Raw genomic sequence first — 115,343 nt, forward strand, 5'->3', positions numbered from 1 at the left:
TCATCAATTTCTGTTTTTGAGGCTTGAAGTTCATTGAACCGATCGCGAAGTCCTTCATCGAAAGTTTGTAGTTGTTCCATAGCATCTTGAATTGCTTTTTGGCTATTCGCATCGAATTGATTGCGTCCATCGACAATCTTTTGCTGACTTGCCTGTAGCTGTCCGTTTAGTTGATTCAACAACTCGAGGCTCGGTTTCTCCCCTCTATTGATAGCGGCTTGCACTTTATCGATGGCTTGTTTGGTCGACGATAATTGATCTCGTAGCGCGATGAATTTCTGTTGCAGACCAACTAGTTTGTCACTGCCCGTCACTTTACTTGCCGCTTCTAATACAGAAACGACTGTATCCATTTTACCAATCTGACTTTCTATCGCAGTAGACATAGTATCGAGTTGCTCCTGGTATTTACTGAAGTCAATAGATTCACGCTTACTGATTAAGCTTTGAACGACTTTCTGTGCATTGCCGTTTACTTCTGTCGCGCGATCCAATAAGCTCGTAATATTTACGGAAAGCTCATTCAACTGCTTCATGAGCTTTTCAGTTTGCGGTGATAATACATTTTCGTAATTGCCTTTGATTTTTTCCATATCTTCAGCGAGTTTGTCAGACAGCGCTTGTGTTTGCGTAATTAAATCAGTCGCCGGATTGGTTCCAGTCTGCAAAGTGGAAATGATTGTTTCCAAATTCTTTTTCAGACGGTTTAAATCTGTGACACTATCATTCAAAGTACTTTGCAATTCTTTAATATTCGTAGAGTCTTTGAGGTTCTGATCTTGTTTTTTCAAATAATCGTAAATATCATCTAAACGCGCATTCGTATCTTCCAACTTGCCTTGCTTATCACGTAGCGAATCGACAATACGATCGACGTCTTCCCCTTTGCCTGACAGCTCGCTCGTCAAATTAGGTACTTTGCGAAATGCCGTCTGTGCACTCTCCAGGTTAGACGTAATGACGCGCAACGTATGATCCACAGCCTTTTCATTCTCTTGCAACTTACTGATCAAGCGTGCATTCAACTTTTTCGCATTGGCATGCACGGCATTGACATCGTCCAGCACGACATCTACGCGGTCGATAGATGAATCGGCAAAATCCAAGCCTTTATCTACCATCTGTAATTTCGAATAAATTTCCGGAATGTCATATTCCAATTGATAAATTAAATCCCGAAGTTTTTCGATATTCACTCGATTTCCTTCGAGTTCTACTCCGAGATTATTGAATACCTTGAGGACTGCTTCATTCGCTTGTTCGACGAATGTTTTGTCGATATTTTCTACAATAGCAGACGCACCTTTGCCCGCTACTTTCGGGGAAATTGCATTGATTTTTTCATTAATATAATAATCCAATGATGGCTTTTTAATATCATCGGTTACGATACTGCTTAAATTCTCTGAGAAGTCTTCCGGAATGATGATCGCAGCATAGTAATCGCCATGTTTCACGCCTTTTAACGCTTCATCTTTCGTTACGAATTGCCAGCCTAGATCGTCGTTCTTGGTCAGCGAGACGATCACTTCATCCCCGACATTGAATTCCTTATCCTCGATTTTCGCACCTACGTCTTCACTGACGACCGCAACTTCTACGCCTTTCGTATTGGAGTAGGGATCCCACGAGGCGAGGATGTTCATCCAAGCATAAAGGGAAGGTAGAAACGCAATGGCCGCAATGACAATGAGTGCAGCTTTATTCTTGAAGATATTCCGGAGATCCCGTCTGACTATGAACCAAATTTTATTCATCTAGTATAAACCCTCACTCTATATTCCGTCATTCGCATGTCACACTAACAAACTGGAGAAAATCGTATTGTTCAACACGTCCGTGATTTGCTTCTCCGTCAGCTGGTCGTCATGCGTTTTCGACCAATCGTTAACTAGTGCTACATAAGATTTGAATAAAAGATATGCAATCAACTCGCTATCACATGGCTTCAATTCACCTTTTGCGATACCGCGATCGATCTTTCCAGCAATGAAATTCACTATTTCCTTCTCAATAGTAGTTAACACATCCCCCACAGCAGGTGTGCGCAACTCTTTCTCTTCTTCTATCAGTTTAATGAATAACTGATGCGTCTCGCGAAATTTCAGCAATTGCATAATACGCGCATGGGCATTCTCTTGAAAAGACGCTCCTTCAATAGCTGTCCGTTCAGAGATATCTTTCATTTCTTCAACCATTTTCCACACAATTGAATGAAATAATTCCTCTTTATTTGAGAAAAACGTATAGATCGTACCCTTTCCTACATTCGCAATCTTCGCTACCTGATCCATCGTCGTCGCTTTATAGCCAAACATCGAAAATGATTTTTCTGCCGCCAAAATGATTTCTTCTCTGCGATCCATGAAGACACTCCCTTTAAAATGACCGGAATACCATTTCGGTCTATTAGTCATTATATTACATATTTTTATAAAAAAGTGCAAGATATTGCACAAAAAAGATCATACAAGCCATAGTTCACTGACTTGTATGATCGTCTCACCGGTCTGTTATAGGGTACATTTGAAGTAGGGGCGTTAGCTTTTTGTTAATTCCTTATATTCTTTCCCCCACTCCGTCATACTGTCTAGTATTGGAATAAAACTTTTACCTACAGATGAGAGTGAGTATTCTACTTTTGGAGGAACTACTTTATATACTTCTCTGTGAATCATTTGAGCTGCTTCCAACTCTCTCAGCTGACGTGTCAATATACCTTTTGAGATACCAGGTAGCAGTCGTTGAAGTTCATTAAATCTTATGGTCTTCCTGCTTAAATGCCATAAGATCACCATTTTCCACTTTCCCGAAATGATATCCTTGGTCTCCATGAACGGACACCACTCTTTTACTTCTTCTTGTGGTTGACCCACATCGCTTTGCTCCATTACAATTCCTCCCTTGCTCAATGGTCACATTTTTGTGACTATGTAATAAAAATGTGACTACTTACAAAATAAATCCTACTACTATACTATAAAATTATGCTTCATAAGCAAACAAAAATTTAGTATAAATTGGAGGAATTCGAAATGAAACATGTAGTTGTTTATGCACACCCGGATAATAAAAGTCTTAACTACAGTATTAAAGAAACAGTCGTTGAATCACTAAAGAAGAACGGTCATGAAGTGGTAGTGCGTGATTTATATGAGTTGAATTTTCAACCAGTCCTTACACCAGAGGATTTGATCAGTATGAGTCAAGGTGTTATTCCAGAAGATATAAAAATCGAGCAAGAATTTATTGCTGAAGCAGACGTAATTACATTTATTTATCCCATTTGGTGGACGGGTCTCCCAGCCATTCTTAAAGGGTATGTAGATCGAGTATTTGCATATGGATTCGCTTATTCCTCTGGGGAAGAAGGGACAATTAAGCTATTGAAAGGTAAAAAAGGATTTATTATCAATACGCATGCTCATCCCAATGAAGTGTATGATGAGATCGGTATGACCACTGCTTTGAAACTCACTTCTGACATTGGAATATGGGATTTCACTGGAATTGAACCTGTGGATCATTTACTATTTGGAAGTGTGGGACGGCTTGATGAAGAAGCATATACAGGGATGTTAAAGCAAGTGGATGATACCATTCAAGCCCATTTCCCGTTAACAGAGAAAATAGATTGTATGTAACAAGTATTCTAAAAGCGGAAGTACTAGAAGAAGTATTGACTAATCAAGAACAATAGCCACGCTCTATTTTCTTAGAAACGTGGCTTTTTATTACTTTATCTACTTAATCGTAGCTACCACTAGTTTAAGTCCCTCTCCCAATCACTTCTCCACTAATTTTACCGAACTCATAATTGAAAAATTTCATACTCTAACTCTGTCTATCTCTTTTTTAGTCATGTGGATTTACCCCAGTACTATCTTGACTATCTTTTCAGACTATGTAACGATAAGAGTTGGATAAACACTAGGGGTGCTTTTGCTGAGAAAGGCGTTCGCCTTAACCCTTGAACCTGCACTAGATAATGCTAGCGGAGGGAAGTGGACATATGACGGATTTTGGCCGTACTATGCAACCGCTTCGCACAGAGAAGTGGTTTTTTTGTGTGAATTATTTGAAGAAATGAGAAGTGGTAAGAATATGACGAATAAAGTTTTAGAGTTTACGAATGTCTCTTTTCATTATCAAGCAACGAAAGCTTCGAAACCAACTGTTATTTTCGATCAAGTTGACTGGCACGTTAAAGAAGGCGAGTTCGTTAGCATCATTGGACCAAGCGGGTATGGTAAAAGCACGTTATTCCGACTCGTCACTGGCCTTGAGAATCCTGACAGTGGAGAGATTTCATTAAATGGAGAAGTGACAATGGAGCGGTTAGGCAAGGTCGGCTATATGCCGCAGCAAGACTTACTCATGCCGTGGCGAACGATTCTAGAAAATGTTCAATTACCAGTAGAGCTTCAAGGACGCAAACCTTCTTCCGATGAAATTATCCAACTACTAGCTGACTTCGGACTAGCAGGAGAAGAAAACGCCTACCCTGGAAACTTATCCGGCGGGATGCGACAACGTGTTTCCTTTTTGCGAACGATCCTGACTGGCTCAAATATTTTATTATTGGACGAGCCGTTTAGCGCACTGGATGCGATCACGCGGCTGACGATGCAAGAGTGGCTCATCGATCAATGGCAGAAACTCGATAAAACCATCGTCTTCATCACGCATGATATCGACGAAGCGTTATTTCTATCCGATCGCATCTTTGTACTCGCTGAAAAACCGGTGCAGACGATTCGCGAAGTCATCGTGCCTCTCAGCCGACCACGCACGACGCGGGACTTGGCACGACCGGAACTGATGGAACTGAAAGAGCAACTGATTAGCGAGCTTCGTTCGGAGGAACGGCTATGAAGAAAATGACTTCGTATAGTTGGTCGATATTTTTCGTCGCAATCGTACTTGGCGTATGGGAAATCGCAGCACGTCTTTACGACAAAAGCTTCCTCTTCCCGTCCCCTTCAGCGATTCTGATCAGATTATGGGAGCTGAAAACGGAGCTGTTTATCCACCACTTACCTCCGACTGCTTTAACTATTTTGATCGGCTTATCGATTTCGATCATCATCGGATCCACATTGGCGATTGCGATGTATAGCAAGAAGCCAATTGAGCAAGCGTTTTACCCTATTCTCATCGCTTCGCAAACGATTCCTGTCATTGCGCTCGCACCGATTTTTGTCTTGTGGTTCGGCTACAGCATTTGGAGTAAGGTCGCGGTCACTGTCCTGATCACATTTTTCCCGATAACCGTCAGCGTTTTCGACGGCTTACGCTCTTCGGATAAAAACTTGCATGAATTAATGCGGACAATGGGCGCATCTTCAAAAGATATCTTCTATAAACTAGACCTACCTTCCGCTTTGCCATCTTTCTTCTCCGGGCTCAAAGTGGCGGTTACACTTAGCGTAATCGGTGCAGCTATTGGGGAATGGCTAGGCGCGCAGGCAGGACTCGGGTATTTCAGCAGAAGAATGATGACGCAATTTGACAGTGCTGCTGTATTCGCACCGATCGTCTTGCTTTCTGCAGTAGGCATTATCTTCTTTTTACTCGTCGTCGTATTGGAAAAATACTTTTTACACTGGAGGAATCATCAATGAAAAAACGTCTGTTCCTTAGCATCACGCTTCTTCTGTTATTACTAGCTGGATGTACGAATGATACACCCACTACAGAACCAAAAGAGACACCGAACACTGAAATGAAAAAAGTCAGTATCATGCTCGACTGGTATCCGAATGCCGTACATAGTTATCTATATGTAGCGCAGGAAAAAGGCTATTTCAATGAAGAAAACGTGGAGGTAGACATTCAATTTCCTGCCAATCCGACCGATCCAATGAACTTGACTGCAGCGGGAAAAGTGACACTTGGACTGTATTACCAACCCGATGTCATTTTAGCGCAAGCAAATGAAAACATTCCGGTTAAAGCGATTGCCTCCATCGTGCGTGAGCCGCTTAACTACACCGTCATGCTGGAAGAAAGCTCGATTCAATCACCAAAAGATCTTGAAGGCAAAACAATCGGCTATCCTGGAATTCCACTGAACGAATCGTTGATTAAAACGATGGTGACGAATGATGGTGGCGATTATGACAAGGTGAATATGATCGACGTCGGATTTGAACTGGAATCTTCACTCGTTTCAAAACGCGTCGATGCCGTGACAGGAACATTTATTAACCACGAAGTGCCTGTCATGGACTCAAAAGGATTCAAAACGCGCTACTTTAATCCAGTAGACTATGGCGTGCCGAATTATAGTGAAATCGTGTTATTGACGAGTGATGATACATGGGACAAGGAACAAGACGCAATCCAAGCTTTCTGGCGAGCAGCACAAAAAGGATATGAATTTATGGTAGAACAGCCCGAAGAGGCACTCGATCTCTTGTTGAACAACCAAGATCAAGCAAACTTCCCGTTAGACAAAGCAATCGAAACGGAAAGTTTGAATGTTTTATTGCCTAAGATGGATACAAATGGTGAAGCATTTGGCGCGCTAGATGAAACGTCTTGGAAAGAAGTACGGGACTGGCTCCATGAAATGGAAATGATCAAGACGAAACCTGAAGTGGACGATATGATTTTAGATAGTAGTACGGATGAAATGTTTTCTAAAATTACGAAATAAACTACTCAAAAGGCTATTGCGAGAGTCTCCATGACTGATCGTAATAGCCTTTTTCGATTGTATGTGATTAGTTAGGATATACGGTAAACTTCACAGCAAAGGACTTCTTCATCGCAATCCCATTTTTATTCTGCAGCCCTTGGTCCACACGTAAATAATGAACACCTGGCTGCCATTCTGTAGTTGGTGTAATGAATAATTGCTTACTATTCATAGGATCCACTCTCGCTGTAAAACTTTCGATACGTTCTGCACTGTTTGGCTTACGGGTAATAAAAATATAGGGAGCCTGCTCTTTTCCAATTGGCAATTCGCTCGTAAATTTGATTGTGAATACTTTATTCGGTAGTACTTTCAATTCTGGGAAATCACCTATAAATTCATTCGGTGGAGTAGGTGTAGTGACAGCAGGCAACGCGTTACTTAGTTGTTTTAAATTTACTAAGCCCGCGCCGAAATAAATATCTTTACCTGGCGCCCCTAAGTCAGTCGCTGTCATTTCAAGTAGCCGACTAATCTCAGCAGGCGTTGCTTCAGGTTTCAAAGACCTCACTAAAGCCGCGGCACCTGCTACCATTGGTCCTGAAAAAGAGGTTCCACTGACTGATATATAGCTATTATTGATTGAAGTTGTAAAGATTGCCGCGCCTGGAGCAACTAAGCTGACATGAGAGTTATAGTTTGAAAAGGATGCGCGCTGATTATCTCTCTCCGTTGCCCCAACTGAAATGACAGATGGATAAGACGCGGGAAACATGATGGAATTCCCCTTTGTTGCATCGTTTCCAGCAGACGCAACGACCGTGATTCCCGATTCCACTGCACGCTGAATCGCCTTTTCCTCGAATTGGGAAAATTGGCTACCCCCGTAACTCATATTGATCACATCGACTTGCTTTAGGATGGCGTAATCAATTGCCTTGATACTATCCGACACTTTACTAAGCCCGTCCAGGTGCGAGATTTTCAACGGCAATACTTTGGTTTCATATCCTCCCGCAATTCCCACTCCCCCTAGATTATTCCCAGCCCTAGAGGCAATGACTCCCGCGACAGCCGTTCCATGACCGTTGACGTCCTGAACGTTCGAATTATCTGCGTAGAAATTATAACCGCCTGGCTGAATTCGCCCCTGTAAGTCTTCATGATACAGATCAATACCAGAATCAATGACGGCTACGACAGTCTTTTTCTTTTGCTCTTGCACCCGAGACCACATCAACTGCGGCTTCATTTGTGGAATCCACCACTGCTTCACAAGAATAGGATCGTTGAATAGGACATGCGAATAACGCGCATGATTCGTTTCAACATGCAAGACGTTTGGATCTTCAAGAAGTTGTTCCTTCATGAATAACATCTCAGCTGAATCTGTAAAACTCCATAACTCCACTTCGTCTGTGATTTTTTCACGACTTTCCACACCTGGTAAGTTTCCGTCTACCGAAAATGCCTGGCGAGTTTCTTCATACTCTACCAATAACTCATGTGAAACGGCTTCTGCACTGACGATCCCTTGAAATCCAAGTACCGCCAACAACCCAATACATACCATTAAAAATATACGATGCTGTCCTTTCATTCGCGCCTCTTTTCTTCCCTGTCACACTTTAGCAATATGGGAATCTTTTAAACCATTATAACTCACCATTTACCATCTTCATACATCCTATACGTTAGATAGGACTACTTTACATAACGAATTTTGAAACATCCTCTTCCCTGCATATTCCGCGCCTTACTTCCTTTATGCAACAGACTTCCTTACATCTAGAATAATCCCGTCAATCATAGTATAATCTTCACTACATTGGTATCTATACTCGCATTCAAAAGATAGAACCATAGCATGAAGTAGGAGAATTCACATGAAAAAATGTCCGATATGTAATGAACTGAATAGAAAACAGCAAGAGTACTGCACAAACTGCAAAGCGTTTCTCGTATCACGCAATTTGAATAAAAAACGGTCGTTACTGAAAACCCCATTGTATCCGATTGTATTACTAGTTATTGTGCTAGCCGCGATTACAAGCTATTACGCTATGGAAACTAAATACGGTCGAAAGGCAACAACTGAGCACTTCATTTCAGCGCTGATTGAGCAAGATCAAGACGCATTGCATGAATTGATTGTGCCGAAAGATAGTCGTATCTCGATTAATGCAGAAAGTATTCAAGCATTGCTTACGTTGGTTGAAAAAAACCCTTCTATCGTTCAAGTAATAGAAACTAATTTAAAAGAAAAGACCGACGAAGGCATGTTCACTATGCATGTAACAGGAAAGCGATTCGGCCTCTTCCCCCATTATACAATCAATCCAGAAGGCTATATTCTCAAAGTGAAATCTATCGGGGAGGAAACCGTACTATCGATCCACGATACAGAGATAGGCTATATCAAAAAAAGTAATGAACAAGCGGAATTCGGCCCGTATATGGCAGGGATTTACCCTATCAAAATGACCACAACTTTACAGGATGAAAGCGTACGTGAAGAAATTCAAGCAAACGTATTCGGCGCGAAGCAATCGGTTCACCTCGCTTTTGATTCCATCAAAGAATTGGCCATCGAAACCAACGTGGAAACCGACAATGATTTACCAGTCGTACAAAACGACGTCGTGAAGGAAGAACCTGTCGAAACCGTTATTGTCAAAGAAGTAATTAAAGAAGTTCCAGCTGGCGATTCAAACGACCAGTTCATCATCTCGTATAGCGGTGACGTGTTCCTCGACACATCTGATCTCAAAGGATTGTCAAAAGAAGAATTGCGTTTAGCCCGCAATGAAATCTATGCTCGTCACGGCTATGTATTCAAATCAAAAGAACTGCAAGACTACTTCGGCTCACAGTCTTGGTACGAACCGAACCCATCCTTCGATGGAAAGATGACCGAGTGGGAAAAACATAATATTGAGTTGATTCAATCACTGGAATAACAGAAGGAGCAATCCGCGAAGTTCGTTGACTTCGTGGATTGCTCCTGTTTTTTTGTGGTTTAGGTGGGGTGGCGTGGGAATAGCGCGGTGTGGATGCACAATTGCGCGGTCTACCCCGACTTTGGCGCGGTGCGGACGCACAATGGCGCGGTATTCACTGACTTTAGCGCGGTTTGGACACGCAATGGCGCGGTCTGCCCCAACTTTGGCGCGATGCGGACACGCAATAGCGCGGTCCACCCTAACTTTGGCGCGGTGCGGACACGCAATAGCGCGGTCCGCCCTAACTTTGGCGCGGTGCGGCCACACAATAGCGCGGTATTCACACACAACCGCCCGACCCCAAGCCACCTCAGCTAGCCGCCTCTTCTTCCTCCCCACTCTCACCATTCACTACCAACTTCTTCATAGCCCTCGCTTCATAAGTCACCCAATCTTCATTCGACTTATGAATCAATTCATCCAGAATCGACAGAGCTTGAGTCTCCTTGCCAAGCTGCCACAAAGCGCGGCTTTCTTGAAGACGGATACCCTCTCGATAAGGTGATTCCAGATAATTTACATCTTGTTCTTGACGGAAAGCTTTCGCGATTTCCACTACATCTTCATATTTCTGCTCGCGCAAATAACTCGAAGCTAGGAAGTACGAGGCATCATCCGTGAAGTAATCACTTTCTTCCGTACGCACAGCATATTCCAAATACGTAACAGCTGCTGGGAAGTCTTCTTTTAAAAATTGCCTGTAGCCTTCATTATAATATGTTTTTGCCGCTTCATTTGAAACGAATTCAAGCGTGGCTTCCTCTTCAGGTTTTGTGATTACCTTTTCAACCGGCTTTTCTTTCTTCGGCACATTCTCCGAAATAACAGGCTTTTCCACCGGTGCCGTAGTTGGCGACTCCGTAGCGGTTTCAGGTTGTGCTAGGAGATTGGCTAGTAACCAGACGACGAATACCAACAGGACAGTCGCAACACTAGCAAGGAATACTACCGCCTCTCTTTTCAGCTTGCGCTTTCGCTTAGGTTTTGGAACCGGTCGTGGGATATCTGGACGCGGAGGTTCTGCCGCCACGACACGTTTAATTGTCGGATCATCAAGCGCATACAAAGGTAACCCCGCCGTATAGCGAGATAATGTGCCACTTTCATAACGTGCCAACAAGATCGTTTTCATACGATATAATTCAATTGGGATGGGTAATTTTCCTGCTAGTTGCATCGCGTCATCTATGATATGTAACGCTTTTTCGCCAAATCCTAGCTGAATTTCCGATACTGCATCGTTATATTTAGCGATGATCTGCGTATACCTATCCCAATTGTCGGTAATCGTTTGTTGTAACTTGACGGCATGTAGCTCCTCGCTATCTAGTTCCTTCAAGTAGGCCAATGCCACATGCAAATTTCCGACCTTGCTCTCAAGCAATGCTTTATGCCACAGAATCTGCTTGCGGCTCACATTTAGCTTTTCCAGTTCCCGTATCGTATCAAGCGCTAATGTGTAACGTTTCTGTCGTATTTCTTGTTGCATTTGTTGAACCAGCATGGGAACGTTAGTGAATGAACTCATTGAATCACCTCCACCTACTAAACGGGCGTACGTAGTGACTCACCCATTGATCAATTGTTATGCTCGTCATACACGTTCCCCCTTTTACGAAACCGTTTTCACTAGTGCATCTTGAATGACTTGACCTTCTATTGAAAAGGCTCTGCGGAATACAGCCGCCACTTTAAAACGCTCAATCCCTTGCGCTTCTTCTTCGGGTATTGTGCCAACCGCTTCCATATAGCTTTCATCGAAATACTCATCGTACACCGACAGCTCTGTTATGCCGATTTCTTCAAGTAACAGATGCGCTTGATCCATCACTGCATCCAACTGTGCGATCAAATCGACCGATTCAGGATCAACCGTTTGACGTACGTCTTCAAATAAACTATAGATTTGCACTGCACGTTTAGCCATTTGAACACGGTCTTCCCGTGCTTCATCTTGCAAACGCGTGATTGCCTCGTCTACGGGCAAAACGGCTTGATTGCTCTCAAACAATTCTTCTAGAGAGCGAAAACTCGTCGATGTAAATTGCTGAAATTGCTTTAAATCTTCTTGCGTGACAGGCTTCTCGATAGGATCTACTTCGAAATCATCAATCGTAATTTTCTCCAACTGTAATAATTCTTTATCTAGTATACGCTGTAACTCTTCCGGCCTGTTATTCGCGGACTCATGTATAGTACTCATCGAATTCCCCTTTTCAGAAAACATATGTAATGCATAAATCAAGCAAGAAAAGCCCAGTTTACTCTTAGGCTATTATACTGATAAGATAGCACTTTTTGGAGGCTAACACAATACTGGGCGATGAATTGTCGAAGGAATGAGGCGACTTCAGTACACTTGTAGACGCATTGTTGCACGATGTGTCATTGATAGACAAAACATTCGTCTAAAAACTTATGGTTGCTATTTCTTCAGATACCAAGTACAGTAGGGATAATTAAACTTTCACTTATTTCGATAATTCGGAAATAAGGATAGAGGCGCAAAAACCATTAGTACGCAATCAGAGGATCATGAGGTCCTGTGAAGATTGTGGAAAGGGGAATTTGCCGAAGCGGCGAGACTCTCATGACCTCCAAGCTGATTCTGGACTGAACAAGTGCAGGATTGTCATATGGGAAACTGTATGGTGGGCTATCTCGTGCAAAGAAATAATTCATTATTTCAACGCAACAGCGAGCCCTCGTTGTTGCTTTTTGCGTTCAATTATATCGCCCCCACCTCTATGTTTTTTAATAAAATGATAGGATGTGGAGAATAATGAATTTCGGATCAATTATGACAGCGATGGTAACTCCGTTTGATGAAAGAGGAGACATCGATTACCCAGCAACAAAAACCTTAATCAATCACTTACTAGCCAATGGAACAGACGCACTAGTTGTCGCAGGTACGACTGGAGAATCCCCTACTCTAACCGCACAAGAAAAAGTGGATCTATTCAAATTTACCGTGCAAACAGTTGCAGGCCGTGCCCCGGTTATTGCAGGTACAGGAACGAACAGTACAAGAGAATCCATTGACTTGACGATTCAAGCGGAAGAAGCTGGCGTCGACGGAATCATGCTCGTCGTTCCGTACTATAATAAACCTTGTCAAGAAGGGTTGTACCAGCACTTCAAGACGGTTGCACAAACGACTACATTACCGATCATGCTTTACAACATCCCGGGACGTAGCGCTGTGAACATGTTGCCGGAAACGATTATTCGACTGGCTAACAATGTATCGAATATTACTTCTGTCAAAGAAGCAAGTGGTGACCTAGAAGCCGTAGCTGCGATTATCGAACATACCGGAGATGACTTCTTTGTCTACACAGGTGATGACGCGTCTACACTTCCTGTACTAGCTATCGGTGGAACAGGCATCGTGTCGGTTTCTGCCCATATTATAGGAAATGAAATGGCGGAAATGGTGCGCCACTTCAAAACTGGCAATACAAAGCAAGCCGCTACCATCTACCGTGGCCTATTGCCGATCATGCAAGCAATGTTTGCTGCACCGAACCCTTCTCCAACGAAAGCTGCGTTGAACTTGATGGGCGTACCGGTTGGTGGCGTTCGTTTGCCAATGATGGCGTTACCTGACGAACAAGTAGAATCGTTGAAAGACCTTCTAGCGCTTCGAAACCAAACTGCAATCGGTCTTTGATTGATATAGAGAAAATACTTTTAGCTGTTGCGAGACGACCATGTCATTTGGTCTTCTTGCGGCAGCTTTTTGGGTGCCAGGTCCCCACACAATTACAAAAATACCTATGGTCAAACATTTGGCTGAATACCCATTTAGTACATTCCCCTACTACCATTCTTCTGCTCCATCACCTTATCCTTATCTAGATACATCAAAACTTCCGCATTGCCTACCTCTACCATTCGAGAAAACCACAGACGTTACCTATTGTTTGATGGAAACAGAAGAAATATTGAACGTCTACAATTGTCAGGACATTCTAGAAGTGCCTACGTAACTCCACCAACAAAAATCTCGATTCAACAACATTCAAAAAGACTTCTAACCTGTAGGTCAAGAAGTCTCTTTGGCAATACTCAGAAAATTGTATGAATAGTTCTTGAATTGTATGGGGACCTGGTACGCTATCAATAAATCCCCATAATCCCAAGCGCAATCGCAGGAATCAATGACAACATCGGGAAGACAATCGCAATGACACCCATCTCTCTGTATGATTCCTTATGTGTCATCCCTGTCACAATCAATATTGTCAAAATTGCTCCGTTATGAGGAAGGGAATCCAATCCCCCTGAAGCAATAGATGCAATGCGGTGAAAGGCTTCAGGTGCTGGACCCGTAGTTGTTGCAACTTCATAGTAGTGCGAGCCTAGCGCTTCTAATGTAATACCCAAACCTCCAGAAGCCGATCCAGTCGCCCCTGCCAATACGTTTACCGCAATAGCTTCAGAGATTAACGGATTCGCGTTGATTCCTAAAATTGCGTCGCTTAACTTTTCAAAGCCTGGAACCGATCGGACGATAGTTCCAAATCCTACTGCAGCACTCGTGTTGATCATCGCCATGACCGAATCGCTAGCGCCACTGTTGACTGCTTTTGTAAAGCCTTTGAATTCTCTAATAGAAATGAGTAAAATGAGAACAATTCCCGTTGTCAACGCTATGACAATATCCCACTTTAAAAAGTTCAATGTAATAATGACAGCCAGTAATGGTACTAATGAAAGAATGATATGTGGATAATTCGTGCGTGGTTTTGCATTCAAATCCTCTTCACGTTCTTCGAAGACTTCTCCTGCTTCCCTTAACACGCGTACTCTATGATTCAAATACACGATTGAACAGATAATCATGAATGCGGACGAAACAAGTCCAATAATCGGAGCGGCTGCCGCTGTCGTATGAAAGTACTGAGTCGGAATTAGATTTTGGATTTGCGGCGTACCCGGTAATGCCGTCATGGCGAATGTCATCATCCCCGCCACAATCGTTCCTGGAAGAAGACGTCTGCTAATATTCGCTTCGCGGAACATATTAAGTGCCAATGGATAGACCGCGAACACGACAACGAACACACTCACGCCACCGTAGGCCAATACACTTGCTGCCACAATGACCCCAATGACCGCACGCTCTTTACCAAAAACGCGGGAAATTCCGATAGCTACTGAATGGGCCATTCCACTATACTCCATCAACTTTCCGAAAATCGCCCCTAGCAAAAATACCGGAAACCATTGCTTTGCAAAGTTCACGAAACCTGTCATATAGGTGTCTGTATAAGCGTCAAGCAAATTCAATCCACCGAACAAAGCAACGATTCCTGCACAAATAGGTGCAATCCAGATGATCGACCAACCTCTATAAGCTAATACCATCAGTAACACTAAGCCTATGAATATCCCTAGCATCCTACCCCTCCTCCTCCAATTGGCTATGTACGATTCTAAATTAAACTACTTTAGTGTAGAAAAATAGCAGGATCGGAGTCAATTAGTCACTACGATCCTGCGTATGGTCAATCAGCTACTTGGGAAATCGAAATCAGTTTTGCTTTCATCATTATAGGCAGTGTCGAACCATCTCTCAGAAACGGTTTTCGATTTCGTGAAGAAACGGACCGTATCGGGACCGAACATTTGCCCTTCTCCAAATCTAGAGCGTTTCCATCCACCGAAGTTATGGTAGCCAACCGGAATCGGAATCGGCACATTCACTCCGACCATTCCCACTTCAATTTGATCGGTAAATGTTCGTGCTGCTTTACCACTGTCGGTAAAGATTGTCACGCCGTTTCCGTATTCATGTTCATTGATCAAATCGATAGCTTCTTCAAGCGTATCCACTCTCACTACAATTCGTGCAGGGCCGAACACTTCTTCTTTATAGACATGCATATCTGTCGTCACCTGATCGAGCAATGTCGGCGCCAAGTAATAGCCATCTTCATCCGCCACATTAGGGTTTCGTCCGTCCGCTACAAGAATGGCTCCTTCTTCTACCGCCAGATCAATGGAATTTACAACGCTCGCTTTTGCTTCTGCACTGATCAATGGGCCGAAGTCTGCTTCATTGTCATCGAACTTTCCGATTTTCAGCTCGTTTACTTTTTCTGCGAGCTTGGCAACAAATGCGTCAGCTGTTTTCTCTCCGACAGGAATGGCGGTAGAAATCGCCATACATCTTTGTGATGCGGCACCGTATGCTGCGCCGAGGAATGAATTCACCGCTGTATCAATATCTGCATCCGGCATGATGACCATATTATTCTTTCCACCACCAAATGCCTGGACACGTTTATGATGTTTCGTTCCTTTTTCATAAACTGCTTCTGCTACTCTCGTCGAACCGACAAAACTCACAGCCATCACGTCTTTGTTCGTAAGCAATGCATCCACAGCCTCCTTATCGCCATTGACCACATTCCAAACACCCGCTGGCAATCCTGCTTCTGACCATAGTTCCGCAAGAATCAATGCAGAATGAGGAACTTTTTCTGACGGTTTCAGAATCATTGCGTTCCCTACCGCTACTGCCATCGTACTCATCGCTACAGGTACCATGACCGGGAAGTTAAATGGTGAAATACATGTCACAACACCTAAAGGCTTATGCATAGAATAGGAGTTGATCTCCCCTCCCACATCCACGGAATGCTCACCTTTTAATAGATGTGGAGCGCTAAGCGCAAAATCCACCGACTCAATCCCACGTGTGATTTCACCTGTTGCATCGGAGAGCGTTTTTCCGTTCTCCTCCCCTATCGCATAGGCTAGTCTTTCTGTGTTTTCAAGAAGTAACGCACGGAATTTATGAAGGACTTCCATTCGTTTACCAACCGAAACCTTCGACCACTGAGTAAACCCTTCTTTTGCTAACTTCACCACTTCATTCACTTCTTCTGTGGAAGCGAGTGGAACTTGCGCAATCTTCTCTCCAGTAGACGGATTAAACACATCTCCAAATCGTCCGCTCTTCCCTTCTACTTCTTCTCCATTAATAAAATGAGTCAATGTCTGTACGACTGTTTTTTGCATAGGTCCATTCCTCCCAATTTATAGTAAATTTTCTTACACGTTTTGCTTTTGCTTATTCAACTTATCTTGGATCATCAAATACGAAGAAGACATATCATCATGCGCGTGACCCTTTTCTACTTCCGCTTCATAATACTCAATAAGTTGCGACGCAATCGGTAGCTCCCCGTCAAGAGAATCCGATACGTGTTTCGCAAGCTTCAAATCTTTTAATAGTAATGAAGTCGTGAATGCACCTTTCGTATACTCATCCTGCGAAATATACGTCTTGTAGTTACGTGTAAGAATGGTACTTGCGCCCGAGCTGACGTTGATGATGTCATAGACGATGTCCTGATCCACACCCGCAAGCCTCGCAAGTGAAAGCGCTTCCGCAACGGCTTGATTATGAATACCGGCCATCATATTATTGATGAGCTTCACAATCGTACCCACACCCGGATCATTCCCTACATGAAAGACGTTCGATCCAATAGCCTCTAGATAAGGCATTATCGATTCAAACGTATCTTTTTCACCACCGACCATAATTGATAACGTAGCGTTTTCCGCCCCACTGACACTACCGCTGACTGGAGCGCCTAGATATTCAAGACCTAGTTTCAGCGCCTCTTGCTCAATCTTTCTGTTCAGCTCAGGTGAAATCGTACTCAAATCCACTAATACCAATGGCTTGGTACTCTTATGAACAATTCCGTCCTCTCCTAAGTACACACTTTCCGCAATAGCAGGAGTAGGTAAACTAGTGAAAACCAGATCTACTTCTTCTAGCAGCGAAGTAGTCGTCATCCCTACATGCCCACCCAGTTCTGCAAATCGTTTTTCGGATTCCTTGTTTATATCCAATGCAAATATGGTGTAGCCATGTCCCAATAAATTCTTTGCCATCGGAAAACCCATATTCCCGAGACCGATAAACCCAATCTTTTTTCCGTTCGCCATACATACTCCCCCTTTTTTGATCGCTCATTAAATGAAAGCGTTGCCATTCATCGTAAAAAAATTAAAAACCTAACTAACGAACTACAAATCAATGAAAATAGGAACGTATTTATTTCACATACCGTAGTCACATACTATGGTCACTCAATAATAAATAATATTGTCTAAATAGTCAACCAATTTATTTAATTTAATAAAATATGCTATCATGGTACATAGTGAACAAGCATCGTAGGGGAGGAATCGAGTATGACAGAACTTACTTCTAGACAGATAAAAGCGCTAGAAACTAAACAAAACCTCCTTGAAAAAGGCTTGGAGCTTTTCCATGAGAAAGGTTTTGATAACGTAACCGTTGAGAGCATTGCGAAGGCGTGTAATGTGTCAAAGGGAGCATTCTATGTCCACTATAGTTCGAAATATGATATTTTCTTAGAGAAGTTTAAAGACATTGATGAATTCTATTTATCCTTTATCCCAAGCATCCCAACGGATCTAAGCGCTTCAGAAAAAATCCTTCTTTTTTACAAAGGGCAAATGACGTATTTACGGGACGTATTGGGAAAAGACTTTGTCCATACCATTTACACAAGCGCACTAGCCTTGACAATGAATGAGGATCACTATTTAACCAATCAAAATCGACAACTTTACCAAATCATTCATTCGTATGTAGAAGAAGGAATCAAGCGCAACGAATTTAAACAAGAGTTCTCGGCTGATTATATATCGATGCTCATCACACGTTGCATGCGTGGGACGATTTATGATTGGATTATTTTTAGGGAACGATTGGATCCTGTCGTAGAAATTCACCATATGACTTCTACTATTTTGGATGGATTGAAGTTTAAATAGTGTACTAATCCCTAACGGTCATTCGGCGTAGTTCTCTGTTGATATAAAACACCTTCTTCCTGTTCGAATGAAAGAAGGTGTTTTGCATACTGTAGTATTTTTCACGTAACGTGTACTAATCTGTATTCCTCCGACGTATAGATAGTCCGTAAGAGAAAAAGGGAGGAATCATTCATGAAACCAGCAATTCAAAACAGTAACGCAAGAGGGACTACAAAACAGACCACAATGAAAGCAGCGATCGTTAAAGAATTCCAGACAAAGTTGCAGATTGAAGACACACAAAAACCAACGCCTGGCGCGGGTCAGGCATTAGTTAAACTAGAGGCATGCGGTGTCTGTCATACAGACTTACACGCGATCAACGGTGACTGGCCTGTCAAACCGAAACTTCCTCTCATTCCAGGTCATGAAGGCGTAGGAATTGTTGAAGCTATTGGACCGAACGTCACGGCTGTCAAAGTCGGAGATCGTGTCGGTATACCTTGGCTCTACTCTGCATGCGGTGAATGTGATTATTGTCTACAAGGGAAAGAAACACTGTGCCACAGTCAAGAAAACGGTGGCTATTCAGTGGATGGTGGATATGCGGAATATTGCCTCGCAGCAGCGGATTATGTCGCGAAAATCCCAGAAAACCTCAGTTCTGTTGAAGCTGCACCTATCCTCTGCGCAGGTGTGACAACTTATAAAGCGTTGAAAGTATGTGGTGCAAAACCAGGAGACTGGGTCGCGATTTACGGCATCGGCGGATTGGGCCACGTAGCGCTACAGTATGCGAAAGCTATGGGATTCAATGTAGTGGCGGTAGATATTGCGGATGAAAAGTTAGAGCTTGCGAAGAAACTCGGCGCTGACATTACAGTAAACGGCAAAAAGGAAGATCCTGCCGAAGCTATCCAACAACAACTCGGTGGCGTACAGGCGGCTATTAGCGTAGCTGTAGCTCAAGTACCTTTCGAGCAAGCGTATCGTTCCGTCAAACGTGGAGGCACATTGGTCGCTGTCGGATTGCCGCACGAAGATTTACCGATCCCTATTTTCAACACCGTGTTAAACGGAATCACAGTAAAAGGTTCCATCGTGGGCACACGACTCGACATGAAAGAAGCGCTTGATTTTGCGGCGCGCGGAAAAGTGAAAGCACAGATTGAAACGGCTCCCCTTTCCGATGTAAATGCAATTCTTGAAAAGATGGAAAAAGGTCAAATCAATGGCCGTATTGTGTTGACGTTTGATTGAATGTAAGTAGAGTCGTCACCACATAATTGCATATCGAGAGCACCACAACGAGGCTTCCTATCGGTTTATCGATGGGAAGCCTCGTTTTTTGTAGTGGATGCGATTGGTAGAATCACATGTTCTGTAGACAAATACTCTTTTATTATCGAAAACCGTGTGCATTGCATTACATCGCCTTGCTGAACGCGACATATAGTACAGCAAGGAGGTGAAATATATGTCGAAATGTGCAAAACTAAGCAATGAATGGCTTTTCTTCTTCGGGATATTAGCCGGATATGCTTTGCTCGGCTTATTTTTAATCGTTCCGGGCCTATTGGCAACTCTTGCTGGAAGCTTATTGCTGTTTGCTCTTGCTGTGATTTTGGTGATCGTTATCGTGTTGTTCGCCTTGGCGATCATTTTGAAAGGCCTATCCCGGCTGTTTCATATTCGTAAACACAAATAAGAAGACAACCGTCACTTTAGTAGTGGCGGTTGCTTATACATATATTGAAATGAATGATGTAAGTGTTCTTTTGTCTTGTGCGTACATATTAGGAATAATCCTCTAGACTTCCTTTAAATTTTCCTATCCAGGTGAACCAATCGGCATGATGTAATCCACATTTCCTGTTTCTTTAATTGTGTGGGGACCTAGTATCGGTTTTCTAATTTTGCAGACTTTTCAGTGTTCGTGCTATAGTATTCTAGTACGAAAAAGTCAGAAAACTTTTTTGTGCACACAACGCATCACGATTCTTACTATCAGACAGGGGGATTCAATGAAAATCAAATCATGGGTAGCACTACTTTTTGCATTCTTTTTAAGTGTGTCAGTTGCTACAACAGGGTTAGCGGCACAACCGGCCGAAGGGTATGACCCGGAAGACGGCATCTATGTAAAAGCGGAAAGCGATTACTATTATAATGGACGCTACTCTAACGGGCGTGTCTTTCCCGAATACATGGCAAAGGCATTGACCGGAGATTATGACAACTTGACAAACTATGCAGTTGGCGGTGCTTTTTCAGGCGTTCTATTTGGAACAGAAGACAGCGAAGATGAACGTTCCAACTATTCCACTTTCCTAAAAGGCTGGAGCGCTGACCAACAAGTGAGGACGTTTCTCGCGGAACATAACGGGAAAATTGATCCAGACGCTCTGTATATCATCAGCGTAGGTGGAAATGATGGCTATGCAGTAGAAGATCTTGGCGTAGATCGCACCGCAGAACATGCCAGCGACTATTCCTTGAAAATGGTGCAAAATCTACTAGAAGGCGGTGCGAAATACATACTACTGCCGAACCGCTATGAAGATGACCGTAAAGGGTTGACCGATTTTGAAGACATAAGAAATCAGCAAACCGTCCAAAAGATCAATGACTACTTGGCACTGGATTCCACACCGGACGATGTCCATGTTCTATATGGACATAATCAGCAACTTAAAGAAAACATCGACGAACAAGGTTTCGAAAAATTCGGCTACAAAAGTATGGGGTTCTATTTAATTTCCGACTGGGTTCCAGCATATGGCTATGCAGTCGCTTCCGAAGATAACAGCGATGTTTTCCCGACTACGGAAAATGAGGAAATCTACGGCGGCTATGGTCTCTACTCTACCGATAGCAAATACTACACGCCCGAAACTGCAGGATTTGAGCCAAATGATTTTTACTTGTATGACGAATATCATGTAAGCAACAAAACGCACCGTCACATGGCAGCCTATCTACTAAATAAAGATATAGAAACCGAAGACGGCCAGTTCAAGAATATCTACAACGGAGAACCTAACCCATTTGCCGAAGCACTTGCAGATGGCACCATCCCGTCTAAGTATTCAACGATTTATACATTCGGCGACAGCAGTATCGATTCAGGTCGCGGTCTCAGTATAACGTCGGAACTTGTAAACAATCGCGATAAACAAACATCAACTTCAAGTGAAGAATCACAACATACACAACAGAAAAGCCCGTCAGCCTATACTGTAAAACAAGGCGACAATTTGTGGACAATCGTCAAAACCCACTATCCTAATATGCAGACGAACATAGAAATTTCACGGCAAGTTCAAGATGTGTACGAAGCAAACAAAGTTCAAATTGCACATCCCGATTTGATTTACCCGAACCAAACGTTCACTCTTCCGGCTGCCAACGACTAATTAATCTACCATGAGAGCGTAATGATATCGAGACTTGGTAGCAGTTATAAAACTAAAAAAGGTTTTCTGATTATATCCATGATCAGAAAACCTTTTAATTATATAGTGACCGGTATCTCTTCTAGATGACACTATAGACGAATCACGTTAGAAATCAAAAATCAGATAACTACGCGGTGACTTGTTACCTTCTTTGAAATGTTCCAGCTATGTACTATTTAAACAACAGTATGATAATAGCTACACTAACTTATCTCTCGCAAGCAATACCATCTTTATCTCGATCAAGATTTGTGTGTGTGTTATATATACTAGCCGCGACAGTAGGCTTCAGTTTAGTTTTACCGCCTTTATTTTTCACACTAGCATTCTTTGCAACACCGCCAGGATATACTTTATTCAACTCCGTGCAATTCTTAAACTTCGCTGCGGCCGCTTCGGTTGTTTGAACCGGTAGTAACACGATACTGCATGCTAATAGTGCGGGTAAAACTCTCTTCGTAAACTTAATCATAATCTCTTCTCCTCTTTATACCACTCTCATTGTTACATCTCGTACTGATACATAACCAGTGTCAGTTATACGCTTTCAATCAAGACGCTAGCCAAAGTATCATCACTATCATTAAGACCAACAACTAAATAGACACCATTTACCAAATCTTCATTCGGATTTTCCATCATTGTTCTTTTTTTTCTTATATTTTACAGTAAGAAGTACTTTTTGCTAGTCTATTTTAGCTACTGAACAGTTTATTACCATTTTTTCGAGTATTAACTAAATAAATAATAATATTCTATACTACTCTCTTGATACAGTATGAATATACTAGTTATCTGAGACTACATAATTATGTGAGGACCCGCCACCACCGTTACCATTCAATAATCCGTAATTAACAATTCCGTCTCAATCGGCTGCTTAATAATCCCTAATGCTGCCGCTTCACTATCGACAATCGGGAAAATTTTATCGCATTGGGAAATGGAGAATAATCTGCGGACAAATTTGTCGACGATAATAATGGCGATTTTTTTATTTTTTTGAGAAACTTTTTTGGCAAAGTTGACGATCATGCCAAATCCTGTACTGTCGATGTTTTGTACGTTGCTCATATCGAGGATGAAGTTCCGTCCTTCTGTAAACGGTGTCGTCTGTAACTGTTTTTTTAGCTCTTCTATCAAACCGTATTGCAAATGACCTGAAAACTCGAGAATCATATGCGTATCTTTTTCTGCTACTCGCAAAATTGCAGTTTTCTGTTCCATTCTATATACCTCCATTACATTTTAAATTTATTTACTTCTTCACGTAAATGATCGGCCACCTCTGCCAAACTGGTGGTATTGTCAGCAATTTCAGCTACTGTAGCATATTGTTCTTCAGATGAAGCGGCAATTTGCTCTGTTGCTGCGGCAGATTCCTCAATGATTGCGGAAATATGATGGATAGCATCTTGAACATTCTGTGAATTGGTATTTACCGCATCGAACGCATCTTTTATATGCAAGATGCTCGACTCCGTCACGCTAACTTTCTCCACGATATGCTTGAGCGCTTCTCCACCCTGATTAATAATGACCACTTGTTCTTCTACCGCTGTTAAATTACTTTCCATCGTTCGCACCGTCACCGATGTCTCCGCTTGAATGTCCGTAATCAGATCGGTAATTTGCTGGGCGGCTCCTGTTGATTGTTCAGCCAGTTTGCGAACTTCTGCTGCAACGACCGCAAATCCTTTTCCGTGCTCCCCTGCTCTAGCCGCTTCAATTGCAGCGTTTAGCGCGAGAAGGTTGGTCTGCTCCGAAATTGCCGTAATGACAGTAATAATACCGCCGATTTCTTCTGAACGCATACCCAACTTTTGAATCGAATCTGTCGCATAGCTAACCGTTTCGGTTACTGTGCCTAAATGGGCAATCGCTTTGCTAATTGCCTGCTCGCCTTCATGCGCAATAACTGTAGATTCCTGTGCATTCAATAAGCTTTGTTCGACGTTGTCTACATTTCCCGCTACTTCTAAAAGTGTATCTCGCATCATGCCCGCGATTCGTTCCGCTTGTTCAGATTGATTCGTCACACCTGACGCAATTTCATTCATTGTAGAAGCGATTTGACTAGCGGTCTCATTCGTCTGCTGAGATGATTCTGCTAATGCGACCGATGAATGAGCAATTTCATTGGCATTACGCGCAACGTTTTGCATCGTTTCTGTTAACTGCTCCTTCATATTCCGAAAAGACATGGATAGTTCAGCAATTTCGTCCGTTCCTTTCGCTTCGTATAGCTCGACGTTCAAATTTAAATGGGCCAATTCATCCGCATTATCACGCAACCGGTTGATTGGCTTAATCAGCATACGCTGGATGATAAAGCTCGCGATCAGAATAATAAGCAACGCAAGTCCAAGCGAAATAACGATGGTTTGTATAGCAGAAGACGTCGCGATTTTTATATAGGGCGCTGTAGGAACCGCTACCGCGATGATCCCAATGACTTCACCGTCTTTATCTAGGATCGGATCATAGGCTGCTTGAAATGGCTTCCCGAGAACATCTGCAGTACCAAGAAAACGTTCTTTTTTCCCAAGTACGACATCTCCCACTTCCTTCGCTACCTGTGTCCCTAAGCGTCGCTCCCCATTTTCTATAATATTTGTCGCAATACGTGTATCCCCTTGGAAAATGGACATCGTATTACCGTCCGTCAATTCTCCCAACTGATCAGGAATAGCATATGCCTCGTACATATCCATTTTGCCTTTATGCAATGAACCATTCGTAATAGACCAATCGCCTGGCACTGAAGCATCCAACAACTCCAAACTTAGCATCAAGTCAGATCGCAGCTTAGCCTCTGCCGCCTCCAATAGATTGTCTTTCGTCGCATTATAATTCAGACCACTTAAAATGCCTGAAAGCAGTAAAATTGCTAGTAAAATAACTGCGTTAACCTTTTTCCCAATGGACCACTTCATTTAACTTTCCCCCGCTGTCACTATTTTTTTCTCCACACCGACTAAAAACTGCGCATCGGACACTTGTTCAAACCACAGCTGATCCACCATATGCTGAATGAACAAAAAACCGCGGCCACGCTCACAAAAACTATCACCGTCCGCACTCCTATCGAGCACTACCGGCCACTGTTCTTCCGGAATTCCTTTCGCAAAATCAGACACTGTAATCCGCAATTGCTCGTCTTCATTTCGCATATGTACTTCAATTGACTCTGACCGTCCCTCTTTCTCCATTGCCTCCACTGCATTAATGACCATCTCGTGCATCACAAAACAAATTTCTCTGGCACATGGAATCGAATACAGCTCCGAATAACTCTCCATTAATTGGTCAATCAACAGGACCGATTGCTGGCTTGGTGTAATAGCGAACTTGAATTCCATAATTGCTTCCCTCACTTATAATGAAGTAGTGATCGATACTACTGTAATATCATCTTCCAATGGCAAATGTGACAATCCGTACTCTTCGGTGAACTTCCGCAACATGACGCGACTAGTTTGTGAACTATACGAATGAAAAAAGCTCCAGTCAATTTTTTGATTAGGATACAACGTAACTAACCCGTCCGTATATAAAATAATACGGTGCCAACCCGTTAAACGGATACTTTTCGCTTGTACTTGAATCGATGGAAACAGACCGAGAATAGGAGAATTCGCATGCAACATCACAGTCTCCCCATACTTCCCGAACATGACCCCTTCAGGATGTGAAGCGTTTACATACTGCAATGTACCGTTTTTCTTATCAATTACCGCGTAGATGGCGGTCACTAAAAATGAATCCAACCCGTCAGTGGAAAACAACTCATAGATTTTCCGGTTTACTTCCTTCATCACACTAACGGGATCGATCAACTTCGCGATGATTTCCTTCAATAATGAACGAATCGACATCGTAACAAGCGATGCCGCCACCCCGTGCCCCATCACATCAAACAGCATGACCGCTGTCAAATCATGATCGAGCTGGAACCAGCAATACATATCGCCGCCAAGGGACTGGGAAGTAAAATAAATCCCATTCACTTCAATATGAGGTAGCGATAATTCAGGAGTCAATGCGCTTTTCTGAACATTCCTCGCTATAGCTAAATCTAACGCAAGCTGAAACTCATGCTCTTTCCGCTTTTTTGTTTCCTCGTAATATTTAAGCGCAATGCGAATCCGCGTCTTGAGCTGAAAAAAGTCAAATGGCTTCAGGATAAAATCAAATATCCCAACCTCCAATAAACGCTCAAAGATAATCGGCTTCTCATAAGACGTCGACAACAAAATTGGCACATCCCGCCATACACACAGCGCTTCAATTTCCCGGCAATGCGCTTCACAATTATCTACATCTAAATTCGCATCATATATAATGAGCATAATCTCTTCTTGTAAAAATAAATGTTCGTATTGAATAGCTGTATACGCACTTTGAAATACATGAATCGTATGCAAGTCTAGTTGTTGTAAGTTTTTTTGGATTTTAAGGACATCATTACCTGCGTCACCGATAATTAAAATCGTCATGTTTCAGTAGCTCCTCAAAACTAGTAATTTACTGGTTCAAATTAATTATACTTTATGACCATGCGGAAAGATACAGAACTTTTATAAAAAAAGCCTTCCAAATCATTTTTATGATCGGAAAGCTTCACTCTTTTGACCTATTTCATTGGATAATTCATTCCACTGGCTGTAGTAATGTGACATAATTGTGTGGGGACCTGGCACCTGTTTTACATCTATTAATGCTTTCCCATCTCTCCCGAAATCTTCTCGGCGACTTCAACTACTTTTTCGATAAACAAATCTTCTTGCTCAACTGTCACCTGGCTTTCAATCGCCTCTACACTTACAGCAGCGAGTACGCGTCCTTCGAAGTCAAATATAGGGGCGGCGACAGCAACAGTACCTGCTGTTTTCTCTCCTCGGCTGATTGAAAATCCCTTTCTTTTAATCTCTCTTAATTGTTTTTTAAGTTCCTCCTGCACTTCCATCCTTCCGACCAGCTGACAAAGTATCTTTTCTGATTCTATTTGAGATAGATTTGCAAGCATCACCTTATTAGCCGCTCCAAGGTGCATGGGAATTCGCTCTCCTATACCGTCTATGATTCGAATACTGCGCGGGCTATCAATGCGGTCAATAATAATTGAGACTATGTCGTTCGGAACGTTCAAATAAACTGTCTCACGCACCTCTACGGCTAATTTCTCCAAAATCGGTCGTGCAACAGCACGGACGTCAAGCTTCTCATATTTTTGCAAACCGATTTCTACCCATTTATAACCTAGTTCATATTGTTTCGTCTCTGAGTTGAGGGAAACGAGTGCGTGCGACTCCAACGATTGTAAAAGCCGATATACTGTGCTGATTGGTAAACTGGTAGACTCGGCCAACTCTGCTGGCAACCATTTTGTCTTCTTTGTATCTGACAGTACATTTATAATAGCCATTGCCCGATCAATCGATTGAATCATAGTCATTACTCCTCCTACCTTTCCAATATTGTACCAAATATCCCCCATTTCGTCCGCAGTAAGTTCATAGTTATCTAAAAGGCGTAAATGATGTTGACATTTACCATCATTAAGGGCTAAAATAAAAGTATTATTCCGAATTGTAGAATTAATTCCACTATGCGGAATTAAATAAAATATATAATAGTAGAGTGACTTTTTTATTATAAATTCTTAAACCTACTTAATTGAAATGATAAAGGGAGGAATAAATTATGTATGAACAGCTAAAAAATATGAAGACACAAGAACAAATTGAGTTGATCACTCAATATCTTGTCGGATTAAACAGCATTAACGGTACTCTAGGAGAAGTACGTATTGTCCAAGAGATTTACAGAATTCTTTCCACATTCCCATACTTTCAGGAACACCCGGAAAATCTCTGGTTGCAGAAAATTCAACACGATCCGATTGGACGTCAGAATGTCTTTGCATTTGTTGAAGGTGCACATAATTCTTCCCAGACCGTGTTATATCATTCCCACATTGACACAGTTGCGGTTGAAGACTTCGGACCTTTAAAAGAGTATGCATTTTCACCAAATGATTTGGAAACTTTCTTCTGCAACTATGACAGCGACCCAGAACTACAAGTTGAAGCACGCTCCGGTGATTGGATGTTCGGCCGCGGATCAGTTGATATGAAAAGCGGAGCTGCTGTACATATCTCAAATATTCTTTATTTTTCAGAACATCTTGAAGAGCTGGAAGGTAATGTGCTTTTGCTTTGTAATGGAGACGAAGAAAGCGAACATCGCGGAATGGTCGGAGCTCTTAGCGAGCTTAACCGCATACAACTTGAACTCGGAATTCATTTCATTACTGCTATCAATACTGATTTCATCACACCACTATATGATAATGATACGAAACGCTATATATATACAGGCGCTGCCGGAAAAATTTTACCGTGCTTCCACATCTATGGCCGTGAAGTACACGTTGGAGACACGCTTTCGGGCATTGACCCGAACTTTATTTCAGCTAAAATTACTGAACGCATTCACAACCGCTACAAGCTTGCCGAAAACATTCCTGGCGAGATGGTCTTGCCACCGACTGTATTAAAACAGCGTGATATGAAAGAACTTTATACTGTTCAAACAGCTATTTCGAGCCACCTGTACTTTAATTGCTTCGTATATGAAGATTCTGTCGGCATGATATTGGAGAAATTTATGCGTGAAGCGAAGGAAGCTTGTCTCGAGGCAGAATCTTATCTGAAAGCGCAGTTTGAAGAATATATTCAAGTAACCGGCCTTCCGACTCGTGATTTATCGTGGAAAATTGATGTCACTTCTTATGAGGACTACCTAGCTTACCTGACAAGCCAGGACATTGATGTTCGTGCAATCATTGACGGTATTCTTGCAGAAAAGCAAATGGGTGACTTACGCGACCTTTGTTTTGAGATTGTCAGCGCACTTCAAGCAGCTGATCCCGAAAAGAAAGCCAGAGTCATTTTATTCTTCGCTCCCCCGTTTCTTCCACATAACTATTTGAGAGCGGAAGACAATCACGATACGCATATTCAGTCTATAATCTCCGGTGTACTTCAAGAAGTCGGTGACGCGACTAGTGAGATCTTTGAATTAAAAAAGTTCTTTCCATATCTTGCAGATGGTAGCTTCTTATCTCTGCATGAAAAAAAGGATGAGCTTAAACCACTCACAAATAATCTTCCGGAATGGGGCAGTGTATATGAAATTCCTTTCGACACAATTAAGAATCTAAACATCCCTTCTATCAATATGGGTGTATATGGAAAGGATGGGCATAAGTGGACAGAGCGCGTATATAAGCCTTATTCATTTAGTATATTGCCTGATTTGATTAGAAAAACCACATTAAGAATGCTCGAGCAACAAACAAGTATGCATATTCCAAAAATCGGTTGAACGAGTAAATCTTATAACAACTCACTTTTAAAATTTCTTTGTACAATGTATGAATAGAAGCGTCCTGCAAGTCCTTAAATGGGCAGTAGGGCGCTTTTAGCTATGATTTAAGAGGCATGTATAGTAAGACATTTAATTATTTAGGGCGGTACAATACTATGCCTAAGAAACATTCTCGCTAACAAGAATCTACATTGTATCCAGATCAATGCGCAATTTAGGAATTGCGGTTTACGTATAAACTGCAATGCCAGATAGATTTACCTGTGCTTTCTATATATCTCAATTGTCTCTTTCGGCTTGAAAGTTATGACTATCAAGAAAATATATTACCGAGTACTAGGACATCTTAACCTTCACTTTATGAAAAGCAAAAAAGCCTGCACCCCCTTATATCAAGGATGAAGACTCTTCTTTTGAGTTGGATGGCGTCTAGACATGCATTTCCTTCTAGATTAACTTAACTCTATAACCTGACATTATTAACAATTTGACATTTGCTGTAATCGCCTTCCGCAAAATGCTTTACATTCATTGCGCATTCCGCCGTCGCCTCGCGTAATGATTCCTGCGAGTAATAGGCTATGTGTGGAGTAAGTATAATATTTTCCCTCTGTACAAAAGGATGTGTTTGCAGATTCGGATCTTCTTCCTGTAAAACATCAGCTGCATAATATGCCATCTTCCCTGAATCAATCGCATGTACAATAGCATCTTCATTTACCACTTGACCCCTTGCGGCATTAACTAGGATGACACCGTCTTTCATCTTTGCAATACTTGAATTATTGATGATTTCCTTCGTCTGCTGATTGGCAGGCAAATGAAGACTGATTAAATCCGACTGTTGTAGAACATCATCAAAAGAAAGAAGTTCCACACCATATTCTGCCGCTTTTTCATCACTAACAAAAGGATCATAAGCTATTACCCTGCAACCGAATGGTCTTAAACGTTGTGTAACAAGCCTAGAAATATTCCCAAACCCTAGTAACCCCACGGTTTGGTTCTCGAGTCTTCGCATAGCTGGAAACAGGTTATAATCCCAAACAAGATCTTCTTTAACACTTTTATTGAAAGGTAGTATCATGCGATTTAACATGATAAGCATACCTGCAGTATAATCGGCAACTTCTTTAACACAGTATTGCGAAATATGCGTAACAGGGATATTCTTCTTTCTTGCATAGTCGACATCCGCATAATTAAAACCAATCGTTCCAAAAGCAATTAATTTTAATTTAGGAAGCGCATCAATTACTCTTTTTGTAAATGGTTCATATGCACAAATGACAGCATCCGCATCACGGCAATTTTCAATGAGTTCATCTTCAGTTGCAGAGGGGGTTACAATAATTTCCAATTGGTTATCAAATATCTCTTTTTCTATTTCCAATGCACCAGGAAATGTAAAGGTGCGGACAACTTTAAACAATTATAATCGCCTCCTTCAAACCTCGTCTTGATTCAACATTTTCAGTAGCGGGACCAGTGTTTCTTTTAAAATATCGGCTGATGTTTCAAATTTACGATGTTCGTCTTCGTTCAAAGAGAGTTCATAAATTTCCTGCCATCCATTACGGTTCACCAAAGCGGGTACGCCAATATAAATGTCGCGTTTCCCATATTCTCCATTTACATATGCTGAGATGGGTAATATCGTATTTTCATCTTTTACTATAGCTCTTGTCAATCTCATCAACGACATTCCTATACCGTAATACGTAGGTCCTTTCAAATCACTGATTAGATAAGCGGCCTGTTGAGCTTGAATAGCTATTTTATCTATGTCAGACCAATTATACTTTTTATTGTTTTGAATTAAATCCTTAATATTCTGTCCTCCGATTGTTAATTGGCTCGTGACAGGGAATTGAGAATCTCCATGTTCACCAAGAATATATCCTTGAACATTCTTAGTGTCGACTTCGAAATAGCTACCTAATAAATGCATGTATCTCGCTGTATCAAGTATAGTACCAGAGCCCAGAACTTTATTCTTTGGAAGACCTGAAACCTTCCAAGCTATGTATGTCATGACATCCACTGGGTTGGAAGCTATCAACAGTATACCATTGAAGCCTGATGCCATAACACATTCAACGATTTCAGTAATAATTGTAGTATTTTTCTCAGCAACTGTCAGGCGTGTTACTTCTTCACTTTGACTAACTCCGGCAGTAATGCAGACAATGTTAGCGTCTCTGCAATCATTATAATCTCCTTGCCATATTTTCGTTGGAGAAGACGCGAAAGGAACGGCATGGTTCAAGTCCATAGCTTCTCCTATTGCTTTTTTACTGTTCACATCAATGAGAACTATCTCTTCAGTAACCGATTGATTTAATAAAGCAAAGGCGAAAGTAGATCCGACAAAGCCGGTTCCAATAATAACCACTTTGTTTTTAGATACTTCCAAAACTGGTCACTTCCCGTCATTAATATCCAATTCATTTCAATTTACTTTGTAAATACGAGTGAAAGAGCTGGTATGTAGGTGATAATCATAAGCCCAACTATCACGTACATTATAATCGGAAACATTTTCTTTATAATATCTTCCAATGGAGTTTTCCCAACATTGGCGGCTATGAACAAATTCACACCAAAAGGAGGAGTGATGAAGCCGATTGCAAGGTTAACCACCATAATGATTCCGAAATGAACCGGATCTACACCCGCTTGCTGTACAATTGGCAATAGAATTGGTGTTAACATTGCGAGAGCAGGAATCGTATCAACAAATGCACCTACCACAAGTAAAAACAAATTAATTAAAAGAAGTATAACAATCGGATTAGTTGAAAACGAAGCGATTGATTCGGCTATAATCGCGGGAATTCGTTCAACTGATAATAGATAAGCAAATGCAATTGAAGTTCCAATCATATACATTGTAGCGCCTGTTAAATTGATTGTTTCAAGCAAGCTCTCTTTGATTTCTTTCCACTTTAATTCCTTATGAACAAATGCGCCAATAATAAATGAATAGATTATTGCAACTACGGATGCTTCGGTAGGAGTAAAAACTGAACCGTAGATTCCACCTAAAATAATAATGGGAGCAAGCAGTGCCCATTTTGCATCCCAAATTGATCTCACTAATGCAGAGAAACTGATATCAATTTCTTCTTTTACAATCTCATCGCCCTGTTTCTTAATTGTCCTGTAAGAGACGAACATCAAAATTACAGCAATTAAAAGTCCTGGCAAAATACCTGCTTTAAATAACTCGCCAATGGATGTACCACTGATGACACCATAAAGTATTAACGGAATACTTGGAGGAATAATAACGCCAATACAACCAGCTGCTGCTGTAATAGCCGAAGCAAAAGCGGGATTGTAATTTTTTTCTTTCATTGAAGGGATCATGAATGAACCAATTGCTCCCACAGTAGCGGGTCCGGAACCTGACAACGCAGCAAAAAATGCGCATGCAACAACAGTAACCATTGCCAGACCCCCAACCATCCAACCGACAAGCTGTTTAGCCAGGTTTAGTATTCTCTCCGAAATACCACCCTTCCCCATCAACAGACCACCTAGCATAAAGAAAGGAATAGCCATTAGCGGAAAGGAGTCAAGAGAAGTAAAAAGTTTCTGAATGAGCATGGGAAGACTTACTGAGTCCAAGAAAAAAATAACTAGCATGGAAGATAGGCCAATTGCCACACCAATAGGTACACTTAATAGAATAAAAGCAAAGAGACTCCCAAATAAGATCAACATAGTCATATGCATCAATCCCCACTTACGACAATTTTTTCAGGCTTGAAAATAAAGTACAGTCGTTGAACTAAACGGATGAGCATTAACACTCCACCGATTGGAATGATTAAGTATACTACCCACATTGGCAAATCAAGCGTTGAAGTTTTTTGTCCCATTAATTTAATAGTTTGCACAACCTGAGTTCCTACTATAGCCATCACAAAAGCAAATACAGACCACAATAAAATTACAATTACTTGTACTATTTTTTGTACATTCACTGGAAGTCTGTCTACAAGAAAGGTTATTTTAATATGATCATTTTTACGAATTGTGTAACTCATACTGATCCACGTAATCCAGATAAGCAAATAACGTGCCAGTTCAGCGCTCCAGCCAACCGATATATTGAAAACATAACGGGCGAGAACTTGAAGAAATACAAGTACTACAATAAAGAGCGTTGAAATTATAAGTAACCATTCTTCCATTTTAATATCTATGAGCTCTTTCCATCTCAAAGCGTATCCCCCCTTAAAGGCAACTTTAGGATTTATGAAAAAATAGGAGGCTGGCCGCCTCCTATTCTTTATTATTCACTATAGCTTTTAGCTAAATCAATTAAATCTTTTCCGATTATATCCTCAAACTTTTTATAAACCGGCTGAACCGCCTCAATAAATTTCTGTCTCTCATCCTGTGTTAGTTCAGTAACTTCTATTAAATTCTCGCTTTTGAATTTATTAGTCATTGATTCTTCATCTTCATCGACAAATTGATAGTATTCTGCCTCTGTATTTTTACCGGCTTCAGTAATAATGTCTTGAATATCAGCAGGCATCTCATCAAATAACTTATTATTGAACAAAATGGCTAAACCCGAATACTGATGGCTTGTTAATGTCAAGTATTTTTGCACTTCGTAAAACTTACTTGCATAGATAAGTGATAAAGAATTATCCATACCGTCATACGTTTTCTGTTGCAATGCGCTGTATAGCTCGCCAAATGCTAATGGAGAAGCATTTGCGCCAAGATTATTGAAAATATCCTGTTGAATTTCAGACTCTTGTACCCGAATTTTTAAGCCTTTCATATCTTTTGGCTCTGAGATAGGCCTTTTGTTATTTAAGATATGTCTAAATCCATCATAGCCATAACCAAGAGCTTTTAGATTGATACTTCCTAAACCATCGGAGAGCTCTTTTCCTAAATCACCCGCTAGAGCCTCTCTAGGTACTTCTTTACTTGCGAATAAGAAAGGGAGATCTAGTACATAAAAACGTTCATCGAAGGTTCCTAGCGACGGTGTTCCAACCATACTAATATCCGCATTTACAAGCTGTATAGCTTCAATAATTTCACGATCTGAGCCATACAACTCGCCATTTGCAAATACTTCTACTTTTACTTTGCCGTCGGATTTCTCTTCTACTTCGTCTTTAAAGACAAGAGCCGCTTTATGGGCTGGATGATCAGTCGGTACAATATGTGGAAACTTTAACGTATACGTAGCGCTTCCACCCTTAACTTCTTCGCCTGAAGCAGAATTGACGTCATCACCGGAACAGGCAGACAGGAAAACGGCCAATAATGCTGACATTGCTATCAATAACCATTTGTTCTTCATACAATTACCCCCTATTTTTTTCGTAAGTATGGAACAAAGATAAGAATGTTTACTTAGTTAAAAACGCAGTGACAAACAACTTAAACCGCCATCATGTTTCTGAAACTCTGACATCTCTACTTCAACTGCGTTAAAGCCTGCATCTTCTATTTTTTGTTTTGTTTCAGGAAAACCTGCAGGAACAATAACTTTTTCATTAACGCGAATAGTATTTGCTGTATATTCTTCTTTAGCTGGCACAACTATTTTTTTATATTCAGCAAATGCCGGATGGTTGATAAATTCACCCGCCACAACTACTGTATGATCACCAAGGAATGTAATCCCCGTTTTCAAATGGAAAAACTCTTCTAGTGTCGTAATCGTTACATGATACCCTGCATCTTCAAGAATTTTCTTAAGCTGATTCGCTCCTTCTTGATTTGTTCTATCCGAAATACCGATATAGAAGTTTCTATCAATTTGCATAACATCTCCGCCATCCAATGTGCCGGGTTCCTGTATATATCGGAATTCATCATAATAATTCTTTAACACCTGTTCTATTTCAATAATTTCTTTGTTACGTGAATCTGCTCCAGGATTTGTAATAACCGCAAACTCTGGTACTATTACCGCAGCATCTTCTACAAAGCAAGAATCCGGAAACTCTTCACTCGAATCAAGTTCGTGTACTGAAACATCACAACTTTTAAGCGCTTTCACATATTCTTCATGTTGCTGAAGAAGTTTTTCATAATTTGGTTCTCCTAAGTCAGATGTCGTCAATCCATTTAAATAGCTTTTTCCGGGTTTCTTTACAATTGTCTGTTTAAATAACAAGTTTCATTCCTCCTAATCTTTTATAAAAAACTAAAATGTAAACGGTTTCAAATGAAAATAAACTATTAACAAAAATTCCTTCCACTATGCGGAAAGTTTTTGTTGTAAACGGGATATGTTTTCATTATAATGAAACAGAATTGAATGTCAATACAAAATTTTCTGTAATATCGAGAACTTCAACCATACATTTTTTCTTAATAGGGTTCTAAAAGTTCTTTCTCTCTAAAATTTTATTATAAAGAAAGGCGAGTTGATTATGCAGACAATTACTCGGGCGATGAAAATAGTTGATTGTTTTATTTCTAGCGAACCAAATCGATTTTTATCAATTACCGAGCTTTCCAAACAATGTAATTTACCTGTCAGTTCTATTCATCGCATACTTAACGCCATGATAAAGCACGAATTAATACAACAAGATAAAGAGCGTAAATTATACGGACTTGGCATCACTTGGTTGGAATATGGATTAAAAATGTATGACACTATGGATTATGTCAGTATGGTACGACCTGATTTAGAATATTTAATGAAGCAAGCAGAGGCTAGCGTCTATTTACGAAAGCCAATTGGTTCGGAATCAATCATTATTGAACGAATTGATTGCACGAACCAAACCATTCTTGCCATGAAAAACTAGGATTACGAGCTTCCTTGCATGAAGGGCAAGCGAATTTGACTATGTTAGCTCATATGAAAAGAGATGAAATTGAAGAAATCATTCAAGAGTTGATTCCAGAAAACGAAAAAGATGACTTTATTCTTCAGTTAAACAACATCAAGAGAGATGGCTATGCTATTGGCGAGGACAATGACGACCAGATCACTACTGTTGCAGCGCCTATATTGAACCATTATGGGGATATTATCGGAGCGGTGAATGTGAAAATTAAAAGTTCTACAATGACCTCCGAAAAAAAAGAACAAGTTATTAACGAAGTTACAAATACAGTAAACAAAATCTCTTGGAAAATGGGATATCAAAATTAAAAGCATGGAAGGGAAGATACAGTCATGAAACACTTACTAAATAAAAACGTGAAAAATATCGAAATCTCAGGTATTCGCAAGATTTCAAACTTGATAGATAAATCGTCTGACACAGTCAATATGACCTTTGGACAACCTAATTTTTCTACACCTGATTACATTAAAGATGCGGCAATTAGAGCTATAAAGGATAATCACACAGACTATACAGAAACAGCCGGAGTATACGAACTCCGCCAGGCTGCTTGTGATTACGTGGAAAAGTTGTATGGATTGAATTACAACCCAGAAAACGAAATAATTGTCACAGTAGGCGCAAGTGAGGCTTTGGATATTACACTACGGACAATACTTAATGAGGATTCGGAAGTCATTATGCCTGCCCCAGTGTTTGTTGGCTACGAGCCTTTGATTAAAATGTGTAACGCGAAAGTCGTCTATGTAGACACAACTGAAACTGATTTCAAAATGACCGCCTCTATGATCGAAGAAAAACTAACAGACAAAACTCGTTGTGTCCTACTGCCTTATCCAAGCAATCCAACTGGTACCGTCTTGACAAAAGAAGAAGTAATGGAAATTGGCGAATTACTTCGTGGAAAAGATATCTTTATTATTTCTGATGAAATTTATAGTGAACTAGTATATGAAAGTAAGCATTTTTCAATTGGAGCAGTACCAGGATTAAAAGATCAGACCATTATTATTAACGGTCTTTCAAAGTCCCATGCAATGACAGGATGGAGAATTGGTTTCGCCTTTGCACCGGCTTATCTAGTAGATCAATTTTATGCCGTTCACTCGTTTAACGCTATTTGCGCACCTTCAATTAGCCAGTATGCATCCATCGAGGCTTTAAGACAAGGCGTAGATCGTGAAGAAATTATGATGATGAAGGAAGATTATAAAAGAAGAAGGGACTTCGTCTACTCGCGGATAAAAGAAATGGGTCTGAAAGTAACTAAACCTGAAGGTGCTTTTTATATTTTCCCTTCCATTAAGAACACCGGGCTAACTTCTGAAGAATTTGCCTCTCGCCTACTTGAAGAAGCGAATGTGGCCGTCATTCCCGGTAGTGCGTTCTCTTCATATGGAGAAGGATATTTACGAATCTCATATGCACAGTCTATGGAGGAATTAGTAAAAGGCATGGAAGGACTCGAGCGCTTCTTGACTAAACTAGCGCAAGAAGCTTAAATTCATATTACAGTATTTTTTATAAGCGCATCTGTAAAGGAAATATTCATGATAGTTTCCTTTACATATACGCATTTTCCATTTAAATGTAATGAAGACGTATACTTTTAGTATAGAACCTGTGAAACATAATCAGGACAAGTGCTGTGATAAAGCGTTTGATGTGTCTTCATAACATAAGCGTGGCGTACTATTCGATTGCCAATTGCGATATACGCGTGACCTGTCAACTTACAATAGTGTGCATTCCTTTACAGCTCCTTTGTAAACGAATGTGGACTATACGAATACTTAGTCAGGGTTGTTACTCAATAGTATATTATGTAGGCAAGAACTACAGTAGGAAGCCGAACGAGACTAATTTCTTTTATTCACCTTAAATATGAAACATCCACTAGTTCCAAATCGGATTCGTTTGAAGCCATGTGTACTATCTTGGATGATCAGAATTGTATGTTAATAATCATTTTGTTAAGGATAAAGTTCCTAAACTGATTTCTCAACCAAGGAACTCTTTCGTCTTGTACCTATCAAGTTATTTGACTATTTTCCGGGCTGTGTGGGGGCCTGGCACCTCCCTCACTCTTCCGTTCCAAATGTAACTCGATTCCGTCCATGTTCTTTTGAGTAATACAATGCCCAATCTGCTCTAGACTGCAAGGAATTCTCTGTATCTCCTGGCACTTTGGTCGCTACCCCGATACTGATCGTAACACCATAAGTATTCCAGTCCGCATTCTCCACTCGGCAACGAATTCTCTCAGCTATTTCTAACGCCTCCACTTTCCCTGTTGAGGGGAGAACTAACGCAAATTCTTCTCCCCCGTAACGAGCAGCCACATCATCTTTTCTCGTTCCATCCCTCAACAAATTCCCTAATTTCCGCAATATACTGTCGCCTGTCAAATGACCATATGTATCATTGACTTTTTTAAAATAGTCTATATCAATCAACAGAAAAGAAAGGGTCAGGAACTGTTCAGTGTCCGGCATGAAATAGGAAGAAAGACAGTCTTGTAGGTAGTGACGGTTCCTGAGCCCTGTAAGTCCATCCGTATTGGCCATCTCAAGAAGCGACTCATTTACTGCCAATAACTTTTTCTGCTTAGACTCCAACTCGATTCGCAAACGCTCCAACTCTGCTATTTGCTTCGCCTTCAGTAGATTGCGTGTTTCGGTGTCTTTTTTGGCTGCCAAAATCACTTCCTCATACTCGATCCTGCTTTTCATATGTAGACATGCACAGTCATTGAACACCTTTCCATCTCGTTCATTGCGCAATGCATTCAATAGCACGGGAATTTCCTGCCCATCTTTAGACTTAAATGAAAAATACATCTCTTCTACTTTATTCTGCAATCGAATCATTGGAAAAAAGTACAGCTGGTAAAAAGACCGGCTTGCGTTTGGCAATAGTAAATTGATATGTTTCCCCTGTACTTCATGAAGCTGATAACCGAGTAAACTATGCAGCGTTTGATTGACGTCAATCATCATCCCTGTGTCATCAAGTGTAAAATAGCCGAACGGTGCAGAATCTAACTGTCTATCCATGTGTGACAGGACTCCTGTAGACGGAAGACAAATAATTATGAATAAGCTCAATGGTTTCTTCTGGATGACTCATATGAGGGCAGTGTCCTGTCGCTTCCATCATTTGAAGCGTGCTGTTCTGTAGGTGTTTATGCATATAATGCCCTACTTCAACAGGCGCAATACTATCATCCGAACATTGAAGAATGAGTGATGGCACCAGTACTTTCCTCACATCATCCCGATGATCAGAGAAGAAAGTCGCCATCGCAAAACGGTGGGCAACTTCCGGGTCCGTCGAGCAAAAGTTGTCCTCTAATTGCTGTGAAAGTTCCGGCCTTTCAGGGTTCTTCATAATAACTTGTGCCAAGTAATTCGCCCAGCCGATATAATTCATGTCCATCATCTGGATCAAGCCTTCTAAATCTTCCTTCTCAAACCCGCCAAAATAGTCGGGCATTTCATTCAGGTAATAAGGAGAGGGGCCAATTAAAATGAGGTGTTCAAACAAATCAGGCTCCTGAATAGACGCTAGCATACCGATAATACCGCCGACAGAATGTCCAACGAATATCGCTTCCTTCAATTCTAAAGCATTACACACATCAAGCACGTCTTGCGCATACCCATTGAGATCTTGATATTTTTCCGCACGGTACGCTTGATAATCTGACTGTCCCGAACCGACATAATCGAATAAAACCACTTGGAAATGGTCTTCAAAGTAAGGCGCTGTCAAGCTCCACACATTTAAATCACATCCGAACCCAGGCGCAAATAGTATAGTCTTTTCACCTTTCCCCGTGACTTTAACATTATTGCGTAAAAGAATATCTTGATTCATAGTACAACCTCCATTTTTCAATTTACTATACCTAGTCATATAGTTGTAATATATCTAGTTCATTCATCCCAACTTCAGTATATAGTAAATTTTGATCTCTTACAATTCAGTATATTTATTGTGTTCATAACTCGTAGATGAATCATCATGCCGTTTTATTCCTAACGGTTCATACCCGGCGCGACTTCCTTCGCTAGTATGTGGGGAGCTGTACATCACATATAAAAAAAAGCGTCTACTCCGAAATTACGGAATGGACGCTTTCTTCTGTATAACGGTTTTATTTATCTCATGTTTAACTAACCAAATTATGTGAGGACCCGGTACGTCACTCTCGTGATTTCGTCGGATCTCCCTTTGGCCCTGGAATATCCGTTAACTCAGCTAATTTCGTTAAATAATAAATTTCTTCACGTGCCATATGATCAGCCATTAAAGGAGTGAGGGTTCCAAGCGTTTCTTTCTTCATATCCATCTCTTCTAGCTCTTTCAAAAACGCTTTGAATATAGTCATTTCTAAGTTAATGTCCTGGTGGAATCTATTTAACGCAGGGAACTCCATCAGATTCGTACGTACATAACCCGCCATCTCAATCGCTTTTAAATAAAAGGCTTCCCACTCTTTAGTAAATCTTTCACTTTTCTTTTTCAGCTGCGTTTCCACACGGTCTAAATTTGTATCCAGAGCGTTTGCATGCCCCACCGCATCTAGCAACCAAAGCAAGTCATGATGAAGAGGATGCACGATTGGCGGCTTCTCTCCTTTCGCGAAACATGCAAATAGACGTATAGCTTCTTCCACTTCATTCACCATATGATTAATAAAGCTAGGCGGCAAAGAAATTTTGATGTTTCCGACTAAATGCCGCTCGATCAATAACAATTTAAATTTGCGGATTTCTTCAGCTGCTTTTTTAGTTTCTTGCGCTACTGTTTGTAGAGCTTGTGTATCGGCACCTTCTTTTGCTTTAGCTAGAAAACTATCAAATACCTGTATAAAATTACTTGCCGTCTGAATAGTTTCCACTTCATCAGGCGCTAATGAATCGTGAATGAAGCGTGCATGATCACCTAATATCTGCAACCAAAAACGCAGTTCAAAAGACATCTCTTCCTGTAAACTCTTCAATATATTCCCTCCCTATTCGTCGAGGTTCCTGACGAGAGATCTTCTCATCACACGAACAAATATGAGAAGTTTTCCATTTTCAATCATCTACAACCTTCTTCCCCATTCATAATATGTTGCGTTACTGATTTTATGTATGTTTGACCAGAGTGCTCACGCCAGCAGTTGAGCATGCAACGGAGCATATGACCGATCTATACTCGGGGTACAAATAACACATGGACGTCTAGCATATAGATAGTATTACCTCCCACCAACCCGAATTGTGCGGGGACCTGGTACCGCCCACCAAATACAATCAAAGGACGTGATTTTCATCATAGAAAGAGCGCTGCTTTTCATTATCATATTACGAGTAATTTCAGGAAGTATAGAAATAACAGCCGCTGCACTCATGTTTAAATTCAATGACTTGGAAAAGGCGTTTTATATTAACTCGTTACTAGCACTAGTCGGTCCATTTATATTAATCGTGACGACTGGAATCGCCTTGCATGGTCTCACAGAAAAAGTATCTTTGTTACGTATGATCTGCCTATTCGCAGGGATTTTCCTCATTCTTTTTAGTTTGAAATCCAAGTAACTTCTTCCTCTTGTACATACCTGTAAAACGAAAAAGAACCTGACAGCAATGAACTGTCAGGTCCTTTTTCAATTTTTTTCATTTGATTCTTCAATTTCCTCGACTTGTATGAACTTAAAAACCAGAACAGTTAAAATAACTCCCAGTACAGCGGCCAAGATATAACTGCCGTTCAGAAAATCTTTCATGGCAATCGACATCAATGGAGGACCTGCTGCTACACCGATAAATCTGGCTGAACTGTAAAAAGAGGAAACCGTGCCGCGCAGTTCTTTTTCAATATTCTCTGTAATAATAGCATCCAATGCGGGTAACAATGCGCCAATAGCTATTCCCACGATACTCGTCACGATCAACAAGAGGATCAGTTTTTTGCTTGTGAATCCAACAAAAATGACGCTGACAGACATGGCGATTAAGCAAATGACCATGACCCTCTTTATCGTTTTTAGCTCTCCTTTAATTTTCCGGCCCGATAAAAAGGAAGCAATACAAAGGAATAATAGCGGAATAGCCAACACAAAGCCTTTCTTAATCCCCTCAATATCATGGATTTTCTCCAGGTTTTCCGATAAAAAAAACAACATACTGAATAATACCAGCATGACCAGAACACCATTCAAGAACACGGTATATAACCATTTACCTTCTGACGCAAATATGTCTTTCGTGTTCTGTATAAATACCTTAAACTTCACTGGTTCATCTTTTTCTTTCGGGACTTTAACAAAGATCCAGATTAGAACAAACGAAATGACACTGAGTGCAGAAATAGAGAAGAATGGCAGGAACCATAACGCAGCAGCTAATGCTGAACCTAAGATAGGCGCTAATACTTTTCCAAACGTGTTCGACGTTTCGATAATCCCTAAACAATTACTGCTTTTTTCGCCGTCATCTTTATACAAGTCACCCACGAGCGGTAAAACGATTGGCATAGCACCGGCCGCTCCTATACCTTGTAATACCCGTCCAATAATAATTATTGTATACGGGTCATCCATCTTCCACGACGCAAATCCTGCAACCAGCCCCCCGATCAACGCAAAGACCAAACTTGGCAATATGACCATCTTCCGTCCGAAACGGTCTGATAAATAACCGGCTACTGGTATAAGAAATATAGCCGCCACCGAATAACTGGTAATTATCATACTCGATTGGAACGACGTAATACCCACTTTATCTTCCAATAAGGGCAGCACTGGTATGAGCATAGAATTCCCGAGCGTCATAATAAGAGGAATTGAAGCCAGACTGACAATGCACCACACACTCACTTTGTCCGCACCTTTTTCCATTACCACACCTCGTCTTATTGTGTTCAAATAATTACAGGTATGGTCTCCTAACTTGATCTTTTTATACTTCACTACTTATTTTTTATCGCCGCTAACCGTATAGTATGTAAAAAATCATGCAAACATTCCAGTGAAATTGATTAAAATAACGCTTGATACGCTTGAATGCCGAAGTATAGTCCAAAACCGATCATAGATAGAGAAGAAATAAGGGAAACGATGATCAACAGCCTGACAGATAAGAACTTTCGTGCTCCACTGGATAAAAAGGCCATCATCACATCCACAATGATGATTCCTAACATAATCGCACCACTGTTGAATATGATTTGATATCCTGTAGATCCACCAGCTGTTTTAGCAAGAATCGAACCATAAATACCTAACCAAAAAATAATCGTAAGCGGATTCATCAATGACATCAAAAAGCCCGTCAACATAGAAGTTCGCAGTCTAACTCTTTTACCGAATTTCAAACTCATTTCCACTTTATTCAACGTGAGTAAATTTTCAATACCCGTGTACAGTAACACAAAACACCCAAACGACCAGAGGATGATTTTAATTAAAGGTGACTCAATAAATTGTCCCACTCCAAAGTACACGATGAACATATACAGAATATCCGCCGCCACCGAACCCAAACTAAAAGCCCAGGCGTGAAAAAAACCTCTTTTAATTCCCGTATTTAACAGAACCGTTTTAACCGGACCGATTGGCGCAGCTAAGGATGCTCCAAGGAACATATAGACAACTAGTGAATTCACAAATCAACCTCCTATAAAATGATGTCCTACATTTTATTCGAAGATAATGACTAATAGGACTTTATAAGAGGTAATTTTGAGGAAATATTTTAGAATACATAACTCGTCATAGTAGTATCTTTCGTGATGAAAATTGACTGGAGACCTGGCACCGGACTGCATAATCACTCCCCTTTTGTGAATACTACAATCGAAAAAGGGTATGCATAAGGCAAGTGACTTTTTAAAGAAAATGAAAGAGGTGTTTTCTTGGATAAACAATTATCTAACGGAGAAGATTATAAATATATACCCGCTACGTCCATTGGAAGTGGAAAAGGACTAGAAGTGTTACCGGATCTATATTGCCACACCATACAAATTGTGAATATTGTTTTAGTGGGTCATCCGGACTCAAAAGACTTTGTGTTAATTGATACCGGGATGCCGTACTCGGCTGAGAAAATTATCGCGGTTATAGAAGAGCGTTTTGGTGTGAAGAGTCGTCCGAAAGCTATTCTATTGACGCATGGACATTTTGATCATGTCGGCGCAGTCATTGAACTAGTGGAACATTGGAATGTGCCCGTGTATGCCCATGATTTAGAGTTGCCGTTTTTGACAGGCAAATCCAGTTATCCAGACCCCGATACGAGTGTAGAAGGCGGGATGATTGCCAAAATGTCCTCTATTTTCCCAACCGATCCTATTCAATTAGGAAGCCATATCCAAAGCTTACCGCCAGACGGTAGTGTACCTTTTTTGCCGGAATTTAAATGGATCCACACACCGGGTCATTCACCGGGACATGTCTCGTTCTTCAGGCAGAAAGACGAAGCTTTAATTGCCGGAGATGCATTTGTGACTGTAAAGCAAGAGTACCTCTATAAGGTACTTACGCAAGAACAAGAAATTAGTGGTCCACCGCGCTATTTAACCACAGATTGGGACGCTGCTTTAGATTCCGTTATGAAATTAGAAGCCTTACAACCATCAGTCGCGGTAACGGGCCATGGATTGCCTATGAAGGGAGAGGTACTTGCGAGTAGCCTAAAAAAATTAGTCGATGAATTTGATCGTATCGCCATTCCGGATTACGGGAAGTTTGTCGACAAAGAAACGGATCGATAAGTTACCCTGCCCACTACATCATCTTCTGTATAATGAAAATTACATGCGTACAGGCATAGTGATTTCATTATACAGAAGTTTTTTATGGCTACTTATCGTACAGTCAGCATGGCCACCATCCTTTATTTTATCCTTACAGAACCCCGACTAAAGCGCTAAAGGACTATTGCACCTTTCATTAAATATCTAAACTATTAGACTAGTACGGGAACAAGTAATGAGGTAAAGGAGAATGTCAAATGAAAACAATGAAAAGAAATTGGATGATGATCATTGCTTTTGCGGTAATCATTAGTGGTATCGGGGGTTTGGTTTCACCTAAGGCAGAAGCAAATTGGCTTTATAAAACCAGAAGTGGTTATTTTACTAATTACGTCGAGACACAAAATTATCAAGGTAGTTATAGCAGTAGTGCAAAAAGTTTTCTTATAATGGATGGGTCAATCACAGCAAATAGTACCGCGGGTGGTTCATTCATGCTATACATACAGAAGAGACCATACGGTACTGCCAACTGGCAAACAATTAAAACAGTTATAGCCGATAAAAATGGTACCACTCGTTTTGAATCCCCTAAATTCTCACCACGGGATGGATACAGATTCAAGCTAGTGAATCTTGGAATAAAAAATAGAGTGAATTACAAAATACAATGGGTTCCATGGGCTTCTGCCTATAAATAAGCAGCAAGTCATCATATATGCCGATGTCTAATAAGAAAAGGATCAACCGTATCGAAATGGTTGATCCTTTTGTTATGAAAAATACTAGTTGCTTATTGGTTTCATAATGGTTTTGCAGCTTGGCACTCGCAACAATCCATGACCTTTTACCTTCTTTTTAAAAATGAGTATCCTTTTCGAGAAAACTCTCTATATGGAGTATGAGAAGTACAAATTGCGTACTCCAAAAACTTTCTCTAGGAGGATAACGATATGAAATTATTAATGAATGAAGAGCCGATTCCATTATTACCGTCATTGGCCATGAAAGTTGGATTAAACGCCGCGCTGTTCCTGCAGCAATTGCACTACCGCTTGAATATTTCAAAAAACATTCGTGAGGGTCACAAATGGGTATTCAATTCATACGACGACTGGAAGGAAGAATTTCCATTTTGGTCACTAAACACGATCAAACGTATTACGTACGACTTAGAACAAAAAGGATACCTAATTTCCACTTCGAAACACAATAAGATGAAAATCGACAACACCAAATGGTATCGAATCGATTATGAACAACTACCTTTTCCCTATACACCAAATGAAATACCGGCTAACCCAAAATGGGACGCGGCACCACCCCAATATGAGACGACTACCAACCCACAGTTGGATGCTGTGCCAACTCACACTGGGACGGTGGCGCATCCCACTATGAGACGGCCAATAACCAAAGAACTTAAGAATAAAAAGAATAAAACCATTGTCGAGAAGAATCTCGACGTCGCACAATCTGTGATTCATTACCTGAATGACAAAACCGGAAAACATTTCAAAGCGGAGTCCGCTGCTACCCGTAAATTCATCAACGGTCGAATTAAAGAAGGCTATACACAGGAAGATTTCATCAGTGTCATTGATCTAAAAACCAAGCAATGGTTAAACCGCCATGAATTCAGCGCATTCCTACGACCATCGACTTTGTTTAACGCAACGAACTTTGAAAACTATGTCAATGAGCTAGTCACTTCAACGAAACCAAAGAGACGCCCTCTCGTTTCACCCGTGCTCGATTTCAACAGCGGTGATGCGTAAGCAATAAATAGAGAATGAGTATTCTTAGTTTCAATCGGATTGCAATGAATAGAACGACTGAACTATCGTATAATTTTAGACAACTCACCTTCATTCCGAATTAACAAATGATAATGGTTCGTCATCCTACACTACGCAAGCAATGTAAATCTATATTCATCATAGGGATGTAGGATGCACAGATAGGCTCCACTCTTTATTTTAATTTTATGGCGTGGCAGTGATTTTATTACCCACAACGTTTGTATTAATTAAGACTTCTTGACCATTCATATCCATAACGCTTACACTCTTACCGCTAGAGGAATATTTGTCTATGCTCTAGAAGAACGTAATCCTCCACGATTTAACATGATTAGTTGTCGATGCTTGCGGTATTTCTTCAGACTACTCCATTGATGCAGCTTCTGTAACTGACACTTGCCACGCCACCAATAAAAAAGAGTCTTCATGATCGGAAGACCTCAGCAATGTCTTGAATGAATTGTGTCTATATTTTTAGAGATCTGGTGCCGCCTTTATATCACTTTTCATTCAGCACAGTGGAACCGTCATGCTCATAAAATTTAACTTCATATTGACTATAAATCGTTTGCGCAGTAAACAGATAATACTTCCGTTCATCATATGAGCCTGTTGGTTGATTATATATTCTTTCTATTCCTGTTGAAATATATGCTATTCGGGCATCTTCGAAATAGCTAGTCTGTAAATACTCATGTATCTGATCTACTGATGGATTGATTGGTGAATCTACAAATGATTCACTGTCGACAGCATCTAATAACCACTTCTGACCTTCCTTTACAAACGTATATATTACATTAGCGCCTGAACTTAATCCGCGGTTCGGTATAACTGTTTTCAATACTAGTCTTGTAGAGCTTGACTCGATTATTTCAAATTTCAATACTGTGGATACAGGTTCTGCAAACAGCGAGATGTCTAGACTCGGATGCATCCATTCTTCATAATAACGTCTTAGTTCTTCTAGATAAGTAGGCGTGACTAGCGTCTTCAAATCATTTTCAATATAAGAAAAATCTCTGTAAGCGTCATTGACAATTTCTGCTGTTTCAAAAACCTTTCTTATAGCTGGTCCTATCGTTTCGACCATCTTCTTCTTTTCATCTAGAAAAGCTGGGTCTGCAATTCGAACCGGAACAATCACTTTTACTATGGCATCCCGATCATTATTATATGTAACGGTAATGAAGGTTTGGTCACCAGTTTTTGCGTTTGCTCTTGCGTGTACTTCACCAAGATAATTAACCGTAGCCACATTCAAATTTTCCACCTTTAACTTCACATTACTGTCTGGCAGCATCAGAGGATGTGTTTCTTGCTTATAATCAACTCCGCTGATTTCTAATTCGGCTGTCTCGCCTGGCGCTAGCACAAGGGGGTCTGCTATCAATTCCTCATAACTGCACGTGGATCTCTGTCGATATGGGATACTGAGAAATGGATATGTTATATCCCAAAATGTATTTTTCGTCGATCCTATGCGTGCTGATGATTCAAAATATATTTCACCTTTTTCACTAAAACATGCTCTATCTTTGTCAATTTCACCAGCTGCTTTAACTTTATAACCGCCCGTAATATCTACACCTGCAAGTGTAAACTGCAGAACCTCGGCATTTACATTTAAACCTAGACCAAGCTTCGCTTCCGCTTCACCTTTCAACGATAGAAAATCAGCGGACAAATTACTAGTTGAACGATTGAAAGGAGTGTAGTCACTTCCCTCTTTCTTCACCCCAAGGTTATAAGAGCTGTCTTCGACAATTTCAAATTCAATAAATATCTTTCCGCTTGCCTCATAATTTATAAATAATTGAATTTCGGCACCTGCCAACCCATATGCCTTGACAGGAATCGAGATGCCAAGCGGAATTCTCAACGGTTCTGTTTCATAACTTGCCAATTTAAATTCTACGTTCATCTCATTTTTCAATCCGCTGTCTACTTCCAGCCAATCCAACACGAACCCTTTAAAATCAAAATTCACAACAGGCTTGATGAGTTGGACCTTCCCGCCAACTGTCACCGGTCCAACTCTCTCTCCTTCAGGAATTAATTGAACGTCACTATACTCCACATAAGGATTTCCATTTTCACTTCCTATTTCAATTTTACCTATCGAATGAGCCACTGGGTTTTCAACTTCAAAAGTACGTCTATCTCCTTTATTTGTTTCATTTGACACACGGGAATAGACATCAGGATCTAGCTTGAAATCATTTGCTGTTATTGTTAACACGCTCGAAATATCTATATCTTTTATGACATCTTCTAGCTTAGGCTCCTTCGTGATTAAGACCGTATTATTTCTTTCGTTTATGACATCGACAATTTCTTTTGACCAGCCGAAAGGATGTTGTTCTGTTTGAGGGAAAATGACAATATCTCCTTTGGTCAATTTTTTTAACACTTCGGGTAAACCTTTAAAAACAAATCTATCACTTTCATAATTCAAATCTTCTATTGACTGCATGATAGTAGTAGGCAAACTTGTAACTCGCTCTTGATAGATTATGGTATCTTCACTATCTTCACGCGGTACAAATACATTCGACTCGTCCCGCTGTTTACTTGTTTGAAACTTCATTTTGACAGGAGTGCCTAATAATCTGCGCTTTGCAGAAGATACTTCGTTCGCAACAAACAGCGTATAAGAAGTATTCGGACGATAGCCTTCTTTAGGTGGCTGTACCCTTACTTTATTTCCGTTATCTATTAATACAGCGGTCGTCTGAACTACTTGACCAACTTCATCTGTTACGTATACATGTGTATTGGTAATAGATGAGATTTCAACACCTTCGCTAAACGTAATGGTCCATTCTTTGTTTAATGGAACGTTGTTTTGGTCAGGCAAGGATTTCCAATCGGTTTCAGCTTGTACCTTATGATGAATCCAAGTCACGCTCTCCATTAATACAATAGTAACCAACAGTATAAAGATGACTACAGACTTTCGTCTTACGGATCTTAGCAAAAAATCCCCTCCTATACATTTTAGACAGTCATGTATATAGTACCACTCTATAACGCGTTTTTTGCACAGCACGATTTAAATTACCCAGATAATTCATTACGTAACTTCAGCATTGCAATCTAATTATCTTTTTAACTATATTATTTGAATAATTTATGTGACTACCTAGTACGCTCCCCTAAGAGTAAACGTAATTTTCTTTATAAGTGCTTTTTAAGTTATATTTGACTCTTGCTTATCAACTCACATCCAAACAGAAAAAGCCTCCCGACCGTTTTAATGATAGCTTTCGCAACTGGAGGCTTATTTGTGTTAGCTATTATGAATAGTGCTGGAGTTGTGCGATATAATAGGTACGCATTTTTTCACCTACACGTCTCACCTTTTGTATAATCTATAATTGGAATAATACAAAGCTTTAAATCATTTTTGCTTCTGTCAATGACAATAGGCAAATATTTATGACCTCTATTACTCAGTTAATAATAAGGAGTTGGAAGCTATGAAACAAAACCCACATAAAATTAATAAAGGCCAGCTGCGTAATAAACTTCTTCAGAAATCTATGGAAGAAAGTTCTGAATTGCTACATCATCTTTCAAGAACATAATTAATATGACAATGATGAAATAATGTATTTAGATAAAGAGGATATTTTGTCAGCTCATCAACTGAGCTTTTCGGAGTTTGGTGGCATGAGGTATGGCTTTGATGACTCATGTGTCGAAAAATGGTAATTGAACCACAAACCACGTTTTGGGGCATTGAACAGTATCTAGGTTTATTCAGAAAAGTGGCTGTGTCTATGTATCGAGTAACTATTTCATATTGCTTTGTAGGTGGAAATAAAAGAGCCGCCTTTTTTTGTACAGACTTATTTTTTAGATATAATGGCTATAGGTTTTTCGCCACTACAGACGACCTTTATGACTTTTACATAAAAATAGCAAACCATGAAAAAAGACCTGAACTGAAATATGCTGAAGAATGGATTCAATCACATATAATATCATTTACTCCGGATGAACTGTTCCAGTAGTTTTAGGCAGTTGCTAACTACTAGGAGAGTTCATCTTTTTGATTTAATCACACTTTTACTAGTAGGTTCTCCAAGATTATAGAACACCCCTTTAAAAATCCCAATAAATCATTAAATATTAGAACATTCGTCGTCTTCGTCTCAATCGTACCATGAAATTGTTGGGGACCTCGTACCTGTTTTGACGTTTTCGTCTCAGCATCTCACTCCCCTCCCGGTACTTCCAGTCCTGTCGGAAAACGTTTCCACTTAATGGCCTCTTCCAATGCCCTAGAGGTTATTTCCTGAGATCCTTGCAAGTCTGCAATCGTTCTGGCAATCCGAATCAGTTTGACTTGCGTTCGGTTGCTCCACTTATACCGAAAACAGAGATCACCTATTGTTTGTAGCTGTATGTCCGAAAGTACAGCTGTCCGTTCCAATTGCTGAAATGTTACGGTGCCGTTTAAGACAGGGCCACCATACCGTATTCGCTGTAACTCTCTTGCTTTGTGAATTCTTTCCCCTATATCCAAGGAACTCTCTGTACTACCTTTTTCCTCCAGACCGCTACTTTGCAGTGACAATACAAAATCCAATCGATCTAAGATAGGACCTGACACCTTTAGTTGATAAGTAGTAACTTGTTTAGGACTACAGGTGCAGTAACGTTCATGTGAGCTGTAATAACCGGCAGGACATGGATTGGTAGCCGCTATTAACGTAAACCAAGCTGGGTAGCTGACTGTTTGTTTAACGTGGCTGATGGTGACTTTACAATTGCAATATGGGTCCACTGATTCAACAAAACATTTGAATTGTTCCCACCAAATCGTTGCCAACCAGTACCCTCGCCATATACCTAACCCTTTGTAAAAGATATTGCCACTGCCTGTAGGATGAATCCAGGTAGCAAATGTATAATCATTTTATCCTGTGAAGTTAATTTGAGGGTACGCCGCAATTGATACAATCGAAACTCCGTTAAAAACCAATCCACTTCCACTATTCTCGACTTATACCGCACAATATGCAGCTTTAGTTCGAGCCTTCACCGTGCAGGCGACTTTCATAATTGTATGATGCACAGGTAACGCTCACTAATGCACGGGTAGCTGTTTTTTCTGTCCCCCCGTCTCCTAAAAGCCAAAAATATTATCAGTAGAATAATTCAAATGTACTGTATTTGCATCAAAGTATTGTATGCTTAAATAATATTTTCCAGTTCGGTATACATCCAAATCTCTCCCATTACTCAGCACTTCTTTGCCGAAATGCTGCCTAAAATACGGACGCAGTGCTTTTCGACTGCCGTGCAATTTAGATTCCCGGAAGATAGCCCGTACTTTGGCATGCGGTTTAATCGTGCTGGTGCCGTTGCTGTTATAATAAAATCCATAAAGCCCGAACACTGAACGATAAAAATTAAAATGCTCCGCCATAAACGGATAGGCAGCCGGATCTCCAACCGCTTTTTTCAAATTTGAATACGACATGCCAAGCGCGCCTGGCACCCACTTCATCTGGCCTTTTTTAGCCAATGCAGCAAATGCATTATCGAAGTAGTTCACTTCTTTGGCAGACCCGTTTATATACAACTGATAAAACTTGGCTTGATAACTGTCTGAATGCTTACTGGCGGCAGAACCGTCATAGAAGACGCTGAACTCTTCTATCCCGATTTCAATAATGCTCGGAGACACAAACTGCGTATGTATGCCTGCCCCATCTCCTGTGAACGTCTTATTCAAAAGTTTCTTGCCTTCACTGCTCAATCCAACTACTTCTACAGACTCCGTACCGTTTTTGTCCGTTTTGTAATACAAATACGTATCGCCGTTCTTCGTGACAGTAAAGCTGATGACAGCATTGCTCCAGCCGTTCGTCCCTTGCCAGACCACCGTGCCATTTTTAAAAATTATCGGTTTTTCGTTCGACGTAATATCGACAACCAATGAATTACTGAGCTTCATCGGAAACTTTGACTGCTCTTTCTTTACCGAATACGCCTTATACACTCTTTCATTCGTTTGCGCGCTGGCCATGTCTGCAACAAACAGTAAAGAGGCCGCAGCAATGAAGCATATGAATAACGCCTTAACAATTTTCTCCACAGAATCCCCCCTGATTAAATCTTCTTCTCGCTGCTGAATCAATCAGCAATCACATCGCTGATAAAAGTGGTGCTCTTAATTTTCAATTGGATGCTGTCATACGACTGGTCAAATGGAACAAAATGCGTGCTGATCGTCATCTTTGCCCGACGTTACATCATCATTTATCTCGACAACATTTCCTATAATCATAACCACAACAAAACACGCAATGCCGATCATAAAGCTTCTTTTCTCCATGCCGATTCTCAGAAACAAGCAATTCAATTATTTACTTATACGGTTTTCCTGTCTTTCACCATGCATTTCTTTTTACTGCTCATCTATCACAGACTGCACAAGAGCCGCAATATCTACAGATGAAAAGGGTTCATCCACCTCCTCAAAAAGATGCAAGTACATATAGTGCTCCGTATTTTCTTCACTCTCCTCTTTTACAGGCGGTTAACAGAATACCAAACTAATACTATTGACTCATGAAAATAATACCACTTCAAAACCAACTTTACTATAATATTTTCTAATTTTCGATTTTTAATAGGACAAGCTCTAAATCCCCTTTACAACGATAAAAGAGACAAGGTTGCCACTGTCTCAAAATCGTATCTATCCAACAACTAAAATTTCGCCTCTTGAATGTTTAATTTGACCTCTTCTCATCAGGATAAAATGCCCCTATGTTACTAGGGAACTTAGTTATGTGGGGCCAAATTGTGTGATGCACAGGTTGGCTGTTTATAATACCTATGTTAATTATATGCACTATTCTCTTTTCTATAGTCGTGTAAAGCGTAGATAGGTTTTTGGGGGAATTTCGTGTGATTAGATGATTTTTTTGTTAGGTCATAATTATCTGAGTAGTGTTCAAATTTAGTAAATCACTGGTAATCGCTGCCGTACGTTAGAAGTAGTGTGCAGGATCTGATCTCCCCTCGTAGCATATGGCTATACATATTTTCCTTTGTCAATTTTCCTTATGGCGCCTGAAACTGTTATGTCAGGCAGAAAGGAGCCTCCCAATCGTTTTTCACGATCATGAAGACTCCTTTATTTTTTCCCAATTTCATTATCCGAATTGTGTGGGGACCTGGTACCCGTTTCGTACCCGTTTCACTCAATATCCATCCGATACGCCTGCTTCGCCTTAGTATCAGTAAAGTATAACGTTTTGTTCTCTATACTAATATCAGAAGTTAAAAAGTCCGTAATCTCAGTCAGGTAGCTACCGTCCGTTCTCATCTTATATAAATAGCCGCCATTGGAATAATTACTAAAGTAAATCCAGCGATTATAAACAGCTATTTCGTTCGCACGTATGTCCGCCAGTCTTTGATCTGCTGATCCATCTAACTTCATTTTATACAGTTTACTATTATCATTTTTATTCGCATAATAAATCCAGCCATTTTCACTGTCAGACGCATGTATTTTGCTCATATATTCATAGCGCGTATCTACTGCTTTAGGAAGGCCGGTATTATTCCACGAATGTGTTTTAGCTAACTGCTTATCTGATACGAGGAAATAGCCGTAGCCAACCTTCCCTTTTCTATCTGGTACAGGATCATCCCAAGTGGAATCTAAGTTATACCAGACATTATCAATTTTGACTTTATTCCATCCGTGGTTCATCGATGGATTACTTATTACATATATTGTTTCAATTCCTATTTGATTGAGTAAGTATACCATCGCAAGGCCGTATCCGTTACAGACAGCTGTTTTATTCACCAACACACCGTACATAGTAAAGGATTCATTCGGTATCGTATTGTTGAGATAGTTGTCGTAGTCATATGCAGTGTGGAGTACTACATAATCATGTACAGCCTTAACTTTCTCATACTCCGTCATACCAGGTTTGATGGCAGTCGCATACAACGTATCAATACTTCGTTGCAATTCGGCTTTCTTTTGCTTGATGGTCTCTTTCGAATAGGCATACTTCGCTTCTAATCTACCATCCGACCAAAACAGACTCCCTCGATACTGATAATAAAAAATTTCAGGATGATCTTCTAGCACCTTTTGCAGTTCTGCGAATGCCACTTCACTATCTTTCGTATACTTATTAACATATATCGTACTATCGATATTTTTCAAGCCAACATAAAGTGCTGAATATAAATCTGTGACTTCTGTAATCTCAGGTTTTTGCTGTGGCTTTGGTGCCTGATAGACGAACTGCTGATAAATATCTTTTCCTAACGAGATACCACGCTCGCTATATAACTCCTTATTCAAGACTAATGTATACGTCTTACCTGATTCGTACGGAGTATTCGGCGTCAGCAGCAATCGATCTGCATTCATGCTGATCGTAATAGCCACTTCAGTTCCCGCTTCATCCAAAATCTTTCCGTTATACCAATTTTCTTCGGAAAGACTAACAGGTTGAGTGAACGTAATACGCCATGGCTTTAGTGGATCCGTAATGGTTTCAATTGGCTTCCACTGAGTTGCTAATTGTAGATTAGGAAGCAGACTCAATAAGGTGCGATCAGGTATAATAGACTCTACCGTTTTACGAACTGAGGAAGCTGGAATTTCTTCATACGTACGATTTTCTTGCAAGAAATCCATTTTTTTCGAGTGCTCCGATAATTCCACTTCGTAGTTCTCAAGATTCGGGGTAGTGGCAGAAACCGGTGAAACGGTAGTACATAACAAACTTGTAATTAAACATAGTGTAATCAACCATTTTCTGTACATAATTTCCTCCTCATCACTTCACCGTAAACTCTATAGCAGCTGGTTCGCTTAACTGCTTACCCGCTCCCGATGTAACACGTTGATCAACAATTAGAGTATACGTTGCACCAGAAGTGAAGTTTTTTAGTGGTGTGATTTCTAGCACGGTTCCACCCTTTTGCAAAGTATAATCGACTTTAATGGACTTACCTGATTCTATTTCAATAATATACGTATTACTATTATTGATCGTATTTTCATCTACCGCCTTATTGAACGTTACGCTCCATGTTTTGGCAGGTTTGATGTCTTCTCTCTTCTCGAACATTTTGAAACCTTCAAATGGATTAGTCATGTCATTTTCATTTACGACATCTTTCTCTACTAGAAAATCAAAGTCTTTCATTTCTTTATTCAATGCGTTATATACCTTAATAGTATACGCACCACCATAATTCATGAAATACTCCGGCATTAGCATTACGTTGATTTCTTCCTTATACGTTTCTTCATTAAAAAAGGCTTGAATATCATTCAACTCTTTCGTGACCTGACCATCTTGCTCAATCACTATTCTATATGGATTGTTATGCAGTAAATTAATCCCCAACCCTCTATATCTCAAATCTGATATTTGCGCGTGAAACGTAGTGTCGATATACGAATCCTCTGCTAAATAAACTTCTTCATTTTCGGGATTCTGAATAACTTGTTCGTTCACTTCAACAACTAGATCATACATTTTAAATTCCTGTAAATACGTTGGATCGATAAACGAAAGACCGAAATCCATTCTTCTAGTACTTTCATCTTCGTTATAGTAATCTGTAACAATTTTATCTGTCTTTGTTATTCTGTTATTTTCTTCATCGCGTAAATATATATCTACAGCTTGCGATTTATCGACATTCAGCATTTCTAATGAAAGACCAAACTTTTCACTTTGTACTCCGATTTGATAAGGATTCACAAAACTGATCGCCGGCTTTTCATATACATGAACTCTAAAATCCTTTACTCGCGCAACTTCCTTACTCCCTAAATACAGCACAATATCTATCGTATTTTCTCCGTTAACATGTTGAAAAGTATTTACCTTTTCTAAATGCCTAGTTTGATATTGTCCAATCACACTATACGAGTCTAACTGATTGGCTCTCGCTACCACTTGTCCTTGTTGAATCATTTCCAACCGACTTGCTTTAATACCTGTGACAGCATTATATTCGCTATCCTTAAGTGATAACCAGAAGAAATGTGCATGTGTATTTGCTGAAAAATATTTAGTTGCACCTGTTTTTTCACTGTCTATTTCATTAACTAGCGCAGTATTGAAGAGCCTAGTAGATTGATCTAAGACATGAGTTACGGTCGTCTCCGCATCGTTCATTTTAATTTCATTTTGGGCAAAACTTTTTTGAGGGGTGACAGTCATGCTAGTTACAATCATAATGAAAAGCGTGAAAAATAAAACGTTACTAGTTTTCAATAAAATTCCTCCAATGTATTTATAAATAAAGAATACCATTACTATAGTATTGTGTATATAGTCTTATGAAGGCAAGAAAACTATTACTGTGTCATCTTGCACCCCAATAAAAAGACTAGCTCGTAAGCTAGTCTAAGTAGTGATTCAGTTATATCTAATCTTCTTGCTATCCATATTAAACCCTTTAAGAGAATAGCTAATCTGATTTTTCGGGGACAGGTAACCTAACTAAACACCTCGTACTTGACAATAGGATATAAGTACGCTTACTCAATCCATATACTCTTCCATACCGAGAAGTTCGTCTATCTTAAGCAAACAGTAGGTTACGTAGCTAGAACGAGTTTTCTCAAACGGTGGCGGCAAGTACCGAAGAATGGAATGCGTATCTATAAAGGTCAATGAAGATATAGTACCTGCATCATTAGAAGGAAAAGAGCTGAATGGATAATCAGTGAGACAGTCTACCATCGGAATCTTCGTTTCGATTGGATTGCGGTGAATATAGCGGCTGACTGCGAGGAGGGCTTGTGGAGTATCGACTTCTTTGGCAAAATAGCGACTTTGGTAAATGCGTCCGACATGTCGATAGCGCTTCGAATAATAGTCGCTATATCTCCGGTTGATTTGCCGCATGATGTGGGACAAGTCGTCTTCCGATCGTATGAGTAAATGAAAATGATTGGTCATGATGCAAAAAGCAATTAACGCGAAACGATAGCGCTCCGCCGCATGGCTGATACAGCGCATTAGGTGATACATGTCCTCTTCACACGAGAAAATATTCTGGCGGTTGTTTCCGCGCATCACGACATGAAAATAGGCATTCGGCCGCCAATTTCTTTTACGCTTGGACAGCACCTTCACCTCCTATCGACTGCAAGCCAGTAGATAGCTGTTTCCATTCAATCGCTTCTTCCAAAGCTTCCATCGAAATATCCGGCCTTCCTTGCAAGTCCGATATTGTGCGGGCGATCCGAATGAGTTTGACCTGTGTCCGATTACTCCATTTCCGTTCGAAACAGACATCACCAATTATGTTCAGCTGCTCAGCCGTAAAGCCGGCAGTCCGTTCTAGTTGTTGAAACGAAACCGTACCGTTGCGAAGATCATTTCCGTATCGCACACGTTGAAGTTCGCACGCTTTCCCTATGCGTTTTCGAATATCTAAAGAGCTTTCGGAAGTAGTTTTCTCTTTCAATCCGCAGCTTTGCAAAGACAACACAAAATCCAGCCTGTCTAAAATCGGACCAGATACTTTCAGTTGGTAGTTCGTCACCTGTTTCGCAGAACATGTACAGTATCGTTCATGGGAACCATAATAACCACATGGACAAGGATTCGTTGCAGCAATCAAAGTAAACGAAGCCGGATAGGTCACAGTCTGCTTGACCCGACTTATCGTCACTTCTCCAGATTCCATCGGCTGCCGCAACATATCCAGCGTCTTCCGAGAAAATTCACCCAGCTCATCAAGAAAAAGTATTCCACGGTGCGCCAAAGAAATCTCTCCAGGCTTCGGGTAAGTACCCCCACCAATCAGTGAAATAGCAGAAGCGGAATGATGCGGTTGACGATACGGCGGACGTAACGTCATCCCCTGCTTTTCCCGTGCCAAATGATATAGACTATACACTTCAAGCGCCTCTTCCTGTGCTAGGTCAGACATAATAGAAGAAAATGCACTGGCCAACATACTCTTTCCACACCCCGGCGGACCGATCAATAACGTATGATGTCCCCCTGCCGCCGCAATTTCCAATGCGCGCTTCGCCTGCTGCTGGCCACGGATCGAGGCAAAATTCGTCTCTGGCTGCTCGTGAGTAGGTGCCTGTTCTGTAATAACAGGAGAAAGAAAGCCCTCAAACAAGAGCGTAGACTGTCCTCGAAGATGCTCAAGCAACGCCTCCACCGTCGGAAGCGGAATCAACTCCACGTCTTGCGCAAAGTCAAGAAACGATACATCCACAGGTGGCAAATAGATCCGTTTGAATCCTAAAGTCAACGCTTGCTGGATTGCCGGCAACAAGCCATGGAATGGAACCAATTCACCATGCAGTGATAGAGACGTAATCACACAGATGGAATCATCTAGCGGCAAAGGCTGATCCGTCAGTTCCTGAATAGCCGCAAGCAACATCGCGCCATCAAAACCCGTCCCGCTCTTCCGTATATCCGCAGGCGACAAATGAATCGTAATCTTTTTCATTGTCAAATCAAAATCCAAATTATGCAAACAACTTAAAATACGCTCTTTCGATTCCTTAATACTCGCATCCGGCAACCCAATAATTACACACTGTTCCTTATCTACGCGTATGTCGGCCTCCACACGGATCCGTTCCCCTTTTAACCCTTGGAGTCCAATACTTATCACTGTCGACGCCATCTCTTCACCCTCTTTGCTAGATGTGATTGTATTGAGTATGGCGAAGTTGATTCAATATGGTCAAAATGGCGAAATTGAATTTTGGAAAATAGAAACGGCATAGGTATCATGTTTTGAAAAAGAAGAATTGAATTTCTCTTGCAATTTCAACGGAAGAATTCAATTCTTCGACTATTTTCTTATAGGATAAAAAAGCCATCCAATCGCTTGCACGATCAGATGGACTTCACATTTTGCTGATTGTCAGACTAGTGTCTGAATTGTGTGATGCACAGGTAGGCTTTTCTCCAGTAGAGAAATTTTGGAAGGCCGGCAAGCCTTTTTTTGTTATTTTACAATTGCAACGTTATGTACTTATCTCTTTCAAAACTCTGTACTTCTATCTTGCACTACACACCGGATGGACTTTTTGAAGGCGACAGCGATAGAAACAGATGGAACAGAGAAAGTCCCTCAACCAATTTCTCGGTCAGAGGATATTCTGGTCCAGACATTTATCAAATTATCTGATTAGCGTCTGAGTTATAGGACGCACAGGTAGGCTTTTTATCAAATAATTCAACTTACGATAATGAAGTGTTATCGTAAGTAAACAAACAGATAGAAGCCATCCAATCATTTTTGTAATCGGATGGCTTCTCAATTATAAACCTTCAAGTTGTCAGATTAGTGTCTGAATTGTGTGATGCACAGGTAGGCTTTTCTATACCCCGAAAACAATGGTTTCCTTGTGTTTTACTCAATCTACTTCATATAATGGGTACCTACTATTTAACTTATTATAATAGTAAAGACCCCGCAGAGATTTCTCTCTACAGGATCTAACTTCTATCTTATAGTAAATTATTGAATTGCCAGATTAGTGTTTGAATTGCGCGGTTCACAGATAAGTAATTTTAATAAGCCTGTCACAAGAAAGTATTCAGTGATATCTAATCTTCCCGCTATCCAATTTAGACACATCGAAAGCGGTCGCAATTTTGCCGTATTCACTTTTCGTTACTTCTAACTCTTTCAGTGTAGCATCTGTTCGATCCAACTGATCAATCATTTGATTGAGCGAAGCGAGACCTTGCCACACACTCGCTTTTTCTAGTTTTGAAGCCACAACACCTTTTTCTTCTTCTGACAAAAGAGTAAATGCAGCTAACGGCAAGGCTTCCAATTTCACTAGCAAATCCTCTATACTCACTGCATCATGGAGCTCGGTTACTTGTCGTTCTAAATCCGTGCTCGCTTGCTGAACCATGTCAATCGATGCAACAACTCCCGGATCTACTAGTAGCTTTTCTACTACATGAGCTCTTCCCGCAGCGCCCAAATTAATGAACCCCTCACCCGCTTGCTCTATTGCTTGTTCCATTAATTCATCAAAGGCACTTTTCTTAATTTGTTTTGTTTCCACAAGCAGAGATGTAATCCTATTTTCCAGTTCAGCTGTCAGTAATGCCTTTAATGGACATGTCTGAACTGGCGCAATCAATGAACGTAGGCGCTCCATATCACTTAAAGTGTTTGTGGAAGATAAACTGTGCCGTACTTCGTATAAACGGTTCATCCAATCCATACGTAACTGGATCTCTTCTATTAATTCAATAGATATAATAATAGCACTAGCATCTTCTTCAATTGTGGCTAAATCAGCCTCATGAAGCGTAGTATCCGTTTCTAGACATGTTAGTCTTTCGTTCAGCTCATTGTATACTCTCCTCTCATCCCGTCCTTCTAGCGCTGTATAATAAATACCTTTCATCTGGTCTCGTTCTTCTGAAAGGCCATATCCTGAACTGCCCGGCAATGCGGTATAATCAAACATATTAGTTCCTCCTATAAACATACCTTACTCTAAGTATAAAGGACGTTCAGTAAAACAAACAGAGGTTCTTCATATTACTGGAAGACACACTCCTATACATTCACAATTTCTTCAATGACCATCAGGCATTACTGAATAGGTCTTTACAAATAGTAACAATAGTAACAATAGTAACACAAAATGATTATTCTATCCAAATGAAATGATAGTGATCTAAGTCTGTCAAATTGTTGAAGTTTAATACTTAAGTTATTAAAATTTCATTGAAATTCAAAGTCAAAGTATAGAATTATAAAAAAGTCACCTGATTATTATGTACAATCAGATGACTATATATATTAGATTAGTTTTTAACTTGGTTAATGGTAGGTTTTATAATTTATTCGATATCCGTTACTTCAAAAAATTCAGCATCAGGTTCTGTAGCAACAAGTTGTCCATTTTTAAATTCTCCATCTACCGGAGTAATATCACTGTGTTTATTAGATCCAGCTAAATATTTCAGAGCCTCTAAATTAGAATTAAATTCTGAGATAGCATCAGAATATAAATCTTTGTTATAATATTTGAGGTTATCTAACTGAATATACTTTAAATCATTATTTCTTATAAGACCTTCAGTAAATGCATCTTGATACAAAGAATTTGAAATCTTGATATCTTTACCATCCTTTGTAAAAACTAATTCTTTAATCGAATTTGCACTAGCAGCTTGGGTCGAAACAACTGGTACTAATGCAGTAGCCGCAACCAGGGCTACTAATGAATATGTTAATGTTTTCTTCAATATATTAAATCCTCCTTAGATAGTGGTTATATAGACTTTAAGCATTTATACTCAAATTAACTTTACCAGATTTATTCTATTCTTTCAATCCTATCTATATATGAAACGGGTGATAGTAAACACGAAATATTTTTAGGTTATTTTATTGTCCAAGTACGTGTAGTTTATTCAACCAACTTTACTTCCTATTAGGACTGTAATTACTACCCAAAACAAATTAGTTAGCCGTACAACTCTATGAAAGCTTTTAATGAGGAAAATCAGGAAAATAGAAAGTCTTTAATTTGAATTATCAACCGTGTCAGGTCAGTGTTCCCCTTGTCCAATTCCTCAAAGTAAATGACCGCTCTTCCGATATGGAATATGTTACATGCTTAGGAACCTACCGAATCAATTTGGGTACCTACTGTAATACATCCAACCTGATAGACTTTGCAAGAGAGCCCTCACCAAATGATTAATTGAATACAACTCCAGTACCCTTTCTTTCACACTCTTTTTTCTTTTCTCCATTATTAAATAGAATTGGATGGATATAGTGAATTCTGAAGTTGGGGGAGAGACTGTCACCGTCTCTCCCTTCAATTCTAACAAAACAAAAAGAAAGAATCGGCCCGAAGGCCTATCCTTTCTATTTATCTACTCAAATGGTTGAGTGGATTATTCAGCCATATTATTAAATTCAATTGAGTATTCTTTCTTAGTTTTTCCATCAGCTGCGATTACAATAACTTTCCAATCCGTCATTACCATACCAAATTCATTAGTAACTTCTTCACCATCTTCGTCGACTACTGTATAAGAAGCTCCTTCTGGTACTTGGAAAACGCTCTTGATAGAATACAACATTTCCCTACCATCTACAGAAAGGACATTACCTTCTTCTATAGAAATCGGAAAACCTCCATCGCCATCTTCATCGACTGGTGTCGTATTAGCAGTCAATGACAATGTAGCATCATTACTTTTCACCACAAATGTATAAGTGATCGCATCTCCAATATTTTTGCCTGCCGTTTCACTAACTTGCTGTTTCGGTTGGATTGTAATTGTGTAAGTACCTTTAGCTAAGCCGTCTTTAGGTGAGAATGTAAGATTAATATTTCGTATTTCACCTGCGTTAAAACCAACTGTAGCTACGCCGTTTGTATTGTTTTGACGCACGCCATAAAATACAGCATTGCTGCCGGATTCTTTCAACTTTGTCGCAAAGCTCTGGTTTGCAGTTGATTTGCCCCAGTCAGCCGGCTGTCGACCATCCGCTTTTGCTCCCCCGCTAATATCATCTGTTGCTCCGCCGTTTGTTTGAAGAGTAAGTTGAGAAAGAACATCATCAAATTTAGCATTTGATGATTCTCCTTCCTTCTTAACAGTGATATCTAAATATGCACCATTTCCAAAGTAATTGTAGCCGCCTGGAGAAGTATGAGCTGATTTTTCACCGGATCCAATCCCGTTATTTGAACCCCAATTAAACAAAGTCTCATAACGATCTTGGTTTAAAGTAAGATCTCCACTTTTTGTTAGGAAAGCATCCTGGTTGCTTTCGTTTACAACAGGTTTTTCATTAGTAACTTTATCAACAGTACCTGTACCTGACAGTTTTACTTCACTATTACCTGCAACCTCTTCAACAGAACCGTTGTTCACCAACTCAACAGAAGCCTGAGCATCAACCTTTTCAATTGTTCCGTTGTTTGTAATCGTGACTTCGCCAACTGCTTCCGGAGCAACTGTAATAGTCGCCACTGTTTTACCTGGAGCCACTGTTAGCTTGATTCCATCAGGATCATTTACAATTAGCTTGTTGCCATTAGCTTTTTCATTCCATGTTCCGTATGCAACATTGTTGATGTTAATGTCGCCTGTCACTGTAAGCTCATTATTAACAGTAGCCTGTGGTGCCTCAACCGTTAGATTGCCATCAATGCTACCATTCTTCAAGTTGATAGTACCTTTGGCTGGCGTATTAATTGTTACGTTACCAGTAATCTTCTTGCCATTAAGATCAAGATTGACTAATTTGTTGATAACAATATTCTTTGTGATATTACCTTTAAGGGTTACCGTATCCCCATTCTTCGCAGCTTTCAAATCCGCTTCGAACTGTTGGGCATTCGTTGTTGGCAATGTGCCACCATTCCGTGTCTATCCTGCCAAGGATTTCGACCGGTCTACACCGTACATGCGGCTTTCACCGCATACGGCGTTCCATCGATAGAATTTCTACCGACTGGGTTCCTTCGCTCCCGCCAGTTTTCTCCTCACCATATGTTGCCATACAGATACAAACGGCTGACGCTCAACACTACTATGAACCCGCTGACTTCCCTGACGCCTCTCTGGAATTACTCTTCCTACTCATCAAGGACCTCAAACGTTCCATACCTGTCATCCCTATTTTTGATGACCGTAGGCCTCCACTATGCAGCATGAGAAGAACCGGTTTAATAGCCTGAATTGTTCCGTTTCCTGCCCTACTATTCCAGACAGGGAGGTGGCTAACCAGCCGAAGGTTCTTTGTAGATCAGCCACTAGCTCATGCAGCTTTACATCATGGATTCATTGCTTGACCATAGTCATCTTTTAAGGAGCCCCGCATACGACTTTCACGTATTACGACTTCACCTGGCTTCATGCTTTATGGCGAGTAAACCATTTGGCATGCAGGAGGATTAGGCTCTATGTATATTAGGCTATTACATAGGTCAGGTAATTCTCCCGACATTTGACAGTGCATAGTTAAAGAAAATCCTCATACCGATGCCGATATGAGGAGGATTTCTTCACTCATTTCATCTACCATTTTCATAGATTTATAGAGTAACGTTTCGCAATTTTATTATTCGACGATTGTTTTGATTTCAGTGACAGTTGAGAATCCAGCTTTTCCGTCAGCTTTAAGAGCTGTCAAAGCGTTAAGAACCGCTTCAGCTTTTTCTACTTGATCAGCTGCTCCAAGTGTCTTGAATTCAGGAAGTAGAGAATTTTCTCCTGCAAGTACTGTTTGTACACCTGCAATTGACGTTTCATCGTTAACATCTGCAAGGAATGCTGTTCTTTCAGCAATTGCACCTGTATCTGGATCTGCATCAACAAAAATTGCTGCAAGAGCTGTATCTTTGTCAGCGAACTTCTTATCTGTTTCAGCATTACGCTTAGCCAATACAATCTCAGCTACTTCAAGCTTAGCTGTAGATGAAAGGTTAGTGAAATTAGTTTTATTGTTGGCTGCTTCAAGAGCGATTAGAGCTTTGCTCATTTCAGAAGCTGTAGAAGCTGCATTAATAGCTGCAAGTTGTGCTTTTGCATCTTGTGCAGCGTTTACAGTACCGATGAGTGTATTTACTTCACCTGCATCAGCAAGAGTTTCTTCACCAGCAACCGCTTCGACAACCGCTGTTTTGTAAGCTTCAGCATATGCTGAGTTTACTTTGTTTGTTTGCTCATGCAATTTTTGACTCTTTTCAAGAAGTGCTACAACGTCTGCTGCTGCAGTTTTTGCAGTTACTGCGTTAAGATCTTCAAGTACTTTAGTTTTTGCTGAACCTACTGCTTCATCATTTTTATCATTAACGATTTTTTGGATATCTTTACGCTGGTTTTTATCACCAACTTCAGCTTCTCCAATTGCAGTTCTATAAGCTGTAAGGTTAGCATCTTCAACTGTTTTGATATCGAATTCATCAATTTTATCAAAACCTACAACATCTTTATACTTCTCAAGAAGAGAATTCTCAAGTGTATCAAGATTTGTCAAAGCTGATTTTAATGCGCTGTTTGTTTTTGCATTGTTAACGGCAATCAATGCATCTTCAAGATTCAATCCATCGAGAATCAATGCTTTTAACGGCTCTGCATCTTCTTTATCAGCTGGAATCCACTTAGTAACAAGCGCTCTAGCTTCAGCTACTTTTTCACTGTCAAGAGACAAATTAGCTGCTGATACTTTTGGTCCAACTTTCAGAGTATTTACTTCAGTAACTTCTTCTTGGATAGCATCAACAGTTGTAGGAGCAACAATTCCGCCGATTGCAGCCTGATATTCAACAATCCACTCAGGGTTTACAACATCGAAGTTAGCTTGCAATGCTTTCAACAATTGAGCTTGAGTTTTTGCATCTAGAACCGCTTCAACTGCTGCATCATTAGCTTCATCTTTAGCTGCATCTTCATCAATTTTAGTAATTGCTTTTTGAACTGCTTCAAGTGATGCAGTTGCTCCTTCTACTTGAAGAGCTCCTAAATAAGCAGCAATTCTAGTTTCATCAGCATATGTAATACCTGCTGCATCTAGTGCTGCTTGTAATTTGATTTCATTAGGAGTTGTAACTGCTGCTGCAATATCAGCCAATTGGTTGATAGCATCGAAGCTGTATTTTTCACCGTTTACATCCCAAACACCAGTAAACTTGTGGTCAACTGGGAACGGTGTAACGAATTCAAAATCAGCTTGTGTTGTTCCTTCAGCAAGCAACATTGGCTTAGTTTCAACAACTTTACCTTCTCCATCTTTAACAACAACGTTTGCATCTTCAATAGCAGTAGTAATTTCAGGGAATGTTACAGTTACAGCGTTATTGTTAATCGCCATTACTGATTCAACTTTCAACCCTGCAATCTGTTCTTTTTCAGGAACCAAAGATCCACCAACAAATTCTCCAGGTACTGTTGTGATTGTTTCAGCTTTATCAGATCCAGCTAATAACTCAAGCGCTTTGTCCAAAGTAGCTTCTTCAGAAACTGCTTCATCTAAAACTGCTTTGGAGTAATATTTACCGTCGGAATTTTGAACGTAAGAGACAGTTTTCCCAGTCATCCATCCTTCTGCGATAGCAGCATCGTAAACTGCTTTAGTGATAGCAACATTTTGTCCATCAACAGTAACAACGATTTCATCTACAGCGTAGCTTGTAGCTGCGCTTGCAGCTGCTACTGGTACTAATGCAGAAACAGCAAGAACTCCTGCTAGACTTGCCTTTGACAATACTTTAAATGGTTTTTTCGTCAAGTTAATTCACCTCATAGTTTTGTTTGATTAATATTTCATATATACATATAAGGATAGCGAGTCGCTATCCTTATATACTTTTGCTTTATATTACTTAGTTGTTTTAAATGTACCAGCATTGATTTGATCAACAGTTGCTTTATCCATTGCAATTGCAACTAGGTAACGGTCATCATTTAAGGAACTTTTTCTGAACTCATAAACTGCATCACCAATTACTAATGAATAAGAAGTGCCTTTTAAATCAGCTGCTAGTTCAGACTCCAAGAATGATACTACGTTTTCAAATGTAGCATTTGGTGCGATTTTAGATGAAGCACCGATAGTATCAAATTTCACTACTGCATTCGCCTCGCTTACTTTTACAGGAACTTTAACTGTAGCTGTTTTATCTCCAGCTTTTACAGTTACTGTAACTTCAACAGTTCCAGCTGCTTTACCTGTAATTACAAGTTTGTTGTCTTTAACTTCTGCATTCGCAACAGTGCCACCGCCAGTTACAGAACTGATTGTGATGTCTTTGTTACTAGTAGCTAAGTCGTTTGTAAGAAGTACTTTTTCTGCTCCAACTGTTACTGCTTGTTCAGTTACAGTGTTAGCCGTTAGCTCAGCTGGCACTTCAGGAGTTGTAGTTACATTTAACAAGTTAAATGTGAATTTACCGTCAGCATCAACAGTTATAGAAACTTTTGATGATCCAGCAACAACTTCTGATTCGAATGCTGATTTAGTTACTTCGTTACCGTTAAACTGGTAAGCTTTTGCATTTGCATAAGAGTACACAGTGTTATCGATTGTTAACACTTCAAGTGTTTTATTTAGGCTAGTTACTACTCCTGTAATAGCTGCAGAACCGTATTGTGAGAAGCTCACAGATACTGATGCTGGGTTCGTAGTAGGCAATACAACGCCTGCTTTAGATCCAGTTGCTGTTACTGTTACGTTTGTTGGGTTAGCTGCAGTAACATTAACTTTTGCTTCAGTTCCTGTTGTAGCGGCAATAATTCCTTCAACCGTTTTAGTAGTTCCAGCTTTGATAAGTGTTCCGTTAGCAGAAATATCTCCTGTGCCAGCTGATACTTCGAAAGCAACTTTCGTTTCGTCAGTAGCTGTACGTGGCTTACCGTTTTGGTCAACTAGTTGGTAAATGAATGTAGCAGCATCTGCTCCATTTGCTACTACTGTAGATACTTTCTTGCCGTTTTTGTCAACAGCTTTCAAGTTTGCAGTGTAGTTTACTTTGCTTACGAAGTAAGTGATTTCTCCAGCTGCTTGTAGATCTTCAACATCCAATTGACCTGCTGTTTTACCGTTATCAATGAAAGCAACTGGTGCTACATAGTCGTTTTCTTTGTCGCTTGATACTGTAAATTCAGCTTTACCGTCTTTAGCTACTGTTACAGTGTAAACGCGCTTCTTGCCATTCTCGTAAGATGAAGAAGTAAGTTCTTTACCATCAGCATCTAGAACGTGCAAGTTGCCTGTTAGGTTTTCAGCGTCGATCAATACGTGAACTTTAGTTCCTGGCGCTGCTGGCTTGCCATCTTGTGTATTGAAAGTAACTGAGTAATCACGGCCGCCTGTTTCAGTTGAATTCTTGTAAGTAGCAGCATTTTGTACGCCTTCAGCTTTGATTGTTAGACCAAGTGATTGTTGTACTGTGAATGTAACAGGTGTTGCTGTTGCTTGACGAGCTGTTTCAGTGTACTTAGCGTTGTAATTAGCTGCAATCGCTTTGTCTGCATTAGTGTCAAGTTTTCCTTCAAATACGATTGGAGTAGCTGTTGCATTAGCACCTGTTAGAACTAGGTTAGCTTTACCGTCAGCATCCAATTTAACTGCAATTACGTTCTCGCCTGTTGTAGAAGCCTTGTAAGGATATGATCCTTTTGCAAGTGCTGCACCTGGCTTGCCAGTGATTGCATCTAGTGCGTGAGTAGTTACGCCTTCTGCAGTAACTGTCTTAGTCAACTTGTCAGGAGTAACATTCAAGTTTTCTTTGAAAGTAACGAATACATATCCGCCAGCGTTGCGTTTAGAGTTGATTTCATAAACTTTCTTAGATCCGTTAGCTAGTGTAGTAGCTTCCGTGATGTCTTTGATAGTTAGTTCAGCAGCGTTAGCCCAGTAAACTTTACCTTGCTCACGAAGTTCTGCTTTACCAGTTGGGTATACAGTTACTGTATCTTCACCAGCGTTATACTGTGTGTAAGAGAAAGTAGCGATACCGTCAGCGTTTGTTACCACTTCAAACACTTGGTCTTTATTCAATGTAGTATTTGTTTCAGCTTTTACGTTGAAAGTAACAGGAATTCCTGCTTCTTTAACGCCAGTGTCAGCAGAAAGAATAACTTGTTGTCCTACAACACCTTGAATTGATTTTGTGTTCAAGCTGATTTTAGAAGGTACTGTTGGTGACACGCCATTGAATGAACCAATTGCTTTACCATCCAACATTACAGTGTACTTCTCTCCGCCTTTTTGAACAGCAGTTGTCAATACAACAGTTTTATCATCTGATTGCTTAACTGCAGCGTTAGATACAGTCAATCCGTCGATTGAGAATTTCAAAGAGTTGATGTTTTCAACTTTTTCATTCATTTTAACTTCTACAGTTGTGCTGTTAACAGCAGTAACTGAAGCAACTCCAGGAGCTACAACTCCGCCACCAATTTCACCGAAGTCTACTTTAGTAGTCTTGTAAAGGAATGAAGCGAATTGTCCACGAGTTGTTGTTGATTTAGGGTTGAATTCTGGTGCAGCTGGGTTTGTGATGTCGAAGAAGTCTAGAACGTCGATAGCAGGACGAGCTTCAGCTTTCGCTTTACCTAGGTCTGTAACGTCTTTCTTGAAATCTTGGTCTTTCACGTAAGATGTTAGGTCAACGTCATGTACGCGGTCGAATGCACGAACAAGAACGATTGCCATGTTTTCACGTGTGATGTCGCCTGCTGGATCAAGTGAACCGTCTGGTTTACCAACGAATACGCCGTTATCATAAACTAGTGCAGACATTTTTAGAAGCTCATCGTTAGATGTAGTCTTCAAGTCTGAGAAACGTGGTTTAGTTTTGTAGTCTGTAGGTACTTTATAGCCTTCAGATACTAACCATTTACCCATCAATTTTACTACGTCAGAACGAGTAAGTGTTTTGTTAGGTTTGAATGTTCCGTCTTCATAACCTGAAATTACACCTGCATTAGAAAGAGCATCGATTGCCTCTTTGTGTGAATTGTTGTCTTTTACATCCGTGAAAGTTGCAGCCATTGCTACTGGTGCTACTGCTGATGCTACTAGTGCAGCTGAAGCAGCCCCTACTACAAACTTACGGTATTTCGTTGGTTGGTTAGCCATTAAATAATTTCCTCCTCGTAATATCTCTTGTTTTTGCCAGTTACTACCTATGTATGAAAGTAGTAGGCATTACAACTTAAAGTATAGATAAGAAAGTGCTAAAAGTCAATTGAATCTTGGATAATATACTAGTCTAATAGCACAGTGCGACAAAATATTTATGTCCCGTCTACTATTGTATCGAAAGAATAGTAAAATACAAGTATTTTCCAAAGCGTTTTAAAAAGAGAGTATCTTGGGCATGCAAGGGATTTTTGCCAAACAAAAAGGCTTGAACAGATGGGAACTGTTCAAGCCTTTTTGTTTGCGGTCAACCAACCGTAACGCTTTGCACGTACTGTGCTATATACTAAAGAGAAAATTACCCTTACAACTTCGTATTCTACCACCTAATCTACTAGATTACAAGATAGTAACTAACTAGTAGAAAATTTCTTAATTAACTTTTGTTAGTAGGTTAAAGTTATTAGTAGATTTGCTTTGGAATAGTAGAGAGAGGTTTGAGGTTTAGGATGGAAGCTCCAGCGGGGGAAGCGCTCTTGAACGCCTTAACTGGTGCTTCTAACCTATGTTGAGAGTGGAGGTACATGAACCACTTACTGCAGATAGTGTGTTATTTATTGTGATCTTCGGGCTTGGTTACGTTCAAGTTCAAATTCTAGTACAATACTAATCCTAAATTCAATGAAGATCGATAAGTATCACCCACTCACGTTGCAAGGGTTTGGCGCGTAGGAGGGGCGACTCCCAGAGGATCAGCTCGACAGGTGAAACAACCAAAGGGGAGCTTGCGACCTGGTTGGCTCACCGCGAGCCCTCAGGAAAGCGTCCCCTCCGAAGCGCCAATCCCCAACCCCTTACTTCTTCCGATACACCTCCACCAAAAACTTCGGCAAATTCATTTGACGCTTAATCCGGCTCGGTTCAAGCAATAATCGATACAACCATTCCGCCCCTGCCTTTTGGAACACGACCGGTGCGCGTTTGATATTGCCCGCCAGTACGTCGAATGATCCACCTACTCCTTGGAACACGATCGGATGTAGTTGGTCGCGGTGTTGTTCAATCCACTGTTCTTGCTTCGGTGAACCCATCGCAACAAATAATATATCCGGTTTTGCTTGGTTAATCGTGTCGAGTACGACTTGTACATCTTTTTCATAACCGTGCTGAATACCAGCGATTTGAATGTTTGGATGCATGACTTGCAATCTTGCCGCTGCTTCTTGCGCCACGCCAGGTTTGGCACCATAGAGGAAAATGCGTTTTCCCCGTATGGCGGCTTCCTGTACGACGCGGTCCATCATGTCGATTCCTGTAACACGTGAACGGATCTGACCTTTTTTCAGCTTGGATGCAAGTATGACACCGATGCCATCCGGGATTTGGAATTCCGCTCGGTTAAGCAATGCTTTCAGTTCTGGATCTTCTTTTGCTTTCATGAGCTTTTCTGGATTGATCGCGACGATGAGTGATTTCTTTCCTTCTTCGATATTCTCAAAGACTTTCGGAATCAGTTCGTCATAGTTCTCGGTGTTGACGGAGACGCCTAGTATTTCTTCTTTCATTTATATAGCTGCCCCTCTTTTTTGCCATCTCCTAATTTGAAGAAGCGATATTCCGCTTGTTCCCACGCATCTGCTGGGAGTGCGTTTTTCGTATCCAAGATGATCGGCCTTGGCTGCTTCGTCTGCAAGTCTGCCGGATTCAGTTGTTTGAATTGGTCATGGTCCGTAGTTAATAGAAGAAGATCTGCTGTGCCAATTGCTTCTTCGAGCGTTGCCACTTGCGTTGAATGCTGTAATTCTTTGATGTGCGGATCAAATGACACGACTTCTAGCCCCAAATCTTGTAGAGAATCAATCACTTTCGTTGATGGGCTTTCGCGCATGTCGTCGACGTTCCCTTTGAATGCAAGACCGAGAACCGCCACTTTACCGTTTTCGATATGGTATTCTTGAAGTAAACGCTGTGCACGTTTCGCCGTATACATCGGCATGCCATCGTTTGTTAGACGGGCTTTTTTGATGATGTCTGCTTTTTCAGGTGCCAGTTCCACTAAGAACCATGGATCGACTGCGATACAGTGACCACCGACGCCTGGACCTGGCGTATGGATATTGACACGTGGATGGAAGTTTGCAAACTTGATGGCTTCCCAAATGTCCACATCAATACCTTCTGCAATTTTTGCGAGTTCATTGGCAAAGGCAATGTTGACGTCACGGTAGGTGTTTTCCATTACTTTAACAAGTTCCGCTGTGGTAGCGTCCGTTAGATGGATCGTTCCTTTTACGAACACTTCGTAAAGCTCTTTTGTCATTTCTGCTGATTTCGCATTGACACCGCCAACGATGCGGTCGTTGTTTACTAGTTCTTCGAAGATTTTACCTGGAATTACGCGTTCAGGTGAGTGAGAGACAAATAGTTCTTCCCCGATAATTAGATCTGTTTTACGTAATTCAGGCAGCATGACGTTTTCGACCGTCTTTGGTGGGACTGTGGATTCCAAGATCACGAGTGCGCCTTTTTTGACGAACGGCACGATCGATGCGGTCGCCGCACGAATGAATTCTAAGTTCGCTGTGTTGTCCGGATTGATGGGTGACGGTACTGCGATGATGTAGACTTCCGCTTCTACTGGTGTAGTAGAGGCTTGGAAGTGTCCTGCGTCTACCGCTTTCTCCAAACGCTCTTGCAAACCGTTTTCTTCTATATGTAGTTGTTTATTGTTAATAAGTTGAACGACGTGTTCATTACGGTCGACGCCGTGCACTTGCAAGCCGCTGTTTGCGAACATAACGGCAGTTGGAAGACCGATATAACCTAGGCCTACTACGCATAATTTCTTTTCCATAGTGTATGATACCTTCGCTTTCTTGTTTTAGGTTGTGGTTGTTAGTAAAAGTCCGGCTAGACTTTGGGTTGGGTACGGGATCTTCAGTTCAAGACCTTGGAATTCAAGAGCCCAACATATTTAAATTCAAAGAGAAAGGATGAATCTCTTCATCCTTTGTTCTATTAGATACATTATATAATAATCAGTACTTTTGGTTTGGTACTTCCGCACAAATTCCAGAAAGATAACCAGTGGAGCGTAAGCGGAAGGCGGTGACTCCCGATGGATCAGCGAAAGCCTTGAGACCCTGGACGAAGCGAAGCGTAGGAAGCGGCTCTAGCCGAGCCCATGGGAAAGCGTCCGCCTGCAGCGTCGATCCACGTTGCCTCCACCCTCACCCCATCTATACAGTATACCAACTTCTCTTCCTCATCACCAATTTATTTAGCTCGTGCCAGCGCTCGTGCTTGCACAGTAAAAGGCGTATACGTCCCTTTCACCACACTCAACCCGTTAGCCCCTGCTATGCCCGGATGAACAATGAGCATATACTCTGCTCCACGCGCCATAGGTTTTGCCGGCTGGATCGTCATCGTTTTATCATTACTAGCCTTTTTAGCCGTTTGTATAGAGACGCTTCCAAACTTCACAAGTTCCATCTTGTTGAAATCTTTCGCTGGACCAAAGTTCATTTTCTGCGTGAACTCGACGTTGAATACTTTTGACTGCGCTACGCCTGTTGGCCCTTTGATGAGCTGATAGCCTCGCGCGGCCAAGTCAGAAGTGACAAGGCGTTTGTGCATGCCTGCGTGCTCCGTGCCTGATTTCATTTTGATATTCGGCTCGACGCCTTTGTGTTGTACGGGTGTTCCTTTAGGTCCTGTATAGTGACCCGTCGTGAGTTTCAGTGCGCCGCCGTTTTCTAATTCAAATAACGACTGAACGCTACCTTTTCCTTTTGTCGTCTCCCCTACTATGTTCGCCGCGCTTTGGTCTTTGAGGCTGACTGCCACAATTTCAGAAGCGGAAGCCGAGTAGCGGTTGACGAGTACGTACGTGTCTACCGGGAATTGATTTTTCGCTGGGACGACTTTCCCTGCCTGTGTCCCCATGCGCGTTTGCAGTTTATACGCTTCTTTTACTCTCGGGAAGAAGCCTAGTAATTGTTCAGCGCTGTCTACGTAGCCACCACCGTTAAAACGTAAATCAAGAATCAATCTCTTCGCTCCCGCCGCTTTCAAACGTGACCAATGAGCATTGACGTCTTCTTGTAAATGCGCAGAGAATGCCTTGATTTTCAAATACCCGACATTTCCGTACATCATATTCGAACTCACATTGTCCGGATTGTGCGGCGCCGCAAGAGTAGCGACTTGTGCCGGTGCTTTAGCGCTTGCGTATTGATTGAGATAATCATTATATTCAGCGGGCGTCATGTACACCGAGTATTCATCGAGCTGGCGTACGACTTCTGTAACGTTTCTCGCGTTATGAAGATTAGTAGGCTTATCGCCATAATAGTACAAATCGACAATTTCTTTCACTTCGTCAAGAGTCGCGGCTTCGGTGGCGGGTGTTAAGCAGAGCCAGGCGAAAACAGCTACTACTGCAATAAGGGTTTGTTTCATTGCGCTTCCTCCTTTATTCGGTGGGGTTGGTAAAAGTATGTATCTTTCAACTATACCCTATACACCAGCGATTAAGCGGCTACCTATAGTTATTTTTTCGAATATAGTGTAACCCAATAGATTTTACCATTTGAATCGGGTGCCGTGCCTGCTCCCATATGCGTAAATATTGGGCTTAATAGATTTTCCTTATGCGCAGGAGACGCTAACCAGGCGTTCGTAATTTCAAGCGCATCATGAAAACCAGCTCCAATGTTTTCACCATATGCCGTCCATTTATAATCAAATTTCTCAAGCATCTCTACAGCTGTGCCATACGTCGGCGTGATATGCGATAGTTCCCCGAGCTTCGCCAAGTCTTCCGCTCTTGCGCTAGCAATACGGTTAAGTGCTGGATCCGCTCGCAGATTGCCAATTTTGGCATTTTGCCGTTTAATGTTGATGTTAATAATAGCCTGTGCCGCTAATGAAGGCTTTTCAGGTTCAGGTTTTGGCGGTACAGGTGTCGGCTTGGGTGGCTCCGGTTTTGATGCTGGCGGTGTTGGTTTTGGCGGTACTGGCTTTGGTGGTGCCGGTGCCGGTTTCGGTGGTACTGGTTTAGGCTTTTCAGGTGCTGGCTTTTGATTATCAGGATTCGGCTTAATCAATTTTTGATCTCGATCGACATAGCCTTTCTTTTGATTATCATACGTAATCAATCCGCCTTTACGATTTTCGTCGAATTGCATCGTGCGGTACAAGAACGCCGCCATTTGGCCACGTGTAACAGGTTCATTCGGATTAAATTTCCCACCTGGGCGCGTCGTGGTGATATTGAGTTCAGCAATCGTAATAATATATTCATATGCCCCACTGCTCTTATGGACATCATCAAAGATAATGAAATCATTGTCGTCCGTGACAATATGGTAGCCAAGGACTAGTAGTTTCGCCATCTGTCCGCGTGTTAGTGGTTTATTCGGATTAAATTTATCCGCATTCTTGAACAGCCCCCGCTGCGTCAACGCACGAATATGATCATACGACCCGTTGTCCTTCGCCACATCCTTGAAATCCATTTTATACGCATGGCTCGGTTTCGCCCCAATAGAAACCGCGATCATCTTAGCGGCCTGAGCCCGCGTGACCGGTTTATTCAGGCGGTACGTATTGTCGGCATAACCTTTGATAATTTCATTGGCCGCCATATACATGACCGCATCGTAAGCATAATGTTTCTCCGGTACATCCTTAAACGCCACCGCTTTCGCAGCTTCCACCGGCACCGGTGCAGATACTCCCACCGCAGACACCGCCACGGCCATCGCCATAGTACTTAAGAATATCTTTTTGTCGTGAGATAGATTCATATAAACGTCCCCCTTTTGTTAGAGTATACGGGATTCAGCATGTGTTTTGGTAGGGGTATTGTTGAAATTTGTTAGATGATTTTGTTTTTTAGGGGTTGGGGATGGATTGTGGGCGGTTGGGTGATGGGATTGAGTGGTTACGCGGGAAGACAGAGCGACTAAATATTTTCATAGAGCGACCCACCAGAAACCCACTACAAAAACGAAAAAAACTGCCCAATTACGGGCAGTTTTTTATCGTTTAATCAAATACCGTACATAGTTTTGCCAAGGTGTTGTTTTCCATTGTTCCCATTCCGGTAGATAAAGTGGAAGTGGGTGGAAGACGGATTGGTGCTCTAGGCTACTGTCTAAATCATCGTTGTGTAATGCGATCACTCCTGGTTCGACGCCCGTTGTGAGGACTGTTCGATCGAGTGAAGTGAATGGCGCTTCGACCGTGTTTTGGACTGCTCGTCCATTGTTGTCTAGCGTCCAAACTTTTGCACTGTTTTGGTATTTATCTGTTAGCCAGTTCGTTTTGACGCTGACCACTTGGTTGGCTTCATTCGTTTGAATGAACGTGTTGACGTTCGTGCCGAATGGCAAGTCCATTTGCTCGTCGTACGGTGCAACGCGTACTTCATAATAGGCTAGTGGATTGTCTTTTTGTGTGTTGCCAAGTGCTTTATACGCTTTTAGCCATTCGTCGTCTTTCGCAGGCACTTTGGTTACCGACACAACGACTCCGTTAATTGTCGAAATATCATTCGGGTATTTCGGCGCAATGCGCTCTTTTACTTCAGCTAGTCTCTTTTCTTTATTCGTTAATTCTGGCTTACCTTCAGGTGAATCATTTACTTCTGGATTAGAAATCGTTCCGTCCGGATTTGTTGTTGTATCATCTGGATTCGGTGTTGCGTCGGGATTTGTCGTGCTATCGGTATTCGGAGTGCCTGTGGATGGCGGTGCCTCCGTGTTCGGTTTGTTTTCCGTACCTGAATTATTATTGTTCGAACTGTCAATGCTCTTGTCCGGCGAAGATACCGGTGTATCCGGCTTGTCGAGCGAACCGTCCGGGTTGCCGGAAGTGCCGTCGAAGTTTTCTTCAGGAGTGTTCGGATTCACTGTTGGCGGTTCTGCATCCGTCCCGTCGATTTCCGTTTTCGGATCGTCGTAAGGTACGGTACTCGGTGGCACACCGTCAGCAGACAGAGACGCTACTGATTTACCTTTTTCACTGCCAATTCCGTCTTCCGTATTTTCAGGTTCTTCTGGTTGTTGATTTGGATCGACTTTCGGTGTGAACGGTGTGTGGATCGAATCATGCTGGATCGTTACCGGCGCGCCCGTTTCCACATGTGGCCATTCATTGTCGAGTACATAGGTGACAATCGTTTGGTCCGTGCTGTAAATATCGATCGATGGTGACTCGCTTTCGCGTTTAATCGCTACGACATAGCCACTTACTGGACTCGTCAACGCGGATTCATTCGGCAATTCTGCGAGCTTCGATTCGACTATTTCCGTTTTCCGTTGCACTTCTGCGAGATCCCGTTCCGCTTCCGCAATCGCTTGCGCAAACGCTCCGTCTTCTCTAACTTCGATGCCCACATTCAAATTGACACGCACTTTTTTCTCGTCGTTCGTATCATAATAATCACTGTTGTTTTTCGAACCGCCCGCTGAAGACTGTTCATACTCCAAATTACTGATCGTTTGTGAAATCGAAGACGACTGATTTTGCAACGCGGTTAGTTCGGATTCTAATCCATTGCGTTTGGAATCGATGTGATCCACTTTCAATGAAGCGAGCTCCGTTCCAAAGTCCACTGTCTCCCCTTCTTGAACGAGCCATGATTCAATTGTCTGGTCGTCTTTTAGGTAGATAGTATGCAAATCTTTCGGTGAAATGAATCCTTCTTTATCAAGCTCTTTCTTGTAATCATCCGCAGATAACCGTTCGTACTCACTGACGTACTGCGCTTTCGGGATGACACTTTTTTCAGCAAACACCAAAAATGTGTTTAAAGCTAGGAACGCTGTAACGAGGACCGTCACGATGATGTTTTGTGCTTTCATCTTATAGTCCTCCAATCATTAACAAGTTCAACATTTTTTCGATGGGAGCAAAGCCGACTGCCGCAGTGATCAATGCAAAGACCACATGCAATGCGATTAACATCCACAATGCATGCTTGCGGATACCTTTATGCTCTATAACTTCTTCACCGACAAGGGACGTTTCCACTTTCGAGAAGCTGATGAAGCGATACTGAATCGCCACGATCAATGCAGAGAAAATCGTCAATTGATTGACGAAAAGAATGATATACCAATTATCCAGGAATGTTACCGCGAGTGGTCCGAATGACAGAATCGAAACCGCTGCTGTTTTTCCAGCAACCGCGAAGATCAGGAAATTGATGAGTTTTTCGATTAGTAATAATCCCGTGACCACTAGCTGTAACTTCAGCAATGGCTTAAATGGAATTTTCGTCAGCATGCTTAAGATCCATGCGACGCCCCAGAAATGAAACGACATGTAGATGATGGCCCAGAGTATGGCGCCGACTAATGCGGTGATGCGGCCGATGGTGAATTCATCGAGCGAACCGTTAGCCAAAAGATACGTCATCGTCCCGGTGTTCATGCCCCACATATCGCGGAGGACGAACAGGATGATGCCCAAAATGAATACGCTAAACACACGGCGTTTGAATCCAGTGACAGTTCCTTGCCCAATATCAACGGCAAGTCGGTCAGGATAAACTAGTGAACGCCAGTAACCGTAAGTAGAATACATATGTACTTCTCCTTTGCCTCCAACTTATTCGACTGATTATATCAGTTTCTATCTCTCTTACTTTATCAAAAAATGACGAATTTGCAACGAATGTCTTGTATTGTTGAGGAAATTGGTAGTGTCGTTGAAGAAAAATAGAGAGTGAAGATGGATAGCGCATGGGATTTCCGCTGCAGATGGGGGACGCTTCATTTCTGGAGGGGGTGCGGTGAGCCGACCAAGTCGCTACGCTCCTTCTGGTCGTCTCTCCTGTCACCCTGATCCTCCCAGAGTCGCCCCCATCTTCCGCTACAATCCTACTTTTATGGTGGATGGATGTGGAAACACTCATTGACGATAGTGTGTGAACTGGTGTTGTTGCTGAACAAAGTTCAAGTTCAAATCAAATTCAATTCAATTCAATTCAATTACAAACCTAACTTCATTGACTGCAATAACTGTCACCCACTCACATTGCAAGGGATTGGAGCGTAGGAGGGGCGACTCCCGGAGGATCAGCTCGACAGGTGAGACAACTAAAGGAGCGCAGCGACTAGTTGGCTCACCGCGAGCCCTCGGGAAAGCGTCCCCTCCGAAGCGCAAATCCCCTACCCCATCCCCTTGCCAGCCTATCTACTTAATAACCCCTAGTCCATTAGATTCATTTAATTGTCTGAATGTTTTTAATTTAAAGAAATAGGATATAATAGGAAGTAATAGGGTCAGATGGCTCTTATTACATAAAGGAGTGATGAGCGATGAACTTGGACAAAACGATTGAGTTTACATGGCAGGACTTTGCACTAGGCCTGGGCGGGTCGGGACTATTCGTAGTGGCGCTCCATTTCCTTACATTATGAGAAAACGCATAACACAACGCACATAAAAACACCTCAACGTCGACGCACATAGATGTGCTTCCAATTGAGGTGTTTTTATCGTTTTAGTGTGATGATCAAATCACTCGCAGTCCTTCCATCAACTCCTTGAACAAGAGCTGGTTTTTCGTTTCTAGTGCATAATCTACCATTCGTTCCCAATTATCTTGCTCCAACTTCTCCACCAAACCGTCCGCTTCACGCATGTACTCTTCCTGTAGATGGCCTTCCAATTCCATCGCTCCTTCGAGTATAGTCGACAAATGCAAATGTAAATCGGAAACTAGTAATAATTGATAAAGTGGGATTCGTATAAATCTGTTACCTCGCTGAAAGACGAATACTTCTCCTAAGTTTTCAATCTGCAAACTTTTCGTATTTACAACGATTTCCTTCCCTTCTGCGGGGATAAACTGGAACACCTCGTCATTTCGCTTAATAGAGAAATATTGATAAGCGAATACAAGGCGTAAGTTAAATTCTTCTTTACTGGTGAAAAATGGCTTGATCCGCTGTATGACTAGCATTTCTTCCCCCTCCTCTTCATTAATTTGAATTTTCCGATTATTATTAATATATCACATCGAAGAGGATTTTGTGCATGATATGAGTCGGAAACCATCTAATATACCAAGAGAATTTTTCAGAAAATGGTCATAGCGGTGAATCGCGCCGTCTTTCGGGTTATTCATCACGTCCTACAAGAAAAGTTTTGGACACCGGTTGATACTCGATGTTTCGTTCTTTTAATTGTTCTAGTAATTGTCCGCTTGCATCGACGATCGATTTCTCGTAAGAAAAAATCATTTGACTATTTGCGTATGAGATGACGACTTGTTCGAAGACCATCTTATCATGCATGATGTTATATAAATATGAAACATTCCCATTTGGATCATGGACAGATTTTTCGGAGTACTGTTCGAGAGATTCGAAGAAACGTGGTTCACTTCTGCCAACGGGTTCTGGCTTTTGTAAATGGTACCGCAATTGGGGAAAGTGTAAAATTAACTGCACTTTTTCTATCGCTTTCGCCTACTTTCTCTTTTTTACCACAATCTTCTCACACTATTGTAGAAAAGCCTTGAAATTGCCGACTCGTCAATTCGTATTGCTTAAATGACAATTCAACGAAATACCGGACTATTTTCTTATACGATGGCGAGAAAAACGGGTGATGTCAATGAGTTTTGGAACACAATTACGAGAATACCGCGACGAGTATTTACATATTACACAAAAACAAATGGCTGAGGACCTCGGAGTCGATGGTGCGACGATGTCTAGATACGAATCGAGCGAACGAGTTTTCCCGATTGATTTGGTGCCGCTCATTAAGAAAATCTATAACATACCGGATGATATATTACTTGCGATGATTCTGGACAAACCGTTAAAGACGGTACGCCCTTTTTCGAGCCAGACGCTCGACAGTACCGCCACATACGAAAAAGGGTTTCTTACGCAGTACGGCTCGCTAATTGAAAACGAACCACTGTTGAAAGAATTTATTTTACGGGCAAATTCATTGGACTACGAAAACCGCCAGTTGTTGCTATCAGGCATGTTGGACCTCATGCAGTTGTTCGAAAATCAAACAGGTAAATGAAAACTGATGGTTTTTCTGCTTCTCAAGTTGTGGTAAAGGACCAATAAAAACGGTATAATAGGAGGAATGCTTAAGTAAGGAGTGGATTCGGTGGCCATCACTATTGAACGAATCGCAAATATGCACGACTCACAAATTGAAGAATTCATGAATCATATTAAACATACATTTCAGCCGTCTGAACCTGCACAGGCGGAAATTATACGCAAAGCCGCTTCACTTGTACGTATGAACGCAATCGGTGCGTATCGCTACACCGAAACCGAGCAATCCTTAATGGCAAATATTTCGGGCACAGAGTCGGAATTCGCTCGTCTTTCTTTCATGACGATGGAGCCGTACTGCACATGTGCCGACGGAGACTGGTGCGCGCATCAGATCGCGGTCGTCTTTCATTTGTACTCGCAGTTTCATTCATTATCCGATTGGTTGAATACGTGGCGCCAGTCAGGAGCTGTGCAGACACAATTATCGATCAATGAGCGGACACCGGAAGCTTGGTTAAACGCATTATCCGTATTAGTGAAGCCGCTTAGCGAGTTGAATGCGAGTGACGGACCGACTGGATTCTTGCATTATGCTTCTAAAATTGAACACCAGAAGACGCGGCTTTCTCCTTTTGAATGGGAATGGAAGCCGCTCTTTTCGCTGTACTATCAATTAACCTTATTGCGAGCAGCATGGCCTTTCCTTAAAAACGAACTATCGGCGAACGATTCCTATCATTACGGCAAATGGCAGCTGACGATTTGGCTCAATGAGCAAATGTCCGAAATGAAAGCTAGCATTAAACAATTGAGTACGAAATCACGTCTATTTGAGACGGACGCCTTTCACACGAAGCTCAAAGATTTGATTCATTCATTCGCACTGGACGAAGATGGTTTATTCTCGAAGCGTTTTGAAGCGTTCCGTCTTGTCTATACTGAGCTGTATTCCGATGAAGCTGAATTAACACAGGAGATTGACCGTTTGCAAAAGGAAACGGCAGAAGATGCGCCCTTATTTCGTGCGTTTCTCTATTTGACGTCGGGACGTTTTGATGAGCTCGATGAGGAACTGAATACTCTAGATGCTACTGCTGTTCCCCAGTGGTTGGCATTTGCGCTCTATGCGAAAGAAGATGAGGATTTTGATATCGTGCAGTCGATTATGCTGCAATTGCTTCCTCATTTAGCCGAGCATTATCAGCAACTTGCGACGCGTAACCGTTCGGCTTTTGCCGAGGATATCGACGAGTTGCTCGCGCTTTCCGATGTTTCAGAAGAACAACGCGATCAACTATTCCAATCCTATGGACCAGAAGCCAGTCGTGCGTATGGCAAGTTTTTATTCGAGCGTAATCGTTATGCTGAATGGGCTGCGCTTATGCATTTAACTCGTGGTTCAGTCGATATGATTGACAGCTCGGCGATGAAAACAGCACTTGCGGAAGATTCGCAAGCGGTGTTCCCTCTCATGCACGCCGAAGCATTGAAATTAGTCAAAGAGAAAAATCGTGATAGCTATCGCCGTGCAGTCCGTTTGTGGAAGCAAATGAAGACGGCTGCGAAGCGCGATGGCCGCAATGAATTTTGGAACCGTTATGTCCATACAGTCCGCCAGCAATTTCCACGTCTGCGTGCCTTGATGGAAGAGATGGAGAAAGGAAATCTACTGTTATGACCGATTCGAACATCTTACAACTTTCATTAGAGTTAACATTACAAGAAGGACAAGATGGCATGTTCATCGTGTCCGCAAACGTCGCAGGTGAAACGCGCAAGATTGATGCGGATATGCTGGTGTCGTATTTATTTTATTCGGATGAACCTACGATGTACGGCATGTTGGTAGAGCAGCGTGATAATTGGCTCGATATATCGATTGATATGTTGCTGCGTTTGTTCTCGGCTGGAAGTCATCCGTACGTGCAATACGCTGGTGCGACTTCTAATGATCAACAAATACTTACAGACATTCGCGAAGCAGCGACGTTATGGAAAGACCCTGCGCTGTTTTCGTATGTTGAAGCGAGCGAGTCTGGACTATCGTTTGATCTTGACAAAACCCATTTATCCGAGCAAGCAGGGCGGTATATCTCGCTTGCGATGCGTGGACAGTTGGCGACGCTCGGTGTCTCGATGGCAGACTTCCCTGCTTTGTTGCCGCACTTTCAGCAGTATGGATGGCCGAATACCGAAAAATCGAAGTTACCGTTCCGCGTAGCCCTTCGTTTGACGGAGCCGGATATTGATGAGACGGATTGGTTGCTTGAGACGATTCTGATTAGTGATCGCGGCGCACAGTGGTCGCCAGCGATCGGTAAAATAGCGGGCTCAATCGAAAATGCATTGCCTGCAAAACGTAAGCCATATGCGGAGGAAATTGAAGAGCGTCAATCTGAGATGGTCGGGATTTTCCGTTCCGTCGAATGGTATGAACCGCGACAGTTCATGCATGTGCCGTTAAATGATGCGCAAGTGCGGATTTTCATTCAGGAAGATCTGCCGCTTTGTCAGGCATTTGATTATCCAGTTATATTGCCAGCTTGGTTAAAGACGGTGACCGAGACGAAGTTGAAGATTCGGACGTCTGCTGGTATGCAGTCGTATCGTTCGTCAGCGAGTCTCGATCAAGTGTTGTCGTTTGACTGGCAGTTTTCACTCGCCGGGGAGAAGATCGACAAGAATCAGTTCCAGAAGATGGTCGATGAGAACCGCGAGTATATTCGCGCAGGCGATGAGTGGTTCCATTTGGATCCCGCATGGCTCAAACGAATACGCGAGTTGATGGAGCAAGTAGACGACGGCGAATGGACAGTGAAGGATTTGCTGTTCAATGAAGTGCCGGAAGAAATTGCGCCTGTCTATGATGAAGAGGAAGAAGACGATCCGTTAGTTGCGTTTTCAATGCAGCAGTCTCTGCGTAACGTGATGAATATGCTGCATGACAAGAAAGGTTTGCCGGCCGTTGCGGTACCTAAGACGTTGCATGCCGAGTTACGTCCATATCAGCAGGAAGGTTTTGAGTGGCTTCATTTCATGCGCGACAATAAATTTGGTGCGGTCCTGGCGGATGATATGGGACTTGGTAAAACCGTACAGCTCATATCGTATTTGCTGTATGTGCATAATTTACCGGAAACCGACTCCCCTTCGCTGATCATTTGTCCGACAAGTGTTATGGGGAACTGGCAGAAGGAGCTTGAACGTTTCGCACCTTCTCTGACGGTACATGTACATTACGGAACGAATCGTGCGCGTGAAGAGCAGTTCGCGGAAATTATGAGCAAGCGTCAAGCGCATATTATTTTGACAACGTATGGTACCGCTACGCAAGATGGCGAGATGCTGTCGATGTACGAGTTTGCGAATGTAACTATTGACGAAGCACAAAATATTAAGAACTTGCAGACGAAGCAGTCTCGAGCGATCCGGAAGTTGCGTGGTGTGCATCATATCGCATTGACCGGTACACCGATCGAGAACCGTTTATCGGAGTTATGGGCCATTTTTGATTTTATTCACAAAGGATATCTCGGCAGTTTCCGTAAATTTAATGAAGAATTCATCGTGCCGATTGAGCGTGATGATCTTGAAGCGGAGAAACGGAAATTACGTGCTCGAATACAGCCTTTCATGATGCGCCGGACGAAAAATGATCCGGAATTGCGTCTGAACTTGCCTGAGAAGCTCGAGCAAAATGAATATGTCCCGCTGACTCCTGAGCAAGCGGCATTGTATGAGAGTTTTGTTTCGGAGACGAAATTCAAACTCGAAACTCTAACAGGATTTGAGCGTAAAGGTTTGATTTTGAAGATGCTCAGTCGTTTGAAACAATTATGTAACCATCCGGCATTATTCCTGAAAGAACCGCCAGCCCCTGCTGCCGAGTTGACGAAGCGATCCAATAAAATGGCGCGTATCGTTTCGATGGCAGCGGAGATTGCGGCGAACGGTGAGCAATGCTTGATCTTCACGCAGTATATCGGCATGGGGCAGATGATCCGTCAGTGTTTGTCCGAGCTACACGGTATTGACGTGCCGTTCTTGACGGGTAGTATGCCGAAAGGACAACGTGATGCATTGGTCGAGGCGTTCCAAAACGGAGAGTTCCCGATTTTCATCCTGTCATTAAAAGCTGGGGGCACCGGCTTGAATTTGACGCAGGCGAATCACGTATTGCACGCAGACCGTTGGTGGAATCCGGCTGTGGAGAACCAGGCAACCGATCGTGCGTACCGTATCGGGCAAACCAAATTCGTGCATGTGCATAAATTTGTAACGGTTGGGACGATCGAAGAAAAGATTGACGAGATGCTCGTCGAGAAAGCAGCGTTGTCAGCTGATTTGATTCATTCGAGTCAGTGGTTGACGGAGCTCAATGATCGAGAGCTCGAGGATTTGCTGACGTTTAATTAACATAGTGATCACTAGGACCTGTATCGAAATATGATGCAGGTCTTTTTGCGTTCATTGTACATCGGAGGGAATGAGGAAAGGGTTTGTTTTGATCGTTTCCAAGTAATTGATGCGCTCGTTCAGGTTGGCAATAATGCGAATCAGCTGGCCAATCTGGTCTTCAAGGCGTTGGATATCTTGTTTCTGCGCGACTATAGGTGTGCTGTGCATGTGGGCTTCATCCTTTCTATGAGCGAGTATGTATTCCGTCAGCCCGCCAAGTGGAAGTGGTCTCCGACAAAAACGGGCGACGGATGAGTTGGCGTAAAATTGATTCAGTTCCTATGCTGAATGTACTCCCGGCATCACAGAGGATCGGGTCCCCACCCGTTCTTGTTTTTGCCGAGTCATGCTAGTTGGCGAATATGCTTGTAGTGTCGTATAATTTTCTCTTTTTTCATTTCTCTTCAATTGTGTGTTATCCATCTCTTTTCAGGAATTGATCAGCGACGGATGTGCGACGGCGGATATGCCTTTGTCTCCTCCCCTTTCAATTTGACCTTGTTAGAAAATAGGTAGTGCGGTTTCGGTTGATTTCGCTTCTTCAAAACGTTCGGGCTCAGTAGATGAATGCGTTTTCATTTCTGACTGTTGAGGTTTGGATGACTTCGAGAGAAAACGGATGTCGTTGCACATGACTTCCATGATATACACTTTCGAACGGTCTTCACGTTCGTAGTTCCGGGTCTGAATGCTTCCACTGACGCCTACTAGCGATCCTTTGCCGCAGTGACGGACTAGGTTTTCGGCGGATCGTCCCCAGACGGAGCATGGCACGAAGTCGGTTGCTATCTCCCCGTTTGCGTTTTTGAAACTACGATTGACAGCGAGGGCGAACGTGGTATTGACACGTCCTGATGAGTGTTCTTTTAATACGAGGTCTTTGGTGATGCGCCCTACTAAAGCCACTTGGTTCACGAGTTGGTTCCTCCTTTCTTTGTGCTGCCCTTATCGTAATCTACCTGGGATCATTATGGCAAAGTGGCAAAATTGAATTTTAATGCGATTTTCGGCGTAGTTTTTCAATTTTCATTCGAAGGGATTTTTGGACTTTCGCGGTAGTAAGCGATTTCTATGTAACGAGGTAAATGGCATTATTGAATAATCGAGTATTTTACGATTTTTATGCTATACTTGGGAAAATTGTACCGAGGTGATGAAATTGAAGACGTTTAAGATGATTTCGGTGGAAGTGGTTCAGGAGAGCGGCGTGCTTGCATTTCCACTGTTTGACGGCATTATCATCAACCAGGAGAACAGTCACCGTTTGTGGGTGCTTGAGCTGTTCATTGATGCCAAGCATAAGGATATTATGGAAAAGTGGAAAGCCGAAGAGACGTTGCTGACCGTACGCGTTGTCATTTCGTATCCTGGCAATGAGCCCGCCTCGTTCGATGTGGCGGTGGAAAACTGGCGTCAGATTGGTGACCGGATTTCCGTGCTAATGAAAGGACGTCTGAAGCGCGTCCGCTCGAAGTATCCGGAATATCTGCTTGAGGAGTTATTGGATGAAGGTTTGGAGGGCGATGCGTTGCTCGAGCAATTCCAAACGGCCATGTGGGATCGACCGAAGTTGAAGCGCGATATGGAGATTGATGAGAAGACGAAGTTGTGATGGTTGGGCTGCCCTTTTTGGGGTGGCTTTTTTTGTTTTGGGGTTGAGCGGATGGCGCGGGCGATTGAGCGGGTGAGGCACTTGTTTTAATCCCAACGCATATAAAAACGGCCCACGCATTCAATATGCAGGGCCGTTTCTATAAAGGTAGGAATCATCGTACTTTACGATTTTCATCGCGCAATACGCCGTCTGGAGCAGCGTCGTTGCCGTTCATGTTGCCGTTTAGATTTTTGTCGTCACGAGCGCCATTGATATCGTTGTTGTCATCGATCATTTTATCACGTGTGCGATCCAGACCTTCGCGCGTGTCCTCCATGATGCCATCACCGTTGCCGTTCATGATGCCACGGTCATTGTTGTCGTCAAGACCGTCGAGATTTGGGCCCATGCGTTCGTCACCGTTAGGTGTGTTGTTACGTTCCGTCTCTTGCATAGGCGTTTCGTTATTGCTTGGTAGTGCACCGTTGTTCGTATTACATGCGGTTAGAACGAGTGCGGAAGCAAAAACTACGGGCAGAGCTTTTCTAATCATAAAAAATTCCCTCCTTTTTTACGAGCTATGAACCATACGTTTTGGTATGTTCATCGATAGCTTGTGCGGAAAGGAGAGAACTATTCGTTTTAATTATTTGTATGACCTGATGTGGTTTCCAATACGTTTTGAACGTATACGGCTTCCGCTTTGCAGCCATAATCATAATAGGTGTCGAGATCTTGTTGTAAAATTTCAATTTGCGCGATCTGCTCTTCCGTTGGTGGATCGTTGAGGATGCGAATTAGTACTTCCTCCACGCGCTCCGCTAACTCTTTATGGAAGTCGGGATCTACTTTGACGTCGTCAGGAATCTTGTCGTACCAAAGTGCTTTGGTCGTAATGTATTCCCGCCAGTTCGCGTAAAATTGTTCGATGTTATATTCTTCTGCAGACCAGCCGATTTCACTCATATATTGTTCGAATGATTGAGAAATGGAACGAGTGATGCTGCTCTTAATATTTGGAGAAAGCTTTTTTAACATGCTGTAGTATACCCTCCCACTGTATGCCCATACTGGCATTCCAATGATTATTATATCAATATTTAGTACGGCATCATGATGTTATTGCTCTTGGACGGGTCCGAGTGCGAACGTAATATCTGCTTCACATGCCACTTCGCCTTCGACGGTTGCGATGGCTTTTCCTTTACCAATTGTTCCACGCAAGCGGACAATTTCTACTTCGAGACGAAGCGTGTCGCCTGGTATGACTTGACGCTTGAAACGGCAGTTGTCGATGCCGGCAAAAAATGCCAAACGGCCTTTGTTTTCTTCTTTTTTGAGTAGAGCAACTGCGCCTACTTGAGCGAGTGCTTCCACGATTAAAACACCTGGCATAACCGGGTAGCCCGGGAAGTGCCCGTTGAAGAAGTCTTCATTAATTGAAACATTTTTTAAACCGACTGCGCGCTTGCCTTCTTCGAGTTCTTCGATGCGATCGACGAGCAAGAATGGATAGCGATGCGGGATAATTTCTTGTATTTGTTGAGCGTTCAGCATGAAATATGTCTCCTTTATTCCAGAGGTTCTGAAGAATTCAGATGTTTCTGTCCTTATTTACCGTTCATGATATCAAAAATATGCTGCCATGTCTCTTTTTTGAAGACATCGCCTGCTTGGCCGTCACCGATTACACTAAAACCAACCATTGTACCTGCTATGGCCGCTAAGATAATCAACAACAGTATCAGTAGCAATCGCAACCAGATGGGAATCATGCGCACTTGAACCCAGCGCATTTCGCTTATTGGTTTTGTAGACTTTTTGGAACGTTCTTTACGTGGCCATTTTGACGCAATCTTATCCCAAAATGTCGCGTCCGTTTGTTCTGGCGCCGGTAGTTTTTCTACAGGTTCCGTTTCGATTAGAGGTGTTGGTTCTACTACCTCTTCTGAAGCGTCAGGAGTTGTTTCTAGCGCTTCCGTCTCCGTTATCGGCTGAATATCTTCCAAAACTTCTCCGTCTGTCGTAGGAGGCTCTGCAAGCGTAACGGCCACTTCGTCCATTTCAGGTGTTACGACCGGATCTGTTTCCGTAAGTTCAATCGGATCTTCCATTTCTGTCGGTTCCGCAGTCTTCAAGGGCTCGAATGGTTTCACCGGTGAGAGTGGTTCTGTTATTTTTTTGAAATTTTTATCTGTCATAGTAAGTACTCCTATTGCACGCGTTAGCGAATGCCGTTAATTAAGCCCATCATCTGGTCCGCCATGGTTACGGAACGCGCATTGAATTGATAGGCACGTTGCGTCGAGATTAAATCCGCCATTTCTTTTTCATACTCTACGTTGGACGTTTCGAGCGCTTGATTTTGTAAGCCAATCTGATTTCGTCCAGCACCTGTCAATTCCGTCAATAAATCATTTGCTGTCAGTCCGATTGCCGCTAGATCTGTGGGCAAACCAAAGCTGGTTGCCGAAAGCTGAACCATTGAATCAGGCTTTTCTAAGACGGTGACACCTAGATTAAATTCCTGCGTTCCTTGTGGTGTCGTGACTTGCAATACACCATTCGGACGAATTTGATAATCGGTCGCTTGTCCTGAAAAGACGATTGGACGGCCAGCGCTATCTGCCACTGCGAGTCCTTCTTCATTAACTAGCGCATTGTCGCCATTTGCAGCCGGTGATAAGTAGAAATTCCCTTTACGTGAATAAATGATTTCTTCTCCGCCGTCTGTCGGCTGTATTAAATTAAAATGTTGTTTCGGCTCCGTTAATGCAAAGTCTAGCTGACGGTCCGTTAGTTGGACAGAGCCTACTTTCCAGTTCATCTGCAGGCTACCGAGGTGCGCGCCGGTGCCCATTCGAATGCCGAAATCTGAGCTGCGCTCGGCTTGATCTGCTTTATCATTATTCATTTGTTGGAATAACAGTTCCTGGAATGTAGCGGCCGAAGACTTGTATCCATGTGTACCGACGTTCGATAAATTGTTGCCAATCAAGTCGAGACGGTGTTGCAGTTGGTTCATCGTATTCGTCGCTGTGGTCATCGTGCGAATCATCAAAGGTCACTTCCTTTACGCATGCTTCTATATGTAGTCATTAATTGACTCGTCCTACTTCATTGACTGCTTTTTCCATACTGCGGTCATAGGCTTGTAGGATTTTTTGATTGGCTTCAAATGCACGGTAGGCTGTCAGCATATCCGTCATTGAGCGCGCGGCATCGACGTTGGAATCTTCAAGAAATCCTTGTTGCAACGTGTACGTACCGCCAGTTGGTAACGCATTGCCGTCGATTGTCGTGTAGAGTCCGTTATCTTGTTTAGATAGAGTGTCCGGACCGTCAGAGTAAGCAATACCTAATGTCGCGACTTCCGTTTCGCCTGCGAAGATCGCTCCTGAATCCGTCACGCGAATATCATTACTTGTCAGTTCGATCCGATTGCCCGCATCGTCAAGGACGTATAAGCCGGAGGGATTGGTTAGGTACCCTTCTGCATTGACAGTGAAATTACCGTTTCGTGTGTAGAATTGACCACCGTTCTCGCCTTCTAGCGTGAAGAATACGGTTCCTGCAACACCTGTCTCTTCATTTACTTCCATCGGTCCATCCACTAATGCGATATCAGTCTTCTGTTCCGTTTCACGCAACTGTCCTTGCGCAAATAATGGCAAAGTTTCTTGCATATAAACACCTGTCGACAGTTCGCCTACTTTGGATAGATTCCTAAAGTTCAAGCCTTTTTCCGTCGGCACGCGCATCGAATCTAAGCGGGACATCAACATGTCAGGGAATGCACGAATCGTCGACTGCTCCGCCTTATAGCCTGGCGTGTTAGCGTTCGCGATATTATTTGATAGCATTTCTGTACGGCGCTGCTGTGCAATCATGCCCGATCCTACTGTATAAAAACCACGAAACATTCCATTTCACTCCTTTGCATCTTGATGTCGAATAATCGTTGTTTTTAGTATACACTACTTACCGCCTGATGGTAGGTCAAATTATGCGTGTTGATCTTTTACCATCCCACTCCATGAGCAAGGCCGTTCCATCTATAATACAAGTGAGCCCATTTTCCGCAATGAATACCGGAACGTGGAGATGTTCGGATAATAACGTATCAATTCCAGGTAGCGATGCACCGCCACCGATTAATAGAATGCCGCGCTGTGCAATATCCGCAGCGAGCTCGGGCAGTGTTTCTTCCAGTGCATTCCTTGTCGTCTCCACGATTTTACTAATCGGTAAACGCAATGCCTGATGAATCTCTTCCGCCGTCACTTCAATTGTTTTCGGAATACCTGTCGCGAGGTCGCTACCGTGTACGTTCATAGCATTCGGTTTCTCTCCATCCGTCAACACAAGACCCATGTCTTTTTTCACTTGTTCAGCCGTTTTTTCTCCTATATACACATGATGTTTTTTTCGAATATGTTGGATGATGCACTGATCAAAATGAAGGCCACCGATATTCGTTTTTTCAAACGAGACGATTTCTCCCATTGAAAGAACGGAAGCATCTGTCGTGCCTGCACCGAGATCGACTATCATATTGCCTGAAGGCGTAGATATATCCATACCTGTGCCAATCGCCGCCACTTTCGATTCTTCCTCAATGACGACTTGTTTGGCTCCGGCTCCCATCACCACTTGGCGGATCACACTTTTTTCCACTCGCGTCGTATCCGCTTTACAGCCAATCGTAACGTGAGGTTTGATACGCCGGCTTTTTCCTAGCGCTTTTTCAAGGAAGTGCCTGATCAACACACGGGCCATTTCGAATTCCGCAATGTTCCCAGCCTTCATTGGACGTATGATCTGAATATGTTCCGGTGAACGACCAATCATTTGATAAGCCTCTACACCAAAGGCCACAGGTTCATCGGTACGTTTATCGATCGCAATGACAGCCGGCTCATCGATGACGAGACCGTCGTCTTTCACAACTATCAATACATTGGCGGTACCCAAGTCTATCCCAATATCTTTTGAAAACATCGTGACCTCGACCCCTTCCTCGTACGTCCTGTCTGATAACACTCATTAGCTGTTTATTATATCATATTTCTACTTTATTTGGCAGTGTTCGAGGGCAGTCGTCAAAACGAAAAGCCGCCAGCAAGTTAGCGGCGGCTCGTGATTTATTTAAAAGCAATCGTTGCATGAATGGCTTTTTGCCACCCTTTGTAGAGTTCTTCACGTACAACTTCTTCCATATTCGGCTCAAAAGGTCGGTCGAGACGCCAGTATTCTGCGATTTCCTTGCGATCCTTCCAAAACCCTACCGCTAGCCCCGCAAGATAGGCCGCGCCAAGTGCCGTCGTTTCATTGATCGTCGAACGCTCGACTGGCACATTAAGTAAATCTGCCTGGAATTGCATGAGGAAATTATTATTTACTACTCCCCCATCAACCCGTAACGTTTTCAATGAAATCCCAGAGTCCGCTTCCATTGCGTCCAGCACGTCTTTCGTTTGATACGCAAGTGATTCAAGTGTCGCCCGTACGAAATGCTCCTTCGTCGTACCGCGTGTCAGACCGAATACGGCACCTTTGACGTCGCTATCCCAGTACGGTGTGCCGAGTCCTACAAATGCCGGTACAACGTAGACACCGTCAGTAGATTGGACGCGCTTGGCATAGCTTTCGGTTTCCGACGCTTTACGGAACATACGCAGTCCGTCTCGCAGCCATTGAATCGCGGAACCCGCAACGAAAATACTGCCTTCCAGTGCGTACTCCACTTTCCCATCGATTCCCCAAGCAATCGTCGTCAGTAAACCGTGTTCAGATGTCACGGCTTTATCTCCTGTATTCATTAGCATGAAGCAACCGGTACCATACGTGTTCTTCACCATGCCGCTTTCGAAGCACGCCTGACCGAATAAAGCCGCCTGCTGATCACCCGCAATACCCGCGATCGGTGCTGCGTGACCGAAAAAGTGCTTGGTGTCTGTGTGCGTGTAGATTTCGGACGATTCGCAGACGGTTGGCAGCATCGTTTTCGGTACGTCTAATAGGTTGAGTAGTTCTTCATCCCACTGTAGTTCATGAATATTGTACATGAGTGTACGCGATGCGTTGGAGTAGTCGGTTACATGCGCTTCGCCACCGGATAGTTTCCAGATGATCCACGTATCGATGGTGCCGAATAACAAGTCGCCGTTGTTCGCTTTTTCACGCGCCCCTTCTACGTTGTCCAAAATCCATTTCACTTTCGTCCCGGAGAAATACGAATCAATCAGTAAGCCCGTTTTCGCTCGGAATACATCATGATGTCCAGCTGCTTTTAGTTCTTCACAAATGTCAGCAGTCTGGCGGGATTGCCAAACGATCGCATGGTAGACGGGAGCGCCAGTATGCCTATCCCAGACAACGGTCGTTTCGCGTTGATTGGTAATACCGATCGCTTCAATTTGCGTGGCCGAAATATTTTTTTCAGAAATGACCGCTGCAATGACGGATAGAATCGAGCTCCAAATTTCATCCGCATTATGCTCCACCCAGCCAGACTGCGGAAAATACTGCGTGAATTCCTGTTGCGCTGTGTGGAAGATGTTGCCCTTTTTATCGAATAAAATTGCACGTGAGCTCGTCGTACCTTGATCGAGCGCTAGAATATATTTTTTCGTCATGATGCATTCCTCCCGTTTGCTTTAGTTGGTGTTTATTATACATGTTTTTGGGTTGAGTGGCTGTGGGAGGGGTGGGTTATTAAGCGGGTTGGGTGATGTATGGAGCGTTTGCGGATTGAGCGGGTGTGGCAACACATAGAGAGGCCCACCCACCCCAGAACAGAATCCATCAAACAAAAGCTATCCAGATACATTCCTCTGGATAGCTTTTCATAATTTTAGGCTGTTTGTATAGGTACAGTATATTACGGCTTCATTTTCAGTGTGGCTAGGCATCTGCTTTTTGTGCTTCGGTTTCATTTTTCCATTTTTGACGGGTGGCTTCTCCTCCGCGCAGGTGGCGGATGGATTTGTGGTAGGCCAGAATTTCCGCGACTTTCCGTGACAAACATGGATCTACATTTGGCAATCGTTCGGTCAAGTCTTTGTGGACCGTGCTTTTGGAGTAGCCGGTCGCAGTGGCTAGCGCGCGCACTGTCAAGTTGGTCTCGATCAGTAGCTTGCCCAGTCGTACGCAGCGTTTTCTAATTTGCTCGTGCACGCCCTCTTCCTTTCTCTATTCACTCCTTTGACTAATGTAGTCTATGCGAACATGTATCAACATATGAAAAAAGCCATTCCGGGGGCTGGAATGGCTTGAGTGATACGTATTAAAATGCTAGGAAATCGTGTGGGTTTACAGATACGCCATCTTGCTGGATTTCAAATTGCAAGTGGACGCCTGCTTCAGGGTTCCATTCATTCTGAGTGGTCGTGGCAAGCACTTGTCCTTGTTGAACGACGTCGCCTTCTTTAACGAGTACGCCTGTTAATGAGCCATAAATCGTCGTCTTACCATCCGCGTGTTTCAATCTAACTTCTGTTCCTTTGAATGAATCCACGATGACTTCTTCGACTGTTCCACTCATTGCCGCTACGGCTTCGAATGGTTCACCATCCATCGATAGGGAAAGTCCTTTGCTGGTGACGTACGTCTGGTTGAATACGAGTAGTGCTTTCTCACGCACTGCTTCGTCTGCTTCTGCATCATAAAATTCTTGTAAGATGGCGACTTGCTCTACTTTACTTTCATCGAATGGATACTTCAGTGTTTCTTTTGTTGCGTTTGTTTCTACCGTACCGCTTTCTTTTGGCTGATCTACTTTTGCCACTTCAGACGGGACAGAATCTTCCGTCGTCAATGCGGTGTATCCCCATACCATGCCGATGAATAAAAGCGCTACGCTCGTATAAATGGCAGGCCAGAACCAGCCGTTCTTCGTTTTCTTGTTCTCCTGAGAAGGGGCCTTTGGTTTTTCTTCTCGCATATTCATCACCTCACTTGCATTCTTTGCAAGTTACGGGGATTTTAAACATCGATCTTCAGGTAAATTTATTTTTTGGATTTTTGTGCCTGTATAATAGTGTGACACGATTTGATCTGCAGTCCACCCTTTTTGTGCGAAGGCTTCTGCACCGTATTGACTCATCCCGACGCCATGGCCATAGCCAACGGTCGTAATATGGACGATTTGGTTGTTAATGTCATACGCAATATTGAAATCAGTTGAAGCCAAATGAAGTTTTTCTCGAATTTGCCGTCCGCTCGCTTCATATTGTCCCGCTATGATTTTCTGGACACGTCCAGTTTGATTGCGGACAAGCTTCAGCTCTCGAAATTGATTGGCGCCCCAGTTGAAACCTAGTTTTCGATTCCATTCGGTCAATGTTAGTTCTTGCTTGCGCTCCACGGTAGGCGCTACCTCTTCTTCTCCGGGACTTTCAACGCTCTGCAAATATTCGACCGGATTGCCGCTGAAGTTTTGCGCGGCTTCCGTTTTGCCATTAGATGTAGAGAAGAACATGGCCGATATAATTTCTTCCCCGTACACAATAATTTGGCCTTGCGTCTCTTTCGCAGCTTGGCGAACTTTCTTTTCATTGTCCTTGAATGACTTGCCCCAGCGCTCTTTACGTTCAGCTTCCGTACGGTAAACTTGCGCGGAGACATCTTTAGCAATCGGCTTGATTCCTTTATCGGTGTTTCTGGCGGCATATGTGCGGGCTGCAATGACTTGCGCTTTCAGTGCTTCTGGATGAAAATCGGCAGGCATCTCACCTGCTACCACTCCGACCACATACTCTTCAAGCGAAATCGGCTCGTCCACACCTATGACTGTGATCAGCACATCGCAGTACTTCTCCTCTCGTTGGTCTACCAGTTTGAATTCTGGCGCTTGTCTTACTAGAACGGGAATAAAAAATAATGTGAGAATGATGAATAAAAGCAATAGTTTTTTGTACATACTGGACTATATGTTGTAAGGAGATTGTGTATTCATCTTGGAGAATGAAAAAACCATGAACAGCAAACTGTTCATGGCTTCGATCTTTATACTAATTGAGATTCCGTAACTTCTTGTTCAGTTGAGACACGTGTTATGTCTGCGCCTAGTGCTTTGAGCTTCTTATCGAAGTCTACATAACCGCGATCCAAGTGAATCAATTCAGTCACACGTGTCACGCCTTCTGCTACGAGTCCGGCTAGGATGAGTGATGCAGCAGCACGCAAGTCTGTGGCTGCGACTTCCGCACCTTGGATTTTTGAAGGGCCTGAAACAATAACAGAACGTCCTTCGATTTTTACATCCGCGTTCATACGGCGGAATTCTTCAACGTGCATAAAACGATTTTCAAATACAGTTTCCGTTAACACACCGATACCGGTAGCTGTTAACATCAGTGCCATCATTTGTGATTGCATATCAGTTGGGAAACCTGGATGCGGCATAGTCTTCAAATCGACTGCCTTAAGTGGATGATTCGCTCTCACACGAATTCCTTCATCCAACTGAGTGATTTCTACGCCCATTTCCGTCAATTTGGAAATTAATGCCGTAGAGTGTTCAGGTACTGCGTTGTCGATTGTCACGTCTCCACCCGTAATGGCTGCAGCTACCATGAATGTCCCAGCTTCGATACGATCCGGAATAATATGGTGAGTCGATGCATACATTGTCGTTACACCTTCGATACGAATATTATCCGTACCCGCACCTACTACTTTACCGCCCATTTCATTGATGAAATTCGCCAAGTCGACGATTTCAGGTTCTTTGGCAGCGTTCTCGATGATGGTTGTACCTTCAGCAAGAGCAGCAGCCGTCATAATATTTTCTGTTGCGCCTACACTTGGGAAATCCAAGTAGATTTTTGCGCCTTTCAATCGGCCGTTTACTTTCGCTTCCACATGGCCATGTCCAAATGTAATTTCTGCTCCCATCGCTTCGAAGCCCTTCAAATGTTGATCAATAGGTCTTGAACCAATTGCACAGCCTCCTGGCAATGCGACACGCGCGAATCCGTTACGCGCTAGTAACGGTCCCATTACTAAAATGGATGCGCGCATTTTACGTACAAATTCAAATTGTGCTTCATCTGCTAGTCTTCCACGTGAATCTACGATGACTTCCCCTTTTTCCGGATCATGCGTGATTTTTGCGTTCAAACTTTTAAGCACTTCATTAATCGTCCGTACATCTGATAGATTTGGAACGTCACGAATGACATTCACTCCTTCAGATGCTAATAAAGCAGCAGCCAAGATCGGTAATACCGCGTTCTTCGCACCTTCTACACGTACGTTCCCTTGTAAAGTCCGTCCGCCGTTAATAATAATTTTTTCCACCAGTAGCCCCTCCGAGTCCAATTTATCCTTCACCCACAGCCTATTATCAATAATCGTCTATAAACATTTTCATTGGTGTTGCAGCTCATTTGTTAAATTCAAATTCCACATATAAAACATATACTATTGTACCTTGTAAAACCTTACTAAACAAGTAACTTCCGGCGCAGTTTTGTGCTATTTCTTGCGTGATGTAGTATATGTGGGGATCTGACACAAAGTGATTGCATTTGATCATTCATTTATAGCCACATTACCGTTATTACCCGCTAATTCTACATTTTACACGCAATGGGAGATATTTTTATTACATGTATATTACAGTTTAAGCAAAATAGAGAGCGTTTCGAGATTTACGTCTCAGTTGTTGACAAGCAGTGAATTCTATAGGCTTTACCTATCCATGTAAAAAAACTACACCATATCTTGAACTTCCGTTTTAATTTCCTTCAGCTAGAGTTCTGTATTCTGTCGGTCGTACCGATAGAGCTTCAGCTGAAGGAAATCAAAACCAAGTTGCCCATCTTCCTGACCAGTAGGATATGTCTAAAAAGAATTTTGATACGGTGGAGCCGATAGCAATACTTAACAAAATAAACAAAAGTTGTGTTTGGAACACGCGGTTTTTCCGTATGATGTTTTCTGGCAAGATTGCTTGTAGAGCGATGAAACTAATGCCGATGAAGAATATATGCGATACGATCGCGAGTAATGGATTGCTCCCTAGCATGCTGTCCATCGTTTCCACTCCTTTTTCTAGGATATAGAAAAATAGGCAGACAGAGATTGTCTGTCTGCCCATTTCATTTAAAGATTAAATACGTTGTTCATACACTTGCATGCGGTTGATAGCACGTTGTAAATCAAGCTCTGCTAACTTTTGACTAAGGGCATCAGTTTTGTTCTGAAGATCTTGTTCAGCTTTTTCAGCAGCTTTCTTTGCACGTGCGATATCAATGGACTCAGCCAGTTCCGCACTCTGTGCCAATACAGTGACAACTTCAGGACGGACCTCGATGAAGCCTCCGTGGACTGCGACTGTTTCTGTTTTGCCATCTGTTTTTAGGCGAAGTGCACCAATTTGAAGCGGCGCGACCATCGCGATGTGACCGGGTAGAACCCCGATCTCACCAGCTTCGGTAACTGCAATCACCATGTTCGCATCCATTTCAACAACAGGGCCGTCGGGAGTGACGATATTCACTTTGATTTTACTCATTTTTTTCCCTCCTGGTCCCTTTTCTTAGACTTCTACACCCATTGCTTTTGCTTTTTCGATAACTTCTTCGATACGTCCAACTAAACGGAAAGCATCTTCCGGTAAGTGATCATACTTACCTTCTAGAATTTCAGCAAAGCCTTTGATTGTTTCAGGAACTGGAACGTAAGAACCTTTTTGTCCTGTAAACTGCTCAGCAACGTGGAAGTTTTGTGACAAGAAGAACTGAATACGACGCGCGCGATCAACGATCTGCTTGTCATCTTCATCTAACTCGTCCATACCTAAGATTGCGATGATATCTTGCAATTCACGGTATCGTTGAAGAGTTGTTTGTACTTCACGTGCTACACGGTAGTGTTCCGGTCCAACGATTTCTGCACTCAATGCACGTGAAGAAGAAGCTAGTGGATCAACAGCTGGGTAGATACCCATCTCTGAAAGTTTACGCTCCAAGTTCGTTGTTGCATCTAAGTGAGCGAAAGTTGTTGCCGGAGCTGGATCCGTATAGTCATCCGCTGGTACGTAGATTGCTTGGATCGATGTAACCGATCCTTTATTTGTAGAAGTGATTCGCTCTTGTAACTGACCCATTTCAGTTGCCAATGTCGGCTGGTAACCAACCGCAGAAGGCATACGTCCAAGTAGTGCAGAAACTTCAGAACCTGCTTGTGTAAAGCGGAAGATGTTATCGATGAACAATAGAACGTCTTGTCCTTGCTCATCACGGAAATATTCAGCCATAGTCAAGCCAGAAAGTGCTACACGCATACGTGCGCCTGGTGGCTCGTTCATTTGACCGAATACCATTGCCGTTTTCTTGATAACGCCTGAATCTGTCATTTCAAAGTACAAGTCATTTCCTTCACGCGTACGCTCACCAACACCAGCGAATACGGAAATACCACCGTGTTCTTGTGCGATGTTGTTGATCAATTCTTGAATTAGAACTGTTTTACCAACTCCAGCACCACCGAAGAGTCCGATTTTACCACCCTTGATGTATGGTGCAAGCAAGTCAACTACTTTAATTCCCGTTTCAAGAATTTCTACCTCAGTAGAAAGGAATTCGAATGTTGGTGCAGAACGGTGAATTGGGTCACGTTGTGAATCAGCAGGAACTGGCTCACGCAGGTCAATTTCCTCACCTAGTACGTTAAATACACGTCCGAGTGTAACGTCGCCGACTGGAACAGAAATTGGTGCGCCTGTATTAATAACTGACGTACCGCGTTTCAGACCATCTGTCGAGGACATCGCAATCGTACGAACTGCATCATCACCAAGGTGAAGTGCTACTTCTAAAGTCAATACTTCAACCACTCCGTTGGAACGATCGATATTAACCTTCAATGCGTTATAGATCTCTGGAAGTTGTCCGTTTTCAAACTTTACGTCAACAACTGGACCCATAACTTGAAGAATATGTCCATTACTCATGCTTTTCCCTCCTGTCTTACTGTTTCAAATCTATTATTCGAGTGCTGCTACGCCGGCTACGATTTCAGTGATTTCCTGAGTGATCGCTGCTTGACGAGCGCGGTTAAATTGTAATGTTAACGAATCGATTAGGTCAGACGCATTGTCTGTCGCCGTCTTCATCGCTGTCATACTGGAAGCATGTTCGCTCGCTTTTCCATCGAGTACCGCTCCATAAATGAGGCTCTCCGTGTATTGTGGGAGAAGTGTTTCGAGAATCGCTTCTGCTGAAGGCTCGAACTCATAAGATGATGAAGCTGATACAGATGAAATATCTGTGAGTGGAAGCAATTTACGTTCAGTTGCTTCGTTGGAGATGGCGGAGATGAAGTGGTTGTAATACAAGAACACTTCATCGTAAACGCCTTCTGTGAACATGCCAACAGCCCGATTCGCGATATCTTTTACTTCTTCAAAACGAGGGTGATCCGAAAGTCCGATCAGGCTTTCTTCAATCTGGAAGCCCAGACGGCCGAAGAATTCATAGCCTTTACGACCGATCGCGATAATGACCACTTCATCTTTCGATTTATGGCGTTGTTCGATTGCACGGGTAACCGCACGGAAAATGTGCGAGTTATATCCACCAACAAGTCCACGGTCAGAAGTAACTACGATGTACGCAGACTTCTTTACGGGACGTGCAGTTAATAAAGGATGCCCTGAATCTTTCGTTACGGCTGCAATAGCACCCACCACTTCTTCTACTTTATCCATGTAAGGTACGAATTTCTTCGCATTGACTTCAGCACGGTTCAGCTTGGAAGCAGATACCATTTGCATCGCTCTCGTGATTTGACTCGTCTTTTTTGTTGAAGCAATACGGCTTTCTATCTCGCGTAAGGACGCCACTGGCTATTCACCACCTTTATTTTAAGATCCATTCAAGGAAAATTAAGCTTCAGAAGTCACAAAGTTTTTCTTGAATTCGTTGAACGCTGCGCTCATTACGTCATCAGCTGGAAGATCTTTCGTTGTACGGATATGATCATACACTTCCGTATGGTTGGATTCTAACCAGCTAGTGATTTCACTTTCAAAACGCAATACGTCTCTTACTGGAATATCGTCGAGGTAACCGCGTGTCAGTGCATATAGACTGATTACTTGGTATTCGACTTTCAACGGCTTGTTCAAGTCCTGCTTCAAGATTTCAACTGTGCGGTGACCGCGGTCCAGTTTCGCTCTCGTAGTAGGGTCAAGATCCGAACCGAATTGTGAGAATGCTTCTAGTTCACGGAATGCTGCCAAGTCCAAACGAAGTGTACCGGCAACTTTCTTCATTGCTTTAATTTGCGCTGATCCACCAACACGGGATACGGAAAGACCGGCGTTGATCGCTGGGCGTACACCTGAGAAGAATAGGTCAGACTGCAAGAAGATTTGTCCGTCTGTAATAGAAATTACGTTTGTTGGGATATAAGCAGAGATATCTCCGGCTTGTGTCTCAACGAACGGCAATGCTGTAATAGATCCTGCTCCTAGTTCGTCATTCAACTTTGCAGCACGCTCAAGTAGGCGGCTGTGTAGATAGAAGACATCCCCTGGATATGCTTCACGACCTGGAGGACGACGAAGTAGCAAGGACAGTTCACGGTAAGCTGCTGCTTGTTTAGATAGATCATCATAAACGATTAGCACGTGCTTGCCTTCGAACATGAATTCTTCTGCCATCGAAATGCCTGTATATGGTGCCAAGAATAGCATTGGCGACGGGCTTGATGCAGATGCAGTAACGACGATTGTGTAATCGAGTGCACCGTTTCTGCGTAGAGTTTCAACAACTCCACGAACAGTAGATTCTTTTTGACCAATTGCAACATAGATACAGATCATGTCTTGGTCCGCTTGGTTTAGGATTGCGTCAATTGCAACAGTCGTTTTACCTGTTTGACGGTCACCGATGATTAATTCACGTTGTCCACGGCCGATCGGAACAAGAGCGTCAATCGCTTTGATTCCTGTTTGCAATGGTTCGTGGACTGATTTACGCGCCATAACCCCTTGTGCAGGGCTTTCGATAGGACGAGTTTTTGTTGTATTGATTGGACCTAGTCCATCAACCGGTTGTCCAAGTGAATTGACTACACGTCCGATCAATTCTTCTCCGACTGGTACTTCCATAATACGGCCTGTACGACGAACTTCATCGCCTTCTTTAATGTCTGTGTATGGCCCAAGGATAACGATACCTACGTTGTTCGCTTCCAAGTTTTGTGCCAGACCCATTACGCCGGTAGAGAACTCAAGAAGTTCCCCCGCCATGACATTGTCGAGGCCATGAGCAAGTGCGATACCGTCACCTACACGGATTACAGTACCTGTTTCACTTACTTCCATTTCAGACTGATAATTTTCGATCTGTTGTTTGATCAGACCGCTAATTTCCTCAGCTTTGATGCCCATGTATGTCACCCCTCTTAATTCAAATTAATTGATTAATTGACGTTCCAGACGCGCCAGCTTTGCACTGACACTACTGTCGTAAATTTGGTTGCCGATCTGAAGGCGAATGCCACCGATCAAGCTTGGATCAATAATGTTCTCGATATGCAATGATTGTTTTCCTACTTTGTGCGCAAAGGCAGTAGAGATAGCTGTACTTTCTTCAACTGAAAGCAAACGAGTAGAGTAGACTTTCGCTTCGGCAACTCCGGAAGCCTCGTTAGCGAGTTCCTGGAAGTCTTCGATTAGATTGCCTATTTCTTCAATACGGCCTGCATCGATCAACACATATAGTGTGTTCAATACAAGTTGGTTTGCTCCACTGAAAAGTTGCCCAATCAATTCTTTCTTCTTCTCAATAGAAAACTTTGGCGAAATTAATAACTCGTCAAATTGTTTTTCATCAGCGAATACTTTTTGTAATTCTTTTAGATCAGCTTGCACGGAAAGCGTTTGTTGCTTTTCCTGTGCTGCTTCAAATAATGCAACGGCATAGCGTTTTGCGATTACCGATTGGCTCATCGCCCTTCGCCTGCCTTCACAATCGTTTCTTCAATCAATGCGCGGTTGTCTTCCTCAGAAATTTCTTTCCCAAGAACCTTAGACGCAGCCAAGATAGAAAGAGATACGAATTCTTCGCGAACTGCTGCAACTGCTTTCTCTTTTTCAGTAGCAATTTCAAGAGTTGCAGATTCTTTCATACGGTTAGCTTCAGCGCGTGCAGCCATAATTAGCTCTTCACGTTGAGTATCACCTTGTTTCTTCGCATTCTCTACGATAGATTGTGCGCTTTCGCGTGCTTCTTTTAATAAAACACGTTGCTCTTCAAGAAGCTTTGCAGATTCTTGACGACTTGCTTCGGCTTGTTCGATCTCCGTAGCGATTAATTGCGCTCGTTGATCCATCACGCCCATTAACGGACCCCATGCAAACTTCTTTAGAAGTACCATGAGAATCGTGAAAAATACTACAGTGACGATAATGTCGCCTAAATTTAGACGTTGGTTTAAACTTGCTAAAAATCCTGCGTCAGCGTTTGCTGATAAGAGGACGAAGGTATCCAACACGATTGTTTCACTCCCTTCAAGAGCTCATGACTCTTTCGTTTCTTACTCTAATTGGAACATTCTATTATTCAGATCTATCAGTTGTTTAAATGTTGACATAAAGCAATGGCGAAGACCGAGACTGCATGCTTCGCCATATAACACAAATATTATTTGTTCATTACGATAAACGCGATAACAGTTGCGATGATTGGAAGTGCCTCAACCAATGCAACACCAATGAACATTGTTGTTTGTAGAACGCCACGTGCTTCTGGTTGACGAGCGATCCCTTCAACTGTCTTAGAAACGATTAAACCGTTACCGATACCTGCACCAAGTGCACCTAGACCAACTGCAATAGCTGCTGCTAATAAACCCATACCTGCCATTTTGTATTTCCTCCTAATATTCTTTGTGGTTTTGTTCCCTGATTACAGGGTAAATATATGTTTAGTGATCTGTGCTGACTTTGTGAGCCATATAGACCATCGTTAACATAACGAAGATAAATGCTTGGATCGCCCCGATGAATACCGAGAAACCGAGCCATGCAAGTGCTGGTATAACAGCTCCGGCAAGACCGAAGATGCTTGAAGCACCCAATGTTGCAAGTAAACCAATCAAGATTTCACCTGCGAAAATGTTACCGTAAAGACGAAGACCAAGTGTCAACGTGTTTGCGAATTCCTCAATGATCTTTAGTGGTGCCAAGAATGGAATTGGCTGGAAATATGATTTCAAGTACTTGCCCATTCCGAGCTGTTTCACACCATAGTAATGCGTTAACGCAACAACTGTAGCAGCGAGGGTTAACGTGATAACTGGATCGGCTGTCGGTGATTTCCACCAAAGTTGGTCATCCCATACGATTGCGAATGGAAGTCCAATCATATTTGCAACAAAGACAAACATGATCAAAGTGATGCCTAGTACGTGGAAGCGGCCTCCCGTTTTCCAGTCCATGTTATTTTTGATGATGCCTTTGACAAAGTCCATGACCCACTCCATGAAGTTTTGCATACCCGTAGGTTTCATTTGAAGCCGCCGTGTAGATGCAACTGCAATCAGGAAGACAATCAGACACGTTACAAACAACATCAGTATATTCGATGGGTTAAACCCGATTCCGAATAAAATAAACTGTGGATTTTCATGATTCACGTTTTTGTTCACCTCCCCTTGCTAGTAAAGTGTCATTGCTTCCAATGGAACAGCAGATGACCAGTAAACAGCAATGCATAGGGTATCATTAACCCGATTACCGTGCTGATCAGATCAAACTCCTCCGGCATAACGAGTGCAATGGCCGTAGCCCCTACACCTGATGCAAAACGTAAGCCCATACCTAATGACTTCGCTCGCTTCCCTTCATCGATAGAGCGGTCAAACCGTTCCATCCGTCGAACGAGAATCCAAAAGTTATACATACCGAAAAGTGAACCTAAGATGAGCCCAGCGAAGATTGTCCGGTAGTCCAAGAAGAACCAACCGAGCACGAACAATGCAAGCAAAAAAAAGAAACTCTTCTTCTGCTGTTTGAAAATTTCCTGCATACTTTGCATTGTTTATTCTCCCAATTCGTATTTTGGATTACAGCGTCTGAAGTGTTCAGTAATTCCCGACTTGTGTCGAGTGTTGAGTCTTTGTCGTTTTGATATTTTTCAACGACATAGATTCCTTGTGAAGAAATCTGGAAATTGTAAGTGAATCGCCTTTTCCGTCCACCAGGTGACGTTGCTATGTGCGACGTCGACAATGTGTTAGGAAGTAGCGCTTCCGAGTGAAGACTTGAAACCTACGAAACATGATTTCTGTACTCAATTTATGTATGAGTTCCTTATCAATCTTACCCTTTGTTAGCATACAATAGAGGGTTTTTTATGTCAATTGATTCAGGTGAATAAATTCACAATGTGTTCTCTTTGTCAAACATTCGACATATTTGTTTTCTGTCTTTATATGGTGGTTTTACCGTTTTTTCTAGAGTGGAATATTGCTAGTGTTTTTATATTGAAATGTTCTGGGGTACATGGGTTTATTACTATGAAATGCTGACGGGGTGTCGGGGGTAGGGATTGGCGCTTCGGAGGGGACACTTTCCCATGGGCCCGCGCGCCAATCCCTTGCAGTGAAAGTGGGTGGTACTTTTCTTAGTTCATTGAAGTTAGATTTGTGGTTGAGTTGGAAGGTGAAGGTAACAACCCCTCCCCTCTCTTAACAACTATATTTGCAAACAACAAAAAACAGCAGATGAAAGTTCTCTGCTGTTTTAAGTCTTATAGTGAATGTAAATATTTGAGTAGGGACTCTACTATTCGTGCTGATGCGTGGCCATCGCCATATGGGTTGTGGGCCTTGGACATTTTTTCGTATTCCGCATCATCGGATAACAGTGCGTCGGATAGTTGGAAGATGTTTTCTTCTTCTGTTCCCGCTAAACGCAGTGTCCCCGCATCGATACCTTCTGGGCGCTCGGTTGTATCCCGCAAAACAATGACAGGTTTTCCAAGCGAAGGTGCTTCTTCTTGGATACCGCCTGAATCTGTGAGGATGATGTGCGAACGCGCTGCGAAGTTATGGAAGTCCAACACTTCAAGCGGCTCGATCAGATGAATGCGGTCGTTGTCGCCTAGCAGTTCATCCGCCACTTCACGTACAGCTGGATTCATGTGTACCGGATAGATCACTTGAATATCATCGTGTTTGTCGAGCAAACGATTGATTGCACGGAACATATTGCGCATTGGTTCACCGAGGTTTTCACGTCGGTGTGCTGTCAATAGCACCAAACGATCGTCTCCAAGCTGATCGAAAATCGGATGATGGTATTCCGGATCTACCGTCGTTTTCAACGCGTCGATTGCCGTGTTGCCTGTGACATAGATGCGCTCTTTGTTTTTACCTTCATCTAGTAAATTTTGCGCTGATTTCTCAGTTGGTGAAAAATGAAGATCCGCAATAACGCCCGTCAGTTGGCGATTCATTTCTTCAGGATACGGTGAAAACTTATTCCACGTACGTAATCCTGCTTCAACGTGACCAACCGAAATTTGATTATAGAACGCAGCTAGACTCCCGATAAACGTCGTCGATGTATCACCATGGACAAGCACGATATCCGGTTGCGCTTCTTTCATTACTTTGTCCAAACCTTCAAGGCCGCGTGTTGCCACATCGATGAGTGTTTGACGGTCTTTCATAATATTCAAATCATAGTCTGGTGTGATGTCAAAAGTTTCCAGCACTTGGTCCAGCATTTGACGATGCTGCGCAGTGACTGTCACGATGGATTCGATTTCATCAGGGTGCTTTTCTAGTTCAAGAACAAGCGGCGCCATTTTAATAGCTTCCGGCCTCGTACCGAATATCGTCATCACTTTCCATTTCTTAGTCAATGAATGATCCCTCCATTATTTCGTGCCGAACAAACGGTCACCCGCGTCACCTAGTCCAGGGACGATATAGCCGTGTTCGTCCAGCTTTTCGTCAAGTGCTGCAATATACACGTCCACGTCCGGATGAGCTTTCGTCAGCACTTCGACGCCTTCAGGAGCAGCGACTAAACACATAAATTTAATGTTCACTGCGCCACGCTTTTTCATCGAATTGATCGCTTCGACCGCCGTTCCCCCTGTCGCAAGCATCGGATCCACTACGATGAATTCGCGCTCCGCCACGTCAGAAGGTAACTTTACAAAGTATTCAACAGGCTTTAAAGTTTCTGGGTCGCGGAATAATCCAACATGTCCCACTTTTGCAGCCGGAATTAAATCGATAATGCCGTCTACCATGCCAATTCCCGCACGTAAAATCGGAACAATCCCCAATTTCTTCCCTGCCAAGATATGAGATTTAGCTTCGCAGACAGGTGTTTGAATCGTAATTTCCTGCGTTGGAAGATCCCGTGTAATTTCAAACGCCATAAGTGTGGCTAATTCGTTCACAAGCTCGCGAAATTCTTTCGTTCCTGTATCGGCCTTTCGTATAAACGTCAGTTTGTGCTGAATTAATGGATGATCAAATACATGTACTTTTCCCATTGGTATCGCTCCTTTTCGGAATATCTTGTACATTATAACAGAAATCGATCGTCAAGCGCAGTGAACTTGTGTGATTTGTCGTAATGAAAATAATGTGAGGAGGATATTTAATTTTATGAAGATTTATATTTCTTTGGGGATCGCTCTATAAACCGGGCCAACCGCTCTATAACCCCCAACAATCGCTCATAAACAGCCGCCACCACATAAAAAAACGCCTGACACAAGGTCAAGGCGTTAGTTTTCTTACTTATATAGAGGATGCTGATCCGTTAGAGCTGTAACAGCTTTGCGTGCTTCGTCTTTTGCTGATGGGTCTTCGTGGTTTTTTAATAATGTTGCGATGATACGTCCCACTTCCACCATATCTTCTTCAACGAAACCACGAGTGGTAACAGCCGGTGTACCGATGCGTATACCAGAAGTGATGAATGGACCTTCTGTATCGAATGGTACGGTGTTTTTATTTACTGTAATACCGATCTCGTCCAATACATGCTCTGCTACTTTACCTGTTAGGTCAAGTGATTTTAGCTTCACAAGTACAATGTGGTTGTCTGTGCCGCCAGAAACGACGTCGATACCTTCTGATTGTAGTTTTTCAGCCAATGCTACAGCGTTTTTCTTCACTTGTTGTGCATATTCTTTGAATGAAGGATCCAATACTTCTTTGAACGCTACCGCTTTTGCAGCGATGACATGCATTAAAGGACCACCTTGAACGCCTGGGAATACGGTTTTGTCAATTTTTTTGCCAAATTCTTCAGCTGTTTCTTCATTTAATAAAATGATACCGCCACGTGGTCCGCGCAATGTTTTATGCGTTGTGGATGTCACGAAGTGTGCGTGTGGAACTGGGTTTTGATGCTCACCTACTGCGACTAGACCCGCGATGTGTGCCATATCTACCATCAAGTATGCGCCGACTTCATCCGCAATTTCACGGAATTTCGCGAAGTCAATTGCGCGTGGATATGCACTTGCACCCGCAACGATCATTTTTGGCTTGTGCTCAAGCGCTTTTTGACGAACGTCTTCATAGTCGATTACTTCTTCTTCTTTTGTTACACCGTAATCTACGAAATTATAAAGTTTTCCTGAGAAGTTAACTGGTGAACCGTGTGTTAAGTGGCCGCCGTGGGAAAGGTTCATCCCAAGAACAGTATCGCCCGGCTCAAGTGCTGTGAAATACACAGCCATGTTGGCTTGTGCGCCAGAGTGTGGCTGTACGTTTGCATATGCCGCGCCGAAAATTTCTTTAACGCGATCGCGTGCAATGTTTTCGACTACGTCTACGTGCTCACATCCGCCGTAGTAACGCTTGCCTGGATATCCTTCAGCATATTTATTCGTCAAGTATGATCCTTGTGCTTCCATTACTGCTTCCGTTACGAAGTTTTCAGATGCGATTAATTCGATATTCGAGTTTTGACGGTTCTTCTCAGCCATGATTGCTTCATAAACTGCTTCATCATTGCGTTGTACATTGCTTAAGTCCATTGGATAGTATCCCCTTTTTTCTGATAGTTTTATATTTTCTTGTATTGTACACGGTTTATTCGTATTTCGCACGACTTCCGCCAATTAATTTTGGACGAGTGGTCGCAAGTGTGATGACCGCTTCACCGATTTTATCAATCGACGTGCGGATCGGTACTACAACCGGCTTCATTTGCATGCCAATTAACGTTTGTCCGATGTCGATACCGGCATTTGCTTGCACCGATTCTACTACGACGGGATCGCTAAATTGCTTGTATGCATAGGTAGACATCGAGCCACCCGCCTTAAAAACGGGCACGACGGATACAGGTTCCAAATGAAATTGCTGCGCCGTCTTGCGTTCCAATGTGATGGCACGGTTGATATGCTCGCAGCCTTGGAAAGCTAAATGTACATGGTATTTATCCGCGAACGCTTGGAGCGGTGCGAATAAAGCCTCTCCTATTTCAAGTGCGCCGTTCGTGCCGATGCGCGCACCTGCCACTTCAGAAGTAGAGCAGCCGACGACGAAAATCGTCCCTTCGGCAGGTGGTGCTTGTTCGGCAAATTCGGTCAATGCTTGTTCTAGCTGCAGTTTCCATAATTGAATGGCATCCACTTGTTCCACCTGCTTTCTTTAGTTCTTTTCAAGTTCCATCATTTTATTTATGCGGCGCTCATGACGGCCGCCTTCAAATTCTGTTTCAAGCCAAGTGCTAACGATTTCCCGTGCCAGCCCTGGTCCAATAACGCGTTCCCCCATTGCTAACATGTTGGAATCATTATGTTCGCGTGTTGCTTTAGCGCTAAATACATCATGAACGAGCGCGCAACGGATTCCTTTGATTTTATTGGCGGAAATGGACATGCCGATTCCTGTGCCGCAAATCAAGATTCCGCGGTCTACTTTCCCCGCTACGACGTCATTCGCTACGGGTACCGCATAGTCCGGATAATCGACGGAAGTGTCGGCATCTGGTCCGTAGTCGATATATTCTATGTCGAGTTCGGTTAATAGATTGGTGATCTCTTTTCGGAGATTGTTGCCTCCGTGGTCTGAAGAAATTGCAACTTTCACTGCGCACCCTCATTTCTATTTTTACTTATCGCTTATTCTATCATTGTTCAATAAAAAAATCATCGGTTTTACTGTACTCTTTTTGAAATTTTCATTTTGAAACGTTGAAGTTTTGTCATAAAGACGAATGTTGTATGAATAAAACGAAATCATCGTACGTGTTTTGGAACTACAAAGTCGTATTCACCTCGTTGCAAGAAGAAGATCAGGCGCTTAATTCGGAATTTTCGACCTATCGAATCTGCGCGAGTACCTTGACCCTCGCTTCACAAATAAAAAAAAACGATCCAGAGTGTAAAACACCTCAGCATCGTCATGATTTATTACACGGGCGTTCGGTCGAACTTCCGGATCACTTTGTACAACTCTTCCGATTGCTCCTTCAGCTCCAACGCCTTATTTTTCGTTTGATCTATAGACGCTACCTGCTCTTCCGTGGCCGCGCGAACTTCTTCTGCTCCCGCTGAAGTATGCTCTGCAATCGTCGCTACTTCTAGCGACTGCTTGGCCGTTAGCTCGATTGTCTGCATTTGGTTACTAACGATTTGGCCAATTTCTTCTACATAATGCGCCATCGTCTGAATGGTGGCGGTCATCGTTTCAACGTTTTCATTTGTTTTCGTCGCACGTTCGGCCTCAGTGGATGCCGTTTCTACTTGTTGCTTCATTTCCGCTACGACTTGTTTGACGTCAGATTGGATCGTTTGAACAAGTCCGGAAATCATCTGGACGGCATTTGCACTTTCATCCGCTAAGTTACGAACTTCTTCTGCCACGACAGCGAAGCCTTTACCATGCTCTCCTGCCCGCGCCGCTTCTATAGAAGCATTTAGCGCCAGTAAGTTTGTCTGCCCCGCGATGTTGCCGACAAGTTCCACGATTTCGCTGATCTTATGCGCATTTTCATCTAGTACTTGTATCGTTTCCAATGAATGCTCGCTTTGATTGCTCATTTGATGAATCCCCGCTAATACCGATTGGAAAATTTCCGTTGTCGCGTGTAATTCTTTTAACATCACTTTAGATTGCTCGGATGATTGTCCCGCTCGATGATTGACTTCCACGGCCAGTTGACGAATATCTTCAATCGCATTGACCGTTTCCCGAATCGACTCCGATGTGTTTTCTGCACCATTGGAAATTTCTCCAATAGTGCGTGCAATGGCATCGGATTGGCCGGACGCAGCGCTTGTCTCATTCGTCAATTCATCGACAGATTGGGCAGTAGCTTGAAAGTTGGATTCAATTTGTTCAATAATGCTGCGTAAATTGACGACCACTTGCTGGAATGCTTTGGAAACGGAATGAATTTCATCCGATGAGTTCGGCAACTGAATGTCCGCACCGATTTTCCCATCCGCCACCTTCATAGCGGCAGTTTCCAAACGTTGCAACGGCTTGGTCAAAATGGTACTAAACATGGCCGCTAAAATACCCGACCACATAATGCCCATCGCATATGTAAGCAGTTGAAAAACGAATGGCCGTACATTTGGAAAGAAAGTTGGCTGTACCCAGTTAATGAATACAGCACTTGTCGTATACGTAATGATTGCAAGAATCACAATAAATAAGACGAGTTTCGCTCGTAGTCCTACTTTTTTCGGTTCATTCATAAGTTCCCCTCCGCTTGTTGTCGGATGACGGAGTTAATGAGTTGAGTCAGCTCATGAAATGTGGTGCGGTAGGTTTCCAAATCACCACCATATGGATCATGCACATCAAGACCTGTCATTGTACCCGCGTATTCTTTTAACGTAAACACTTTTTCTTTCATTGCAGGATAACGACTGTGCAGGAAATCTCGATGATTCGCTGTCATCGTTAAAACAATATCCGCCCACTCCATATCAGCAGACTTGACTTCATTAGAATATGGAGTAAAAGGGATTTTTTCTTCCGTCAGCAACTGTGCGGAGTTCGCGGAAATCGGCAAGCCATCCATCGCATGAATACCTGCTGATTTCGCGGTAATACCTGGCACATTGGCATGATTGACTAACGCTTCTGCCAAAGGACTTCTACATGTGTTGCCTGTACAAATAAAATAAATATTCATTTTCTTCACCTACTTTACAGAATAACGGATTTATGAGAGAAAAGATACACTATTTTTAATAAATAAAGGACAATACACCCATACATATGAATACGATACCTGCCAACCTTCGAATAAATGTCCCATTAATTACACGCAGACGTCCTGCGGATAACAAAGCAATAGCCGAAAACGTAAAAGAAAAGAAGCCCGATACGAAAATAAACAGCCATTTATTCAGCTGCATCATACCGAATGTCACACTCACCCCGAATGCATCCACGCTGACGATCAGCGCTAAGAAAAACGGGGAGATTTTATTGACCACTGACGGTTCATCGCTGTCCGAGAGAAGAATGTGAAGTCCGATGAGTGAAAGCAGTACACTCGAAAGTGCATGGCCCCATCCTGCGAAATAGATCATCGCCCATTCCCCTGCGTAGAAACCGATAAGTGGCAGCAACATATTCAGTATAGTAGTCCACAGCAAGATCATCAATCGACCCCGCCGCAGTTGGAGAAATGTATAGACGATTAGAATATCGATCGTTGTAACGATAGCCGCTATGATTTCTATCAAAAAATAAGCCCCCTCGCAAGTCTCGCATCTACTCATCCTATGCGGTTGCTGAAGGAGGCTATTCATCATTAGCGAAATGTTATTCGGTGAAACGCTTGCCGTCTGATGCTTTATCTAGACGATTCATAAACGCTGCACCGATACCCGAATGATCAGTCTCAACGGCAAGAATCATATCTGCCTCTGTATTGTCGCATTGACGAATCGCTTTATAAAGACTTGATGCCATCGCTTCACGATTATGGATGGAGCCTGTGGAAAAGTACCAATCCGCTTGTTCTGTGTATAACTCATCCGGTCCGATGATTGCGACACGTTTATTTTGTTGATGAATGGTCTTTAGCGCATGGGCAATAGAATTCGCATTCGGCTCGATGATCAACAGCGGTGCTTCAGGTGCGTAATGGACATATTTCATCCCCGGCGCACGTGGTGTTGACGTTTGATCTGCAGGTAACGCAGCCATATGGACTGGGCCAATCAAATCCTCCAACTGCTCTTTCGTAATACCGCCCGGACGCAAAATGACAGGCGGTGTAACTGTGATATCCAAAATGGTGGATTCAAGGCCTACCCCTGTCTCTCCACCATCCAAAATCAACGGAACTCTACCAATTAAATCATGAAAGACATGATCCGCTTCCGTCGGGCTTGGCTTGCCGCTACGATTTGCACTCGGTGCTGCTAACGGCTGGTCTAATTTGCGCAGTAAGGCCAATGCTATCGGGTGATCCGGCATGCGGATGGCTACTGTACTAAGTCCAGCCGTGACGACATCTGCAATGACCCCAGGCTTTTTCTTCATAATTAACGTCAATGGTCCTGGCCAAAATGCTTTCATTAATATGTTTGCAATTTCTGGGATATCGGTTGCGTATTTTTCAATGTCTGACTGGTTCCCAATATGTACGATCAGCGGATTATCTGAAGGTCTTCCTTTCGCTTCGAAGATCCGCTGTACTGCTTGCTCATCAGTCGCAATGGCTCCCAATCCGTAAACTGTTTCAGTCGGAAAGGCAACAATCCCCCCGGAATTCAGGATATCCACAGCTTGTTCATAGATTCTATCGTTATCCACTAGGTTATCCACTATTTCCCGCATAGTGTCCACTTGCTCAACCCCTCTTTATACACATTTTATCTATCTTATCCACAATAAATGTGAATATGTTCATTTGAACAGCGACTTTATCCACTCCCAAACGAAGAATGTAACAGGTTCTTGTTCTTCTGTTTCACTCACTGTCGCTTCTTCAGGGAAGCAAACATTCGGAAACAATGAACACCACCAATTATCGCCCCGACCCGCTCCGATTTTCACAACATAGGCATCGTAAACGTCTTGCGGCTGAATGAAATACCCTACCCGTTTCGGCGGAATCACTGCGGCACTGTGCTCAAGCGTTACATGCGCGCCATTCACTTCTGCTTTCGCGATTGCAAGAAGCGTTGGCTCTAACATTTGAAGTTTATCATTGACTTGCTCCACGTTCGTCGATTGATTGATCGCCTGCTCAAGTAATGGCGCAATTTTTTCTTGCACATCTCGTTTCACTTGTTGATCTTCCACAGTATTAGAGTTTGCGAGAATACGAAATTGCGTCGCTTCACTTGTAGCTGCCTGCTGACCAAATACAAGCAACACCGCTTGAATAGTAAGTAATATAAGTACAAATTCTATAAACGCCAATAGTTTCGAAGTTTGATTCGGTTGTTGGTTAATCGGATAATCTTGTAACATGTCATCCCCTCCTGCACTCTATCTTGACCCGTAGGAGGAGATTTTATTCATCGAATCTCACAAAATATCATTCGATCTTTTTTATTGATATCCTGAACGATTTCTACTGTCGCTTCCGGAAAGGATTTTTGTAAGTATTCTTGTACAATAGCTCCTTGCTGATAGCCGATTTCAAAACCGATGAGCGCGGGATGATTCATCAGAGGCGACAATTTTTCCGCTAGTCTGCGATAAAAATAGAGACCTTCCTCTTTGGCGAACAGCGCAGTTTGCGGTTCGAAATCGTAAACAGTTGGTGACATAACAGATTTTTCATGATCCGCGATGTACGGCGGATTGGATAGGATGATATCCCATTTTTGCGATTTCAACGGTTCTTCCATATCCCCTTGCAAAAAAGTGATATCTGCATC

Annotated in this window: 104 protein-coding genes and 2 riboswitches (2 of these 106 running past the window's edge); of the genes, 24 read left to right on the top strand and 80 right to left on the bottom strand. The window is 42.3% G+C overall.

Going from position 1 to position 115,343, the window contains the following annotated elements; translation table 11 throughout:
* From CSV75_RS08370 to CSV75_RS08380, 3 genes are all read right to left on the bottom strand, one after another.
* Positions 1-1,757: the 5' portion of a YhgE/Pip domain-containing protein gene (locus CSV75_RS08370; protein WP_099675476.1), read on the bottom strand. Its footprint begins 1,300 nt before the window's first position; 1,757 of the gene's 3,057 nt are visible here — the first part of the coding sequence; its start codon is at positions 1,755-1,757; its stop codon lies off the left edge, out of view.
* A 39-nt stretch (positions 1,758-1,796) separates the two neighbouring features.
* The gene (locus CSV75_RS08375) at positions 1,797-2,366 is read right to left on the bottom strand and encodes a TetR/AcrR family transcriptional regulator (RefSeq protein WP_099675477.1); all 570 of its coding nucleotides are present in this window, start codon (positions 2,364-2,366) and stop codon (positions 1,797-1,799) included.
* 174 nt (positions 2,367-2,540) lie between these two features.
* Complete coding sequence (locus tag CSV75_RS08380; protein ID WP_099675478.1) at positions 2,541-2,891, bottom strand: winged helix-turn-helix transcriptional regulator; 351 nt, start codon at positions 2,889-2,891, stop codon at positions 2,541-2,543.
* A 144-nt stretch (positions 2,892-3,035) separates the two neighbouring features.
* Here CSV75_RS08380 and CSV75_RS08385 point away from each other — a divergent pair, with 144 nt between their 5' ends.
* The 4 genes from CSV75_RS08385 (at position 3,036) to CSV75_RS08400 (ending at position 6,661) form a co-directional block, all read left to right on the top strand.
* Complete coding sequence (locus CSV75_RS08385) at positions 3,036-3,644, top strand: NAD(P)H-dependent oxidoreductase (protein ID WP_099675479.1); 609 nt, start codon at positions 3,036-3,038, stop codon at positions 3,642-3,644.
* A 278-nt stretch (positions 3,645-3,922) separates the two neighbouring features.
* Positions 3,923-4,020, top strand: a riboswitch (TPP riboswitch).
* Between the two features lie 84 nt (positions 4,021-4,104).
* The gene (locus CSV75_RS08390) at positions 4,105-4,875 is read left to right on the top strand and encodes an ABC transporter ATP-binding protein (protein ID WP_099675480.1); all 771 of its coding nucleotides are present in this window, start codon (positions 4,105-4,107) and stop codon (positions 4,873-4,875) included.
* 5 nt (positions 4,876-4,880) lie between these two features.
* Entirely contained in the window at positions 4,881-5,624 is a 744-nt protein-coding gene (locus CSV75_RS08395) for an ABC transporter permease (RefSeq protein WP_099675669.1), read from the top strand.
* Complete coding sequence (locus tag CSV75_RS08400; RefSeq protein WP_099675481.1) at positions 5,621-6,661, top strand: ABC transporter substrate-binding protein; 1,041 nt, start codon at positions 5,621-5,623, stop codon at positions 6,659-6,661. Before CSV75_RS08395 ends, CSV75_RS08400 begins: the two co-directional genes overlap by 4 nt.
* A 67-nt stretch (positions 6,662-6,728) precedes the next feature.
* Here the strand turns inward: CSV75_RS08400 and CSV75_RS08405 are convergent, their stop codons facing one another.
* On the bottom strand, positions 6,729-8,243 hold the full coding sequence (locus CSV75_RS08405; RefSeq protein ID WP_099675482.1) for a S8 family peptidase: 1,515 nt from the start codon (positions 8,241-8,243) through the stop codon (positions 6,729-6,731).
* Positions 8,244-8,529: 286 nt separating this feature from the next.
* Here CSV75_RS08405 and CSV75_RS08410 point away from each other — a divergent pair, with 286 nt between their 5' ends.
* Complete coding sequence (locus tag CSV75_RS08410; protein WP_099675483.1) at positions 8,530-9,603, top strand: YARHG domain-containing protein; 1,074 nt, start codon at positions 8,530-8,532, stop codon at positions 9,601-9,603.
* Positions 9,604-9,955: 352 nt separating this feature from the next.
* Here the strand turns inward: CSV75_RS08410 and CSV75_RS08420 are convergent, their stop codons facing one another.
* Together CSV75_RS08420 and grpE are read right to left on the bottom strand one after the other, a co-directional pair.
* On the bottom strand, positions 9,956-11,173 hold the full coding sequence (locus CSV75_RS08420) for a tetratricopeptide repeat protein (protein WP_099675485.1): 1,218 nt from the start codon (positions 11,171-11,173) through the stop codon (positions 9,956-9,958).
* Positions 11,174-11,257: 84 nt separating this feature from the next.
* Positions 11,258-11,848 (bottom strand): nucleotide exchange factor GrpE, encoded by a 591-nt coding sequence (gene grpE / locus CSV75_RS08425; protein WP_158231633.1) that lies wholly within the window; start codon positions 11,846-11,848, stop codon positions 11,258-11,260.
* A 286-nt stretch (positions 11,849-12,134) separates the two neighbouring features.
* A riboswitch (Lysine riboswitch) is annotated at positions 12,135-12,312 on the top strand.
* Between the two features lie 115 nt (positions 12,313-12,427).
* Between grpE and dapA the strand changes: the two genes are divergently transcribed.
* Positions 12,428-13,321 carry a 4-hydroxy-tetrahydrodipicolinate synthase gene (gene dapA / locus CSV75_RS08430; protein ID WP_099675487.1) on the top strand — a complete coding sequence of 298 codons (894 nt, stop codon included), beginning with the start codon at positions 12,428-12,430 and terminating at the stop codon, positions 13,319-13,321.
* A 449-nt stretch (positions 13,322-13,770) separates the two neighbouring features.
* On the opposite strand, the gene CSV75_RS08435 is transcribed toward dapA, so the two are convergent.
* The 3 genes from CSV75_RS08435 to CSV75_RS08445 form a co-directional block, all read right to left on the bottom strand.
* Positions 13,771-15,054 carry a GntP family permease gene (locus tag CSV75_RS08435; protein ID WP_099675488.1) on the bottom strand — a complete coding sequence of 428 codons (1,284 nt, stop codon included), beginning with the start codon at positions 15,052-15,054 and terminating at the stop codon, positions 13,771-13,773.
* A gap of 111 nt (positions 15,055-15,165) precedes the next feature.
* Positions 15,166-16,680 carry a CoA-acylating methylmalonate-semialdehyde dehydrogenase gene (locus tag CSV75_RS08440; protein ID WP_099675489.1) on the bottom strand — a complete coding sequence of 505 codons (1,515 nt, stop codon included), beginning with the start codon at positions 16,678-16,680 and terminating at the stop codon, positions 15,166-15,168.
* 33 nt (positions 16,681-16,713) lie between these two features.
* Positions 16,714-17,622 (bottom strand): NAD(P)-dependent oxidoreductase, encoded by a 909-nt coding sequence (locus CSV75_RS08445; protein WP_099675490.1) that lies wholly within the window; start codon positions 17,620-17,622, stop codon positions 16,714-16,716.
* A 249-nt stretch (positions 17,623-17,871) separates the two neighbouring features.
* Here CSV75_RS08445 and CSV75_RS08450 point away from each other — a divergent pair, with 249 nt between their 5' ends.
* The 4 genes from CSV75_RS08450 to CSV75_RS08465 all read left to right on the top strand — a co-directional run bounded on the left by CSV75_RS08450 (position 17,872) and on the right by CSV75_RS08465 (position 21,878).
* Entirely contained in the window at positions 17,872-18,480 is a 609-nt protein-coding gene (locus CSV75_RS08450; RefSeq protein ID WP_099675491.1) for a TetR/AcrR family transcriptional regulator, read from the top strand.
* A 228-nt stretch (positions 18,481-18,708) separates the two neighbouring features.
* Positions 18,709-19,722: an alcohol dehydrogenase AdhP gene (adhP, locus tag CSV75_RS08455; protein WP_099675670.1), complete on the top strand. Its 1,014-nt coding sequence runs from the start codon at positions 18,709-18,711 to the stop codon at positions 19,720-19,722.
* A 217-nt stretch (positions 19,723-19,939) separates the two neighbouring features.
* The gene (locus CSV75_RS08460) at positions 19,940-20,170 is read left to right on the top strand and encodes a hypothetical protein (RefSeq protein WP_099675492.1); all 231 of its coding nucleotides are present in this window, start codon (positions 19,940-19,942) and stop codon (positions 20,168-20,170) included.
* 316 nt (positions 20,171-20,486) lie between these two features.
* Positions 20,487-21,878 (top strand): LysM peptidoglycan-binding domain-containing protein, encoded by a 1,392-nt coding sequence (locus tag CSV75_RS08465; RefSeq protein ID WP_099675493.1) that lies wholly within the window; start codon positions 20,487-20,489, stop codon positions 21,876-21,878.
* 250 nt (positions 21,879-22,128) lie between these two features.
* On the opposite strand, the gene CSV75_RS08470 is transcribed toward CSV75_RS08465, so the two are convergent.
* From CSV75_RS08470 to CSV75_RS08495, 6 genes are all read right to left on the bottom strand, one after another.
* Positions 22,129-22,392 carry an excalibur calcium-binding domain-containing protein gene (locus CSV75_RS08470; RefSeq protein ID WP_099672673.1) on the bottom strand — a complete coding sequence of 88 codons (264 nt, stop codon included), beginning with the start codon at positions 22,390-22,392 and terminating at the stop codon, positions 22,129-22,131.
* Positions 22,393-22,760: 368 nt separating this feature from the next.
* A complete protein-coding gene (locus CSV75_RS08475) occupies positions 22,761-23,147 on the bottom strand; it encodes an STAS domain-containing protein (protein WP_099675494.1) in 387 nt (128 codons plus the stop codon).
* 14 nt (positions 23,148-23,161) lie between these two features.
* A complete protein-coding gene (locus tag CSV75_RS08480) occupies positions 23,162-24,856 on the bottom strand; it encodes a methyl-accepting chemotaxis protein (RefSeq protein WP_099675495.1) in 1,695 nt (564 codons plus the stop codon).
* Positions 24,857-25,282 carry an ATP-binding protein gene (locus tag CSV75_RS08485; protein WP_099675496.1) on the bottom strand — a complete coding sequence of 142 codons (426 nt, stop codon included), beginning with the start codon at positions 25,280-25,282 and terminating at the stop codon, positions 24,857-24,859. It abuts the gene before it with no gap.
* A gap of 15 nt (positions 25,283-25,297) precedes the next feature.
* On the bottom strand, positions 25,298-26,419 hold the full coding sequence (locus tag CSV75_RS08490; protein WP_099675497.1) for a PP2C family protein-serine/threonine phosphatase: 1,122 nt from the start codon (positions 26,417-26,419) through the stop codon (positions 25,298-25,300).
* Positions 26,420-26,637: 218 nt separating this feature from the next.
* Positions 26,638-27,372 carry an IclR family transcriptional regulator gene (locus tag CSV75_RS08495; RefSeq protein ID WP_158231635.1) on the bottom strand — a complete coding sequence of 245 codons (735 nt, stop codon included), beginning with the start codon at positions 27,370-27,372 and terminating at the stop codon, positions 26,638-26,640.
* A gap of 254 nt (positions 27,373-27,626) precedes the next feature.
* Between CSV75_RS08495 and CSV75_RS08500 the strand changes: the two genes are divergently transcribed.
* Positions 27,627-29,312 carry a M20/M25/M40 family metallo-hydrolase gene (locus tag CSV75_RS08500; RefSeq protein WP_099675499.1) on the top strand — a complete coding sequence of 562 codons (1,686 nt, stop codon included), beginning with the start codon at positions 27,627-27,629 and terminating at the stop codon, positions 29,310-29,312.
* A gap of 466 nt (positions 29,313-29,778) precedes the next feature.
* Here the strand turns inward: CSV75_RS08500 and CSV75_RS08505 are convergent, their stop codons facing one another.
* From CSV75_RS08505 to CSV75_RS08530, 6 genes are all read right to left on the bottom strand, one after another.
* The gene (locus CSV75_RS08505) at positions 29,779-30,747 is read right to left on the bottom strand and encodes a C-terminal binding protein (RefSeq protein ID WP_099675500.1); all 969 of its coding nucleotides are present in this window, start codon (positions 30,745-30,747) and stop codon (positions 29,779-29,781) included.
* Between the two features lie 15 nt (positions 30,748-30,762).
* Positions 30,763-31,731 (bottom strand): L-lactate dehydrogenase, encoded by a 969-nt coding sequence (locus CSV75_RS08510; RefSeq protein ID WP_099675501.1) that lies wholly within the window; start codon positions 31,729-31,731, stop codon positions 30,763-30,765.
* Between the two features lie 41 nt (positions 31,732-31,772).
* Positions 31,773-33,050, bottom strand: coding sequence for a TRAP transporter large permease (locus CSV75_RS08515; RefSeq protein WP_099675671.1), 1,278 nt, complete (start codon positions 33,048-33,050; stop codon positions 31,773-31,775).
* A gap of 5 nt (positions 33,051-33,055) precedes the next feature.
* Complete coding sequence (locus CSV75_RS08520) at positions 33,056-33,547, bottom strand: TRAP transporter small permease (RefSeq protein ID WP_099675502.1); 492 nt, start codon at positions 33,545-33,547, stop codon at positions 33,056-33,058.
* A gap of 71 nt (positions 33,548-33,618) precedes the next feature.
* Positions 33,619-34,656: a TRAP transporter substrate-binding protein gene (locus CSV75_RS08525; RefSeq protein WP_099675503.1), complete on the bottom strand. Its 1,038-nt coding sequence runs from the start codon at positions 34,654-34,656 to the stop codon at positions 33,619-33,621.
* Between the two features lie 57 nt (positions 34,657-34,713).
* Positions 34,714-35,478: a dimethylarginine dimethylaminohydrolase family protein gene (locus CSV75_RS08530; RefSeq protein WP_099675504.1), complete on the bottom strand. Its 765-nt coding sequence runs from the start codon at positions 35,476-35,478 to the stop codon at positions 34,714-34,716.
* A 259-nt stretch (positions 35,479-35,737) separates the two neighbouring features.
* Here CSV75_RS08530 and CSV75_RS08535 point away from each other — a divergent pair, with 259 nt between their 5' ends.
* From CSV75_RS08535 to CSV75_RS08545, 3 genes are read left to right on the top strand one after another with little or no spacing between them, the layout of a single operon-like run.
* Positions 35,738-36,121, top strand: a complete 384-nt coding sequence (locus CSV75_RS08535; protein WP_099675505.1) for a helix-turn-helix domain-containing protein — start codon at positions 35,738-35,740, stop codon at positions 36,119-36,121.
* 14 nt (positions 36,122-36,135) lie between these two features.
* On the top strand, positions 36,136-36,471 hold the full coding sequence (locus CSV75_RS08540) for an IclR family transcriptional regulator domain-containing protein (RefSeq protein ID WP_158231636.1): 336 nt from the start codon (positions 36,136-36,138) through the stop codon (positions 36,469-36,471).
* A gap of 24 nt (positions 36,472-36,495) precedes the next feature.
* On the top strand, positions 36,496-37,668 hold the full coding sequence (locus CSV75_RS08545) for an aminotransferase A (RefSeq protein ID WP_099675507.1): 1,173 nt from the start codon (positions 36,496-36,498) through the stop codon (positions 37,666-37,668).
* Between the two features lie 579 nt (positions 37,669-38,247).
* Here the strand turns inward: CSV75_RS08545 and CSV75_RS08550 are convergent.
* The 3 genes from CSV75_RS08550 to CSV75_RS08560 all read right to left on the bottom strand — a co-directional run bounded on the left by CSV75_RS08550 (position 38,248) and on the right by CSV75_RS08560 (position 41,177).
* Positions 38,248-39,222 (bottom strand): sensor domain-containing diguanylate cyclase, encoded by a 975-nt coding sequence (locus tag CSV75_RS08550; protein WP_099675508.1) that lies wholly within the window; start codon positions 39,220-39,222, stop codon positions 38,248-38,250.
* A complete protein-coding gene (locus CSV75_RS08555; RefSeq protein WP_099675509.1) occupies positions 39,215-40,045 on the bottom strand; it encodes an alpha/beta fold hydrolase in 831 nt (276 codons plus the stop codon). Before CSV75_RS08555 ends, CSV75_RS08550 begins: the two co-directional genes overlap by 8 nt.
* A gap of 328 nt (positions 40,046-40,373) precedes the next feature.
* Complete coding sequence (locus CSV75_RS08560) at positions 40,374-41,177, bottom strand: DUF2935 domain-containing protein (protein ID WP_233191640.1); 804 nt, start codon at positions 41,175-41,177, stop codon at positions 40,374-40,376.
* A gap of 304 nt (positions 41,178-41,481) precedes the next feature.
* Between CSV75_RS08560 and CSV75_RS08565 the strand changes: the two genes are divergently transcribed.
* On the top strand, positions 41,482-41,757 hold the full coding sequence (locus CSV75_RS08565) for a YqhV family protein (RefSeq protein ID WP_099675510.1): 276 nt from the start codon (positions 41,482-41,484) through the stop codon (positions 41,755-41,757).
* A gap of 68 nt (positions 41,758-41,825) precedes the next feature.
* On the opposite strand, the gene CSV75_RS08570 is transcribed toward CSV75_RS08565, so the two are convergent.
* On the bottom strand, positions 41,826-43,058 hold the full coding sequence (locus CSV75_RS08570) for an MFS transporter (protein ID WP_099675511.1): 1,233 nt from the start codon (positions 43,056-43,058) through the stop codon (positions 41,826-41,828).
* 140 nt (positions 43,059-43,198) lie between these two features.
* Positions 43,199-43,825, bottom strand: a complete 627-nt coding sequence (locus CSV75_RS08575; protein ID WP_099675512.1) for a LysE family transporter — start codon at positions 43,823-43,825, stop codon at positions 43,199-43,201.
* A 249-nt stretch (positions 43,826-44,074) separates the two neighbouring features.
* On the opposite strand from CSV75_RS08575, the gene CSV75_RS08580 reads away from it, so the two are divergent.
* The 3 genes from CSV75_RS08580 (at position 44,075) to CSV75_RS08590 (ending at position 46,695) form a co-directional block, all read left to right on the top strand.
* Positions 44,075-44,935 carry an MBL fold metallo-hydrolase gene (locus CSV75_RS08580; protein WP_099675513.1) on the top strand — a complete coding sequence of 287 codons (861 nt, stop codon included), beginning with the start codon at positions 44,075-44,077 and terminating at the stop codon, positions 44,933-44,935.
* 239 nt (positions 44,936-45,174) lie between these two features.
* The gene (locus CSV75_RS08585) at positions 45,175-45,618 is read left to right on the top strand and encodes a hypothetical protein (protein WP_099675514.1); all 444 of its coding nucleotides are present in this window, start codon (positions 45,175-45,177) and stop codon (positions 45,616-45,618) included.
* Between the two features lie 252 nt (positions 45,619-45,870).
* Positions 45,871-46,695: a conserved phage C-terminal domain-containing protein gene (locus CSV75_RS08590; RefSeq protein ID WP_099675515.1), complete on the top strand. Its 825-nt coding sequence runs from the start codon at positions 45,871-45,873 to the stop codon at positions 46,693-46,695.
* A 523-nt stretch (positions 46,696-47,218) separates the two neighbouring features.
* On the opposite strand, the gene CSV75_RS08595 is transcribed toward CSV75_RS08590, so the two are convergent.
* Positions 47,219-49,699, bottom strand: a complete 2,481-nt coding sequence (locus CSV75_RS08595) for an Ig-like domain-containing domain (RefSeq protein ID WP_099675516.1) — start codon at positions 49,697-49,699, stop codon at positions 47,219-47,221.
* A 730-nt stretch (positions 49,700-50,429) separates the two neighbouring features.
* Here CSV75_RS08595 and CSV75_RS16755 point away from each other — a divergent pair.
* The gene (locus tag CSV75_RS16755) at positions 50,430-50,738 is read left to right on the top strand and encodes a type II toxin-antitoxin system death-on-curing family toxin (protein ID WP_158231637.1); all 309 of its coding nucleotides are present in this window, start codon (positions 50,430-50,432) and stop codon (positions 50,736-50,738) included.
* 203 nt (positions 50,739-50,941) lie between these two features.
* Here the strand turns inward: CSV75_RS16755 and CSV75_RS08605 are convergent, their stop codons facing one another.
* From CSV75_RS08605 to CSV75_RS08695, 19 genes are all read right to left on the bottom strand, one after another.
* A complete protein-coding gene (locus CSV75_RS08605; RefSeq protein ID WP_099675518.1) occupies positions 50,942-51,559 on the bottom strand; it encodes an ATP-binding protein in 618 nt (205 codons plus the stop codon).
* Positions 51,560-51,856: 297 nt separating this feature from the next.
* The gene (locus tag CSV75_RS08610; RefSeq protein ID WP_099675519.1) at positions 51,857-52,831 is read right to left on the bottom strand and encodes a hypothetical protein; all 975 of its coding nucleotides are present in this window, start codon (positions 52,829-52,831) and stop codon (positions 51,857-51,859) included.
* Between the two features lie 1,110 nt (positions 52,832-53,941).
* A complete protein-coding gene (locus CSV75_RS08615) occupies positions 53,942-55,543 on the bottom strand; it encodes a DUF5050 domain-containing protein (protein WP_099675520.1) in 1,602 nt (533 codons plus the stop codon).
* A gap of 13 nt (positions 55,544-55,556) precedes the next feature.
* Positions 55,557-57,011 carry an Ig-like domain-containing domain gene (locus tag CSV75_RS08620; protein WP_158231638.1) on the bottom strand — a complete coding sequence of 485 codons (1,455 nt, stop codon included), beginning with the start codon at positions 57,009-57,011 and terminating at the stop codon, positions 55,557-55,559.
* Positions 57,012-57,281: 270 nt separating this feature from the next.
* Positions 57,282-57,872, bottom strand: coding sequence for a transposase (locus tag CSV75_RS08625; RefSeq protein WP_233191625.1), 591 nt, complete (start codon positions 57,870-57,872; stop codon positions 57,282-57,284).
* Positions 57,856-59,400: a YifB family Mg chelatase-like AAA ATPase gene (locus CSV75_RS08630; RefSeq protein ID WP_099675522.1), complete on the bottom strand. Its 1,545-nt coding sequence runs from the start codon at positions 59,398-59,400 to the stop codon at positions 57,856-57,858. The genes CSV75_RS08625 and CSV75_RS08630 overlap by 17 nt, the downstream gene beginning before the upstream one ends.
* Before the next feature lie 922 nt (positions 59,401-60,322).
* Positions 60,323-61,216: a hypothetical protein gene (locus CSV75_RS08635; RefSeq protein WP_099675523.1), complete on the bottom strand. Its 894-nt coding sequence runs from the start codon at positions 61,214-61,216 to the stop codon at positions 60,323-60,325.
* A gap of 379 nt (positions 61,217-61,595) precedes the next feature.
* Positions 61,596-62,003 (bottom strand): hypothetical protein, encoded by a 408-nt coding sequence (locus CSV75_RS08640; RefSeq protein WP_099675524.1) that lies wholly within the window; start codon positions 62,001-62,003, stop codon positions 61,596-61,598.
* Positions 62,004-62,663: 660 nt separating this feature from the next.
* On the bottom strand, positions 62,664-64,133 hold the full coding sequence (locus tag CSV75_RS08645) for a hypothetical protein (protein ID WP_099675525.1): 1,470 nt from the start codon (positions 64,131-64,133) through the stop codon (positions 62,664-62,666).
* 712 nt (positions 64,134-64,845) lie between these two features.
* Positions 64,846-67,014 (bottom strand): hypothetical protein, encoded by a 2,169-nt coding sequence (locus CSV75_RS08650; protein WP_099675526.1) that lies wholly within the window; start codon positions 67,012-67,014, stop codon positions 64,846-64,848.
* A 90-nt stretch (positions 67,015-67,104) separates the two neighbouring features.
* A complete protein-coding gene (locus tag CSV75_RS08655; protein ID WP_099675527.1) occupies positions 67,105-70,368 on the bottom strand; it encodes an S-layer homology domain-containing protein in 3,264 nt (1,087 codons plus the stop codon).
* Between the two features lie 857 nt (positions 70,369-71,225).
* On the bottom strand, positions 71,226-71,936 hold the full coding sequence (locus CSV75_RS08660; protein WP_099675528.1) for a WecB/TagA/CpsF family glycosyltransferase: 711 nt from the start codon (positions 71,934-71,936) through the stop codon (positions 71,226-71,228).
* On the bottom strand, positions 71,933-73,225 hold the full coding sequence (locus CSV75_RS08665; protein ID WP_099675529.1) for a nucleotide sugar dehydrogenase: 1,293 nt from the start codon (positions 73,223-73,225) through the stop codon (positions 71,933-71,935). Before CSV75_RS08665 ends, CSV75_RS08660 begins: the two co-directional genes overlap by 4 nt.
* Positions 73,226-73,647: 422 nt before the next feature.
* Positions 73,648-74,835, bottom strand: a complete 1,188-nt coding sequence (locus CSV75_RS08670) for a S41 family peptidase (protein WP_099675530.1) — start codon at positions 74,833-74,835, stop codon at positions 73,648-73,650.
* Between the two features lie 89 nt (positions 74,836-74,924).
* On the bottom strand, positions 74,925-76,184 hold the full coding sequence (locus tag CSV75_RS08675; protein ID WP_099675531.1) for a CAP and S-layer homology domain-containing protein: 1,260 nt from the start codon (positions 76,182-76,184) through the stop codon (positions 74,925-74,927).
* Between the two features lie 234 nt (positions 76,185-76,418).
* The gene (locus tag CSV75_RS08680) at positions 76,419-78,245 is read right to left on the bottom strand and encodes a hypothetical protein (RefSeq protein WP_099675532.1); all 1,827 of its coding nucleotides are present in this window, start codon (positions 78,243-78,245) and stop codon (positions 76,419-76,421) included.
* 1 nt (position 78,246) lies between these two features.
* Positions 78,247-78,969 (bottom strand): hypothetical protein, encoded by a 723-nt coding sequence (locus tag CSV75_RS08685; protein WP_099675533.1) that lies wholly within the window; start codon positions 78,967-78,969, stop codon positions 78,247-78,249.
* Positions 78,970-79,903: 934 nt separating this feature from the next.
* On the bottom strand, positions 79,904-80,353 hold the full coding sequence (locus tag CSV75_RS08690; protein WP_099637234.1) for a transcriptional regulator: 450 nt from the start codon (positions 80,351-80,353) through the stop codon (positions 79,904-79,906).
* Between the two features lie 157 nt (positions 80,354-80,510).
* Positions 80,511-80,843 carry a hypothetical protein gene (locus tag CSV75_RS08695; RefSeq protein WP_099675534.1) on the bottom strand — a complete coding sequence of 111 codons (333 nt, stop codon included), beginning with the start codon at positions 80,841-80,843 and terminating at the stop codon, positions 80,511-80,513.
* 166 nt (positions 80,844-81,009) lie between these two features.
* Between CSV75_RS08695 and CSV75_RS08700 the strand changes: the two genes are divergently transcribed.
* From CSV75_RS08700 to CSV75_RS16105, 4 genes are all read left to right on the top strand, one after another.
* Positions 81,010-81,435, top strand: a complete 426-nt coding sequence (locus CSV75_RS08700) for a helix-turn-helix domain-containing protein (protein ID WP_099675535.1) — start codon at positions 81,010-81,012, stop codon at positions 81,433-81,435.
* 90 nt (positions 81,436-81,525) lie between these two features.
* Positions 81,526-83,100, top strand: coding sequence for a hypothetical protein (locus CSV75_RS08705; RefSeq protein ID WP_099675536.1), 1,575 nt, complete (start codon positions 81,526-81,528; stop codon positions 83,098-83,100).
* The gene (locus tag CSV75_RS08710; RefSeq protein WP_099675537.1) at positions 83,097-85,838 is read left to right on the top strand and encodes a DEAD/DEAH box helicase; all 2,742 of its coding nucleotides are present in this window, start codon (positions 83,097-83,099) and stop codon (positions 85,836-85,838) included. Before CSV75_RS08705 ends, CSV75_RS08710 begins: the two co-directional genes overlap by 4 nt.
* Positions 85,839-85,883: 45 nt before the next feature.
* On the top strand, positions 85,884-86,135 hold the full coding sequence (locus CSV75_RS16105; RefSeq protein ID WP_144034775.1) for a hypothetical protein: 252 nt from the start codon (positions 85,884-85,886) through the stop codon (positions 86,133-86,135).
* 246 nt (positions 86,136-86,381) lie between these two features.
* On the opposite strand, the gene CSV75_RS08715 is transcribed toward CSV75_RS16105, so the two are convergent.
* Positions 86,382-86,795 (bottom strand): single-stranded DNA-binding protein, encoded by a 414-nt coding sequence (locus CSV75_RS08715; RefSeq protein ID WP_099675538.1) that lies wholly within the window; start codon positions 86,793-86,795, stop codon positions 86,382-86,384.
* Between the two features lie 244 nt (positions 86,796-87,039).
* Between CSV75_RS08715 and CSV75_RS08720 the strand changes: the two genes are divergently transcribed.
* The gene (locus tag CSV75_RS08720; RefSeq protein WP_099675539.1) at positions 87,040-87,492 is read left to right on the top strand and encodes a YwpF family protein; all 453 of its coding nucleotides are present in this window, start codon (positions 87,040-87,042) and stop codon (positions 87,490-87,492) included.
* Between the two features lie 154 nt (positions 87,493-87,646).
* On the opposite strand, the gene CSV75_RS08725 is transcribed toward CSV75_RS08720, so the two are convergent.
* The 33 genes from CSV75_RS08725 to prmC all read right to left on the bottom strand — a co-directional run.
* Positions 87,647-88,027: a hypothetical protein gene (locus CSV75_RS08725; RefSeq protein WP_099675540.1), complete on the bottom strand. Its 381-nt coding sequence runs from the start codon at positions 88,025-88,027 to the stop codon at positions 87,647-87,649.
* 89 nt (positions 88,028-88,116) lie between these two features.
* Positions 88,117-88,512 (bottom strand): hypothetical protein, encoded by a 396-nt coding sequence (locus tag CSV75_RS08730; RefSeq protein WP_233191626.1) that lies wholly within the window; start codon positions 88,510-88,512, stop codon positions 88,117-88,119.
* Positions 88,513-88,593: 81 nt separating this feature from the next.
* Entirely contained in the window at positions 88,594-89,031 is a 438-nt protein-coding gene (fabZ, locus tag CSV75_RS08735) for a 3-hydroxyacyl-ACP dehydratase FabZ (RefSeq protein ID WP_099631269.1), read from the bottom strand.
* A gap of 53 nt (positions 89,032-89,084) precedes the next feature.
* Positions 89,085-89,675, bottom strand: a complete 591-nt coding sequence (locus CSV75_RS16565) for a DNA-directed RNA polymerase subunit beta (RefSeq protein WP_233191627.1) — start codon at positions 89,673-89,675, stop codon at positions 89,085-89,087.
* 23 nt (positions 89,676-89,698) lie between these two features.
* Positions 89,699-90,532 (bottom strand): flagellar hook-basal body protein, encoded by an 834-nt coding sequence (locus CSV75_RS08745; protein WP_099675542.1) that lies wholly within the window; start codon positions 90,530-90,532, stop codon positions 89,699-89,701.
* Between the two features lie 40 nt (positions 90,533-90,572).
* Positions 90,573-91,397 (bottom strand): flagellar hook-basal body protein, encoded by an 825-nt coding sequence (locus CSV75_RS08750; protein ID WP_099675543.1) that lies wholly within the window; start codon positions 91,395-91,397, stop codon positions 90,573-90,575.
* Positions 91,398-91,473: 76 nt separating this feature from the next.
* A complete protein-coding gene (gene mreB / locus CSV75_RS08755; RefSeq protein ID WP_099675544.1) occupies positions 91,474-92,475 on the bottom strand; it encodes a rod shape-determining protein in 1,002 nt (333 codons plus the stop codon).
* A gap of 143 nt (positions 92,476-92,618) precedes the next feature.
* A complete protein-coding gene (gene glpK, locus CSV75_RS08760; RefSeq protein ID WP_099675545.1) occupies positions 92,619-94,112 on the bottom strand; it encodes a glycerol kinase GlpK in 1,494 nt (497 codons plus the stop codon).
* Positions 94,113-94,380: 268 nt separating this feature from the next.
* A complete protein-coding gene (locus CSV75_RS08765; protein ID WP_029053436.1) occupies positions 94,381-94,653 on the bottom strand; it encodes a sporulation transcriptional regulator SpoIIID in 273 nt (90 codons plus the stop codon).
* Between the two features lie 109 nt (positions 94,654-94,762).
* Complete coding sequence (locus tag CSV75_RS08770; protein WP_199171340.1) at positions 94,763-95,419, bottom strand: M23 family metallopeptidase; 657 nt, start codon at positions 95,417-95,419, stop codon at positions 94,763-94,765.
* A 30-nt stretch (positions 95,420-95,449) separates the two neighbouring features.
* On the bottom strand, positions 95,450-96,280 hold the full coding sequence (spoIID, locus tag CSV75_RS08775) for a stage II sporulation protein D (RefSeq protein WP_233191628.1): 831 nt from the start codon (positions 96,278-96,280) through the stop codon (positions 95,450-95,452).
* A 203-nt stretch (positions 96,281-96,483) separates the two neighbouring features.
* Positions 96,484-97,779: a UDP-N-acetylglucosamine 1-carboxyvinyltransferase gene (gene murA, locus CSV75_RS08780; RefSeq protein ID WP_099631262.1), complete on the bottom strand. Its 1,296-nt coding sequence runs from the start codon at positions 97,777-97,779 to the stop codon at positions 96,484-96,486.
* Positions 97,780-98,284: 505 nt separating this feature from the next.
* Positions 98,285-98,518, bottom strand: coding sequence for a DUF1146 family protein (locus CSV75_RS08785; RefSeq protein WP_199171331.1), 234 nt, complete (start codon positions 98,516-98,518; stop codon positions 98,285-98,287).
* A 75-nt stretch (positions 98,519-98,593) separates the two neighbouring features.
* Entirely contained in the window at positions 98,594-98,998 is a 405-nt protein-coding gene (locus tag CSV75_RS08790; RefSeq protein WP_099675547.1) for a F0F1 ATP synthase subunit epsilon, read from the bottom strand.
* Positions 98,999-99,022: 24 nt separating this feature from the next.
* Positions 99,023-100,438, bottom strand: coding sequence for a F0F1 ATP synthase subunit beta (atpD, locus tag CSV75_RS08795; protein WP_099675548.1), 1,416 nt, complete (start codon positions 100,436-100,438; stop codon positions 99,023-99,025).
* Positions 100,439-100,471: 33 nt separating this feature from the next.
* The gene (gene atpG / locus CSV75_RS08800; protein WP_099631259.1) at positions 100,472-101,329 is read right to left on the bottom strand and encodes an ATP synthase F1 subunit gamma; all 858 of its coding nucleotides are present in this window, start codon (positions 101,327-101,329) and stop codon (positions 100,472-100,474) included.
* Positions 101,330-101,371: 42 nt separating this feature from the next.
* The gene (gene atpA / locus CSV75_RS08805) at positions 101,372-102,883 is read right to left on the bottom strand and encodes a F0F1 ATP synthase subunit alpha (RefSeq protein WP_099631258.1); all 1,512 of its coding nucleotides are present in this window, start codon (positions 102,881-102,883) and stop codon (positions 101,372-101,374) included.
* A gap of 24 nt (positions 102,884-102,907) precedes the next feature.
* A complete protein-coding gene (locus tag CSV75_RS08810; RefSeq protein WP_099675549.1) occupies positions 102,908-103,444 on the bottom strand; it encodes a F0F1 ATP synthase subunit delta in 537 nt (178 codons plus the stop codon).
* Positions 103,441-103,992, bottom strand: a complete 552-nt coding sequence (gene atpF, locus CSV75_RS08815) for a F0F1 ATP synthase subunit B (protein ID WP_369823639.1) — start codon at positions 103,990-103,992, stop codon at positions 103,441-103,443. The genes CSV75_RS08810 and atpF overlap by 4 nt, the downstream gene beginning before the upstream one ends.
* Positions 103,993-104,138: 146 nt before the next feature.
* Positions 104,139-104,351, bottom strand: a complete 213-nt coding sequence (atpE, locus tag CSV75_RS08820) for a F0F1 ATP synthase subunit C (protein ID WP_029053447.1) — start codon at positions 104,349-104,351, stop codon at positions 104,139-104,141.
* Positions 104,352-104,421: 70 nt separating this feature from the next.
* Positions 104,422-105,132: a F0F1 ATP synthase subunit A gene (atpB, locus tag CSV75_RS08825; RefSeq protein WP_099631256.1), complete on the bottom strand. Its 711-nt coding sequence runs from the start codon at positions 105,130-105,132 to the stop codon at positions 104,422-104,424.
* A 32-nt stretch (positions 105,133-105,164) separates the two neighbouring features.
* Positions 105,165-105,533 (bottom strand): ATP synthase subunit I, encoded by a 369-nt coding sequence (locus tag CSV75_RS08830; protein ID WP_099631255.1) that lies wholly within the window; start codon positions 105,531-105,533, stop codon positions 105,165-105,167.
* A 714-nt stretch (positions 105,534-106,247) separates the two neighbouring features.
* Complete coding sequence (gene wecB, locus CSV75_RS08835) at positions 106,248-107,366, bottom strand: non-hydrolyzing UDP-N-acetylglucosamine 2-epimerase (protein WP_099675550.1); 1,119 nt, start codon at positions 107,364-107,366, stop codon at positions 106,248-106,250.
* Between the two features lie 15 nt (positions 107,367-107,381).
* Positions 107,382-108,011 carry a uracil phosphoribosyltransferase gene (gene upp, locus CSV75_RS08840; protein ID WP_099675551.1) on the bottom strand — a complete coding sequence of 210 codons (630 nt, stop codon included), beginning with the start codon at positions 108,009-108,011 and terminating at the stop codon, positions 107,382-107,384.
* Positions 108,012-108,257: 246 nt separating this feature from the next.
* Positions 108,258-109,511 carry a serine hydroxymethyltransferase gene (glyA, locus tag CSV75_RS08845; RefSeq protein ID WP_099675552.1) on the bottom strand — a complete coding sequence of 418 codons (1,254 nt, stop codon included), beginning with the start codon at positions 109,509-109,511 and terminating at the stop codon, positions 108,258-108,260.
* Between the two features lie 55 nt (positions 109,512-109,566).
* The gene (locus CSV75_RS08850; RefSeq protein ID WP_199171332.1) at positions 109,567-110,112 is read right to left on the bottom strand and encodes a TIGR01440 family protein; all 546 of its coding nucleotides are present in this window, start codon (positions 110,110-110,112) and stop codon (positions 109,567-109,569) included.
* Between the two features lie 18 nt (positions 110,113-110,130).
* Positions 110,131-110,571 (bottom strand): ribose 5-phosphate isomerase B, encoded by a 441-nt coding sequence (gene rpiB / locus CSV75_RS08855; RefSeq protein ID WP_099675553.1) that lies wholly within the window; start codon positions 110,569-110,571, stop codon positions 110,131-110,133.
* 323 nt (positions 110,572-110,894) lie between these two features.
* Entirely contained in the window at positions 110,895-112,187 is a 1,293-nt protein-coding gene (locus CSV75_RS08860) for a methyl-accepting chemotaxis protein (RefSeq protein ID WP_099675554.1), read from the bottom strand.
* Complete coding sequence (locus tag CSV75_RS08865) at positions 112,184-112,630, bottom strand: low molecular weight protein arginine phosphatase (protein ID WP_099675555.1); 447 nt, start codon at positions 112,628-112,630, stop codon at positions 112,184-112,186. The genes CSV75_RS08860 and CSV75_RS08865 overlap by 4 nt, the downstream gene beginning before the upstream one ends.
* 55 nt (positions 112,631-112,685) lie before the next feature.
* Positions 112,686-113,189, bottom strand: coding sequence for a manganese efflux pump MntP (locus tag CSV75_RS08870; protein ID WP_158231639.1), 504 nt, complete (start codon positions 113,187-113,189; stop codon positions 112,686-112,688).
* A 79-nt stretch (positions 113,190-113,268) separates the two neighbouring features.
* A complete protein-coding gene (locus CSV75_RS08875; protein WP_199171333.1) occupies positions 113,269-114,300 on the bottom strand; it encodes an L-threonylcarbamoyladenylate synthase in 1,032 nt (343 codons plus the stop codon).
* A gap of 60 nt (positions 114,301-114,360) precedes the next feature.
* Positions 114,361-114,930 (bottom strand): stage II sporulation protein R, encoded by a 570-nt coding sequence (locus CSV75_RS08880; protein WP_099675557.1) that lies wholly within the window; start codon positions 114,928-114,930, stop codon positions 114,361-114,363.
* A gap of 47 nt (positions 114,931-114,977) precedes the next feature.
* On the bottom strand, positions 114,978-115,343 hold the final stretch of the coding sequence (gene prmC, locus CSV75_RS08885; RefSeq protein ID WP_099675558.1) for a peptide chain release factor N(5)-glutamine methyltransferase. It continues 486 nt past the right edge of the window; the window shows 366 of its 852 coding nt (coding positions 487-852); its start codon lies off the right edge, out of view — the gene reads right to left on this strand; its stop codon occupies positions 114,978-114,980.

The organism is Sporosarcina sp. P18a (assembly GCF_002743135.1).
GTDB lineage: Bacteria > Bacillota > Bacilli > Bacillales_A > Planococcaceae > Sporosarcina.

Bases quoted from the DNA above. Each gene is read 5' to 3' on its own strand.
- CSV75_RS08485 (WP_099675496.1), bottom strand. From the start codon at position 25,282: ATGGAATTCAAGTTCGCTATTACACCAAGCCAGCAATCGGTCCTGTTG.
- CSV75_RS08750 (WP_099675543.1), bottom strand. From the start codon at position 91,397: ATGTTTCGTGGTTTTTATACAGTAGGATCGGGCATGATTGCACAGCAG.
- CSV75_RS08860 (WP_099675554.1), bottom strand. From the start codon at position 112,187: ATGAATGAACCGAAAAAAGTAGGACTACGAGCGAAACTCGTCTTATTT.
- CSV75_RS08660 (WP_099675528.1), bottom strand. From the start codon at position 71,936: ATGAAAGAAGAAATACTAGGCGTCTCCGTCAACACCGAGAACTATGAC.
- CSV75_RS08690 (WP_099637234.1), bottom strand. From the start codon at position 80,353: ATGCTAGTCATACAGCGGATCAAGCCATTTTTCACCAGTAAAGAAGAA.
- CSV75_RS08480 (WP_099675495.1), bottom strand. From the start codon at position 24,856: ATGAAGTGGTCCATTGGGAAAAAGGTTAACGCAGTTATTTTACTAGCA.
- CSV75_RS08785 (WP_199171331.1), bottom strand. From the start codon at position 98,518: ATGGACAGCATGCTAGGGAGCAATCCATTACTCGCGATCGTATCGCAT.
- adhP (WP_099675670.1), top strand. From the start codon at position 18,709: ATGAAAGCAGCGATCGTTAAAGAATTCCAGACAAAGTTGCAGATTGAA.
- CSV75_RS16565 (WP_233191627.1), bottom strand. From the start codon at position 89,675: ATGACAGATAAAAATTTCAAAAAAATAACAGAACCACTCTCACCGGTG.
- CSV75_RS08675 (WP_099675531.1), bottom strand. From the start codon at position 76,184: ATGAATCTATCTCACGACAAAAAGATATTCTTAAGTACTATGGCGATG.
- CSV75_RS08615 (WP_099675520.1), bottom strand. From the start codon at position 55,543: ATGTACAGAAAATGGTTGATTACACTATGTTTAATTACAAGTTTGTTA.
- glpK (WP_099675545.1), bottom strand. From the start codon at position 94,112: ATGACGAAAAAATATATTCTAGCGCTCGATCAAGGTACGACGAGCTCA.
- atpE (WP_029053447.1), bottom strand. From the start codon at position 104,351: ATGGGTTTATTAGCAGCAGCTATTGCAGTTGGTCTAGGTGCACTTGGT.
- mreB (WP_099675544.1), bottom strand. From the start codon at position 92,475: ATGTTTTCAAAAGATATTGGGATAGACTTGGGTACCGCCAATGTATTG.
- CSV75_RS08470 (WP_099672673.1), bottom strand. From the start codon at position 22,392: ATGATTAAGTTTACGAAGAGAGTTTTACCCGCACTATTAGCATGCAGT.
- CSV75_RS08730 (WP_233191626.1), bottom strand. From the start codon at position 88,512: ATGTTAAAAAAGCTTTCTCCAAATATTAAGAGCAGCATCACTCGTTCC.
- CSV75_RS08465 (WP_099675493.1), top strand. From the start codon at position 20,487: ATGAAAATCAAATCATGGGTAGCACTACTTTTTGCATTCTTTTTAAGT.
- CSV75_RS08770 (WP_199171340.1), bottom strand. From the start codon at position 95,419: ATGCGAGAAGAAAAACCAAAGGCCCCTTCTCAGGAGAACAAGAAAACG.
- CSV75_RS08630 (WP_099675522.1), bottom strand. From the start codon at position 59,400: ATGGCGTCGACAGTGATAAGTATTGGACTCCAAGGGTTAAAAGGGGAA.
- CSV75_RS08710 (WP_099675537.1), top strand. From the start codon at position 83,097: ATGACCGATTCGAACATCTTACAACTTTCATTAGAGTTAACATTACAA.
- CSV75_RS08515 (WP_099675671.1), bottom strand. From the start codon at position 33,050: ATGACTATGTTGATCTTATTTGGGAGTCTCTTTGCTTTTATTCTATTA.
- CSV75_RS08830 (WP_099631255.1), bottom strand. From the start codon at position 105,533: ATGCAAAGTATGCAGGAAATTTTCAAACAGCAGAAGAAGAGTTTCTTT.
- CSV75_RS08790 (WP_099675547.1), bottom strand. From the start codon at position 98,998: ATGAGTAAAATCAAAGTGAATATCGTCACTCCCGACGGCCCTGTTGTT.
- CSV75_RS08435 (WP_099675488.1), bottom strand. From the start codon at position 15,054: ATGCTAGGGATATTCATAGGCTTAGTGTTACTGATGGTATTAGCTTAT.
- CSV75_RS08405 (WP_099675482.1), bottom strand. From the start codon at position 8,243: ATGAAAGGACAGCATCGTATATTTTTAATGGTATGTATTGGGTTGTTG.
- CSV75_RS08810 (WP_099675549.1), bottom strand. From the start codon at position 103,444: ATGAGCCAATCGGTAATCGCAAAACGCTATGCCGTTGCATTATTTGAA.
- CSV75_RS08395 (WP_099675669.1), top strand. From the start codon at position 4,881: ATGACTTCGTATAGTTGGTCGATATTTTTCGTCGCAATCGTACTTGGC.
- CSV75_RS08680 (WP_099675532.1), bottom strand. From the start codon at position 78,245: ATGAAAGCACAAAACATCATCGTGACGGTCCTCGTTACAGCGTTCCTA.
- CSV75_RS08590 (WP_099675515.1), top strand. From the start codon at position 45,871: ATGAAATTATTAATGAATGAAGAGCCGATTCCATTATTACCGTCATTG.
- CSV75_RS08445 (WP_099675490.1), bottom strand. From the start codon at position 17,622: ATGGCGAACGGAAAAAAGATTGGGTTTATCGGTCTCGGGAATATGGGT.
- CSV75_RS08685 (WP_099675533.1), bottom strand. From the start codon at position 78,969: ATGTATTCTACTTACGGTTACTGGCGTTCACTAGTTTATCCTGACCGA.
- CSV75_RS08385 (WP_099675479.1), top strand. From the start codon at position 3,036: ATGAAACATGTAGTTGTTTATGCACACCCGGATAATAAAAGTCTTAAC.
- dapA (WP_099675487.1), top strand. From the start codon at position 12,428: ATGAATTTCGGATCAATTATGACAGCGATGGTAACTCCGTTTGATGAA.
- CSV75_RS08420 (WP_099675485.1), bottom strand. From the start codon at position 11,173: ATGAGTTCATTCACTAACGTTCCCATGCTGGTTCAACAAATGCAACAA.
- CSV75_RS08400 (WP_099675481.1), top strand. From the start codon at position 5,621: ATGAAAAAACGTCTGTTCCTTAGCATCACGCTTCTTCTGTTATTACTA.
- CSV75_RS08700 (WP_099675535.1), top strand. From the start codon at position 81,010: ATGAGTTTTGGAACACAATTACGAGAATACCGCGACGAGTATTTACAT.
- CSV75_RS08880 (WP_099675557.1), bottom strand. From the start codon at position 114,930: ATGTTACAAGATTATCCGATTAACCAACAACCGAATCAAACTTCGAAA.
- CSV75_RS16755 (WP_158231637.1), top strand. From the start codon at position 50,430: ATGGTAATTGAACCACAAACCACGTTTTGGGGCATTGAACAGTATCTA.
- CSV75_RS08725 (WP_099675540.1), bottom strand. From the start codon at position 88,027: ATGATTAGAAAAGCTCTGCCCGTAGTTTTTGCTTCCGCACTCGTTCTA.
- glyA (WP_099675552.1), bottom strand. From the start codon at position 109,511: ATGGACTTAAGCAATGTACAACGCAATGATGAAGCAGTTTATGAAGCA.
- CSV75_RS08555 (WP_099675509.1), bottom strand. From the start codon at position 40,045: ATGAATCAAGATATTCTTTTACGCAATAATGTTAAAGTCACGGGGAAA.
- CSV75_RS08635 (WP_099675523.1), bottom strand. From the start codon at position 61,216: ATGTTTGATTATACCGCATTGCCGGGCAGTTCAGGATATGGCCTTTCA.
- CSV75_RS08550 (WP_099675508.1), bottom strand. From the start codon at position 39,222: ATGGATAGACAGTTAGATTCTGCACCGTTCGGCTATTTTACACTTGAT.
- CSV75_RS08500 (WP_099675499.1), top strand. From the start codon at position 27,627: ATGTATGAACAGCTAAAAAATATGAAGACACAAGAACAAATTGAGTTG.
- CSV75_RS08440 (WP_099675489.1), bottom strand. From the start codon at position 16,680: ATGCAAAAAACAGTCGTACAGACATTGACTCATTTTATTAATGGAGAA.
- upp (WP_099675551.1), bottom strand. From the start codon at position 108,011: ATGGGAAAAGTACATGTATTTGATCATCCATTAATTCAGCACAAACTG.
- atpA (WP_099631258.1), bottom strand. From the start codon at position 102,883: ATGGGCATCAAAGCTGAGGAAATTAGCGGTCTGATCAAACAACAGATC.
- CSV75_RS08655 (WP_099675527.1), bottom strand. From the start codon at position 70,368: ATGGCTAACCAACCAACGAAATACCGTAAGTTTGTAGTAGGGGCTGCT.
- CSV75_RS08525 (WP_099675503.1), bottom strand. From the start codon at position 34,656: ATGAAGAACAAATGGTTATTGATAGCAATGTCAGCATTATTGGCCGTT.
- CSV75_RS08390 (WP_099675480.1), top strand. From the start codon at position 4,105: ATGACGAATAAAGTTTTAGAGTTTACGAATGTCTCTTTTCATTATCAA.
- CSV75_RS08865 (WP_099675555.1), bottom strand. From the start codon at position 112,630: ATGAATATTTATTTTATTTGTACAGGCAACACATGTAGAAGTCCTTTG.
- CSV75_RS08475 (WP_099675494.1), bottom strand. From the start codon at position 23,147: ATGGAACAGAAAACTGCAATTTTGCGAGTAGCAGAAAAAGATACGCAT.
- CSV75_RS08670 (WP_099675530.1), bottom strand. From the start codon at position 74,835: ATGAAACAAACCCTTATTGCAGTAGTAGCTGTTTTCGCCTGGCTCTGC.
- CSV75_RS08410 (WP_099675483.1), top strand. From the start codon at position 8,530: ATGAAAAAATGTCCGATATGTAATGAACTGAATAGAAAACAGCAAGAG.
- CSV75_RS08745 (WP_099675542.1), bottom strand. From the start codon at position 90,532: ATGATTCGCACGATGACCACAGCGACGAATACGATGAACCAACTGCAA.
- atpD (WP_099675548.1), bottom strand. From the start codon at position 100,438: ATGAGTAATGGACATATTCTTCAAGTTATGGGTCCAGTTGTTGACGTA.
- CSV75_RS08450 (WP_099675491.1), top strand. From the start codon at position 17,872: ATGACAGAACTTACTTCTAGACAGATAAAAGCGCTAGAAACTAAACAA.
- CSV75_RS08570 (WP_099675511.1), bottom strand. From the start codon at position 43,058: ATGGAAAAAGGTGCGGACAAAGTGAGTGTGTGGTGCATTGTCAGTCTG.
- grpE (WP_158231633.1), bottom strand. From the start codon at position 11,848: ATGAGTACTATACATGAGTCCGCGAATAACAGGCCGGAAGAGTTACAG.
- fabZ (WP_099631269.1), bottom strand. From the start codon at position 89,031: ATGCTGAACGCTCAACAAATACAAGAAATTATCCCGCATCGCTATCCA.
- CSV75_RS08460 (WP_099675492.1), top strand. From the start codon at position 19,940: ATGTCGAAATGTGCAAAACTAAGCAATGAATGGCTTTTCTTCTTCGGG.
- CSV75_RS08545 (WP_099675507.1), top strand. From the start codon at position 36,496: ATGAAACACTTACTAAATAAAAACGTGAAAAATATCGAAATCTCAGGT.
- CSV75_RS08585 (WP_099675514.1), top strand. From the start codon at position 45,175: ATGAAAACAATGAAAAGAAATTGGATGATGATCATTGCTTTTGCGGTA.
- CSV75_RS08535 (WP_099675505.1), top strand. From the start codon at position 35,738: ATGCAGACAATTACTCGGGCGATGAAAATAGTTGATTGTTTTATTTCT.
- CSV75_RS08375 (WP_099675477.1), bottom strand. From the start codon at position 2,366: ATGGATCGCAGAGAAGAAATCATTTTGGCGGCAGAAAAATCATTTTCG.
- CSV75_RS08490 (WP_099675497.1), bottom strand. From the start codon at position 26,419: ATGACGATTTTAATTATCGGTGACGCAGGTAATGATGTCCTTAAAATC.
- CSV75_RS08495 (WP_158231635.1), bottom strand. From the start codon at position 27,372: ATGATTCAATCGATTGATCGGGCAATGGCTATTATAAATGTACTGTCA.
- CSV75_RS08380 (WP_099675478.1), bottom strand. From the start codon at position 2,891: ATGGAGCAAAGCGATGTGGGTCAACCACAAGAAGAAGTAAAAGAGTGG.
- CSV75_RS08665 (WP_099675529.1), bottom strand. From the start codon at position 73,225: ATGGAAAAGAAATTATGCGTAGTAGGCCTAGGTTATATCGGTCTTCCA.